This window comes from Eggerthella sp. BIOML-A1, assembly GCF_009875595.1.
Lineage (GTDB): Bacteria > Actinomycetota > Coriobacteriia > Coriobacteriales > Eggerthellaceae > Eggerthella > Eggerthella lenta.
The window spans coordinates 1-115,343 of sequence record NZ_WWRZ01000008.1; the positions used below are offsets into that span (position 1 = coordinate 1).

The following is a 115,343-nucleotide window of genomic DNA, read 5'->3' on the forward strand; positions in this document are numbered from 1 at the left end:
TGGTACCGCTTGCAGCTCCATAAGGTGGGCTCCCTAGCAAGTTCGCCCTGTCAAACCACTAGAAACAGCGAAGGGCCGAGTTGTTTCACGTGAAACATTTGTGCGCTATGCAGGGTGGCGGCCCCGGCCCGCCTCAGCGGCCGGCGCGCACGCCGCGCGCCTAGATGCCCGCCAGCACCTCCACCACGGCGAGCGCGAACACCACTGCGAAACCCACGCCCACGGCCGCGAAGCTGGTGCCGCCACAACGCCGCACGTAGGCGAGCGCCTCCCGCACGTTCGTCGCGCCCTGTTCGAACGCGCGGTCCATCGCGCGCTCGGCGCTGACGCGGTACAGCGAGTAGAACGCCATGCCGAACACGAGGCTCGCCAGGAAGAAGAGCATCCCCACCACCGTCGAAAGGGACTTCGACAGGAAATCGGCGCCGAAGCTCACGGCGATCCAGCAGCCAGCCGCGAGGTACTGCTTGCGGTACAGCAGGTACAGAGGTGTCAGCAACAGCGCGAGCCAGCTGAACCCCCACCCGCGCATCTTCCGCACCATCTGGGGTTTCGGACTGCCTCCCTCGCCTTCCGCATAAGCCGCGTACAAATTGCAAAGCTCGTACGGCTCTCCCGCGGGCGTCCTCGCCATGAACCGGGCATCGTCGTCCATCGCCCAACCTCCTTCCGAAAGCAACGGGGCGAGCCGCTCCGGCCCGCCCCGCGTCAACTCGCTCGTCGTTCGCTATGCCCGCTCCGTCTCGATTTCCAGCGCGCCGGCTTCTTCTTGGACGGCCTGGGGGCGGCCGGCGTCCACGAACCGGTCGCGCGCCTTCTTCGCCTCGGCCTCCTTGTCGGCAAGGTTCGCCTTCGCCACGCTGATCATCAGCTTGATGCGGTTGAGCTGGTTCACCTCGGACGCGCCGGGGTCGTAGTCCACCGCCACGATGTTGCTTTCCGGGTAGCGGCGACGCAGCTCTTTGATGACCGCCTTGCCCACCACGTGGTTCGGCAGGCACGCGAAGGGCTGCGTGCATACCACGTTCGGCGCACCGGTTTTGATGAGCTCCACCATCTCGGCGGTCAGCAGCCAACCCTCGCCCATCGAGTTGCACAAGGACAGGATCTCGCTCGCGTACTCGGCCAGCTCGTAGATGTCGGCCGGCGGCTCGAAGCGGCTGGAGTCCTGCAGCGCCTTCGTGACGGGCGCCCGCATCTTCGCGATGGCCCACAGCCCGATGCGGGAACCCAGCGCGCCCTTCGCCGAACGACCGAGCGGGTCCTTCTGGAAGATGCCGCCGGCGATGCCGAACAGGAAGAACTCGGCCAAGCCCGGCACCACGGCCTCGCAGCCCTCGCGTTCGATGACGTCGACGATCTGGTTGTTCGCAGTGGGATGGAACTTCACCAGGATCTCGCCCACCACACCCACACGCGGCTTCAACCCCTCGCCGGCCAGCGGCAGCGTATCGAAGTCTTCCACGATGCGGCGCACCGTCTTCTTGAACTCGCCGCGCTTCAAGCCACTGCGCAGCTGCGCCTTGCACGTCGTCATCCAGTGGTCGAACAGGCGGTTCGCGCTGCCCTCCTCGACCTCGTACGGACGCGTGCGGTACAGCGCCATCATCAGCAGGTCGCCGTAGAAGATGGCGTATGCGGCCTGCAGCAGCATGGACGGCGTCACCTTGAAGCCGGGGTTGCTCTCGCCCAGATCCTTGAACGACAGCGCGATGACGGGAATATGCGGCAGCCCCACCGAGGCCAGCGCCTTGCGGATAAGCGAGATATAGTTCGTGGCGCGGCAGCCGCCGCCTGTCTGCGTGATGATGACCGCCAGCTTGTCGGTATCGTAGCGGCCGGACATGACGGCCTCCATGATCTGACCGGTGACCAGCACCGACGGATAGCAGATGTCGTTGTTCACGTACTTGAGGCCCGCGTCCACCGCGCCGTGGTCGACCGACGGCAACAGCTCGAAGTTGTAGCCGTTGCGCTTGAAGATGTCCACGAGCAGGTCGAAGTGGATGGGTGCCATCTGCGGGCAGAGGATCGTGTAGCCCGCATCCTTCATCTCCTGCGTGAACACCGCGCGCGGGAACTCGGTGGTGGCGCCTTCGCGCTGGCGGAAGCGCTCGGCCACCTCGGGCGCCGCCTTCTCGGTGAACGTCCGGGGCACCGTGCGCGCGATCTCGGCGGCGATGCGGCCCTCGGTCACGCCGGTTTTCGCGTCGATGGCGGCCTCGGGCGAGGCGAGGAACTTGTCGGGGTCGAACGACACCGCCGGGCAGCCGCACGGCGTGCGTTCGGCCTCGGCCTGCTCGTCGGCCTGGTCCTTGAGCGCCGCCAGCAGGCTGCGCACGCGGATGCGCGCCGCGCCCAAGTTCGACACCTCGTCGATTTTGAGGACGGTGTACACCTTGCCCGCCGCCTCGAGGATCTCCTGCACCTGGTCGGTGGTCAGCGCGTCCAGACCGCAGCCGAAGCTGTTCAGCTGGACGAGGTCGAGGTCGGCCCGCTCGGTGGCCACCTTCGCCGCCGCATACAGGCGCGTGTGGTACATCCACTGGTCCACCAGGCGGATGGGGCGCTCCAGCGTGCCGAGGTGCGCGATGGAGTCCTCGGTGAGCACCGCCAGGCCGAAGCTGATCAGAAGCTCGGGGATGGCATGGTTGATCTCGGGGTCGTTGTGGTAGGGGCGCCCGGCCAGCACGATGCCGTGCGTGCCCGTGGCCTCCATCCAGGCCAGCGTCTCCTCGCCCTTCGCGCGGATGTCGCGCTTGAACGCCTCGTCCTCGGCCCACGCGGCGTCCACGGCAGCGTCAACCTCGGCCTGCGTCGGCGCGCCGGCCGCGCCCATGAGCTCAGGATGCGCCTCCACCAGCTCCACGAACAGGCGCTTCTTGAGGTGCTCCTTCTGGTCGTACGGCAGCCACGGCGTGAGCAGCTCCACGTCGGAGGTGCGCAGCTCGTCGATGTTGAGGCGCAGCGCCTCGGGGTAGCTGGCCACGATGGGGCAGTTGAAGTGGTTGCCCGCGCCCTCGTCTTCCTGGCGCTCCCACTTGCTGCACGGGAACCAGATGAAGTCGGGATGCTTGTTCAGCAGGTTCATGATATGGCCGTGGGAAAGCTTCGCGGGGTAGCACACCGATTCGGACGGCATGGATTCGATGCCCGCCTCGTAGGTCTTCTTCGTGGACGGATCGGACAGCACCACGCGCCAGCCCAGCTTCGTGAAGAACGTGAACCAGAACGGGTAGTTCTCGTACTGGTTGAGCGCGCGCGGGATGCCCACGCTGCCGCGCGGCGCGTCCTCGGGCGCCAGCGGCTCGTAGCCGAACAGGCGCTGGCTCTTGTACTCGTAGAGGTTCGGCACGGCGCTCTTGCTCTCGTCGAACGTGCCCGCGCCCTTCTCGCAGCGGTTGCCCGTGATGAAGCGGCGGTGCTTGCCCGTGACGTCGTCCACGCCGAAGTCGTTGACGGTAAGCAAGCAGTGGTTCGAGCACGCCTTGCAGCGCACGGTTTTCTGCGTGGGCGAGAGCGCCGCCAGCTGCTCGAGCGACAGCAGGCTGGAAACGACTTCGACGGAGCCCTCGGCCGCATCGAACTCGCTGCTCCACGAGTCTCCCGCCTCGGCCTTGCGCGCCTCGCGGGCGACGGCCTCCTGGTAGCGCTCGCGCGCCAACAGGGCCGCGCCGAACGCGCCCATGTTGCCGGCGATGTCGGGGCGCACGGCTTCCACCTCCGACAGCTGCTCGAACGCGCGCAGCACGGCATCGTTCAAAAACGTGCCGCCCTGCACGATCACTTTCGTGCCAACGTCGTGCGGGTCGCGGATTTTGATCACCTTGAACAGGGCGTTCTTGATGACGGAGATGGCCAAGCCCGCGGCGATGTCGCCCACGGTGGCGCCTTCCTTCTGAGCCTGCTTCACGCGGCTGTTCATGAACACGGTGCAGCGGCTGCCCAGATCGACGGGGCGCTTGGCCTCGATGGCAGTCTGAGCGAACTCGGCCACGCCCAAGTTGAGGCCCGTGGCGAAGCTCTCGATGAAGCTGCCGCAGCCCGAGCTGCACGCTTCGTTCAGCATGATGTGGTCGATCACGCCGTCCTTCACGCGCAGGCACTTCATGTCCTGGCCGCCGATATCGAGGATGAACTCCACGCCCGGCAGCATCTCCTGCGCGCCGCGCAGGTGAGCCACGGTCTCGATCTCGCCGGAATCCACGCGCAGCGCTTCCAGCAGCAAGTGCTCGCCGTAACCGGTCACCGTGGCGTGGCCGATACGCACCAGCGGCTCGCCCGTGTCAGCATTCACCGGCATGTCGTTGTACAGGTTGGTCAGCGCGGCGCGAGCGCAGCCCAGCACATCGCCCTTGTTGCTGGCGTAGTGCGACCACAGAAGCGCGCCGTCCTCACCGATGAGCGCAGCCTTGAACGTAGTGGAACCGGCGTCGATGCCGAGGTACGCCGTGCCCTCGTAGTCCATCAGCTCGCCGCGACGCACGCATTCGCCGTCGTGGCGTTGCCTGAACCGGACGTACTCGTCCTCGTCGGCGAACAGCGGCGGCAGACGCACCACTTCGGAGCCCTGGATGTCGCCGAGGTTCTTCAGGCGGTCCAGCACGTCGGACAGAAGCTCGGCCTTCACCGTCTCGCTGGCTGCGCCCGCGATAGCGCAGCCGCTGGCCACGAACAGATGCGCGTTCTCGGGCACGATGATGTGCTCGTCGTCCAGCTCCAGCGTCTCGTAGAAGCGTTTACGCAGCTCGGGAAGGTACTGCAAAGGGCCGCCGAGGAAGGCCACGTGACCGCGGATAGGGCGACCGCACGCTAGGCCGGAGATGGTCTGCGTGACCACCGACTGGAAGATGGACGCGGCGATGTCCTCCTTGCGCGCGCCTTCGTTCAGCAGGGGCTGCACGTCGGTCTTCGCGAACACGCCGCAGCGGCTGGCGATGGGATAGATGGTGGTGGCTTCACGAGCAAGCTCGTTCAAGCCGCCGGCGTCGGTGTTCAGCAGCGCGGCCATCTGGTCGATGAACGCGCCCGTGCCGCCGGCGCACGTGCCGTTCATGCGCTGCTCGATGCCCTGGTCGAAGTAGATGATCTTCGCGTCCTCGCCGCCCAGCTCGATGGCCACGTCGGTTTTGGGGATGAAGGTTTCCACCGCCGTCTTCGAGGCGATGACCTCCTGCACGAACTCGATGCCCAGCCACTGTGCCAGCAGCAGGCCGCCCGATCCCGTGATGGCGATGGTCATGCGCTCAGGGCCGAAGTCGACCGCGGCCTCCTCCAGCACTTCCACGATGGTGGCGCGCACGTCGGCGTGATGGCGGCGGTACACCGCGAACTTCACGTCGTTCGCCTCGTCGAGGATGGCCAGCTTCACCGTGGTCGAACCCACGTCGATGCCGATATGCAGGTTGTTGTTCTCTTTCATAGCTCCCTTGCCTTACAGCTTGATCGATTCGCCCGGTTTGATGAAGAACAGCCTCATGGCGATAAGCGCCATCTCCTCCGAGCTTTCCCGCATGCCCGTCTCGATCCAGCGCGTGATGACGCCGAGATAGGCGGACGCGAAGAACGCCACGTAATAGCCGACGAACGGTTCGGGGTCGTTGCGGTAACGCTCGTGCAAGACGGACTGGACGAGGTTCGTGCACAACGAGTCGCGCAAGCGAGGGCCGAAGCCCACATCGCCGCCGGAGCCCAACACCGCATGAAGGAACGCGCCCTGCTCGCGCAGGTAGTCGAACAGACCAACCAGCAGCGGCAACGGCTTCTTACGAGCGCGATAGCCCAAAAGCTCGTGCACGGTGAGGTTGCGCATCTGCACCTGAAAGCGCTCGAGATCTTCCATGACCTCGGCTTCCAGCTGAGCCAGCAGATCGTCTTTATCGCGGAAATGGTTGTAGAACGTGCCGCGGTTGAGGTCGGCTCGCTCGCACAGATCGTTCACCGAGAAGCCGTCGAAGCTGCGCTCCTCCATCAGCTCGATGAGCGCGTCGCGCAGCGCGCGCTTCGAGCGCAGGATGCGACGATCCTGCGGCGCAGCCGTGCACCGGCGCGCCGACTGGACGGCGGCAGCAGCTGGTGAGACGGTTGTCGTAGTCATGATCACCTCTATTGAACAGCTGGATCAATAATGAACAGGTTGTTCATTAACGGGTATTATACCCGTTCGCTGCACCGAATACAACGAGGAGCGCTCAATTGACCCTACGCCGATCACCTTTGCAACGATGAGACGCCGTCGCGTCAGGACTGGGCGGCCCGGCCGCGCCAGCTCGGCTTGAGCCCGAAGCCCCTACGCGCTCGCATCCGCCCAATCCGAGCTCGCATCTGCCCGTTCCGGGGTCGGCATCGAGCAATTCGAGCCGAAGAGCACGACGGTCGACAGCATCGCATCTGACGCTCGGGCCGAGCCGCCAACCACTCGTACGAATGTTTCATGTGAAACATTCGTACGCTTTTCATAAGGATCTTGCACGCGTTCCCTGCTTTACGCAGAGGCTCTCCGCTCGAAAAATATTGTCACCCTAGCTCACACTTCTCATTGACGACCTCCTCGCCCCTCCCTATCATTGATCCCATGGGTACCAAGGAACAACTGCTGCGCTTGCTGGAGGACAACCGCGAGCGCCACGTATCGGGCGCCGCCATGGCCAAGGCCATCGGCGTGAGCCGCAACGCAGTATGGAAAGCCGTCGAGGCGCTGCGTGCCGAAGGATATGCCATCGATGCGGTCACGAACAGGGGGTACGCGCTCTCGCAAGAAAACGACTTGTTGTCGCCCCAAGGTATCGAGCGGTTCCTGCCGGACAACCGCGCTTTCGCCGTCACCGTGCGCAAACGCGTGGACTCCACGAACGCCGAAGCGCGCCGCCGCGCGCTCGAAGGCGCGGCCGAAGGCACCGTCGTCGTCGCCGAGGAGCAGATCGCCGGCAAAGGACGGCCTGGAAAGACGTTCTTCTCTCCTGCCGCCACCGGCTTGTACCTCAGCATCGTGCTGCGCCCCACGTTGGCCGCCGACCGCGGCCAATTCATCACATGCGCCGCAGCCGTGGCGTGCGCGCAGGCTATCGAGCAGGTGACGGGCGCAGAGTCACTCATCAAGTGGGTAAACGACATCTATTGCGACGGCCGGAAGGTGGCGGGCATCCTCACCGAGGGCGTGGTGGACATGGAGTCGGGACGCTTCGAGCACGCCGTTCTGGGCATCGGCGTGAACGTGAAGCCGCCGACCGACGGATTTCCTCACGATATCGCCGACGTTGCAGGTGCCGTGCTCGGCGATCATACGGGCGCGATCCGATGCGAGCTGGCTGCGGCCATCCTCGCACGCTTCTGGGACGTCTACCGACGCATGGAGGATCCGGCGCTGTACGACGAATACCGCCGCCGTTGCTTCCTGCTGGGGCAGCCGCTGGTCGTGCGTCAGGGAGCTTCGCGCGTACGAGCCCGCGCCGTCGATCTCACGCCCGACTTCAAGCTGGTCATCGAGTTGCCCGACAAATCCCGTCGCGAGCTCCCCTACGGCGAGGTGACCATCGGCTCCACCGCCGCCCGCCCCTAGCGCCGCCCTCTCCGTGTTTCACGTGAAACATTTGTTCATGCATGGTTTGAGCCTTGAGCCATGCTCGTGAGAAGAAACGCCGGAAACGAGTGAAACGCGCCGTTGGCGTGCGCGCGGTTTGCTATGCTGGTTCGATACGCATCGCGAACCATCATTTGAGAGAAAGACGGGGCATCATGCAGATCACGCCTGCTGAAATCGCCGAGACGCTTGCCATGGTGAGCAAGCAGCACCTCGACATCCGCACGATCACGCTGGGGTTGAACCTGCGAGGTTGCACGGACGCCGATATAGACGTCATGGCGCGCAAGGTGTACGACCGCATGACCGCCGCCGCCGAGCGTCTCGTGCCCACGGCCGAGCAGCTGGAGCGCGAGTTCGGCATCCCCATCGTGAACAAGCGCATCTCGGTCACTCCCATCGCCGAGATCTGCGCCGCCACGAACGCCGCCGACCTCACCCCCATCGCCGTAGCCATGGACAAGGCGGGCAAGGAAGTGGGCGTCGACTTCGTGGGCGGTTTCAGCGCGCTCGTGCATAAGGGCGCCTCGAAGGCCGATCACAAGCTGATGGACTCCATCCCACACGCGCTGTCCGTCACCGACAACGTGTGCTCGTCGGTGAACGTGGGCTCCACGCGCGCGGGCATCAACATGGATGCCGTGCTGAAAATGGCCGGCATCATCAAGGCCACCGCCGAGGCCACGGCCGACCGCCAGTGCATCGGCGCAGGCAAGCTGGTCGTGTTCTGCAACGCCGTGGAGGACAACCCCTTCATGGCCGGTGCGTTCCACGGCTCGGGCGAGGCCGACGAAGTGGTGAACGTTGGCGTGTCGGGCCCCGGCGTGGTGCGCGCCGTGCTGGCCGACCTGCCGAAGGACGCCGACATCACGTCGGTTGCCGAAGCTATCAAGGCCACCGCGTTCAAGATCACCCGCGCCGGCGAGCTCATGGCGCGCGAGGCGAGCAAGCGCCTGGGCGTGCAGCAGGGCATCCTCGACCTGTCGCTGGCCCCCACCCCGGCCGAAGGCGACTCGGTGGCCCAGATCCTCGAGGCCATCGGCGTGGGCCAGTGCGGCGGTCCGGGCACCACGGCGGCTCTCGCCATGCTGAACGACGCCGTGAAGAAGGGCGGCGTCATGGCTTCGTCGTCCGTCGGCGGCCTGTCCGGCGCGTTCATCCCCGTGTCCGAGGACGCCGGCATGATCCGCGCGGCCGAGGACGGTGCGCTGTCGCTGGAGAAGCTGGAGGCCATGACCTGCGTGTGCTCTGTGGGCCTCGACATGATCGCGGTTCCCGGCGACACGTCCGTCGAGACCATCTTCGGCATCATCGCCGATGAGTGCGCCATCGGCATGATCAACTCCAAGACCACCGCCGTGCGCCTCATCCCCGCCATCGGCAAGACGGTGGGCGACCAGCTGGACTTCGGCGGCTTGCTGGGCTACGCCCCGGTCATGCCCGTGAACCAGTTCGCCGGCACCACGTTCGCCCACCGCGGCGGCCGCATGCCCGCACCGCTGAACTCGCTGAAGAACTAACGAAGCGATCAACCAGCGCGTTTCCGAAAGCGGCCCTGCGGGGCCGCTTTGACTATCGCTCCCATTCCATCACGAAGCGCTCGTACATTTGGGCCTGGTGAAAGAATCGGAGAAGCAGAACCTCCTCCTCAGCTATACGATATACGATCACGTACCCCTTTATGAAGCGCTCGCGGTAAGCGAAGTCGCCAAAGCGTAGCCCTCGTTGATCAGATAGCGAAGGATGCCGATGGTCACATCTTCGTCTTCGACGTCGAGCGGCTGCAGAAATATGCCTTTGTCAGTCCACGTGCAAAGCGCGTAGTCCTTGAACCCCGCTTCCTCGTACGCTTTCGCGGGGATGGCGATCTGCCGTTTGCTGGAAATCTTTATTGACAACGGTTCCGTCAAAGCTGCCGTTGCCATAGCGCGTCTCCTTTACCAAGCGCTTAGTGCTTGGCATCAGCGCATCACGCGCGAGCGGCTACCAAGGCATCTCCTCGTAGGTGAGGCCCTTTTCCTCGGCCAGATACGCGAACAGCTCGTCGCAGTCGAACACCTTGATGAGCGATTTCTCGAAGTCCTTTTGGTTGCGCGTGACGATGGCGTCGACTTCCAGCTTGAGCGCGTATTGGTACACACATGGTCGATAATGACATTCGTATCGACGAGAAACTTCATTGGCTATCACCAGGATCCGTGAGGCCTCAAGCTATACGACGCTCCCGCTTCGCTTCTTTGATGGTCATATTGTCGAAACGACTGGGAGTCCTATTCATCCTCCGACCGTCCAATGCCTTTGGCAAAATACCATAATGTTAAAAGTATTTGACATTATAGAAAACGGCTTCTATACTGCGAAAGTAAAGAGTTCTTGACATTTTGGTCAAAAGGAGGGCACCATGGTCGAGATGGACGAAATGGAGCGGGCTATTCGAGACCGCTCGCAAACGTACGGCTTTCGCTTCGCCGTATGCGCGCTTTCGCTATGGACGCTGTACGGCCTGTTCACGCACTTCTTCCAAAGCGCTTCGTACAATCCCCTGCCCAGCCTGCTCCTGTGCGGCACGCTCCTGTACCAGATCGGTTGGGAAAGCTATCTCAAGCACTCGATGGTGAAGGATGCTGAGAGCTTCCAAGAGCCCAGCGCCCTGCTCCGCGGCGTGTTCGCAGCAGCCGCTTTGGCGGTTGTCGTCATCGCGGCGGGCATTGTGTTCTCCGCCGGCATCTCGTGACCGCACGCGAGACCGCCTCATGAGGAACGACATCAAAACGCTTCGCAAGCAAGCCGGCCTTCGGCAAGAGGATCTGGCGCTTCTCTGCGGAGTCAGCCGTCAAACCATCATCGCCATCGAGAACGACAAGTACGACCCCACCCTCGCGCTCGCCATGAAGCTGGCCAGCGTCCTGGGCATCGCCGTGGAAGGCCTCTTCTTCCCGGACGATGGGTCTGCAAGCGAGCCGCGATAGCCGCTCTACTTCCCTCTCACTACGGCGCCGAAGGGCAGCAAGGCAAGCTTCGCCTGTTTGAAGCATTGCAGGCCGAAGGGGATGCCGATGACGGTGATGCACAGCAGCACGCCGTTGAGCAGCGCCTCGAGCGCCAGGAACACGCCGCCGAACACGAACCACAGCACGTTGAGGATGGCCGACCCCGCGCCCCCGCCGTATTCGACTTCTTTGCCGAACGGGAAGAACGTGAGCCCCGCCATCTTGAAGCACTGCGTGCCCACGGGGATGCCCACGATGGTAATGCACCACACAAGGCCGACCAGGCACCAGCTCACGCCCTGCCAGAACCCCGCGAAGATGAACCACAGTATGTTGCCGATCACGCTCATGAACGCCCCCCTTCACCACAGCCCCCGTCAACGCGAGACCCTTCGAACACGGCACGCACCAGGTACTCCACGTTGCCCTCGGGCCCTGTAATGGGCGACTCCACGACGCCCGTCGCGTCGAACCCGGCATCCGCCAGCGCCGCGCGCACCTCGTCCACCGTACGCCGCCGCACGGCCTCGTCGCGCACCACGCCGCGCTCCGTCTCGTCGGGTCGCGACTCGAACTGAGGCTTCACCAGCCCTATGAATACGGTGCCCGGCTGAGAGAGGCGCGCGAACACGGGCGCGAGCGCCGCGAGGCCGATGAAGCTGAGGTCGGCCACCAGCACGTCGAAGGGAGCGCCCAATTCCACTGGATCGGCCAGCTTGATGTTCACGCGCTCGAACACGCTCACGCGCGGGTCTTGCCGCAGCTTCCATGCCAGCTGCCCGTAGTTCACGTCGACGCACGCCACGCTGGCCGCGCCCGCCTGCAGCAGGCAGTCGCTGAAACCGCCGGTGGACGAGCCGATGTCCAGGCACCGCAAACCGCGCACGTCCTGTCCGAACGCATCGAGCGCCCCTTGCAGCTTATGGCCGCCGCGCGACACGAACCGCTTGCGGTTCTTCACCACCACCTCGGCATCCGGCGCCACGCGCACGGCGGCGCTGGTGGCGTACACGTCGCCCACCTTCACCTCGTGCGCCAGCACCGCGCGCAGCGCCGCGTCGGCATCCGCGAAGTATCCCTGCTCCACCAACAGCGTATCAAGTCTGATTTTCTTCATGGGCACAGTATATAGCAAGCGCGTCTGCACCGATGGAAACGGAGGGTCTCGCCGTTTCCCGCTTGGCGCAGGAAAGGATCGCGAGCGCTACCCCACGATCTCGTAGAGCCGCATGTCGTCTTCGCTGAGAAGCAGCTTGAAGCCCGGTGTCTGCTCGTCGATGGTTTCGATGCCGCGCCAATTCTCCTCTTTGTAGCGGATGGTCGTCGTGGTGCGATGGTCGCTTCCCTGCACGTCGAGCATCAGCACGTAGCGCGCGTCGAGGTCGTTCACGAGCCGCTGCACCTCTTCGGACGTGCTGATATCGCGCAGCTGTGTACGAAGGATCTTGCTTTCCTCGGCACCGCCCCTTCCGTTGTCGGACGAGCGCCTGAAATAGGTGTTGATGCCCTCCACCCCGTAGCTCCAGCAGCTGCCGTCGCTCGACACGTTGATGACGAGAGCACCCTCCCCAATCAGCTCCATCGCCTTCTTCACGAACGCGTCTTCCTCCCCCGTCAACCCGCGATCCCATGAATACCGCATCGACACCTCGCGATGGATTTTCACCAGACCCGCGCCGATGTCGGTTTTACCCATCAGCTTCGCATGAAAGGGGAAGAACTGGCACATGAGCATCAGCGCGACGAGGATGCCCATCGGCAGGTACCTGCACTTCGGATGATCCGCCTGCACGCGCAGAGCCTTCGCGCACCACGACCTGACGATATCGACCAGTTGGACGAAACCCAAGGAAGCAAGCGGGATGGCGAAAAGCGCCGTCATCGCGCCCGTTCGGTAGTAGTCGGTGTACCAGAACCCCGACAGCACCTGCTTCACCACGCCGTCGGTCGACACGTCGATAACGTACACGACGAAGGCGAACGCGTAAGCGACCGTCATCCACAAGTACCGCCTGTTCCTGCACGTGTAGATGACGCCCGCCAGCACCGCGACGCTCAAGAAAGGCTGCACGCCCTCGCGCGTCGTGAACATGAACAGCAAGCCGCCGCCGATCGCCTCGAGAGGTGAAAGCGTGGCTTTCCACGTGTACTGAACCACGTTCTGCAAGAACGGTGCGAAATACAGCACGACCCAGCCCGCGCACGCCACCGCGAAAAGCGCTGCGGCTGCCGCGATGCGCTTCGAGGCGATGCGCGGCGCGTCGTCGCAAGGCGGAACCAGTATCCGGCCCAGGCAGTAGAGCACCGCCCAGATTCCGAAGGTGAACGCGCCGTTCGGCTGCGACAGCGCTATGGAAACGAGACCCGCCGCAACGAGGAACGCGAGTCTGACCTTGCCCGAGAGTCCCTTCGCTTCGATCGCCCCGACAAGCGCGACGAACGCCAGAGGGATCAGCATGAAGGACACCATGTTCGAAAGCAGCTGGCCGTACACGACGAACCCCCACGGGAACCCGCAAAACGCCACAACGAACAGCGAACCCGCCCATACGACCCGCTTGCCCTCGCCGAACAGCTTCAGAAACAGCAGGCACATGCCCAGGGGAAACACCACCGCCGTCAGCGCGATGATGGAAGCGTTTGCGGCAAGCGTCACGGCATTGCCGAAGAAAGACGCCACGACCGCCGTGACCGCATGCCAAGCCGAAGGATAGAACGAGCTGGTGACGCCCTGATCGAGGTACGAGCTCGCATGCAACGTGGAGAACGTGCCCGTGTCCAGGAATCCTCGCACAATCGCGAGGTGCACGGTGGTGTCATCGTTCCTCGAAAACGATTCCGGACCGTCGATGGCCAACAGGAACACGACGAACACGACCGCGAACGCCACCGCGACGTAGAGAGCCGCCGCCTTCCACGCGCCCTTCACGTCGTCGATGGCGATCAGCTCACGAGAGGCGTTCGGGGCTTTCGCCCGAGCGATGCCCTTGCTCACCAGCAAGGCAATCGCGCCGATCGCGACGGCGATCGCCAGCAATACGGGGCCCGAACACGTCACGCCGACCTCGAACAGGACGATACCCAGCACCGCCAGGAAGAAAATCGAGATCATCGGCGCAATCGCGACGGAAGCGAAACGAGAGACGAACAGCGAGCGGGCGAACAAGTACCCCGGCACATACAGCACCGCAACGCATACGACCACCGCCAAGGCAAGCATGAGCCACATAGAATTCCCCAAGAATTGGTTTCCAACACCTACGATCTGAAGATTATAGACGCAAGGGTGCGCTAATGCGAATCCATTGCCTCGTTTTCGGCTATAAGAGAGTTATCAGTTTTCTGCAATCAAACCGGCTGTTTTCTCCCATGTCCCCGACTTATGCGCACCTCTGTCATGCAAATCGCGCCGCGTTTGGACGAAAGACCGCATACGTTTCGGCATCATGCCTGGTCGCGTTTTTATCGAACCTCGCCTTAACCAAATCGTGTGTTTTCCGGGTGCACATAACTCAAGGACATGGGAGAAATCGTCGATTTTCGTGGCAGAAGCGCACACAAGTCGAGGACTTCGCTCCGCTGGGCGTCGCCTCCCTCGGAAGCAAACGTTTCCCAACGCACGGCGGCCGCCCGAAGGCGGCCGCCGGAACAAGCACGATGCCCGCTGCGCCTTACGGCAGCAGCAGCTGGGCGATTTGCACGGCGTTCAGGGCCGCGCCCTTGCGGATCTGGTCAGCGACCACCCACATGGCCAAGCCGTGATCAACCGTGTCGTCTCGGCGCAGACGACCGACGTACGTCTCGTTCGTGCCGGCCAGCAGACCCGGCATGGGATACGTGTTCGTGGCGCAGTCGTCCATGACCACGATGCCCGGGAACGCCTCGAGCGCCGCGCGCGCGGCCTCGACGCTCACCTCGTCCTGGAACTCCACGTAAACGGCCTCAGCATGGCAGCGTAGCACGGGCACGCGCACGCAGGTGGCGGCCACGCGAATGTCCTGGTCTCCCATTATTTTCTTCGTCTCGACGACCATCTTCCATTCTTCCTTGGTGGAGTCGTCCTCGAGGAACTTGTCGATGTGCGGGATGCAGTTGAACGCGATGCGATGCTGGAACGCGCTCACCGTGAGCTCGTCGTCGGACTTGCCGTCGAGGAACTCTTTCGTCTGGTCGTACAGCTCGGCCATAGCCGGGGCGCCGCCGCCGCTGGCCGCCTGATACGTGGACACCACCACGCGCTTGATGCGCGACAGATCGTACAGGGGCTTCAACGCTACCACCATCTGGATGGTGGAGCAGTTCGGGTTCGCGATCACGCCGTTATGCCAAGCCACGTCGCCGGGGTTCACCTCGGGCACCACCAACGGCACGTCCTCGTCCATGCGAAACGCGCTGGAGTTGTCGATCATCACGGCGCCGGCCGCGGCCACGGCCTCGCGCATCTCCTTCGATACGCTGGCACCGCACGAGAACAGCGCGATATCCACGCCTTCGAACGACTCCGGCGTCATCTCCTGCACCGTGAGCTCGCCTGCCGGAACCTGGCCGCACCCCAAAAACGGCAACTTCTTGCCCGCCGAGCGGGCCGACGCCAGCGCGCGCACCTCGGCCGCCGGGAAATCGACGTCGTGCAGCACCTGCAAGAACTCAGCGCCCACCGCGCCCGTGGCCCCCGCCACAGCCACCACCGGATGAGCCGGAATCTCTTTCGTCCATGTCATAGCAACTCCTTTTCCCCGCTTATGAACCCTATCGACAAGCCTCGCTCACGCGTTTGCGCAACCAACTGCCGCTAGTATATAATGAAGAAGTCAGCGGATGGCCTGAGGTGAAGAGCAGGCGACACCGTTAAGGTTTGTGACCGCTAGTTGCTGCTAGCGGTCATCTTCTTTCTGGTGCGCCCAAAGCGCCTTGGCGAACGCCACCGCCTCCCGAAGCAAGCCGACAATCGCGGCCGCCAGCCCAACAGCCGAAGCTGCGAGCTTGAGGATTATCACGATAGCATCCAAGCGAGTCACCTCCTTCCTCAAGAAGTAGGTGCCGCCTGACGCTCAGGACTTACATCCGCTGACTCGCACACATTCTAACATGCGTATCGCCAGCGAAACACATGCATGGCAAAGCTTCTATCTTCCCTTGTTCATCTTCGCGGCGATTTCCTCGGCGCTCAGCTGCGTCTCCTCGAACACGCTGTCGGAATCGAGGTCGAACGCCTTGTGCAGGCAGCGCACCGCCGCCGCAGCTTGCGCGCCGTCCACCACGACCGACAGGCGGATGGGCGACGTGGAGATGGCCAGGATGTTGATCTGGTTCTCGCCCAGCGTCGAGAACGCGCGCGCCGCCACGCCGGGAGACGACTTCATGCCCGTGCCCACGAGGCTCACCTTCGCGATATCCTCGTCCACGTCGTAATCGCGGGCGCTGATGTCGGGCAGAATGCGCTCGATCGTCTCCTTCGCGCGCGCCAGATCGGCACCGGGGCACGTGAAGCTGATGTCGGTGATACCGGCTTCCGAGATGTTCTGGATGATCATGTCCACGCTCACCGCGTTGCCGGCCAGCGCCGAGAACACCTTCGCGGCCACGCCCGTCATGTCGGGCACGCCGCGGATGGTGAACTTCACCTCGGACGTATCGTGGGCAATGCCGGTGATGACGGCTTCCTCCATCATGTCGGTTTCCTCCTTGATATAGGTGCCTTCGGCGTCGGAGAACGCCGAACGGGAATGAATGACCACCTGGTACTTGCGCGCGAACTCCACGGCGCGCATCTGCAGCACGCCGGCACCGGAGCTGGACAGCTCAAGCATGTCGTCGTAGGAGGTGACGTCGAGCTTCTTGGCGCGCGGGCACACGCGCGGGTCGGCCGTGTACACGCCGTCCACGTCGGAGTAGATCTCGCACACGTCGGCGTCCAGGCCGTGCGCCACCGCCACCGCCGTGGTGTCGGAGCCGCCGCGACCAAGCGTGGTGATGTCGCCGTTGGCGTCGATGCCCTGGAACCCGGCCACTACCGCGATAACGCCCCTGTTCAGAGCCTCCATGATGCGCTCGTTGTGCACCTTCACGATCTTGGCCTTGGCGTGCGTGCCGTCCGTTTCGATGCCGGCCTGGCGGCCCGTGAAGCTCATGGCCTTGTAGCCGCGCGCTTCGATGGCCATGGCCAGCAGCGTCATGGACACCTGCTCGCCCGTGGACAGCAGACGGTCCATCTCGCGCGCTGGCGGGTTGTCGTTGAGCGAGGCCGCAAGGCCCACGAGCTCGTCGGTGGTTTTGCCCATGGCGGACACGACGGCGACCACCTGGTGCCCGGCCTGCTTCTTCGCAATGAGCTTCTTCGCGACCATCTGGATGCGCTCAGGCGAAGCGACGGACGTGCCCCCGAATTTGCATACGATTAGCGACATGGTGCTCTTTCTCGTCATGTTGAACCCAATCGGCTGTCCACTATACCAAACGGTCGCATCGTCGCCTATAGAAAGCCCGTTAACAGGAGCTTTTTACATGGGGAAAACGAAGAGAACGAGCAGTCGCCCGCATGATGCGCTCGAAACCGAGCAGATCATGGGGGCGACGTCCCGAACCGAAGACAGCTTCGACGTTGCTCTGCATACGCTTACCCCGCCTGGTAGATCGTCTCCAGCTCGCCGCTCTCAACGAGCGTGCACAACGCATTGCTCGCCTGATCGCTCTCGATGCCCATGTGCTCGAAGCGCTTCGCCAGCTTAAGGCAATACGACAGGTCGCCGGGCTCCAAAGACAGCAGGGCGGACGCAGCTTGCTCGTTCAGTTTTCCAAACATGAGATGCTCCTTTCCTTTTCGATGCATCCAGCGTACTGCACCAAGGAAAGATGGCTTTTGGACGAATGGAGAACCTCGCCGGTCGGTTTTGGCCGATCGTACAAACAAGCGTCCCGACAGCTTCAAAGCGCCTCCGTTGCCTCGTGAGACAGCGGCGCGCTGCGACTTGATTCATTACCAAAACCATCATGGACAAAATATGCCGTTTTTCTTTATTCTCATTTTGGAATAGCTTTTCATCACCTGGGGTTTCTTCGACCTCTCTTTCCTGCTCGCTCCCATTACGCGTCGAAAACTACTGAAAAGTAGTGCTTTTTGTCCATGATGATTTAAATCATATTATTGCAGGCGGACTGGCCGAGAAAGCATCGAGCGCCGCGTAGCGAGCCGCCGCCCCCTGCCCTTACGGCTGCAGCAAGGGGTTCGTGTAGTCCAGATACACGAGGCCCAGCAGGAACGCGAACTCGCGATCGGGGGAATCGGGCATGCCGAGCACGTCCTTAGCTTTGCGCAGGCGGTAGCGAACGGTGTTCGGATGCTGATGCAACGCCTCGGCCGCCAGACGCAGGTCGCCGTAGGCGCGCGCGACCGCCTCGGCAGTCGCGGCAAGCTCGGTGCCGTGGGCGTCGTCGTGCTCTTCCAGCAAGGCCCTGTGCAGCGCGGCCGTGCGCCAGAACAAGCGCCCCTCGTTGGCGGCCGCACGAAACGCATCGTGATGCAGATCGGCCCAGCACACCACGCGATCGCCCTCAACCTGCGCCGTCTTCAACGCGGCAAGCGCCTCGCGCACGCTCATGTCGCCGTCGGAAAGCGGCGTCTCCTCGCCCACTCCCAGATGCACCTGGCCCGCAGCCAAAAGGCGCATCGTCAGGTCGCTTTCGGAGCGAGTTCGCACGCCGGCAGGAGGCTGCGCGTACGACACCAGCGCAAGCAACGCGCCATGGTAGCGGAAGGCGAACACCGCCTCCACCACATCGTCCCAATCGCGCTTGAACTCGGCCAACACGACGGTCATCGCGTCGAGCATGGCGTATAGGGAGCATTCGTCGTCCGCTTTCGGGGACGCCGCTATGCATTGGACGGTCGATCCGGTCGCCCCCGCCAGCTCGTACAACGCCGCACGGGCAGCATGCGGATCGTGCCCAGAAAGCAAGCCGTCCATGATGCGTCCCTTATCGGATTGCTCGCTGTCGCGCCGAATCAGATCGAGCGCCTGATATGCCACCACTTCGTGGTAGCCGCCGTCGTACAAGTACATTGGCACGCCCGCCGCCTCGCTGGCAGCCCGCACGCGGTCGCTGACGATGGGGCGATACGCTTTCTTCAGCGCAATACCCGAAATGCCGCGCGCTATCAGAACCAGAAGCGATCGCTCGGACAATTCCGGATCGTCGTGCGCGAACCCCAGGTTCGTCACGATGAACTCGCCGGGAATGTACGATTCGTAGCCGCCGTCCTTATCGGGAGCGCAATCGAGGATGCCCACGTTGTGGACTTCTCGCGACTCGGCTCCTTCGCACAGCACCAGCGGCTGCACCTGCTCGAACGCCGGCAACGCAAGTATGTCCGCAACCGTGATCACGAGGAGCTCCTTCCGAAACCTGTCACGGACATGATACGACGAGTCGCCGTCCTGCGCCACTTGGCGCATCCTGCCGTTCGGCACGAAGCATCCAACCCGACTCGCGAGAAAAATGGACGCGAAAGCGCACCCATGACAATTCCCGAGGCGTTTTCGGGCCGCTCGCGCCGACCGACCCGGATGACGTTCGGCATAATGCCTGGTGGCGATTTTCCGCTTCGGAAAATCGGCGGTTCGCCATGGCGAACTTTGTCACAGGAGGCCGTTTGCGCCCAGAACGCGCGCAGCGAGGGAGGGCCGTACTTGCGACGGCCCTCCCTCCGTTTCGCCCTACACCTCGTTGACCAGCTTGAATACCTTCTCCTTCTCGCCTTTCAGGAAATGGACGATGTTCTCGCAGCTCAAACGCTCCAAGTCTTCGATAGCCGTGGTCGAGTAAAACGCAGAATGGGGCGTGATGATGACGTTGTCGCGCCCCACCAGCTTGTTCGCGGCCAAGTCGGGCGTCTCGTCGTACAGCACGTCCGCGCCGAACGCACGGAGCTTGCCCGCATCGAGCGCGTCCACAAGCGCTTCCTCATCAACGCACAGGCCGCGGCCCAGGTTGATGAAGATAGGGCGTCGCGCCATCGCGTCGAACGCCGCCTCGTCGAAAAAGCGCACGTTGTCATCGGTCAAGCACATGTGGTTCACGATGATATCGGCCTGAGACAGCAGCTCTTCCTTGCTTACGCGCGTCACTCCACGCTCGGCGAATGCAGCGTCGTCAGCGTGCGGATCGCAGGCTATCACGCGCTTCACGAGGCCCATCGCCTTCTCGGCCGTGCATTTGCCGATCTTGCCGAACCCGACGATGCCCAGCACCTGATCCTCCAGACGCGGCCACTGGGGCGCCGCGGCGTAATCCCACTTGTGCCGCTCGTCGATCTCCCTCTGGTAGAACTTGAAGTGCTTGTTGAGCGCGCCCATGTACGCGATGGCGCTCTCGGCCACGTCCCACGTGCAGTACTCGCCCACCGGGCAGACCCCGATGCCTCGCTTCGTGGCCTCGTCCAGGTCAACCTGGTCGAACCCGGTAGAGTTCAGCGAAACCACCTTGAGCTTCGGCGCGCGATCCATAGCCTCGGCATCCACCGTAACGAACGCCGTCAGCAACGCGTCGGCATCGGCCACATGCTCGTAGAATTCATCACGCTTATCGTCCTCGTACTCGAGAACCTCGACCTCCACGTCCTCGCCCAGACCCGCGCGCAGGGTTTCGATCTCCAACGCGTGGTCGGGCATCATGCAATCGGCGTGATCGCAGATGAGAACCTTCATGGCAACCCTTCTTTCGTCTCGACGAAGTTACGGACGCTCGATGGGCTGGGTCAGGCAGTGAGGACCGCCGCCCGCATGCAGGATCTGATCGAGCGGCACGTCGATCACGTCCAAGCCCAGCGCGCGCATCTTGTCGTTGATGTGCTTGTTCTTCTCGATTGCCACCACTTTGCCGTTGCCGATGCACTGCACGTTGCAGCCGTGCTTGTACATATCTTCGCTGGCAACGGGGATCAGTTCGAAATTGCGACGCTTCAGCATTTGCAGGAAGTTGTAGGGCAGCTGGTCGATGCAAGCCAGCGCCACCTGCGGGGCCACGATGTTGAAGATCATATCGAGATGCAGGTTGTCCGGCGGGCACGGCACGCCCACCACGGTGTAGCCGAACTTCTGCAGCTGGTCGCGCAGGTTGTCCACGCCGGCTTGGTCGGTACGGTCCACCTGGCCGAACGCCAGCGTGTGCTCGTCGATCATCCAGAAGTCGCCGCCCTCCATGCAGCCCGCGTTCACGCGCGCCACGATGGGAACGCCCATCTCCTTCAGCTTCTCCTCGTACGCCACGGCCTCCACCTGACGGACCGGGTGGCGGAAGTGGCCGATCACGGCGCCTTCCTTGATCATGCAACCGTAGTCGCGGGCGAACGTCATCACCTCGAACTCGGGGCGCGCCTCCACTTCGACCACTTCGATACCGTTGTCTTTGAACGCATCCACCAGCATCTGCCACTCGGCAACCATGACGTCGTTCTTTTCCTGGTCGCCCTTCTTCATCCACTCGGCAGTGATCACGTTGATGCCGTTGAACTGGTAGTATCGCGGCGAGCACATCATCACTTTCTTCAGGGGGTTCGTTGCGTTGGACACGTAGACCTTCTCTTCTTCAGCCATGATAGGCTCCTTTCGTTTGACAGGTTGTTTGGGAAGCAGTTTGAGAAGCCGGAGCGCGCGGGGCGCCCCGGGGGGCAGCGCGGAGGGTTACAGCATCACGGCCACGGTGAGGAACACGCAGCACACCAGGAACAGGAAGCCCACGATGGGAGCGGCGCGCTTCACCCAGTCGCCGTAGCTCATGTGGGCGGCCGAGGTGCAGGTCATCACCACGATGGACGTAGGCGAGATCATCTTGGCCAGGCCCAGCGCCATGCAGTAGATGGTCACCATGATGGCCACGTCCACGCCGGCGAACTGCGACAGCGCCGCCATGATGCCCATGGTCGCGGCCGCCAGCCCCGTCGACGACGGGATGAGGCACGCGATGAGGAAGTAGCAGACCAGCGCCACGATGACGAAGGCGACGGGAGGCAGGGCCGACAGCGTGCTCTCGCACATGTGCAAGATAGTGGGCGTGATCTGCCCGCCGTCCATCACCACTTGGATGCCTCGCGCCAGCGGCACGACGAACGCGGTGGACACGAGCCCGGCAGCGCCCTTGATCAGCGTGTCGATGATCTTATCGGCCTTGTAGCGCATGACGATGCCCGCGAGCAGCGTCATCACCATCACGAGCATGGCGATCTCGGGGAAGTACCACGAACCGAACGGCGTGATGTCGCTGCCCAACACCTCGCGCAGCACCGGCGTGACGCCGATCCACGACACGAACTGCTCGAAGAACGTCCAATCAGGGTTGATGGAAGTCCACGGCACGCACCCCACCACCATGATGGCGAACGTGAGGACGAAGATGGCCAGCACGCCCTTCTGACGGCCGGACAGCTCCAGGTTCTCGTCAGCCGAGACCGGGAACTCGATAAGATCGAGCTTGCGACGGAAGAACTGGACCGACTTCTCGGGATGAGCCTTCACCTTGTCGGCGTAGCGGTTGATGATGAAGATGACGAGTCCCGTGAACACCACCAGCATCAGCACACGCATGCCCATGCCGTCGCCGGCCGAGATGCCTGCGATGCCCGACGCGATGCCCGTGGCGAACGGGTTCACCGTCGAGGCCAGGCAGCCGGCCTGCGTGCCCAGCACCACGATCATGATGGCCACCACGGTGTCCAGCCCCAGCGCCAGGATCACCGGCACGAACATGAGGAAGTACACGATTCCTTCCTCGTAGGCGCCCTCCAAGGTGCCGAGGAACGACATGAGGCATACAAGGATGGCGATAAGCAGGTGCATGTTGTTCTGGTTCTTCATGGTGATGCGCTTGAGCGCCGTCTTCACCGCACCGGTTTCCTCCATCATCTCGAGGAAGCTGCCGAACAGCAAGATGGTCAGCGAGATGGCGATGGCGCCGCTGATGGCGCCCGAACCCAGCATGCCCGTGATGGGCGCCATGAACACGTCCCACAACCCTTGCGGGTTGGACTCCACGATGTGGTACGTCCCCGAAATAGCGTCGCCGTTGGCGTTCAGCTCGTACGCGCCGCCCGGCACGAACCAGCTGAGCACGGCGATGAAGCAGATGACCCCGAACAGGATGACGTAGGTGTTCGGCATCTTGAATTTCTTCTTGCCCTTCTCGGGCTCGTTGTCTGGCATGGATGCTCCTCTCCTCGACGCTTCCGGCACAGCGGGGCGCAGCTGCCCAAGGGTGCCGCAGAAGCGGCATCCTCGCAGACCGAGCCTGCCGTGCGACCCTGCGCAGAGCCGCACGGCGTACCGGGAAGCGTGTTTAGACGCAGGGGATGTACAGATCGCCCAGGGTGGCCGCCATGATGGCCTTGATGGTGTGCATGCGGTTCTCAGCCTGCTGGAACTGGCGGCCGTGGTCGGAGTAGAACACCTCGTCGGTAACTTCCATCTCCTTCACGCCGAAGCGCTCGGCCATATCGGCGGCGTACTCGGTCTCCGCATTATGGAAGGCCGGCAGGCAGTGCAGGAAGATGTAGTCCGGGTTCTTCACATGGGACAGCAGCTCAGCGTTCACCTGGTAGGGCGACATGAGCTTCACGCGCTCAGCGAACTGAGACTCCTCGCCCATGGCCGCCCACACGTTCGTGTAGATGGCGTCGGCATTCTCCACCGCCTCCACCGGGTCGTTCGTCACCGTGATGGTAGCGCCGCTCTCGGCGGCGAAGGCCCGCGCCACCTCGACGATGGCCGGGTCGGGCTCGAGTTCGGCCGGCGTGGCGTTCACGTAGTTCACGCCCAGGATGGCGCTGGTGATCATGAGGGAGTTCTGCACGTTGTTGCGTCCCTGGCCGCAGTAGGCCAGCGTGAGGCCCTCCAGCGTGCCGAAGTTCTCCTTCATGGTCATGAAGTCGGCCAGCATCTGGGTGGGATGCTCCTTGTCGGTGAGGCCGTTCCACACCGGCACGCCGCTGTACTTCGCCAGATCCTCGACGTGCTCCTGCTTGAAGCCGCGGAACTCGATGCCGTCGAACATGCTGCCCAGCACCAGCGCGGTGTCGCGCACCGTCTCCTTCTTGCCCAGCTGGATGTCGTTCTTGCCCAGATACTCGGGGTGCGCGCCCAGGTCGATGCACGCGGTGGTGAACGCGGCGCGGGTGCGGGTGGACGTCTTCTCGAACAAGAGCGCGATGTTCTTGCCTGCGAGGTAGCGATGCTCGACGCCCCGCTTCTTCAGGTCTTTGAGATGTTCGGCGAACCCGATGAGGTACATCAGCTCGTCTTTCGTGTAGTCCCTCGTGGAGAGGAGGCTGCGTCCCCGGAATACCGACTCGGTCATGTGAAGCTCCTTTCGATGGATGCTCTTGCGCCCTAATCCCCGACGGACGCCGCGCCCGATGGTGCGACCCCTCCTGGCAGGCCAGGTTACGAGAAGCATCATACGCAGCGGCGAGAGGGAGCCCCTCTGGACAGTCGGACAAAACCCGAGCCGCGCGCTTTGTCCGACCGAACAAGGGACACAGGGCAACGGGAATCTAGGATGAAAGCGCGCAAGCGGGTTCTTCCAACGGAGCGGGGGTCGCAGATGGTTCTATCGCCTATCGACTACGTCATCATCGCGTTGTACTTCATCGTCATCGTGGCCATCGGCTTCATCGCGGCGCGGTTCGCGAAAACGAAGGAAGATTACCTCGTGGCCGGCAGGCGGCTGTCGTTTCCCCTGTTCTTCGGCTGCATGGCCGCGCTCACGCTGGGCGGCGGCTCCACTATCGGCAGCGCCCAGCTGGGCTACGAGTTCGGGCTCGGCGGCATCTGGCTCAACCTGAGCATCGGACTGGGGCTCGTCGCGGCCGGCTTCCTGGTTACCAGCAAGCTTTCGAAGCTGCGCGCTCTCAGCGTGAACGAGGTGGTGGAGAGCAGCTACGGCCCCATCGCCCGCGTGTTCAGCTCGGCGCTCACGCTCATCTACACGCTCACGCTGAGCGTGGTGCAGGTCATCTCCATCGGCACCATCATCAACGGCGTGACGGGCATCGACGCCACGCTGTCCATGCTGGTAGGAGGCGGCATCGTCATCCTGTACACGTTCGTGGGAGGCATGTGGTCGGTCACCATGACCGACATCGTGCAGTTCGTGGTGAAAACGGTGGGCATCCTCATCCTGGCCCCCATCTTCTGCATCTCGGCGGCGGGCGGCTGGGACGCGCTCGTCAGCAAGGTGCCCGAGACGTACCTGTCGGTGGGCAGCATGGGCTTCGACAAGAGCTTCGCCTACATCGTGCTGTACGTGCCAGGGCTCATCATCGGCCAGGACATCTGGCAGCGCATCTTCACCGCGAAGAACGAGAAGGTGTCGAAAACGGGCACCGTCTGCGCGGGCGTGTACAGCGTCTTCTACGCGTTGGCCACCGTCGTCATCGGCATGAGCGTGTTCGTGCTGCTGCCCCATCTGGACAACCCGCAGAACGCGTTCGTGGTGGGCGTGTCCACGTTCTTGCCGGTCGGGGTGCGCGGGCTGATCTTGGCGGCGGCGATGGCGGCCACGATGTCGGTGTCGAGCGGCACCATCCTGGCATCGTCCACCATCCTATACAACGACCTGTACCTGCGATTCGTTCGCAAGGGGGCGGCCCGGAGGACGACGCATCTCAAGGAAGTGACCATCACGCGTCTGTTCGCCCTGCTCATCGGCGTGGTGGTGATGGTGTGCTCGCTGTGGATCAACGACGTGCTGGTGGGCATCGACATCTGCTACGGCTACCTGTCGGGCTGCGTGTTCGTGCCGCTGGTGGCCAGTTTCGTGCTCAAGCGGTTCAGCCCGAAGGCAGGGCTGTACGCGCTGGGCGCGAGCACTGTGGCGGTGACGGGCTGCTTCGTCGTCGTGGGAACAGCAAGCTCAGTCCCCATCGTCGCAGGCATGGCGTCGGGGCTCGTAGCGTACGCAGCGGCGAACCTTCTCAGCAAGCAGAAGGTGCCCTCGCCGTTTGAATGAGGCGTGAACCCGTTCCCTTGCCTCACCCCAACTCGGGCAGGAACACCAGGCTGAGCAGGTTAATGAACACCTTGTCGTCCTCATGGGGAATGCCCAACACGGCCTTCATCTTGCGCATGCGGTAACGCACGGTGTTCGGATGCTGGTGAAGCTCCTCGGCGATAGCCTTCACGTCGCCGTGCCAGTTCACCAGCGCCTCGGCCGTACGCACGAGCTCGGTACCGTGCTCGTCGTCATAGCCGGCCAGCATCGAGCGGTACAGCTCGCTCGCGCTCATGAACAGGCGGTCGTAGCGCGCGGCGCTGGCGAATGCCGACAGGTGCAGGCCCGACCAACGCGCCAGCTGCTCGCCGTGGCGCTGCGCACTCGCGGCTGCGGCAAGCGCCTGGCGGATAGCCAGGTCGCCATCGCACAGGTGCACCGCCTCGCTCACGCCGCAGTGCAGGCTGCCTTCCACCGAGGTCACGGCGATGCAGCGGCGCTCGGCGGCCGCCCGCTCCTCATCGCTGGCCGAGCCGTAGGATACGAACGCCAGGATATGATCGCGGTAGCGGCACACGCTGGCCGACTCGACGATCGCGCACCCGTCCCTCACCGTCCCCAGCCCAGAGGACACCGAGTCGAGCATGGCGTAGAATGAGCACGGGTCGCCCGCGCGCAGGGCGAACGCGAAGCACTGCAGCTTCGAGCCCGTCACGCCCACGAGCGCGCTCAGCCTCGTACGCACCCGGTCGCCGTCGTGGGCGGTCAGCAGCTCGTCGAGGGCCTTGCCCTTGTCCAGCTCGTCGCGATCGCGCTGCAGCAGATCGAGCGATTGGTACGCCACCGTCTCGTGGTAAGCGCCGTCGTACAGATAAAGCGGCACCCCGCGCGCCGTGCTTTCCTTGCGCACGGCGTCGCTGATGGGAGGCTCGTAGACGGTTTTGACGGCGATGGCGGCCACGTCGCGGCGCAGCATCGTCAGCAGCGACTTCTCGGCCATGCCAGGGTTGCCGAACGCGAACCCGAGGTTCGTGAGGATGAGTTCGCCCGCCACGTATACACTGTATTCGTTGTAGTCGGGAGGACAGTCGAGGATGCCCACGTTGCGCACCTCGCGCCGCTCCGCTCCCTCGCAGGGAGCGGCGAGCTCCACGTTCTTGAACGCCGGCAATGCGATAATGTCCGCAACGGTAACCAACAGCCCCTCCGTCCCATCGCGCATGAGAAGCGATCTTCCAAGAAGATGCGATACGGTACGCATGATACCGCATCGCGAGGAGCGCGTACGGACGACCGGCCGCGCTTGACGAGAATTACGCGTGCGAACCGAAAAGCCCCCCCCCGGCCTCGATCTCGAAGAGGCGACCCTCCAGGAGCTAGGTCATCCTGCCGACGTGGCCGCAAAATGCTTCCCATGACAATTTCGCAAGCGTTTTCGAGCTGCTCGCACCCGCAAACACGGGCGTCACCCACCATAATGCCTGGTCGCAACTTCGCTGATTCGAGAATTCGCCAGTTCGTGACGGCAAACTTTGCCATGGGTGCCGCTTTGCGCCCAGCTCCGCATACAGTCCGCAACCGCCCCGAGCGAGAGGCACCCGAACGGGAATCCTTTCGACAGAGGGCGGAAACGTCGCTTCCCCACGCGACCTCACACCTGCGCTTTGCCGGGAACCCTCGTCTTACGAAGACGTAAGCTGAGTGTAAGCGGCGGTCAAGGCGTCCGTCATGCGCTCACGGTATAGTTGAACCCGTGAACGCACGATACGAGGAGATCGCCATGAGCAAACCGTTGAGCATCGCCTGCAAAGCCGTCGGCGCAACCGTCATCATAGGAGCATTCGTGCTGGTGGCCTGTCTGTTCTCGGAGAGCAGCCGCACCATGTATCCGATCAGCCGCACCCGCTGAGCCCCAACCGGAGACCAGCCGCCCGCGCCGCGGAGGCCGTAAAACCCGCGCGCCGCGCGCTCTACCCCTGCTTTTCAGGCATCCTCCACAGCAGCACGAAGCCCAGCACGAACAGCACGGCGATGGACAGCACGCCCAACGACGAGTTGCCCGACAGCTGGGTGAAGAAGCTGACCAGGAACGTGCCCATGACGGCAGCGTACTTGCCGAAGATGTCGAAGAAGCCGTAGTACTCGTTGGCGTGCTCCTTCGGAATGAGCTTGCCGAACTCGCTGCGCGACAGCGCTTGGATGCCGCCCTGGAACAACCCCACGCAGATGGCCAGCATCCAGAACTCCGCGGCCTCGCGCAGGAAGAACGCCGCGAACAGCGTGATGCAGAAGTACGCGCCGATAGCTACCAGCAGCATGCGCTTCGTGCCGAATCTTGTGGACAGACGCCCGTAGGCGATGGCCGACGGGAACGCCACGAACTGCGTCACCAACAGCGCCAAAACCAGCTGCGTCGCATCGATGCCGAGGTCGGTGCCGTAGCTTGTGGACATCTTTATAATGGTGTGCACGCCGTCGATGTAGCAGAAGAACGCTAGCATGAAGTAGCGCAGGCGACGATCCTTCCAAATACGTTTCAGCGTGCGGAAGAGGCCGGCGAACGTGTCGCGGATCAAGCGAGGAGCACGTTCCTTGTAGTGCGTCTGATGCACATCGCGGATAAGGGGCACGCTGAACGCCACCCACCAAACGGCCGTGATCAGAAACGCGATCTTCATCCCGATGTCCATGGGGATACCCACGCTGGGCCCTGCCAGCACCACGATCAGGCACAGGATGAACGGCACGCACGAGCCGATATAGCCCCAGGCGTAACCCTGCGACGACACCTCGTCGTAACGCTCATCGGTGGTGGCATCCACGAGGAACGCATCGTAGAACACCATCGAGCCGTTCAGCATGATGGACGCGACGACGTAGATCACGAGGAAAGCCAGCGCAGCCGACGGGATGCCCAGCGCCGCCAAGGCGATGGCGCCCGTGCCCACGGTTCCGATGAAGAACTTCTTCTTGTTGCCCTTGAGGTCGGCCAGGCTGCCCAGAACCGGCATGAGCAGCGCCAGCAGAAGCGACGCCACCGTCTCGGCATAGCCCCACGCCACCACAACCGACGAACCCGGTTCGGCTAGCGTCTTGAAATACACGGGGATCAGCGCCGTCGCAAGCAGCACGAAGGCCGAATTGCCCACATCGTAGAGGATCCAGCTTTTCTCCTGCTTGGTCAGCTTGCCTGCCATGGCCTTGCCTCTCGTCTCGTTTGCGTCAACTTGGGATTCCTTCTTCACAAGTGCGAAACCGAAGGTTAACAAGTCCCCGCTCATTGTATATGATAGCGCGTAGCGTCACCGGTAAAATTCAAGTCAGAACGGAGCGTCATCCCCATGCCCGCACTCATCACCCACGACTTCTTCGGGCGCGACGTCTACGACCGCCTGTACACCTTCATAGGCGGCTCGCGCGACGAAGCCGACGCCTTCCTGTTGGGCAACCAAGGCCCCGACCCTCTGTTTTACCTGGTACTCAGTCCGCAGTTGCGCGCGCACAACCGACTGGGCTCGACTATGCACAACAAAAAGCCCAGCGAGCTTCTAACCGCGCTCAAAAACTCACTCGGCATCCTCAACAGCGCCGAGCGCGAAGTGGGTCGCGCCTACGCGCTGGGTTTCCTCTGCCACTACACGCTGGACTCCACGATGCACCCGTTCGTGTACTTCCACGAGTACCGGCTGTGCGACGCCGGCGTTCCAGGCCTGACGCGCGCCGACGGAAGCGAAGTGCACGGCACGATCGAGAGCGAACTGGACGAACTGGTTCTGTTTGAGAAGCGCGGCGAGACCATCGCCACGTTCAACCCCTCCGCCGAAATCCTCAACGCCAGCAACTTCGCGCTGCACGTCATCTCGAAGATGTACGCCTACGTCGCCCTCACCGTGTACGGCGAGATCGTCCCCGCCGACCTGTTCGAGACGGCCGTCAAGGACTTCCGCGTGGCGCAGCGCGTGTTCTACTCGCCCTCCGGCCGCAAGCGCGCCCTCTTCGGGCGCGTCGAAGAACTGCTGCGCCCCTTCTCGTTCTACAAGTCGATGAGCCACCGCCCCGTCGCGCTTACCGAAAGCCAGTTCGACAACCGTGCCCGCGAGGCGTGGGAGAACCCGTTCACGGGAGACATGAGCACCGCAAGCTTCTGGGATCTCTTCGATGAGGCGCTGGGAAAAGCGCAAGACAACCTGTTCGCATTCGACGAGGACGGATTCGATCTCGCAGCAGCGCGCGCCATCACCAACGAGCGAGACTTCTCGGGCGAACCCGTTGTGGCGCTCGTGGTGTCGGTCGAGGACGGCGCTGCCGACGCGCAGCCGCAGCCCGCCGACGAAGCGTAAGCGCCCCATGCTGGACGTCGCCCTCACCATCCCCTTCTGGCTGGAGCTTGCCGCTGCGCTGACCGGCGGCTTGTCCGGCGCCATGAGCGCGGTGCGCGCACGCTACGATATATTCGGCGTGGCGTGCATCGCCATCATCACCGGTTTGGCCGGCGGCATCATGCGCGACATCCTGCTGCAGAACTACGGTATCTACGCGTTCCAGAAGCCTACGCTGATCATCGCCTGCGCCATCGCGGGCGTGGTGGTGTTCTACTTCGGTAAGCTGGCCACCTATCTCGACCCCATCGTCGACTTGTTGGACAACCTGTCGGTAGCGCTGTGGGCCGTGATCAGCGTGAGCAAGAGCCTGTCGGCGGGGCTCGACATCATCCCGTCCATCATCCTGGGCACCATCACCGCCGTGGGCGGCGGCATCCTGCGCGACATCTGCATGAACCGCGAGCCCGAGGCGTTCCAGGCCGGCGCGCTGTACGGCAGCGCCGCGCTGGTGGGCTGCATCGTGTACGCGTTGATGAGCCAGAACCACATCCTGGACAACTACGCCGCGCTGTCCTGCGTGGTGCTGGTGCTGGGGCTGCGCTACGCGTCGCTATTCTTCGGCTGGCGCACGAAGCCGCCGCGCGACTACTCCGACGTGGTGACCCGCGCGGTATCGAAGCCGGTACGCTCGGTGGCGAATCGCGTGCGACCGCCCAAGGGCAAGGTGGAGCGCGACAAGGAGCGGCACGGTTACGAGAAGCTGCGTGCGTTCTGGGCGCGCATGAACGGCGAGTACGTGGCCGAGCGCAGCAAGGACGACAAGCTTGCCGCATCCGACTCGCAAGCGGCCAGATCGTCGGCCGGCACCGCCGCAGCCAGCGACCCCAGCGACCGCATCATCGTGGACCGCGAGGAGCTCCACCGCATCATGGGCGGCGAGGAAGAGAAACCTCGCGACCCCTTCGAGCCAAGAAGCTAAAACCAAGCCACCGTGTCCAGCGCGTGTCGAAAGGACGGGGGATCTGACACGCTCGCGACACCGCGCCTCGCAAAACGGGAAAAAGCGTGTCAAACCCCCCGTCCCTTCGACACGCTTTCCTTCGGTTACACGTTCTTCAGCAGGATGGAGTTCATCGTGTCGGCGGCGTGCTCGCACGAGTCGCAGCACTTCTCCATGCGGTCGAATATCTGCGACCACACCAGCACGCGCATGGGGTTCTCGCGGTCGTGCGTATGCAGTTTGCGAATGACCGTCATGTACAGCTGATCGGCCTCTTCCTCGTAATCGTTCACGTCGATGATGAGCTGCTTGAACATCTTGGACTTCTTGAAATTGCGGAAATCCTCCATGGCCTTGTCCAGCGCCACGCAGCTCTTCTTGATGAGGTGCGCGAACTCCAGCGCATCATGATGGATGAAATGCACGTCGTACATGTAGAAGCGTTGCATGACGTCTTCGATGTAGTCGATGATGTTGTCGAGGTACTGGGACATGTTGATGATGTCCTCGCGCTCGATAGGCGTGATGAAATCGGTAGCAACCGTCTTGAAGATGGCGTGGTTGATCTCGTCGCCCTTGTGCTCCAGCTCGTGCGCGCGCTCCATGACCTCTTTGAGATGCTCCGCCTCGGTGAAGCTTTCGATGGCCTCGATCAGCAGCTCGGCTTCCTGAACGGCAACTTCCGTCTGTTTCTCGAACGCATCGAAATAATCGAACTTGTCCCTCTTGCCCACAGGGTCCTCCTTTACGAGAACATTAAGAACAGGTGGGCGAACGCGAATCCGAGCAGACCGCACCCCGGAAACGTCAGCACCCACGTTTTCACCATATCGATTGCAATTCCCCACTTCACCGCGCTTTTCCGCTTCGCTGCGCCCACGCCCATGATGGCGGTCGTATTCGTGTGCGTCGTGGAAACCGGCAAGCCGGCGAAGGTGGAGAGCATAAGGCAGAAAAACGTTGCCACGCTGGCGGCGAATCCTTGGAACGGCTCGAGCTTCACCATATCCAGGCCGACGCTTTTTATGATGCGCTCGCCGCCGACGGCGGTGCCCAACCCCATGTTGAGCGCGCAGAAGAACATGAGCCAGATGGGCAGGATCATTTGATCGGCCTGCCCCACGCCCGTGGCCAACGTGATGGCCAGCACGAAGATGCTCATGAATTTCTGGCCGTCCTGCGCGCCGTGCATGAACGCCACGCCCGCGCCCGAGGCCACCTGAGCCCAACGGAAGAAGCGCGAAGTCTTCTTGCGATCCATGTTGCGGCAGACGCGTCCAAGCGCCTTGGAGTTCAGCCAACCCAGAAAGAAGCCCAGCAGCGTGGACAAAAGAATGCCGTACACCACCTTGATCCACTCCGCGCCGTTGATGGCGTCGAAGCTGCCCTGCAGCGCGATGGCCGCGCCCGTGAGGCCGGCGATCAGCGAATGGCTTTGGCTGGTGGGAATGCCGAAATACCAGGCCACGGTGCCCCACACGATGATGGCCACCATGGCGGCCATGAGAGCGATGAGCGACTGCTGGGAGTCGCCTCCGAAATCGACCATATTGAATATGGTGTGTGCGACGGCGGCGGTAAACAGAGAAACCACCAGCAGCCCCAGGAAGTTGCAGACAGCCGCCATGACGATGGCGGGCTTCGGCTTCATAGCCCTTGTCGATACGACGGTTGCGATCGCGTTCGGAGCGTCCGTCGCCCCATTCACGACGATGACGCCGATGTTGAGCAGGGTCACAACCACGAGGATCGGGTTGGACGCGAGCCCAGCGATGAACGAAGCCCACTCTATGGTCACGAAATCCCTCTCGACAACAACAGCAAAAAGGTTCAGCATTCCCCAGTTTAACGTAAATCTAACAAAGCGAAAGGGGCTCTTTTCTCTTTTCACGTTGGATTACGGGCGAAACGGCAAAATACAGGTAAAGTCACGCCCCGGCACCGCCTACGGGTAAAACCCCTGCAATCGGTAGGAGTTAACCCCCGCTCTATCGATACGTGATAAAGTAACCGTTACGCAAGAAGAGGTTTCCGCGTCGCCGCGTCGCAAGCACGGCTCGACGACGCCTGGGGGGAGGAAATCGAAATGAGAAGGCGCTTCCAGCTGCCCTTGCAGACCGCGGATCTGATCGCCGGATTCATGGTGTGGGTCATCCTGTCGTCGCTGCTTCCGTACATCAAGCAGGACGTCTATATCCCTCCCGACCAGATAGCCCTCGTCACCGCCATTCCCGTGGTGTTGGGATCGGTGCTGCGCGTACCCTTCGGCTACTGTGCGAACCTGTTCGGCGCTCGTGCCGTGTTCCTGGCCAGCTTCATCGTGCTCGTGGTGCCCGTATGGTTTTTGAGCGAGGCCACCACGTATCAGGGATTGCTCATAGGCGGGACGTTTCTGGGCATCGCCGGCGCAGTGTTCTCGGTGGGCGTCACCTCGCTGCCGAAGTACTACCCGAAGGAGCGCCACGGCTTCGTGAACGGGGTATACGGCTTCGGCAATATGGGAACGGCGCTGACCACCTGGTTGGCGCCCGTGGCCGCGGTTGCCTTCGGTTGGCGCATGGCCGTCAAGCTGTACCTCGTGCTGCTGGCGGCGTTCATCGTGCTGAACTTCGTGCTGGGCGATCGCGACGAACCGCGTGTGAAGACGCCGGTCATGGAGCAGCTGCGCGCCGTCTGGAGCGACGCGCGCCTGTGGTTCCTGTCGCTGTTCTACTTCGTGACATTCGGCGCTTTCGTAGCCTTGACCGTGTACCTGCCGAACTTTCTCACGTCGCACTACGGGATGGACGGCGTGTCGGCAGGCGTGGCCACCTCGGTGTTTATCGTGGCGGCGGCCGCCATCCGCGTGCTGGGCGGCTGGCTGGGCGACCGGTTCGACTGTTATCGGCTGCTGGCCCTCGTGTTCGCAGGCCTCGCCGCAGGCGCCGCGGTGCTGGCCACGGCACCGGGGCTGCCCGTGTACCTGGCGGGCATCTATCTGGTCAGCATCGCATGCGGCATCGGCAACGGCGTGGTGTTCAAGTTGGTGCCTGCGTACTTCACGAAGCAAGCCGGGATTGCCAACGGCATCGTGGCCATGATGGGCGGCCTGGGCGGCTTCTTTCCGCCGCTCGTGCTGTCGGCATCGACGCTGCTGTTCAGCACGAGCGTCCCCGGATTTGCCGCCTTCGGCGCCTTCGCCCTCGCCTGCCTGGCGATTTCGCTGGTCATGAGGAGGAAGACTCGGTCATCCTGAGGGCACGGAGCGCGCAATCCGTCTCCTGAGCGTAAGCCGCGACCCCCTACGCGTAGTAAGCGAACACCCTTTTGCGTTCGTTGCCGATCTTGGTGGTGCTGTTGTGGCCGGGCAGGACCACCGTCTCGTCGGGCAGCACGGCCAGGCGCTTCAGCGAGCGGCGCATAGCGTTCATGTCGCCTCCCTGGAAATCCGTACGGCCAATGGAGCCGCAGAACAGCGTGTCGCCCGAAATCAGCACCGGCGCGCCTTCAGGGTTCGTGCCGAAGCGCGGGTCGATGAACAGGCAGATACCGCCCTCGGTGTGACCCGGCGTCAGGATCACCTTCCACGGCATGTCGCCGATCTTGAGAATGTCGCCGTCGTTCACTACATGATCCACCGGGCACGGCGTGAAGCGCATGTCGTCGCGCGGCAGCTTCTTCTCGCCCGAAATGATGGGCGCGTCGATGGCCGAGGCGATGACCGTGGCGCCGGTCTTGTCGCGCAGCTCCTTCGCAGCGCCCACGTGGTCCGAATGGCGATGCGTGAGGATGATGGCGTCGACCGAGCCCCCCGCCGCCTTGATGATCTCGTCGGGCTTGCACGTGGGATCCACCACGATGGTGGCCTTGCCGTCGGAAATGATGTACACGTTGTTCTCCAGCATGCCGAGCACGAGGTACTCGACGGGCACGCACGTGCCCTTCACCTTATTGGTCATGCGTCGCTCCTAGTCTTTTTCTTGCCGCCGCCGGCCTTGGGAACCATGCGGCGCGCGTCGAACACTCCTTCGATGCCGCGCAGTTTGCTCAGTACGATATCGATATGGTTGATATCGGACACCTGGAACAAAAACCGCATCTCCACCATGCCGTCGCGATGCGACGTGGTGGAGCTGGACAGCACGTTCGCCCCTTGCTCCGACAGGATGATGGCCACGTCGCGCAGCAGGTTCATGCGGTCGAGCGCGTCCAAGAACACCTCCACCTTGAACGACGTGTTCTTCGGCAGATCGTTCTCCCAGGCCACCTCGATGATACGCTCGGGGGTTTGCTTGAGATCCTGAGCGTTCGGGCAGTCGGCGCGGTGCACCGACACGCCGCGGCCGCGCGTCACGAAGCCGAGAATCTCGTCGCCCGGCACCGGGTTGCAGCACCGCGACAGGCGCACCAGCACGTCGTCCACGCCCTTCACCACCACGCCGTTCGACGTGTGCGCCTCGTGCTTCTTCGGCGCCTTCACGCTGGTCAGCATCGGCGGCATCTTGCCGGTGGACATGTCGCCTGCCACGTAGTCCATGGCGGTCTCGGCCTCGTGGCCCTTGTCCACGAGGATCTTCAGCAGACGGTTCGCCACGTGCTGGGCGCTTTCCTTGCCGGTGCCGATGTGCACGAGCATGTCGTCGGCGTCCTTGTAGCCCATGTGGTCGGCCACCGACTTGAGGGCGCGCATCGACTGGGCGCTGGATATGCCCAGACCGTGCTTGCGCATCTCGCGGGTCAGCTTGTCGCGGCCGAATTGCAAATCGTCGCTGCGGCTGACCTTGCTGAAGTACGAGCGGATCTTGCTGCGCGCGCTGGGCGTTTTCACGATGCCCAGCCAGTCGCGCGAAGGGCTGGCGCTTTTCTGCGTGAGGATGTCCACGCGGTCGCCCAGCTGCAGCTCGTAGGTCAGCGGCACGATGGCGCCGTTCACCTTCGCGCCCACGCAGTGGTTGCCCACCTCGGTGTGGATGGCGTAGGCGAAATCGACCGGCGTCGAACCAGCGCGCAGGCTCATGACCTCGCCTTTCGGCGTGAACACGAACACCTCGGTGGGCGCGAGATCCACTTTCAGGTCCTTCAGGAACTCGCGCGAATCCTGCGACTCGTCCTGCCAGTCCACCATCTGGCGCAGCCACGCCAGCTGCTGGTCCAGCGCGTCGCCGCTCTTGCCGCCCTTCTCCTTGTAGCGCCAGTGCGCCGCCACGCCGTACTCGCTTTGCCGGTGCATGTCTTCGGTGCGGATCTGGACCTCCAGCGGACGGCCCGCCGGCCCGATGACCGTGGTGTGCAGGCTCTGGTACATGTTGAACTTCGGCATGGCGATGTAATCTTTGAAACGGCCGGGCATCGGATGCCACAGCGTGTGCACCGCGCCCAGAGCCGAGTAGCAGTCCTTCACCGACTTCACGATAACGCGCACGGCGATGAGGTCGTATATCTCCGAAAAGCCCTTGCCCTTCTTCGTCATCTTCTGGTAGATGGAGTAGAGGTGCTTCGGGCGGCCCATGATCTGCGCCTGGATGTTCACCTTTTCCATCTCGTCGTGCAAGATGGAGATGATCTGGTCGAGATAGCCCTCGCGCTCAGAGCGGCTTTCAGTCACCATGCGGCTGATCTGCTTGAACTTGTTCGGTTCCAGATAGTAGAACGACAGGTCCTCGAGCTCCCACTTGATGTTGTTGATGCCGAGACGGTGCGCGATGGGCGCGTAAATCTCCAGCGTCTCGCGCGCCTTGAAGATGCGGCGGTCTTCACGCAGCGCGCCCAGCGTGCGCATGTTGTGCAGGCGGTCGGCCAGCTTGATGACGATGACGCGGATGTCCTTGCTCATGGCTACGAACATCTTGCGGATGGTGGCGGCCTGCTCGTCGGTGAGGCTTTCCACCTCGATGCGCGTGATCTTCGTCACGCCCTCCACCAGCTGTGCCACCTGGGGATTGAACTCCGCTTCCACCTGGTCGCGCGTCACGCTGGTGTCCTCCACGGTGTCGTGCAGCAGCGCTGCACACAGCGTTTCCACGTCCATGCGCAAGTCGGCCAGGATGATGGCCACCTCCACGGGATGTGCCACGAACGGCTCGCCGCTTTTGCGGCACTGGCCCTCGTGCGCCTCGCTTGCGAATCGGAAGGCCTTCGCCAGCATGGCCTCGTCGTCCTCGGACAGGTACACCGAGGTCAGGCGCTGCAGCTCGGCGAATCGCTCCTCGGGAGTCTTCGGCGCGAGGGCGTCCTTCTTGGCTTCGGGCGCGAACGATTTCTCGGCCACGTGCGGCCGGCCCAGCAGGTTGTCCTCCACGGTCTGCTTGTTCGACGTCGCCTCGGGCGCGCCGCCCAGCAGCTCCTCATGGTTGCTCTTGCCCATTTTGGTCGTCCTCCCTATGCCCTAGCGCTCGCGCGCGTCGCCTGCCGCGTCACCCGGCAAAATGGGCCGCGACACGCGTATATGGAGGGTAGCAGAATCGCTCTTCATCGCCCAGTCCCGGAACGCGTGGAACACCTCGCGCTCCCCCAAACCTTCACGGTAGCGTACGCTGTCCGTCAACTCCACCTTGTCCTGCGTCTCCACCACGTGGATGGAGCGCGCCATGCCGTCGGCGCCGAACGCGGTGTGCGTCTCGATAAGCCCGAGCTCGCGAAACACCGCCACGCCGCACGCTGCCGAGGCGGGGCTGATAGGGAATGCATCGGTGCTGGCCGCCGCGGCCAGATCGGCGTTGCCCATGGTGAAGAAGCACTCGCCCATCTCTCGCTGCAGACTGCGCAGGCGGCGGTACACCTGGGCCAGGCAGTCGTGGTCGGGCGTCATGTCGCGCAGGATGCGCTCGTTGAGCGAGCAGTCGCCGCGGTTGAACAGTAGGTGGATGCCCGCGGGCTTGCCGTCGCGGCCCGCCCGGCCGCTCATCTGGTTGAACTCGATCTCGTTGAACGGCAGGTGGTACAGCACCACGTGGCGGATGTTGGGGATGTCCACGCCCTCGCCGAAAGCGGACGTGGCCACCAGCACCGACAGCGCGTCGGTGCGGAACAGCTCTTCGATGCGCTTGCGCTCGGCGCGTGCGAGGCCCGCGTTGTAGAAGCCGATGAGCGGCGCCAGCTGGGGCACCCGCTTGCGCAGAGCGCGCGCCACGGCAACCGACTGCTCGCGCGAGTTCACGTAGATGACCGTCTTGCCGCCCGACGCGATGAGATTCGCCAGGTAGTCGTCGCGGTTCTTGAGGTTGCGCTGGTCGTCCACCTCGAGGTTGGGACGCGAAGCCGGGTCGTACACGCAGGCGTCCACCGGCAGCTCGCGCTTGATGGCGGCCGCCACCTCGTCGTCGGCCGTGGCCGTAAGCGCCAGCACCGCGGGAGCCTCGCCGCCGGGCCCAGCCAGCTTCGCAATGGCGGCGCCGATGGTGGCGTAGGCCACGCGCTGGCCCGCCTTCGCCAGGCCGATATGGTGCGCCTCGTCCACCACGACGAAGCGCACGCGGCCCGCGGCCGCGAACTCGTCAGCGTGCCACGCAAGGAACTCGGGCGTGGTCAGCACGATGTCGTAGGTGCCGTCGGCCAGGCCCGCGAAGCCCTGGCGGCGCTCGTCGGGCGTGCTCTCGCCCGTCAGCGTGATCACGCCGATACCGAACGCGTCCAGCGCCTCGCGCAGGTGGAACGCCTGATCGGCGATCAGCGCGCGCAGCGGGTACACGAACAGGCTGGCCTCGTGGTTCGCCAGCGCGCGCGTGGCGGCGTGCACCTGGAAGGTCAGCGATTTGCCGCGCCCCGTGGCCATGATGCCCAGCGTGGAGCGCCCGGCGCGCAGATGCGCGAGGATCTCGCGCTGCGCGTCGTGCAGCGGCTTGTCGCCGATGATGGCGCGCACGACGGCCTGCTCGAGCGCCGCGGGGTCTTCCGCGGCCTTGCGCTCCCAGCAGGCGCGGTTCGCCGCGCGGGCCGCCTCGTAGGCCTCCACGTCCTCGGGGCGATGCGGCGCGTTCGCGCACAGCTCGGCGTCGCTCGTGGCGTACAGGTCGGCCACGAAGCTGAGGTTCTCGGGGTTGAGGCAGGCCTCCAGGGCGCCGCAGGTGCGCGCGGGAGCCAGCGACTGCAGCATGGCCTTCACCGACTTGCGGCCGCGCCATTCGTCGATCTGCACCTCGAACGCGGCGTTCACCACGCTGTCGGTGCGCATGAGCGATTCGATGTCCGAGCAGTGGAACATGATGCCCGACACCGTGGCGCGCCCGTCGGACAGCGAGCACGAGAAGTGGTTCTTCTCGGCGCCCACCGCGCGGCAGTTCGCCAGCATCACGTCGCGCGCCAGGTACACGGGCACAGGATGCTCCTGGCCGAACGGCGCCAGCTTGTCCAGTTGCGCCACGTTGTCCAGCGTCAGCTCATCGAGGCTGACGCACGAGTCGATTTCCACGAGCGGATGGAACGCGCCCTCGGGCAGCGCGTCCATGTAGGCGCACAGGCGCCGCTCGAACTCCGGCAGCTTGTCGGCCGGCAGCGTGACGCCCACGGCCGCATCGTGCCCGCCGAAGCGCGTGAGCAGGTCAGATGCGCTTTCCACAGCCGAGAACAGGCTGACCTGGCCCACGCTGCGGCCGCTGCCGCGCGCTTCGTCGCCGTCGATGGTGAACAGCAGGCTGGGCACGCCGTACGTGTTCACCAGGCGGCTTGCCACGATGCCCTTCACGCCCTCGTGCCAGCTCTCGCCCGACACCACCAGCGCGCGCTGGCCGTGGTAGATCTCGGCGGCCTGCGCCTTCGCGATCTCGGACAGCTCGGCTTCGATGGCGCGGCGCTGGTCGTTCACCGATTCCAGCTTCGTGGCCAGGCGGTTCGCCTCCTCGAAGTCGTCGGTCATCAGCAGGTCGAGCGCCAGCTGCGCGTCGCCCATGCGGCCGGCGGCGTTGAGGCGCGGGATGACGGAGAAGCTGAGATTCGTGGCGCTGACGGGCTTGTCGGCGGCGCCGCTGGTGGCCAGCAGCGCGGCGATGCACGGGCGCGGCGCGGCGTTCATGCGCGCGATGCCGTCGGACACGAGGGCGCGGTTCTCGTCGCGCATGGGCATGAGGTCGGCCACCGTGCCCAGCGTGGCGAAGTCGGTGAAGTCGCGCCATAGGTGCGGCTGGCCCAGACGGCCGCCCAGCACCTGCACCAGCTTCAGGGCCACGCCCACGCCCGCCAGGATGGAGCTGGGGCAGTTCGCGTCGCACTTCGGATCGGCCACGGGCACGCCTTCAGGCACAAGGTCCACCGGCTCGTGGTGGTCGGTGATAGCCAGGCCCAGACCCGCCTCCACCACGGCCGCGGCCTCCGCCTTGCAGGCGATGCCGCAGTCCACCGTGACGATGAAGTCGGGGCCAAACGAGCACGCGCGCGTGATGGCGGCCTGCGACAGCGCGTAGCCCTCCTCGAAACGCAGCGGAATGAAGGGCGTAGCCTGCGCGCCGAGGGCGCGCAAACCGCGGGTGAGCACGGTGGTGGCCGAGATGCCGTCGAGGTCGAAGTCGCCGAACACGAGGATATGGTCGCCGCGCTTGACGGCGGCTTCCAGGGCATCGGCCACGTCGGACAGGCCGGGGATGATGTAGGGGTCCAGCCAGTCGCGCTCGAGCGACGGCGCGAGGAAGCGGTGAACCGCAGCGGGGTTGTCGATGCCGCGGGCGACCAGCGTCGCTGCGATGAAGCGGGGCAGACCGAGTTCGCGCTCCAGGCGCACGACGGACGCGGGGTCGGCCGCTTTGATCTTGAACTGGGCAGACATGGCTCTCATACCTCACATGCGCGAATTCGAATAGTTCACGTCCCATTGTCCCACAATCGAACGGCGAAGTCACCGAAGATTGCGCGGGCGGCGCGGGCGAACACGAGCGGGCGCAGGCGGGCGCAGGCGGCACGCACCTTCGCGAACGTACCGGGCACCTTCACAAGCAACGTGCACTTTCGCGAGCGCATCCCGCGCGCCGACCCCGGGCTTCCGCGATTCCGCTGCGAACGCAGATCTCCACGACCATCAGAATTGCCATGGGTGGCCTTTTGCGCCCATCGCAACACGCGAACCCCGCGCACTTTATCGTCCCCAACACGCTTTCACGCGTGCGCACCGCACGCATAACCTGCAGCGTGTTCGACCGGAGGATTCCCTCATCGGCTTTCGTCAACGTGGGCGACGGGGTGTTCGTCGCCTCGCCCGAACTGTGCCTGCTGCTCGAAGCCCGCACGGCCGCTTTCGCGAGCCTTGTCGAAACGGGCTACGAACTCTGCGGAAGCTATCGCCTGGCAGCCTCGTCGGACGCCGGCATGATGTCCGACCAACTCCCCCTGACGTCTACGTCGAAATTGCAATCGTTCCTCTCTCGCGCTCGAAACCTCAACGGAGTCGACACGGCGCGGAAAGCCGTCCCGCATATCCTGCCGAACTCCGAATCGCCCAAGGAGTCGCAGCTATCCATACTCAGCAGCTTTCCAGGACGCCTCGGCGGATACGGATTCCCGCAACCGACGTTGAACCACCCTGTGCGCATCTCGGAGAAGGCTCGGGGGCGGAACGTGGGCGGAACATGCCGTTGCGACCTGTTTTGGCCCGACGCGAAACTCGACGTCGAATACGACAGTCGGCTTCACCATGCAGGCGAGGCCGAGCAGGAGAAGGACTCGGCCCGCAGAACCGCGTTGGCGTACGCGGGCATCCTCGTCATCACCGTTTCGAGCGACCAGCTGCACACGAGGTCGGAGATGGACAAGGTCGCCCACGCGATGGCGAAACGGCTGGGAACGAGATGCCGCTCGCGGGCGCACGACTGGGAACTCAAGCAGATCAGGCTGCGATCACAGCTGCTCGGCACCACGCGACTGGAAATGCTGGACGCAAAAACGGCACCCATGACAATAATCGACCGCCGAAAGCGCCCCCGCCCTTCGCATTCTCGGGAAAAGGCCTGGCCACGTTTCGCGACGAAGCCGAAATAGCACGCTAAGAACCATCGAAATTGTCATGGGTGCCCGTTTGCGCCCAGCAGGGGCGAAGGCTACCGCTCGAATACCACTTCCCCCATGCGGGAGGCGTCGTAGCCGACGATGGAGCCGATCTCTTCGCGGAAGGGGCGCGTGCGGGCGAGCTTCGCGATGGCATCGACTGTGCGCTCGCAGCCGGGACGCTTCGCCAGCACGATGTCGAGCCACTCGTCTTGCAGCGGGAGAAAGCCTACGCCTTCCACTTGGTGGAACACGCGTTCCGCACCGATTCCCACGTCGGCGGCGCCCCGAGCGACGAACGAGGCCATCGACAACGCCGAATTCGCCTCGCGCTCATAGCCCTCGATGGCCGCCCCCGAAACGCCGCGGCGCGCCAGCTGCTCGTCCAGCAGGATGCGCGACCCGCACCCGCATTCGCGGTTCACGAGGCGCACGCCCGGCTGCAGCAGGTCGTCCCAGGTGCGCAGGCTCTTCGGATTGCCCTTCGCCACGATGAGCCCTTGGCGGCGGCGCACAAGGCGTACCACCTTCAGCGGGACTCCCGGCAGCAGCCGCTTCACCGCGGCGACGTTGTACGAGTCGGTCTCGCCGTCGTACAGATGCGTGAGCGCCGCGTGGACCTCCCCGCGGTACAGGTCGACCAGCGCGTTGTAGCTGCCCTCGTAGATGCGGTCCACCGCGGTGTTCGTGGCTCCCAGGTAGTTCGCCAGGATGTCGCCCACGATGTCGTTGCCGGCCAACACGAATGGGCCGGAGGCCGACTGCGAACCCGATCGGGACGCCGAGACCGCAGTCGGGGCAGGGGCCGGAGCCGACACGGCCGCGCACGGCAGGGCGGCAGCCGTCACCGCAGCGGTCTTCGCGCGCTTCGAACGCGCGATGTAGTTCTCCACGTCGCCCATGGTGAAGCGCATCTTGCGGCCGACGTGGTACGACGCCAGCTCGTCGGCCTTCACCAACTTGTAGACCGAGCTGCGGCTCACCTGCAGCAAGCCGGCCACCTCGTCCGCCGTCAACGCGTCGTCGTTGCGCATGCCGCCTCCTCCGTCAGTCGTCGATACCCCACAGCTTCTTCAACTCGCGGTTGATCTCGTTCGCGTTCGCCGGAATGCCCACGTCGTACGGCATCGGCGATCGCAAGCCCGCTCGTCACGGGATCGCGCTTTGTCACGTTGCGACCGTCCACGAGATACCGCACGGTCACCCATTCTCGAAATCATCCTCATGCACATATAATCTTCTTCTCAGTATAAACCCTATCGGGCGTGGCGCAACGCACAAGCTTCATGACCCCTCCACGGATTCGCATGGTTTCGTACACGAGAATGCACGAGCTTGAACGAAACGACACGAACCGGAGTCATTTCCCACGGACTTCTTCCACACCGCGTCCGAACCCGCGACACTGTGACCATGTCGAACGGGCTCCGCAGAAGCCGGAAGCCCCCAACGAAAGGAACCTGCTATGAAGATATCCGCTCGCAACCAGCTCAAGGGCACCGTCTCCGCCATCGCCGAGGGCGCCGTGAACGGCGTCGTTTCCATCGACCTGGGATCTACCGTGGTCAAAGCCGACATCACCATGGAAGCCATCAACGATCTGGGCCTCAAAGAGGGCACCGACGCAATGGCCATCATCAAGGCCAGCAACGTGATGTTCGCCGCCGGCTCCGAGCGCATCCAGGGCATCTCGGCCCGCAACCAGATCGCCGGAACGATCGCGTCCGTGAAGAAGGGCGCCGTGAACGGTCATGTGACCATCGAGACCCCCGAGGGCGCACGCATCATGGGCTCCATCACGAACGAGGCCATCGAGGATCTGGGTCTCGCCGAGGGTGCTGCCGCGCTCGCCATCGTGAAGTCCACCGACGTCATCGTGGGCGTGGAGTAACCGCTTCCATAGCATCTGCGAGCGACGCTCGCACCCGCAAGGCCGCGTCCCGCACGCGGCCTTGCTGCATTTCCGGATCCCCTTTCCGTTCCGCGCTTTGCGCGGCGCTCTCTTTCCTTCCCGTTCCAAACCATCGACGCAGCCTTCGCGGATTCGAGGCTGCGCGCACGCCGCCCGCGAAGCGCATTCGCTCAAACGAACTTTTTCGCCTTCCTCAGAACAATCTCACACTCTAGCCCGTATTGTTACCAGAGAGGTGAATGCATGCGCTTGCCGTTCCAGCGAAAAAACCAGCCCGCCGCAGCCCGCGACAGCCCGAAACCGCTTCGATCCGACGCGTTCTTGCTCGAGGCCATGGACGCGTGGGGCGATGTCGTGTATCGCGTCGCGCTGGCGCAGACCGGCTCGCCCAGCGACGCCGACGACGTGTTCCAGGACGTGTTCATGCGCCTGCTGGAAAACGACACCGCGTTCGAAAGCGACGAGCACCTGAAAGCCTGGCTGCTGCGCGTCACGGTGAACCGCTGCCGCGACTTGGCGCGCCTGACCTGGAACCGCCGCACGGAAGGCTTCACGCGGGAGCATGCCGACATCCCCGCCCCCGACGCGTTCGACGCCGACATCTGGGAGGTCGTGGGCGCGTTGCCGCCCGACCTGCGCATCCCGGTGCACCTGTTCTACGTCGAGGGCTACGCCACCGAAGAGATCGCGCGCATCACGGGATGTCGCCCCAGCACCGTGCGAACCCGCCTCCACCGCGCCCGCCAGCAGCTGCGCAGCATGCTAGAAGACGACCGCGGCCAACGCGAGTCGAGCCTTGCAAGCTGCCGCGACCCCCTATGCCGAAAGGAGCCGAACCGTGACCGATCCCCGCAACCCCGGCCCACGCCCAACCGTGGATGAGTACCGCACCATGATGCGAGGAACGCACGTCCCGGACCAGCTGAAACAAGCGACTCTGAGCGAAGCGGGCAGGCGCCGGGGCCGCAGCGCTAAAACCGTGCGGACACCCGTCCGAACAGGCGCGTCGGTCAGGCGACGCTCGGCGCTCGGGTTCGCCGTCGCTGCCTGCCTCGTGCTGGTCGCGGGAATCGGCGCAACGGCTTTCGCGATCAACGGCCCCGGCGGGTTCGGACCGGGGAAAACCGTAGAGCTGGAGTCCCAAGACTTTACGGGAGGCGGCGGCTACAGCGGTCCCTGGTACAACCCAGCCGACGACACGTTCTGGAGCTACGAATGGGCTGGATACAAGTATCATTTCCCTGTGCGGTGCGTCGGGAACAACATCGAATCCGTCACCTACGAAATCGAAGGCGAGCGCAGCTACTTCGAGATCATCGATAACACCGTCACCGCCGAGCAGCACGACAACGGCAAGCACGTGTTCAATTACACCAAGTCCGTTACGTTCGACTACGACCATCAGGAGTCGATCGACGACCAGCGTATCGTAGAGATCTACATCGGCTTCCCCCTTTCCGAAGAAGGGAAGGAAGCGTACGAATTGGCCCTTGCCGGCAAAAACTCGCTCGAAGCGAGCAGGCAGCTGAATACTGCCATCGAAAAAGGCGCGGCCCGGGAAATCTCGACCTCCCGATTGAAGCTCACCGCCACGTTCGCCGACGGCTCCATGCAAACGAAAACGTACCGTATCGCTCCGGTGCCCGATTTCGACGAACGATACGAGGCCTATTCCGATGCCCGTGCCGCATTTCAGAGCATCGAGCCTCCTTCAAGCGGCGCCTCCCAGCAGGAGATCGACGATTACCTCGGCAAGATGCCTCAAATGCCCAAGCTTCACACCATCACCGAGCTCAACGAAGGGTGAACGCCGCGTTGGAACCCGCGCGCCGCAGTATCTTTTTATAACCAATATAGCCATGGACAAAAAGTGCCGATTTTCTTTATCCTCTATGAAGATAAGGCAAAGCGGTGCGCTTCTCACCAGGCATGATGGGAATGGCCTGATGCTCGATCCCCCTCTTTTAGGTCGAAAAACTACAGAATACTATAGCTTTTTGTCCATGATGATTTGACTTATATTATTTTGCTGCGACCCAAACGCTCGCATTACCAGTCGCATGCTAGCATTGAGGAAGCGGTCGCCCCACCCGCAGGAAAGACTCGCGAAACAAACCGCGTCGACACGGTGCGCAGCAAAGCACCCGCAAGCTTCGCCATCCCCATACTGCACCTCCCCGCATGCAAAAGGGCCGGATCCTTCGATCCGGCCCGGAAGTTGCTGGGCGCTTGCTGCTGGTATGCTGATGCCGCGTTCGCGAATGTGGTGACGGGTACGCCCTGGTTTCAAACCGACCGAAGCCGGCGGTTAGGCGGTCACCTGCGCTTTCATCGCATTGACGTGCTGGAACACGGCGGCGGCGCCCGGGATCACGTCCACGGAGCCGTCGGCGGCCACGGACAGCAGCGTGGGCGCCTGCATGATGCGGTAGCGCTGCGCCAGCTCCACGTTCTCTTCGGCCAGCAGCTCCTCGTAGACGATGCCGGCGGCATCCATTTCAGCTGCGGCGAATTTGCAGTTCGGGCACGTCCGCGTGGCAATGAGGTAGAGGCCTGCGGGAAGCGTGCTGTGGTCGGGCGCAGAGGCTTTCTCGATGCCCGGAACCGTCACGTGCGAACCTGCCTGCCCGGCGGTCTCGGCCGCGGCCGTCACGGCTACGGCGCCGTCGCGCGTCAAATGCGAATGCCCCAAGTCGTACTCCACGCGGTCGGCGAACTCCTGCGACTTGCCGTCGTTCCAGTTCTTCACCGGGCGGTAGTAGCCGGTGATGCGCGAGTACACCTCGGTCTCCTCGTGGCAGCACGGGCACTCGTACACCTCGCCGGCGATGTAGCCGTGGTTCTTGCACACCGAATACGTGGGTGACATGGTGTAATACGGCAGCTTGTAGTTCTCGGCGATCTTGCGCACCAGCGTGGCGGCCGCCTTCCAGTCGGGCAGCTTCTCGCCCAAGAAGGCATGGAACACGGTGCCGGACGTGTACAGCGTCTGCAGCTCGTCCTGCACGTCCAACGCGCTGAAGATGTCGTCGGTGAAGCCCACCGGCAGATGCGACGAGTTCGTGTAGTACGGCTTGCCCTGCTCGTTGGCCGTGATGATGTCGGGGAACTGCTCCTTGTCGTGCTTGGCGAAGCGGTACGTGGTGCTCTCGGCTGGCGTGGCCTCGAGGTTGTATAGGTCGCCGTACTGCTCCTGGTAGTCGGCCAGACGGGCGCGCATGTGGTTGAGCACGTCCTTCGTGAACGCCTGCGCCGGCTCCTGCGTCATGTCAGCGCGCAGCCACTGCGCGTTCAGGCACGCCTCGTTCATGCCCACCAGGCCGATCGTGGAGAAGTGGTTCTCGAACGTGCCCAGGTAGCGCTTGGTGTACGGGTACAAGCCCGCATCCAGCAGGCGCGTGACCACTTCGCGCTTCGTGTGCAGCGAGCGCGCGGAAACGTCCATGAGATGGTCGAGTCGACGGTAGAAGTCGGCTTCGTCGGCGGACAGATAGGCCAGGCGCGGCATGTTGATGGTGACCACGCCGATGGAGCCCGTGGACTCGCCGCTGCCGAAGAAACCGCCCGACTTCTTGCGCAGCTCGCGCAGGTCGAGGCGCAGGCGGCAGCACATGGAACGCACGTCGGACGGTTCCATGTCGGAGTTGATGTAGTTGGAGAAGTACGGAGTGCCGTACTTCGAGGTCATTTCGAACAGCAGCCGGTTGTTCTCGGTTTCGCTCCAGTCGAAGTCGCGCGTGATGGAGTACGTGGGGATTGGGTACTGGAAGCCGCGACCGTTCGCATCGCCTTCGATCATGATCTCGATGAAGGCCTTGTTCACCATATCCATTTCGACCTTGCAGTCGCCGTAGGTGAAGTCCATCTCCTTGCCGCCCACGATGGCCGGCTGATCGCGCAGGTCGGCCGGGCACACCCAGTCCAGCGTGATGTTGCTGAACGGCGCCTGCGTGCCCCAGCGCGAAGGCGTGTTCACGCCGAACACGAACGACTCGACGCACTGCTTCGTCTCTTCGTAGGTCAGGTTGTCGGCCTTCACGAACGGCGCGAGATACGTGTCGAAGCTGCTGAACGCCTGGGCGCCCGCCCATTCGTTCTGCATGATGCCCAGGAAGTTCACCATCTGGTTGCACAGGCTGGACAGGTGGCTGGCCGGCTTCGACGTGATCTTGCCGGGCACGCCGCCGAGGCCCTCCTGGATGAGCTGCTTGAGCGACCAGCCCGCGCAGTAACCCGTCAGCATGGACAGGTCGTGCAGGTGGATGTCGGCGTTGCGGTGAGCCTTCGCCACCTCGTCGTCGTAGATCTCGCTAAGCCAGTAGTTCGCCGTGATGGCGCCCGAGTTCGACAGGATCAGGCCGCCGACGGAGTACGTGACCGTGGAGTTCTCCTTCACGCGCCAGTCTTCCACCTTGACGTACTGGTCCACGAGATCCTTATAGTCCAGCAGCGTGGCGTTGGCGTTGCGCACCTTCTCGCGCTGCTTGCGGTACAGAATGTAGGACTTCGCCACGTCGGCGTACCCGGCCGTGGACAGCACCTCCTCCACGCTGTCCTGCACGTCCTCGACGCTGATGATGCCGTTTTTGATGCGCGGCTCGAAATGGGCGGTCACGTTGAGGGCCAGAAGGTCGATCGTGGACGGATGGTACTGCTTCTCCAACGCGTCGAACGCCTTGGCGATAGCGCTTGAGATTTTGGCTATATCGAATTCCGCGATCTTTCCGTCGCGCTTCTGGACCTCGTACATGCTTGCTCCTTTTGCTGTGGATTCGCTTCGTTTGCGCGGCGACTGCCAACCGTTCCGCGCCTCGCATGCGGTTTCAAACACCCTAGCAGCGTCCACCGGGCCAGTCAATGATTGTAATCCATATGTTGAATATGCCTCCACAATACACAACTATATATGGTAGATTTTGCCATCTGGGGTTTTGCGCGAGCGCTCGATGGAGCTCTTCGAAAAGCGACCTGCGAGTTTAGAACAAAGCACCGCGCGGGCCGTTTTGCAGATGCCCGACGCCGAAGCTTTCGGCGAGCGGCAACGCGTTTGATCGCAGGGCGCAGCGGGATTATGATAGACCCCTGCGCAACCAACTAGAAGGAGCATCCGCCATGACCCGCTTCCCCCTGCGCCGCTCCGAGCGCGCCTTGCCGCACGACGAGGCGCTGGCCGTACTCGACGCCGCCGAGTTCGCCATCGTGTCCACCGTGGACGATGACGGCATGCCCTACGGCGTGCCGCTCTCCTTCGTGCGGCGAGGCGATACGCTGTACTTCCACGCCACAAACGAGGGCGGGCACAAGACGGTCGATTTTCGTCGCGACGATCGCGTGTGCGCGACAGCGGTGACGGGCGTCAGAGCGTTCTTCGAAGACGGCGATTTCTCCACCAGCTTCCGGTCGGCCATGACATTCGGCCGCGTCCGCGAGGTCGTCGAAGCGACCGAGTTCAAGCATGCGCTGGTGGGCCTCTGCATGAAGTACGTGCCGGAGGCAAAGCGCAGCATCGGGAAAGCGATGGAGAAGGAAGGGCCGCACACGTCCGTGTGGGCCATCGACATCGAAGAGATAAGCGGCAAAGCGCATCCGGGGCCACGTGGCGATGCGAGCGGGGACGGGCGCACGGATGCCGCGGACGGCGGCGGATGCGCCGACACGGGCGTCGGCAGGCAGGCGGACCCGGGCGCGGGCGCGGAACCAGTCGCCGCCCTCGGCGGCGAAGGAGCCTGAACCATGCGCATCGCCGGCTTGCAGAAGCTCACGCTGCTCGATTTCCCGGGCAAGACCGCGGCCACGGTGTTCACGCCGGGCTGCAACTTCCGTTGCCCGTTCTGCCACAACGCCGCCTTGGTGACGGGCGAGGCAGAGCGCGATGGCGCAGCCGCGGACAGCAGCGCCCTATCGATCGACGAGCTCTTCGCGTTCCTCGGCAAACGCCAGGGGCTGCTCGACGGCGTGTGCATCACAGGCGGTGAACCGTTGCTGCAGCCCGGTATCGATGAGTTCTGCGCTCGCGTGCACGAGCTGGGGTTCGCCGTGAAGCTGGATACGAACGGCAGCTTCCCCGGCCGCTTGCGCGCGCTTGTTGAGGAAGGCCTTGTGGATTATGCGGCCATGGACGTGAAGAACGCGCCAGAGCGTTACGCCGAAACCGTCGGCGTCCCCGCGTTCGACCTCGCGCCGGTGCAGGAGTCTCTCGACTTCCTGCGTTCGGGCGCGGTCCCCTACGAGGTGCGCACCACCGTGGTGCGCGAGCTGCACACAGCCGACGACCTGCGCGCGCTGACTGCGTGGATCGAAGGCGTACAAGCATGGCACCTGCAAAGCTTCATCGACGTGGACAGCGTGCTGGGCGGCGAAGGTCGCTTCCACGCATGGGACCCCGACGACCTGCGGGCACTGCTGCCCGAGCTGCAGGCCGTCGTGCCGGGCGCTCAGCTACGCGGCGTGGACTAGGGCCGCGAGGGGCCGCGCCCTCGCATGCCGCAAGCACGTGCCTCTTGCGGATCCCGAATTCCGGCCAATCGAGAAACCCGCGGCACACGAACCGCTCAACACCCTGCGAAACCAGGCAGCGCATAGGAAACGGGAAATTCCGGCAGGAATCGACGCGATTCCGTCATCGAGAAAGCCCGCGCCCTTCGGCCTTTCCGCGTCCGGCCCCCTAACCAGGCCCGATACATCCAGGCAAAAGCTCTGTCTCGGCATAAAGCAACGAGTTCAGAAAGGGACGGCAGAATCCCGTCGAAAACTGCCAAAAATCAGGGTTTTCACCGCGCATCTGCGGCCCCCGGCACGGCTGCTTGCAGCTCGGCCAAGCCCTTCTTCAGCACGCGGAACGTAACCAAACCGATGACGAACGCGACGGCCGCCGTGCCCAGCGCCACCGGCACGAGGTTGCCGCGCAGCGCGTCGAACAGGCCGCCGTAGATGAGCTGCCCCACGGGTTGCGCGCAGTTCGCCAGCGACATGGTAAGCGCGATCACCTTCCCCACCAGGTAGCCGGGCGTCTCGAGCTGCACGAACGAGATGGCTTGGATGCTGAACATCGTGGCGCACGCCATGGACACGAACAGGCCCGCTACCACGATGCCGTACGCCAGCATCGCGTCCATCGGCACGCCCAGCACCACGGCAATGGGCAGCAACCCCAAGGCCGCCACCAGCAGGAACAGCGGCGCGCGGCTGAGACGCAAACGCTCGGCGAACACGCCCACCGAGACGCCGCCCGCCAAACCGCCCAACGCCAGCGCACCCTCGGCGAAGCCCATGTACTGGTTCGGCAGGCCCAGGATCTGTGTGATCACAACCGGCGCGCCGATGAGGATGAACGCCGTCAGCGTGACGTTGATGCCCGCCACCAGGAAGATCACCTTGAGGATGACCGTGCGTTCGTGGCGCAGAAACGCGAAGCTCTCGACGATATCGTTCGCCACCGTGCGCACCACACCCACGCCGCTGCGCTCGATGGCGTCGCGCGGGATGCGCACCACGGTGACGATGAGCACGGCAGAAACCGCGAACGCCGCTCCCGACACGAACACCACCGGCTCGATGCCGAACAGGCCGAACAGCAAGCCGCCCAGCACCGGGCCCACGAGGCCCGAAAGTGCGCTGATCTGGCTGACGATGGCGGTGGCGCGCACGATGCCGTCGCGCGGGGCGATGAACGGCACCGCCGCCTGCACGGTGGGCTGGTACACGCTCTGCGCGGCGTACAGGACGATGAGCGCGCAGATGCACAGGCCGACGAGGTCGATGACGCCGTCGAGTGCGAGAAACGCCGCACACGTCGCAGCCAGAAGGATATCGAGCGCCGCCATGATGCGCCGCTTGTTCACGCGGTCGGCCGCAACCCCTCCGATGGGCGTCAGCACGATGTAGGGGATCCACGCGCAAGCCGACACCGCGCCCATGAGCGCCGCCGAGCCCGTTTGGTTCAGCACGTACAGCGGCAGGGCGAAGCGCAGCACGGCATCGCCGAACAACGAAGCAATCTGCGCGAAGATCACCGAAACGAACGAGCGGTTGAGAAGAGTGTTCATGTCGTTTCCTTTCATTTACATACATTCGGTTGGTATGTATATTGGACAAAAAAAGAAGGTTGCCAGGCAACCAGGGTTCGCTAAGACATCGCAAGAGGAAACCGCAAGCACGCGCCGTCATCCCGAGCAGGGTCCTTCGACTCGCCGCGCTCGCTCACAACGACAGCCGGGAGCATCCGCTCGCTCGACCTTCCCCTGCCCGCCTTCCTGCTTCCGGAATGTTTCACGTGAAACATTCGTACGTATTTACGAGCTCATAGCATCAAGCCTTTCGTGAAATTGGCTGCGATACCCCTCGAGGATGGTCGCCAGCCCGCCTACTTCCAGGGACAGGCCGCCCAGCGCCTTCACGATATCGAGGTAGTAATCGACGCGCGCACGCAGCTCCTCGGCGGTGGCGGAACGGAACATGGGGCTGACCCAAAGGTTCGCCAGCAGCACGATGACCTCGCTGAACTCACGCGGATGATCGGTTTGGATGCTGCCGTCGCGCACACCCTGCTCCACGATGGGCAGCACGAAATCGGGCACCGTCTCCTGAAGCACCGCCTGGTACTGCAGGCCCAGCAGACGCGCGTTCTTCACCGGATCCACGTCGGGAGCCGCCTTGGCCCACATGTCCATCTGCGGCCCGGTGATGGATGCCGCGAACAGCGCTTGCAGCTTCTCGGCGCCGGTCATGCGGCCGTCGTCGCGGATGCGGCGAAGCTCGTCGAACAGCGCTTGGTTGTCGCGGTCGAGCGCAGCCGACAGGATGTCCTCCTTCGACTTGAAGTGGTGGTACACGGCCCCCTTCGTCAAGCCGCCCAGCCCATCGATGATGTCCTGAATGCTGGTATTGTCGTACCCTTTCTCGAAGAACAGGGCCAAGGCCACGTCGAGGATGAGGTTCACCGTCTCCTCGGGATGCTTGTTGCGGGCCATCGGCCATCCTCTCCATCACGTTACATACCAACGGTATGTATCCTACGCTCCTCCAGTGGAGAAGGCAAGAAAAAGTTTGCCGCACGTCCTGGGCAGCATCATACTGGTGCGCATGCGCCAAAGCGATCAGAGAGAACAGGAGCATCGACCCATGAGCACCTGCCTTGTTGCACAATCCGGCGGACCCACCGCCGTTATCAACGCCAGCCTGGCCGGCGTCATCCGCGCGAACCAGCTGAACCCACTGTACGACCGCGTGCTGGGTGGCATCCACGGCATCGAGGGCGTGCTGACCGACCAGCTGTACGACCTCACCGACCTTTCCGAGCACGACCTGGAGCTGCTGAGGCAGACGCCCTCGTCGGCGCTGGGCACGTGCCGCTACAAGCTGAAGCGCGACGACGAGGCCGATTTCCGCCGCCTCACCGACGTGATGGACGCGCACGACATCGAAACCATGTTCTACATCGGCGGCAACGACTCCATGGACACCGTGGACGCGCTGGCCGAATGGGCGGCCGAGAACGCGCCGAGCAAGCGCTTCATCGGCATTCCGAAAACCGTGGACAACGACCTGGTACCGGTGGACCACTGCCCCGGCTTCCCCAGCGCGGCGAAGGTGGCCTGCCAGATCACGCACGCGACGCGCCTCGACTACGACGCGTACACGCGCCCCGAGGTGTTCGTTCTGGAAGTGATGGGACGCGACGCGGGCTGGTTGGCGGCGAGCTGCTGCATCACCGGCGACGTCGATTTGTTGGTGCTGCCCGAGGTCGCCTTCGACCGCGACGCGTTTCTCGCCGAAGTGCGCGCGAAGTTCGAGGCGACCGGCTCGTGCTACATCGTAGTGTCCGAGGGCGCGCGCTACGCCGACGGCACCTACCTGTCCGCCGGCGATACTGCGCACGACGGGTTCGCCCACGCCGTGCTGGGCGGGGCGGCGCAAACGATCAAGCAAATGATTGTCGACGCGGGCATCGTGCCGCGCGGCGTGGTGCAGGATTTGTCGCGCGCGGCGCGCTCCAGCAACTTCGCGCAGAGCCTCGTGGACGTGACCGAGGCCTACGACCTGGGGATGAGCGCCCATATGCGCAGCGCCGACCCCGCCTTCACCGGCCAGGTGGTGGGCATCCGCCGCAACCCGGAGGCCGCAGCCACCGGCCGCTACGAGGCCGAGCTGTTCGCCGGCCCCGCAAGCGAGTTCGCCAATTTCGTCAAGCGCTTCCCCGCCGAGTGGATCCTGCCGAACTACCAGGGCATTACGCCGGAAGCGGTCGCGTACTTCCGGCCGCTCATCGAAGGCGAGCCGAAACTCGTCATGAAGGGCGGCATCCCCGCCACCATCGTGCCGTTCAACAAGCGCTGACGAAGCCGGCCCTCGGCGCCGCCCAGCCAGCACGCCGAGGGACCGACTAACGCGTCGCGCCCTGCTCCCGATTGCCGTTGTCGCCCGAAACGTGCGTTTTTTCGCTCAAAAGCGCACGTTTCGGGCGACAACGGTTTCGAGTTACCTCCCCCCCTACACGCCCCGTGCGCGCGTCCAGTGGCGCAGGTAGAAGGCGCCGATGAGCGCCGGTATCACGGGCGACGCCGCCTGGGCGACGAAGATGCCCACGTAGCCGAAGCCCAGCACGCCGCTCAGCAGAAACGCCAGGCCGAAGCGCACGACGAACGCGTCGATCAGCGAGTTCGCCAGCACGAGCCGCGGCGAGCCCGCCCCCAGCGCGAACGAGTCGAAGCTGTACATGGCCGCATAGAACAGCCCGTTCACGCTGCACGTGATGCGCAGGTACAGCACGGCCGTATCCATCGTGAACGGCTCGGTCAGGCCGTACGCGACCACCAGCGCCGGCGCCAGCAGCTGCACCGCGATCTGCACGCCCACGATCACGCTCACGTTGAACGCAGCTCCGATGCGCGCCACGTCGCGGGCCCGGCGCAGCTCGCCCGCGCCCGCGTTCTGCGCCGCCGCCGTGGTGATGGCCTGGCCGATGGCCCAGCACGGCAGTCCCGCGATGGTGCTGATCTGCAGGCCGACGCCGGCAGCGGCGGCAACGTCGGTGCCGTAGCGGTTCAGCAACCCGGTGACCAGCGCGTACGACAAGTTCACCACCGCCATCTGCACGGCGGAGGGAACACCCACGCGCAGCACCTCGACCACGCTCGTTCCAACCGGCACGTCGCTGCCGCGCGAAAACGCGCCGGCCAGGCGCCCGCCGGGGAAACGCCGCCGCACCACGACGAGCGCGCCGACGGCCGCCACGCTCTGCGCGACCACCGTCGCCCAGGCGGCGCCCACCACGCCGAGGCCCGCCGGTCCCACCAGCACCAGGTCGAGCGCCACGTTCACCAGCGCCGATACGCCCACCAGCTGAAGCGGCGTGCGCGCGTCGCCCTGCGCCTTGAGGAAGGCCGCTGCGGCGTTCATGGGGAACGGCCCCGCGCAGCCGCAGCACAGCACCACGGTGTAGCCGACGGCGCCTTCGAGCGATGCCGCAGGCACGGCGTTCGCCGTGAAGGCTGGGCGCGCCAACGCCACGCCCAGCACGGCGATGGCCGCCGACCCCGCCAGGGCCACCGCCAACGTGGCCGCGTACGCGCGCCGCTGGCCGGCCACGTCGCGCGCGCCCACGAACCGCGCGACGACCACGCCGCCGCCCGCCGTGAGGCCGATGACGAACGCGTTCACGATATAGGCGGCGTTCGTCGCGTTGCTGATGGACACGAGCCCCACCGGCCCCACCACCTGGCCGACCACCACCATGTCCACAGCCTGGTACACGTACTGCAGCAGGTTCACCGCCATGAGCGGCAACGCGAACGCCAGCAACCGCCTGAACAGCGGCCCCTCGGTAAAGGAAAGAGAAGCATCTGACACGATATGTTCACCTCTGAGAATTCGGAATGCGGAAACGTAACGAAGCGCCCGAGGGCGCAAAAAAACGCCGCAGATGAATCATCACCTGCGGCGCTGAACGAGTCCGTCATGCCGGCATCAAAGGAAACGCGCGCCCGGGTTTTGCGCGGCGCGTCTATCGATGCCGATGAATATGTCCCTCGGCTCCGTGCGATGCTTCATCGGCGATCATGCGCGGAGCCGCTACTCTGCAAAGCTTCATGTGTGCCTTCTCGTTGAGGCGGATACAGCGTCGCCCAGCATACTGCGCGATGCCGAAGCGGTCAACCCGCCAGAACCTCCGAGGCTTCGGGCGACGGCTTCCCCACCTCGTCCAGCACGTCCTTTCCCCAGGCGCACATGGCGTTGAGGATGGGGACGAAGCTGACGCCGCGCTGGGTGAGCGAGTACTCGGTTTTGGGCGGCACCTGGTGGTACAGCTCGCGATGCACCATGCCGTCGGCCTCCAGCTCGCGCAGCTGCTGGGTGAGCATCTTGGGCGTGGCCTGCGACATGCGGCGTTGCAGCTCGCCGAAACGCAGCACGCCGGCCTTGCTCAGGTGCCACAGGATGAGCACCTTGTGCTTGCCGCCCACGATGTCGATGGTTGCCTCGACCGGGCAATGGTACGCGTCGGGACAGGTTTTCATGCGCAGCCTCTTCCGTCCAATACTTTCTTTTCGGGTAGTATATTCCAAAAAAGTATCTACTTGCCCCGCAGAAACCGAAGAGTAGTATGGAGGAAGAACGAACCGTCGCTCGCCTCAGAGATAGGAGCACCCATGTCGTTTCTCGATCTCGCCAAAAAGCGCTGCTCGACCCGCGCCTACCAGCCCGTCCCCGTCAGCCAGGAGCACATCGACGCCATCGTCGAAGCGGCCCGCGTCGCGCCGACCGCCGCGAACCGCCAACCTGTGCGCATCCTCCAGGTGACCAGCGAGGAAGGGCTCGCCAGCCTGGCGAAAGCCGCGAACGTGTTCGACGCGCCGCTCGCATTCGTCGTGTGCGCCGACGGCGAGAAGGCGTGGAAGCGTCCGCTCGACGGCATGAGCACCGTCCATGTGGACGCGTCCATCCTCACCGACCACATGATGCTGGCCGCCACCGACTTGGGCCTGGGAAGCGTCTGGATCTGCCGCTTCGACCCTACGGTCATCCGAGAGGAATTCGGGCTGCCGGAAACTTTGGTCCCGGTGAACATCCTGGCCGTCGGGCATCCCGCCGGCGAGCTGAAGAGCCCCGACCGCCACGCCACCGAGCGCATCCCGACAAGCGAGCTGGTAATCCACGCGTAACGAAGCGCCTTTCGAAGAGCGCAGGCCTTCTGCAGCACGGATTTTACGTCCCACCCAAAAGGATGCCATTGCAGAGCGAACCCATTTGTGCAGACACCGTCTGCACAAATTCAAAACCGTCCTACCGCGCGCCCTCCAGCAGGGCGTGAAGCTCGCGCTGGACGCTGCGGTCGACGTTCGTGCCGATCACCTTCGTGGCGATCTGCTTGATGGCCGACCGAGCGTTGCCCATGGCGACGCTCGTTCCCGCCATGCGCAGGATTTCGTAGTCGTTCATAGAGTCGCCGAACGCCATCATCTCGCTCGCCTGGATGCCGTGCGCGTCCAGCACCTGCTGGATGCCCGTCGCCTTGCTCACGCCGCGCTGCATGACGTCGATCCATTTACGGCCCGACGGCGCGAACACGAAGTCGTCGTCCAGCTCGCGCGTGAGGATGTAGGCCATGTCCATGACGGCATCGTCGCAATACACGGATGCTTTCAGGATGCTCGTCTGCGGCGAGGGCACGTCGAACACGCGCACGGGGTTCGGCAGGTTCTTGTCCACCTCTCGCTCGAAGCGCGCTTCGTCGTCCAACAAGTAGCTGCGCGTCTCGTCGAACAGCGCAAGGTGCATGGTGTCGAACATATCAACGACACGGGCCAACCGCTTCACGGCCGCATGCGAGAACACCTCCAAGTCGACCAGCTCGCCGGCGACCATCACCTGCGCGCCGTTCGACGCGACGAAGTCCATGCAGTCGACCACCGGTTCGAACAGCTCGTGCAGCGTGTCGAAGCGCCGACCCGACGATGCTACGAACTGGATCCCCGCATCGCGCAAACGCATAACGAGGTCGTACGAGCCTTCCGGCACGCACTCGTTTCCGTCGAGGAACGTGCCGTCCATATCGCTGGCGATAAGCTTGATCATCAGAAAGCCCTCCTTGAAATAACCGCGTGTTCCGATCATTGTACGACGCTCGCGTCAACCTGCGTGACCCTACACGACTACTTTGCACGAACTTGATACCTGTTTTACAAAACCCCAGTTCAAAATGCTTCGCACCCTGAGCGTGCGGAGAAAATCCCAAAACGCAACACCAGATTGGTAGAGCGGGCGGCTCTGCAACCGCATGATGGTAAACGCAGAAGCGCGGCCGCTCAGCTCCGCGCTTCGGGTATCATGCAATCGACCACGAAGAAGGGACCGCCATGAGTTTCGCCGACAACCTCGTGTACCTGCGCCAGCATTACGGCATCACGCAGGAAGGGCTTGCCGAGCAGTTAAGCGTGTCGCGCCAGACCGTCAGCAAATGGAAAGCCGGCACGAACTACCCTGAAATGGACAAGCTGCTGCAATTATGCGACCTGTTTCATACCAGCCTCGACGACCTCATGCGCGGCAGCGTGCATGTCGTCAAAGAAAACGACACCGAGCGCTACGACGAGCACATGAACCGCTTCGACCTGTCCATCGCGGCCGGCGTCGCCTGCATCCTGGTCGGCGTGGGTCTGAACGCGCTGCTTGAAGCCTTCGGCTGGCCGGATAACCTGCAGACCGTCGCCCTGCTTTCCTGCATCGTCATCGGCGTGGTAATCCTGGTCGTCGGCAGTCTCAACCACAGCGAATTCAAGCGTCGCAACCCTTCCATCGAGCCGCGGTACTCCTCCGACACGCTCGATCGGTTCGGGCAACGCTACCCGACGCTCATCGCCGTCGGCGTGGGTCTCATCCTCATCGACGTCATCATGCTAATCGGCCTCGTACCCGACAACAGTAGCTCCATGATCAACGGCGCATACGTGGAGGAGCTCGTCATGTTCCCCTTCATGCTCATCCTCGCCATCGCCATTGGCATTCTCATCTGGGCCTGCATGCAAAAGTCGAAGTACGACCTCTCCGAGCTCACCTACATCGCGCATCGCCGCAACCTGGGTGCCGACATGCCCTCTACCGCCGTCGTCAAGTCACCCGAGCAGATTCGCGCCGAACGCGTGATGGGCGTCATCTGCGGCTGCATCATGCTGCTGGCCACCATCGTGTTCCTGGTGTGGGGCTTCGTGCCGCTGTTCGACCAGATCGGCGGCTGGGACGGCATCGACAAGTTCGCGCTCAAAGACGCCATCCGCCGCGGCGCGGGCGGTTTCGCCATCAGCTGGATCGCCTTCGTGGTGGGCGGCATCCTGTGCGGCATCGTGTGGATGATCGGCAGCGTGGTGTCGAAGACCCAGGAAGACTGGATCGCCGAAGCGCGCCAGGAGGACGCCTGGGTGAAGTACGCGCAGCAAGATGATCCCTGGTCCCGGGGACCCGAAGACCCCGCGTCGTCCCAAACGCCGACCCCGTCGTCCGCCCCGCGCGAAGCCAACGACCCCGCGGGACGCACGTGGAAGCACTAGGAAAGTACCTTTTGGACACCAGCGTGTACTCTTTGTGCCTAGCACCTTCCCTCTCTCTCGCCCTACGATTTCGACCCGTAGGGAAAACCGAATGCCCGCACGTGGCGGGCGAAGGAGGGGTACGCATGAAAGATTCGCGCTACGACGATCTGATCGAAGCGACCACGAAACGAGGTGCCGCAAACAGCGCGTCCTTGTTTCGCAAGAGCGTCGTCGATCGACGCACGTTTTTGCAGGGAGCCGCGTTTCTCGGCGCCTGCGGCGGACTGATGGGATTCGGTCTAACCGGATGCACGCCAGCGAATACCGGCGGCGCGGCCGCGCAAGGGTGGAAAGCAGGCACTTATTCTGCCAATGTGACCGGCCATAACGCCCCGTTCACCGTCGACGTAACATTCTCGGAGAACGCCATTACCGCCATCGACACCAGCACGAACCAGGAGTCGCTGGGCGTCGGCGCATCGGCTCTTGAAGATCTGTCGAACAAGATCATGGAATATCAGACGCTGAACGTGGATTCCGTCACCGGCGCCACCCTATCTAGCATGAGCCTCCAGCAAGGTGTGAAGGATTGCGCCGAGCAAGCAAACGCAGCGAAAACCCTCGCAAAGGCTCCCGGCCCGGACGACTCCGTAGAATCGTCCTACAATGCCGACGTATGCGTTGTCGGCGGCGGCGGTGCGGGCCTCACAGCCGCCATCTCTGCCGTGCAAGCCGGAGCCAACGTTGTGGTTGTCGAGAAATGCGGCATCACGGGCGGATCGACGAACGTCTCCGAAGGCGCGCTCAACGCAGTCGATCCGGAACGTCAGCAGAAGCAGGGAATCGAAGACTCTGTCGAGCAGTTCTACGAAGTCACCTATGAAGGAGGACACGAACAGGGCACGCCCGAACTCATACACTACCTGACCGACAACGCGCTCGATTCGGTTCATTGGCTCGAATCGCTCGGTGTGAAGTTCAAGGACGAAACGGGATCGGCCACCGGATCGCTGGGCGAGCGAAGCCACTATCCAGCCACGCCGTCGGGAAACACCTACATCCGCGCTTTCGAAGCGTTCGCGGCAGACCACGCTGACCAACTCGTCGTTTTGCACGAGACTCAAGCGAAAGAGCTCATCCTAGAAAACGGCTCCGTCGCTGGTCTGACGGCCGTGCACCGCGGAAGCCAAGAGATCACCGTGAACGCGAAATCGATTGTCGTAGCCACCGGCGGATTCGGCGCCAACGTCGAATACCGACAGCAAGTCAACGACGGCGTATGGGCCGACGTGAAGCTCGACGACACCATCGGCTGCACGAACATCAAGCCGTGCGCGCAAGGGGAAGGCCTCAAGCTTGCCGAGGGAGCCGGCGCGGAGCTCATCGGGCTGTCGGACATCCAGCTGCATCCGTGCGGCACGCCCGGCACCGGCCTCATGGAAGACATCCGCACCTCAGGACGCAACCGCATCTTCGTCAACAAGAGCGGGGAGAGATTCGTCAACGAAGGCGCCGAACGTGACACCCTGTGCAAAGCCATCTTCGCACAGCCTGAATCGACGTACTGGATCGTTGTCAACAAGGTTCGCTACCCCTCGGAGACCGAGCCCGACGCGAACGGCGCGACCATCGAGAACATGCTGGCGCTCGGCCATATCGTGAAAGGCGAAACCGTTGAAGACTTGGCAGAGCAGACGCAGATGGACGCCACGAAGCTGCAAGCATCCATCGACGGTTACAACCAGGTCGTTGCCGGCGCAACCGAGGATCCTTTCGGCTTCAAAGCAAACAATACCGCCGACCGGCAGTTGACCGAGGGACCGTGGTATGCATGCCGCAAGGTACCGACGGTTCATCACACCATGGGCGGCATCCGCATCAACGTCAACACGGAGGCCGTGAGCGCGGATGGCGAAGTCGTTCCCGGTCTTTACGCTTGCGGCGAATGCACCGGCGGCATTCACGGAAGCAACCGTTTGGGCGGTAACGCCATTGCCGACTGCATCACGTTCGGACGCCAAGCCGGTACGCAGGCGGCACAGCACGCGACAAGCTAAGCCTACCCCTCCCCGACGCACCTTCCTTACGCCCTGGCCGTATATTCCTTCTGCGGTCAGGGCGATCTTTTGCTGATATTATTCTCGCGCGTCGGCAACTTTGTCGAGCAGCTCTTGCTTGGAATGCACCCCGACTTTACGGTACACCGTCCTCGTATAATTCCGGATGGTGTTTTCCGAGTAATTAAGCGTTTGAGCGATGAAGGATCGACTTCGACCTTGGGAAATAAGCGACACGATATCCCTCTCGACGTCGCTCAAGCCGTACAACCCTGCGAATGCCGCAACAGGATCGACGACCCCGACCTCGGCGGCCCCTTCGGACGCTTCGTTTCGCATAGTCCCAAGCTCGAAGCCGATTGGGTAATCGCCCATGAAACGCGGCCTCATAATGAGCGTCGCTTCGACCAGCACCACGATCGCCATCACGATGAGCAGCCACAAACTATGATCGAGCGTCGGGCCTACCGCGTACACAATAATGCGTCCAACGGCCATGCACAGAAGCGAACCGCCGTAAACCACCGCGTATACCAACGTCGTCTGATAGTGGACGTGGCGGCCGATGAGACAAATGAAGAACACGAGGGGGATATAGAAGCACGTCACCGCATTGGTCAGAAGAAACGTGCTGGCTTCTTCGGATCCGCTCGATCCGCTCATCAAAAAGCATATGCTGGCCATCATGAGCGCATTCTGAAACAGCCAGTATCCGGACAACTTGAACGAACGTCCCCGCACCAGCACGAGCCACACGACGAACGCGATCAGCAGCACCACGAGCACCTGATGAATCGAACGAACCGTTTGCGACAATTCTCGATGACGTCCATCGGGGTATCCAAGCGCCATGCCCAGCAGCAGCGCGTACAGGAAGAACGCGATCAGCGCATGCACGGCTCCTGTACGAAACGGATCCGATTCGTACAGCGCATCGACCCCCGGAGCCTTCCCCATGCCGTCTTCCCGACCCGCCCGCGTCGTTTTGGCGCGCTCGTCAAGGCGCGTCATCGCCTGCCAGTACGCGAACACCGACAGGGCGGGAATGAACAGGTTGATCATGCCCGAAACGACAGGATCCAAATACCCCATGACGAGCGAGAGCGCGCATGAAAGAGCCAAGCCGCCGGCAGCGTAGAAGAATACTTCGCCAGGACGAAGCCGTTCGAGAAAGAAAATCCAGATGATCTCGCCGCCGACCAGACCTATTCCTCCGACGATGACGCGTAGCGCCTCGAATCGGGTCGCGTCGAAAAAGAGATCGAGCAAGTAAAGCAAGCTGGAAACCGTCATAAGCACGAAGCCGGACCATACGAACACACCGCGCGTCGCACGCGTGAAACCGGCCTTGTACACTAGCAAAACCAGCAGCGCGATCACCACCACCCGAGCGACGTTCGCACCCACCGTCACCATGCCCACGTCGGCGGAAAAATGCAGGTTGTAGAAGTTGAACTGGTACCAGAGCCGGTAGAAGCCTATGCCGAAAAAAGCAAGAACCAAACCGGATAGGAATGTCGATCTGAACGCCTCGAAAGAACCAGTATGAAGATACCGGTCAACCGCCCGGGCGCGCTCACCACTTCCGTTTTCCTCCCCTTGCTTCATGGCGGAATTGTACCATAGCCGATTCCGCACGCAGCAGAGGCGATGGAGCCCGAAAGCACCGTGTCCATCCCAATCGCCCGCTTGCACGAAGCTCTTCCCACCCATAAACGAGGCGCTCACGCAAGCAGCGCAGGAACCCGTATCAGTGGCCTTGCTGAAAACCATTCATCGGGCACTGCTTGCCGACACGAGGCTCTCGGGAAACGCACGCCTGCGCTCGGCGCACTGGCCGATGCCATGGCAGGTCGGCCTATTTTCACTGCGGCGAGCATGGCTCGCGCCATCGGAAGATCAATGCCGACGGCAAACACAGTCATCGAGCGATTTGCAGAAGCCGGCATCGTCAGACAAATCAACATCGGCAAGCGCAATCGGGCGTTCGAGGCCCAAGGCATCATCGAGGCCTTCATCGGCTTCGAACGCGCGGCCGCATCACCAGCCAACGACACGCTCGTCAGCAAACCCGTCCGTCCGGTTCCGTTCAAAGAGGTACGGTAGCTACTCCCCCAGCTTCTCGGCGGCTTCCATCCATTCTTCCTCAAGGGCATCGATCTGCTGTTGGAGATCGGAAATCTGGGCTTGGAAGTCGCCGAGCGCGGTGAAGTCGGTGGGGTCGGCGGCGGCCATGCTCGCGCGCACGTCCTCGATCTTGCCGTTGAGCGTTTCCACCTTGCGCTCGTTGGATTGCATGAGCTTGCGCAGGGTACGCTGCTCGCCGCCGGAGAGGCGGGAGCTTTCGGGCGATGCTTCGGTCCCAGATAAGCCCGAATCGGCGGCGTGCGCAGGGCGTTGACGTGCGGGACTGCCGGCCGCCATGGAAGAGGGGGAAGCGTCGGACAACCTCAAATACTCGTCCACCCCACCCGGCAGATGACGGATCTTCCCGTTCACCAGGGCGAACTGGTGGTCGGTGACGCGCTCCATGAGGTAGCGGTCGTGCGTGACCAGAAGCAGCGTGCCCGGCCAGGCGTCCAACAGGTCCTCCACCACGGCCAGCATGTCGGTGTCCAGGTCGTTGCCGGGCTCGTCGAGGATCAGCACGTTCGGCTCGTCCAGCAGGATCAACATGAGGGCCAGACGGCGCTTCTGCCCGCCGGACAAGTCCTTCACCGGCTCGTTGAGGTCGGCGCGCTTGAAGCCCAGCTTCTCCAGCAGCTGGGCGGGCGTCATCTCCTTGCCGTCCAGCATCGTGCGACGGCTGTAGCGGCCGATGACCTGGCGCACACGGTCGTCGCCCAGTTCGGACAGATCGTCCAGATGCTGCGACAGCACGGCGAAACGCACGGTCTTGCCGATCTTCACCTCGCCGGCGTTCGGGCGCTGCAGACCCTGGATCACGCGCAGCAGCGTGGTCTTGCCCGTGCCGTTCTCGCCGACGATGCCGTAGCGGTCGCCCGGGCCGATGATCCAGTCCACGTCGTCGAGGATCGTCTTGTCGTCGAAGCGCACGCTCACGTGCTCGAGGTCGACCACCTGCTTGCCCAGGCGCGCCATGGCCATGCGCTTGAGCTCCAGCTCGTCGCGCAAAGGCGGCACGTCGGCGATGAGTTCCTGGGCGGCGGCCACGTGGAACTTCGGCTTCGTCGCACGCGCCCGTGCGCCGCGCGAGAGCCACGCCAGCTCGCGGCGCAGCTCGTTCTGGCGTTTCTGCTCGGCTAGCGCGGCCACGCGATCGCGCTCCACGCGCTGCATGATGTAGGCCGAGAATCCGCCCTCGAACGGCTCCACCCGTTTATCGTGCACCTCCCACATACGCAGGCACACCTCGTCGAGGAACCAACGGTCGTGCGTGACTACCAACAGCGCGCCCGCGCCCTTTTTCCAGCGGGTTTTCAGATGGTCCGCCAGCCACGTGATAGCGCGCACGTCCAGATGGTTCGTGGGCTCGTCCAGCGCCAGCACGTCCCAGTCGCCGATGAGCAGCCGCACGAGGTCCACTCGACGGCGCTGCCCGCCCGACAGCGTTCCCACCTGCGCGTCCCAAGGGATGTCGCCGGCCAACCCGGCAATGATGTCGCGGATGCGCGCGTCGCCGGCCCACTCGTATTCAGGCAGATCGCCCACCACGGATTGCCCCACCGTGGCAGCGGGATCGAGCGAGTCGGCCTGTCCCAGCACGCCCACGCGCACGGCGCCGTTACGCAGCACGCGGCCTTCGTCGGGATCCAGCGTGCCTGCCAACAGGTTCAGCAGCGTCGACTTGCCGTCGCCGTTGCGCCCGACGATGCCCACCCGGTCGCCCTCGTCAACGCCCAGCGACACCTCGGAGAACACCTCTTTCGTGGGGAAATCGACCCGCACCTTTTCGCATCCAAGCAGAAACGCCATCGCCCGCCATCCTTCTTCATGTAGTTCGGAAGGCCGATTATAGCGCATGGCGGGAAAGCGAGCCGCCGATCCACGAGAAGGCCGCCCTCATCTTGCGCCTCATGCCCATACGAAGCCTCGTCTCGAATCCCGACCCCAAGCAGGAAGACCGGCTCGCAACGCCCCGCCAGCTAGCGATTGCGTTACAATGGGGTCAAGCCCTGATCATCATGCAAAAGGAGGCGCCGCGTGGAACTCCTTGAATTCTCGCTGCTCATGCTGGCCGCCGTGCTGCTCTCATCCGTCATCGACCAGCTGGTTCCCAAAGTGTCATCGCCCCTCATCCAGATAGGGCTGGGCCTGCTCATCGCGCTGGTCATGGGCACGCAGATCAGCATCGCCTTCGATCCCAACCTGTTCCTAGTGCTGTTCATAGCCCCGCTTCTGTACGACGAGGCCAAAAACCTCGACAAGAAGGCGCTGTGGGAGAACAAACGCCCGGTGCTGTCGCTGGCCGTCGGGCTGGTCATCGCCTCGGCCCTGATCATCGGGTTCGCCGTCAACTGGCTGGTTCCATCCATCCCCTTGGCCGCGGCGTTCGCCTTGGGCGCCGCGCTCGGACCCACCGACGCGGTGTCGGTCGCCTCGCTGTCGAAGCAGGTGAAGATCCCCGCACGTTCGCGCAATATCTTGGAAAGCGAATCCATCATCAACGACGCCTCGGGCATCGTGTCGTTCCAATTCGCCATAGCCGCAGCCGTCACCGGTACATTCTCGCTGGTCGGCGCCACGGCGAACTTCTTCTTCGCATTCCTCGGCGGCGTACTCGTGGGCGTAGCGTTGGGGCTCACGGGCAACTTCATCGTGCGCCGCGTGCGCTCGTGGGGCCTCGAGAACACCACGTTCCATGTGCTGTTCGAGGTGTTCGTGCCGTTCATCGTGTACCTGGTGGCCAACGCGCTGGGCACCAGCGGTATCATCGCGGTCGTCGCCGCCGGCATTTTGAACGTCGTATCGCCGCGCGCCATCGGCCCGTCCGTCTCGCGCATGAATATCGTGTCCGCCAGCGTGTGGCGCGTGCTGACGTTCGCCCTCAACGGCATCGTATTCGTGCTTCTGGGTACTCAGCTGCCGCGCGCCATGCAGCGTACCTGGGAAAACGTCACCATCGACAACGACGCTCTCATCGGCTACATCCTGGGCATCACCGTGCTCATGCTGGCCGCCCGCTTCCTTTGGGTGCTTATCATGGAGCGCGTCCATCGCCAGCGCAGAGGCCGGATGACGTTGGATGAGCTTCGCTCGACGGCCATCATGACCTTGGCCGGCCCGAAGGGAACCATCACGCTTGCCGTGGCGTTCACTATTCCGTTCTCCATCCCGCAGCGCGAGCTGCTGCTGTTCCTAGCATGCGGCGTCATCGTGGTCACCATGCTGTTGGCCACGTTCGCCGTGCCGCTGATCGCGCCGAAGAAAGATACCGACGACGAGGATTGCTTCGACGAGGAGCAAGCCAATATCGAGATACTCCGATCGGTCATCGAAGAGCTGGCGGCACGTCAAACCGGCGAGAACCGCGCGGCCACGCAAGCGGTCGTCCACGGCTACAACGAGCGCATAGCCCGCCTGAAGAACAGAAGCGAACTGCCCGACGAGTCCATGACGCCCTTGCGCCTGAAAGCGAACCGGTGGGAACGCGATTTCACGCTCGATCTCCTTGAACGCGAGGAAGTGGATCAGCTGATAGGGTACCGGCACATCAAGCGCCTCTCGCGCACGGAAAATCTGCTGCGCCATCATGCCGACCGTGTGTCGCTGCAAATCGCCTACCTGCGCGTGCGCACGCTCGCTCACGCAGGATGGCATCGTATCGTGGAGGCGCTGCCCGGCGACGATCTCTCCGAGCGCGTGCAGGCCGAGCGCGACCTGCGCCTCCGCAGCAACGAGCACGTCATCGAAAAGTTGCAGGCGGAGCTCGCCTCTCCCACTTCGGAAGAGCCTACCGAGAACCTGAGCAAGCTGCTACTGGAATACCAAAGCCTCGTGCAAACCATTCACAGCGCCGCAAGCCCGTCCATCACCGTGCTGACCAGCACTGCGAACAAAGCCGTGGACATCCAGCGCCAAGGACTGCGGCTTGAGCTGGAAGCTATTCAGGCGCGCTACGAGGAGGGGGCGCTGCCCCGCTTCTCGTACAAACGGCTGCGCGAGAACGTGATGCTCATGCAAATCGATCTGGAGGACAACGTGTAGAACAAGACAAAAGGACGGAGTCAATGTCTCATTTTCAGGGGGACTTCGCCTCGGCTGCCCAGCTTGCGCATGCAACCCGCGCACGTAGCACGCGCCTCGCCTAGAACAGCAGCATCACCGCGACCACGAAAGCAGCCGTCACCACGAAACCGCCTGCGACGATGGCCCACACAGCAGGGCGCGCCCAGTTCAGCGTCCAACCGACGCCGAAACGCTCGGGCAGGAACAGGCTGGCATCGTCGGGGTTGCAGTAGAACACGCCGAACTTCCAATAACGGTCGTCGTCCACATGCAGCCGATCGGATGTCTGCATGTTCTTGAACACGCGTGAACCCGCCTGGCCGTACACGAGGCTGATCGCCATGGCGCCGACGCACAGCACGATAGCCGCGATCATGATGAAGACGGCTGCCTGACCCAGGTCGATCACGTTCATGAACGACAGCGGCATGGCGATCATGGCCACCGCTATCACCACGCCTCCCGCCACCAGATAGATGCTCTGCGCGCGGGCGAACAGGCCGTAGGCCAGCGCCGACGTGGCCGGCGCGCCGGGTTCGGCCCACTTCTTCGAACGAGCGATGGTCCAGTGGGAGAACACGAAACACGCGGCCATGAACCCCTGGATGAGTACCGGCATCCACAGGATGAGCGGGGTTTTCTCAGTCCAATCGTTCACGGTGCCGTCGAAGCCCATATGCATGGGAATCATGTCGGGCATATGCACGTAACCCACCGCGCCCACGGCGAAGGTGATGGCCATGATGGGCAGGTACAACAGGTTCCATTTGAGAGAGATGGCTCGCGGCACGGGCTGCTCGCCCACCACCGCGACGGACTCTTGCGCGTCAGCCGTCCAACCGCGCTTGGCTTTGTATGCGGACATCTTGGCGCGGAACGCCAGCATGAGCGCGTAGCCGCCTGCGGTCACCGCCAGCGACCCGACGATCAGCGCGCCCAGCACGCCGCCTGCGTTGCCCATGGCGGCGCTCGCGAAGCCGACGACCGTGAACACCGCCGTAGCCGACCCGACGATGGCGGCGTAGCGGCGCTTGAGTCCTACGACGTACGGATCGTGCTGCTCGGAGGTGGGAACGGTGACCGTGAACACCTCGCCGCGGCGCATGAGGTACGGGGTGATGGCCATGAACGCGCCGATGACCGGCATGAGCAATGCCGTAACGGCCATCATGACGGTCGGGTCGAACCCTTCCACTACAGCGCACCCCCTTTGAACGCCGGTTCGCACGAGGCGGCGCGCTCGATGTTCTCGCCCTGCGCGTCGCGGCTCGCTTGCGCAGTTCGGGCATCGGATCGTTCGCCCGCCCCGTAGGCGCGCGCGGCCTGGCGCTGCGCGCACTCCAGGAACTCGCCCCACGTGCCGCCGCGCGCCCGGTGCGCCAACGCCAGCTCGAACAGGCCGTCCTCCATCTTCGCCAGCTCGATTTGGGCGCGGTCGGCCCGATCGTCCTCGCACGGGTCGGCGATGTAGGCGCCCGATCGGCCGCGCATCAGCACGTAGCCCTCGTCGCGCAGCACGGCGTACGCCTTGTTCACCGTGTGCAGGTTGATGCCCAAGTCGCTAGCCAGCGCGCGAACGGATGGCAACGCCGTGCCGGGCACCAGCTCGCCCGTGGCGATGGCCGCGATGATCTGGCTGCGTATCTGCAGGTACAGCGGTTCTTCCGACTTCTGATCGATGCGAATAACCATACGCACGCCTTCTCCCTTTCGTTTCCTCGTCGTATTGTAGCGCGCGCAACCGAGAGGCGGCGATCGCGCAGGCGATTATCGTCTCGCACATTCGTCCTCCGCGCCGCCTTGAGCGACTACGCCCTCAGCCCCCGCTTCACCGCGCCGCGGTACGCCGCGACGGAGACCGCGGCCGCCAGAAGCGCCAGCACGAGCGACGCGCCCACGCCTAGCAACGTCGTGACGCCCATGCCGAGGACGCAGAACACCATGCCGATCATGATCACGGCGAACACCGGAACGCCGCGCTTCACCGGCTCGTACACGCTGGTCCAGTCGTACTTCGGGCTGCGCGCGTCAAGCGCCAGTCCCAGACATGCCGCCAGCATGCTGGCCGCAAGCGGCACCGCGAACAGCGCTGCGACAGACAGGGCGTCCAGCGGCAGCGACACCGCCATGAGCACGGCCGACACCGCGAGGCACTGCACGGCGATGGCCAAGTTGACGGCCACCTTCGCTCCCAGCACCGTCGCCGGCGACACGGGAGCCGTCAGCATGAGCCAACGCGCCGAGCCCTCGAGCGAAACCGACGCGGCCGTCGTGGACGAGATAGCGCAGAAGAACGCGAGCGCCCACGGAAGCAGCGCGCCGACGAACGGCGCGTACGCGGGCGGCAGCAAATCGAGCGACAGCATCCCCGTGGCAGAGCCCACCGCCACCGCGACGGCTGCAACCAGCACCAGCACGTAGCCTATGCACGCGTTCATGAAGTAGATGGGCGTGGCGGCCAAAAGCCGCAGCTCCTTCACCATGAGCGCGCGGAAGGGCGTGGACGACTTCGCACCCGCGCCCTTATCGCCGTCGAACGAGAACGTCCCGCGCGGCCTGGACGACATGAGCAGCGAGTTCACCGGCACGAATAGGCGCGCGACCAGCGCAAACACTGCCGCCGCAGCCGCGATGTTGACCGCAGCGAAGGCGGCGAACTGCACGAGGTCGCCCTGCACGATGCCTGCAGTCGCCCATGCGGCCGGCGGGAAGATGGCCGCGAGCTGCCCCGTCAGCTGGGCGCCGAGCGCACTCAACGCCGCCAGGTCGTCGGATTGGCCGGACAGCGCGAACGAGCCGAACACCGCCGCCAGCGTGGCGGCCAGCGTCAGCACGATGACCGCGACGTTCGCGTGCTTGAAGCGCGAGGACACCGCAGCGATCAGCACCGCCAGCACGACGGCCGCGGCCAGGGGCAGAAGCGGCGCCAGCACGATGGACAGCGCCATGCACGCGACCCCGACCGCCGACACCCCGGCAGCCGACGCGTACACGGCGAAAGCCGGCACCATCACCAGCACGCCGAACAGCAGGCTCATGGCGTACAGCGATGCGATACGCGACAACACCACCGACGACGTGGGCACGGGAAGCGACATCACCAGGTCGTAGTCCTTGAAGCCGAACAGCACGCCGTTCGTTTTGAGGAACGCCGCAACCGCGCCGGCGATCGCGCCCACCAGCACCGCGACCAGGGGAACGGCTTCGGCCAAGCCGATTTGGACGAGCCCCTGCGCCACGCCCGCCGAGTACGCCGAAGCGAACAGCACCACGGCCGCCACGACCAGCGCCGCAAGCGCCAGCGTGCGCTTCGCCTTCGCGGGGTCGGCGTGCAGCGTCTTGTTGATGCCGAACAGCCCTAGCAGCTGTATCTTCAGCAGCAGAATGAACGGTTTCATGGCAAACCCCCTACGCGTTCCGGTCGATCATGTCGAGGAACACGTCCTCCAGGCTCTCGTCGCCCACCACGTCGGCCGTCGGGCCGCATGCGCGCAGCGTGCCCTGCTTGATGATGGCCACCTTGTTGCACAGCTTCTCCACCACTTCCAGCACGTGGCTGGAGAAGAACACGGCCGAGCCGCCATCGGCCAGCTCGCGCAGCATCTCCTTCACGTGGAAGGACGCCTCGGGGTCGAGACCGACGAACGGCTCGTCCAGCACCAGCAGTGTCGGTTGGTGCACGAGCGCGCCGATGAGCACCAGCTTCTGGCGCATGCCGTGCGAGTACAAGGAGATGAGGTCGCCCAGCGCCGAGGTGAGGCTCAGCCGGTCCGCGTACGCCCGGATGCGGCGTTCACGCACGTCGGCGGGCACCTCGAAGATGTCCGAAAGGTAGTTGAGATACTGAATGCCCGTGAGGAACTCGTAGATGTCGGGGTTGTCGGGCACGTAGGCGGTCATGCGCTTGCAGGCCAGCGCGTCGGTTTTCACCGACTGACCTGCGATGCGGATGTCGCCCTCGTCGAAGCCCGTCACGCCCACGATAGCGCGGATGAGCGTGGTTTTGCCGGCGCCGTTGTGGCCGACGAATCCGAAAATGTCGCCCGGCATGACGTCGAGCGTCACATCGTCCACCGCCCGTTTCGCGCCGAACGCCTTCACCACATGGTTGACCGAAAGCACCGGAGCGGCCTTCTTCTGTTCTGCCGTCATGCGCGTTTCCTTCCCTATCCGCGATCCGTTCGCGGTTGTTGACCTTCCCGCGGTTGTTTGTTATATTTATGCTATAACAGATGGAACAAAGATGCAAGAGCCGTGCTGGGGATCGGATTCAGGAGAGACAAGGGGCGCTAGCATGAAGCGGATTTCTATTTTCTTGGCGATCACGTTCATATTGACCTGGGCGTACGAGTTCGGGGTGGTGTATCCGATATCGTCGGGAGCGCTCGTGGGCGTTCCTCCGGTCGCCGCGCAGTTCGCCACCGGCGCCGCCATGTTCTTCCCCGCCCTGGGCGTGCTCATCACGCGCCTCGTCACGCGCGAGGGATTCAAGAACAGCCTCATCAAGCCGCGCGGGTTCAAGAAATCCCTGCCGTGGTTCGTCGTCGCCTGGTTCGGTCCCGCCCTGCTGGCCGCCATCGGCGCGGCGGTGTACTTTCTGGCGTTCCCGCAGGATTTCGACCCCAGCATGTCGACCATCGTCGCCACGCAACAGCAGGCCGCAGCGGCGGCGGGCGCGGGCGACGTCTCCGCCGACCAAGTGCGCGCCATGCTGCTGGCCCAGCTGCCTTTCGCCGTGTTCCTGGGCCCCGCGCTCAACATCTTCACGACGTTCGGCGAGGAGTGGGGCTGGCGCGGCTACCTGGTGCCGAAGACGGCTGCGCGCCTGCGCATCGTGCCGACGCTGCTGGTCACGGGCGTGATCTGGGGTTTGTGGCACGCGCCGCTCACCATCATCGGGCACAACTACGGCGTGGGGTATCCCGGCTGGCCATTCGCCGGCATCGCTGCCATGTGCGTGTTCTGCACGGCGCTTGGAATCTTCCTCACCTACGTCACTGTGCGCACGGGCAGCTGCTTGGCGGCGGCTGTCGGCCACGGTGCGATCAACGCGTTCGTCAGCGCGGGTATCATGTTCTCGCTCACGGGCGGCAACCCCTTCGTGGGACCCATGCCCGTGGGCATCGTCGGCGGCAGCGCGTTCATCGTGGTCGCGGCCCTCATGCTGTGGGATATGCACCGCCGCGAGAAAGCCGGCACCCTCGCTATGCCGCAGGCGGGCCTGCCCGACGACATGACGAAAGCCGACCTCGCCCGCACGGCAAGCTAGCATACGCGCCTACCGCTTGATCACCGGGCAGACGACGGCGCTGACGGCGGGCAGCGCCGCGCACAGGTAGAGGGCGGACAGCGCCGAGGCCGATGCGTCGACGAGCGCGCCCGCCAACCCGTCACCCCAAGAAAGCGAACCGGAACCCAAACCCCCTTGCTCAGCATCGAACGGGATAACAAGAACGGATGTTTCACGTGAAACATCCCGCCGCACTTGGTGCGGTCGCCGCGCACCAAGAAGAAGTGAGGGCGGGGTCGAGCTCGCGCTTTGCTCTTCGAACGCTACGGCCGGCGCCCTCCTCCCCTGCGCCTGCGCGGGATCCGCGGACGCAAAGGGCGTCGGCGCAGTACGCACCCATTCATCTGCGCAAGCACAGCCTCGCATCATTTCGCGTCGCGAGGCTCGAACCGATTTCAAGGACCCCTCTGCAACTTTTTCGACTTCGTGGCAGGCTTCAGGGTCGAAAACGATCTTCCGGATGATCGATCGACTGCAACCAATCGAGAAGCTCTTGGAAAACCCCTGGTCGGCGCTTTCGGCGGCTTCCTCAACCTGCCACGAAGTCGAAAAAGTTGCAGAGAAGCTCGATTTTTCTACTCGAGCTGCACGAGCGGGAGGCTGGCAGAAGGACCCCTGCCATCCGAGTACGCTTCACATGAAACACCCCGCCGTCGTTGCAGGCGGCACGCGGCGTAGGAGGGACGCCCCGAAACGGAACGCCCCTCCTCAAGATCGCCGCGCTATACGGTGATCTTGCCCTTGCCCGTACGCTCGACCTCGCACAAGCCGGATCGGAAGGGAGGGAATCCGGTGATGGGGTCGAAGTCGCGCGTGGTCAGCAAGTTGATATCGGCCTGGTGCCAACCGTGGAAGACGTCCACGACACCGGGCAGCACGAGGTTCGTGATCTCGGCTTTCATCGTCACTTCACCGAACTGGTTGAACACGCGCACCTGCGCGCCGTCCGTGATGCCGCGCGCCTCGGCGTCGTCGGGGTGCAGGCGCACCACCGGGTCGGGCATGAACTGGTTGAGCCACGGCAGATCGCGCAGCTTCGAGTGGGTGTAGTACGGCACGCGCGAGCCGCTGTTCAGCACCAGCGAGTAGTCCTTCGCCTCGTCGGGCGTGCTCACCGGGCTATGCACCGGCTCCTCGTACACCGGCAGCCCCTCGAAGCCGTACTGCTTCAGAATCTCGCTCACCAGCTCGATCTTGCCCGTCGGCGTGTTGAAGCCGGGCTGGCCGTCCTTGCGCAGGCCGCCGGTCTCGTACTTCTTCTCGTCCTTCGAGCCGCCCGGCACCTCGTAACCCTCGGGATGCTCCCGCAGCAGCTCCAGCGAGATGTCGATGCCCGCACCCCGGTACATATCGTCGAGCGCCGCCTCCACGCTGCCGCCGTAGCACTCCTCCTCGAAGCCCAGCGCGCAGCCGATCTCCAGGATGATCTGCCAATCCTCGCGGCACTGGCCCATCGGCTTCACCACCGGGTCGCGATGGAAGATCTTGCGGCCGAAGATGGCTGGCGGGGCCATGCGCTCGTAGCACATGGCGGCCGGCAGCAGCATGTCCACCAGGTCGTGCGTCCAAGGACGCATATAGTAGTCGATGGCCACGGTGAACTCCATGTCCTTAATGGCCCTCTGGTACTCAGGCGTCTGCGGCCACATCATGGAGTTCACGCCCAGCAGCACGCCGGCGCGGATCTTGCCGTCGGCCACCAGCTCGGGCAGGTGCGCGGTCTGGATCATCTTGAAATAGTGCGCCCACACCGGGAAGTCATCCTTGTCGTAGCGGATATCCTGCAGGCCCTTCTCGGCGTACATGTCCTCGAGTCGAAACGCCGCAGTGGACGCCGAGTAATCGAACGGCAGCCCCGGCCCCATGGCCAGGCCGCCCGCCACGTCCAAATCGCCCGTCAGCGCGATGATCGAGTACACCGCGCGCTGGAAGTTGCCCACGTTGGTGGCGTGGCACGCGCCGGCCGAGCTGGACACCAGCGTCGCGGGCGCGTTCTCGCAGATGATGCGCACGGCCTCCTCGAGCTTCGCAGCGGGAACCCAGGTGATCTCCTCCACGCGCTCGGGCGTGAACTCCTGCACGTAACCGGACAGCTCGTCGAAGCCGTGCGTCCACTTCTCCACGAAGTCCTTGTCGTACAGACCGTCGCGCAGCATGACGTGGATGAACCCGAGCGCAAGCGCGCCGTCGGTGCCGGGGCGCAGCTGCAGATGCACGTCGGCCAAGCCGGTCACCGTGGGCGTGATGCGCGGGTCGACGACGACGAACTTGCAGCCGCGCTCCTTCTGCTTCATCATGTCGCCGAAACGGTAGGGCTGCGACCATGCCGGGTTGAGCGACCACACCAGGCAGCTGGCCGTGGCGTCGGTAGGATCGGAACCCATGGTCAGCTGGCCGGTCACCAGCTGCGAGCAGATCCACGTGGCCGCCGCGCAGGTGGAGCTTTCTGTGCCGTACGTGGGCGAGCCGAACAGCGTGGCCAGGCGCTGCATAGCGCCGCGCGGCTCCTTCGGGTCGCCGCAGTAGAACAGCACCGCTTCGGGACCGCTCTCTTCTTTGATGCGGTTGAGCTCGCTGGCGATGCGCGCGTACGCGTCGTCCCAGGAGATGGGCTCCCATTCGGGCGCACCCGTGCCCTTCGGGTTCGTGCGCACCATGGGATACGTGATGCGATGCGGATCGTACAACTCCTGCAAGCTGGAAATGCCCTTCGCGCAAATGGGGTCGGCCGGGTACTTGTCGCGCGCCTCCACGCGCACCACCTTGCCGTCCTTCACCGACGCGGCGATGCCGCACTTCGGCACGTGGTTGCACATGTCGCAATAGGTGTTCTTCACCTCGATGGGCGCCTCTTCCGCAACGGCCCCTTCGGGATGCACGATCTCGTACGCCCCACCGGCCAGCGCGGCACCCGCAACGGCCGCCGTCCCCTTGAGGAACGTGCGGCGCGAAACATTGATATACTCGCTCATAGTATCCCCCTACCTTCCCTTCTTCGACGAGGCCAGCGCGTTGGACGGCAGCACGTCAAGCGGCATGCCATCGACCGGGCGGTAGTAGAACGAAGTCTCGTCCACGCGCAGCACCGCCTCGTCGCCGGCGATGAACTTCGACACCGGGCTCTCCGGGTCGTCCAGGTCGCCGAAGTAGCGCGCGCGGCCCGGGCAGTTCACCACGCATGCCGGCTGCTTGCCCTCGGCCAGCCGGGCCTCGCAGAAGATGCACTTCTCGGCCACCAGCTCGCGCTGCACGCCGTAGGACTCGTAGGGCGCGGGCACGTCGGCGCCGAACATGTTCTCGCTCGTGCGGTTGAGCTTGCGCGCGCCGTACGGGCACGCCGCCAGGCACAGCCCGCACGCGATGCACTTCTCGTAGTCGATGACGGTGATGCCGTCGTCGCGCCGCACGCTGGCTCCCGTGGGGCAGGCGTCCACACACGCGGGCTTCTCGCACTGCACGCACGCGTTCGGCACGTACGCCCGACCGCTCTCCCCTGCCTGCGTGCCCCATTCGTACACGTCCAGGTTGTTCCACGACACCCCCGGCCGCTGGTTGTTCTGCATCTGGCACGCCACCACGCATGCGCCGCATCCTGCGCATCGGCGCAGGTCGATGGCCATTCCGTACCTTGTCATCCCCTCGTCCTTTCTCCCTGGCGCGGCCGTTTCGGCTCGCACATCTCCTGGTGCGAACTCTACGCGGGACCGAGGGCCTCTTCCAGAAGCGCCCGCAACAACCGATTTCCGTATTTCGCCCTCCCGCGCGGCTGGCAGCGGCATCATCGGTTTCTGGCGTACGCCAGGTTTAAGCACGTCAAAGGGACGGGCGACTTGACACACCTCAACCTTGTCGGTGACGAGCGGCATGTGTGTCAAATCGCCCGTCCCTTTGACACACGACACACGCTCTTCGGCGTTGGCGGCAAACCCCCACAAGTGATAGTATTGTCCTGGGGATTCACCATGCAGCGCGGCTGGCCGAGCCGCAGGGAGAGGGAACCATGGCAACCGAGCAAGAGTATCGATCCATCCTGATACCGAACCAGCCGTTCCGCCGGCTGAAGATCGCCGACTACATTTCGCAGGGGAAGAAGAAAAAGCTCTTCAAGGGCGAGTACATCCGCACGAGCGCCAAGACCATCGACGACTTGTACTATTACTACATCGACGAAGGCCAGATCGTGGCCACGTTCGAGCAGGAATCGGGCGAGGTGGCGCCGCTGTACTGGCGCAACGCGGGCAACGCCTTCTCCGCCGAGTACAACGACTACGCGTCCATCGGCCGCTACAAAGCGCGCTTCATCGCCGCGCAGAACACCGTGCTGTTCGCGTTCACGCAGCGCCAGCTCTACGAGCTGAGCCAGGACGACCCCGAGCTGTTCTACGAGTTCATCAACGTGTGACACATGTCGTTCGCGCAGATGGGACACCGCATCAGCAACACGGGCCACCAATCGTCGACGAAGCGCATGATCATGTGGCTGCAGAAGCTGTGCGCCACGCAGGAATGCGACGAGCACGGCGTGTACGACATCGAGTGCAAGCTGACGCTGCAACAGCTGTCCGAGCTGCTGTCCATCCACATTACCACCTGCACGAAGATCGTGGCGGCGCTGGAGAACGAGGGCGTCATCGAGCGCACGCGCACGCGCATCCGCATCTTCGATGCCCAGCGCCTCGCCCAATACGGCCTCGAGGACACCCCGCTGGCGTACTGATCGCTCCTATGGCGCGAAGTCGCGCTTGCGATCTGAAGGAGCGCGTTCCGCGCCGATTCGTGACGGACGCGGCGCGCGAACGACATGGCGAAAGACGCTCACCTTCCCCAGCCTTATGCAAAGCGAGACAACGCATCATCGCCCGTAAAACACGGTTTTCGCACCTGAGACGTGTTTTTCGGGCGATGATGGGCCGCGCACGGCTCCGCTCGCTGCGATCGCGCATGTTTCGCAGCTAGCGTACCTTCGCCACGATGAAGCCCAGGGTGGCCACGGCCATGACGGCGGAGAAGCCGAAGGCCAGCTGGTAGGCCAGCGCGGGGTTCGCGAGCCCCGCCGCAGACGCGCCTGCCACCGCGATGAGGAACACCATGACCGACGTGCCCAGCGACGCGCACGCTTGGCGGGCCGAGATGCAGAACGACGAGCCGTCGGCCACGATAGGCCGCGGCAGCTGCGCGAGGCTCCACGACGTGAGCGGCCCCACCAGCCCCGACACGCCCACCGCACGCACGGCCTGGCACAACGTGGTCACATACAACGGCGTGTCCGCATCGAGAAACGACATGAGCACCGCGCCGGTCGCCAGAAACGCGCCCGACACGAGCGCGACGGGACGCACCCCCACTTTGTCGGTGAGCACGCCCGCCAGCGGGTTCAGCACGAGCGCGGCCACGGTGCCGGGCAGCAGCACAACCCCGGCTTCGAGCGCGGTTCCGCCGCACAGCCCTTCCACGTACAGCGGCACGATCAGCGTCACGCCCATGAAGGAGGCGTTCAGCAGGTTCTGCGCAATGAAGCCCGCGCGATACTGGCGCGATGAGAAGATATCCATGCTGATCAGCGGGTCGTCCACCCGCTTCTGCCGCCGCACGAACAGCACGAGGAACAGCGCGCCCAGCACAAGCGGAGCCCAGATGAACGGGCTTTCGAACGAGAAGCTGCTCGCGTTCGAGAACGCCAGCAGCAGCCCGCCGAACCCGAGCGTCGACTGCGCGAGCGACACCACGTCGAGGCGCGCGCTCTTGTCGGGAGCCGCCGAGGGTTTGATGGCGACGGCCGCCGCAGCGGCAAGCGCCAACATGATGACCACGAGCAGCACGAAGAAGCTGCGCCATCCCAGCGAGAAGCTCATCGCCCCGCCGATGGTGGGACCGATGTTCGGCGCGAAGCCCATCGCGATGCCTGCCACGCCCATGGCCGTGGCCTGACGACCGCGCGGGAAGCGCGTCATGGCGATGGTCTGCATGAGGGGCATGAGCATGCCCGTGGAGATAGCCTGGAACACGCGGCCCGCCAGCAGCACGCCGAAGTTGGGAGCGAACAGGTCGGCCAGCGCCCCCACCAGGAAGAACGCAAGCGCGATGAACACGTGCTGGCGCACCGAGAAGCGTCGCGAGAGGAACGTGGCCACCGGAACGGTGATGCCCAGCACCAGCATGTAGCTGGTAGTCAGCCATTGTCCCAAGTCCACCGTCAGGCCGAACTGCAGCATGATGTCGCCCAGCATGGCGTTGACCGCAGTCTGCGAGAGGTTCCCCGACGCCGACGCCAGCACGACGATGGCGAACAGCGCGTACACGCCCATCCGCTCGCTCTTCACTCGTTTCATGCCCGCATGTCGCCTACCCTCCGTTTCCCACCAGCGCATTCCAGTATATCCCAAATATGCGCGAACGCAGGAGGAGCCTCTCGCGCTTCGCGATGCAAAATCGCTAAAGCGCACGAGACTCCTCCTTGGACGGGTCGCTTGAAAGACATGCGTGCGGCCATCGGATCATCTTAGCGAACAACCCGAAAGCAATCGACTCCGGAAACGCCTATCGCTACGAACGAGCGAGTGCGCTTCTAGCCGATATCCTCCCGAACGCACCGCACTCCCCCACGTTTCCACCTCCTTGGTACAGATGGCCCCAAATCGAGCCGAACTCACCGGCAGAATACAATCCCGGAATAGCCTGCCCGAACGGGTCGAGAATCTCGCCCTTTTCGTTGCGAACCGGACCGCCATCGGTATTGAGCAGTGCAGGGACGCAAAGCATCGCGTAGTAAGGAGGCTGGTTCAAACCGGTGAGCGTGTCAGAAGGACGGTAGAAAGCGAGATCCTCTCCCTTGTCCACAAACTCGTTCCATTGCTTGACCGTTTTCAGCAGCTCGTCTTCGGGAACTTCGATAACCTTGGCAAGCTCCTCGAGAGTGTCCGCTGAAACCGCCCATCCGTCACCGACGGGATCGGTCGAAGTCTCTTCCGGACACGCACCCGCGTCAAGACCCGCCTGATCGAATACGAACCAACCCTTTTCCGGCAAGGGAAGGTGCGCCATATCTCCACCGAACTGCGTGATGCCGTGTCGGTAGCCGACGTTGCGAGTTATGTCGGTATCGGGCAGCGCATATTTTTTGAAATTGCTGCATGCGTCGAAGTCCTGGTAGAACCTTCGTCCGTTCACGCCGACGGTGATGCCGTGCTGCTTCACCGTAAACGAGTACAACGTCGAAACGAACCGGGTGTTCTCTATGTTGCGCAAAGAGAGCCAGTATTGGGCGCCTCCGTGCATATGCCAGAAGTCGGCACCCGCTTTCATGCAGATACGATGCCCGTCGCCAGTGTTCGCCTTGCCTGCATACGGATAGCCTTTGACGCCCGTATAGTCGCGAAGCATATCCGGGTCGCTTTCGAAGCCCCCCGTGCACATGATGACGCCTCGCTTCGCACGGTACGATTTGCCGCCCGCCACAACGCCCGTCACTTCGCCCGTTGAGGCATCGCGAACAAGCGACTCCAAAGGCGTGGAAGCCTTGTACTCTATCGTGTCGTTGCGCTTCTTCATTTCGGAAAACAAGAACTCATGGATATGATGGGGCTGATCGCCCTCCGTTTTGAAGAGAAGGAAGCCCACCGTGTTGTCGTCGGGGTACTCGGCGTATTCGTTCGTCTCCTCCCCCGATGGGTCGGGTTCGTAGATGTTCAGCCACTCTTCCTTAGCCCCCAAACCCAAAATCCAGTTCAGGTTTTCCTTCGATTCTTCCACGAACGCCCTGATGGTTGCTTCCGGAGTGCTTTCCCCTATAAGGTGTCCCAAGTAGTTCATCGGGCCGTCGGTTTCGTCGAAATACAGCTGCCAACCCGCGCAGAACGGGCTGTTCCCGTTCGGAAGCGAGTCCTTTTCCACGACAAGACAGGAAGCCCCGTCACCCTCGTCCGCCACCGTTATCGCAGCAGTAAGCCCCGCAATGCCGGCACCCGCCACTATGACGTCGTACTCTCCGTCCCATTTCTCATTGGAAGAAGCCGAATCGGCTTCCCCGCTGGCGCACCCCGCAAGACCGAAAGCGGTAGCCCCGGCCAAAGCCAGACCTGCCCCCTTCAAGAAATTGCGGCGCGTTGTCTTGGTTCCCTGCTGATTCTCATTCGTCATCGCGCATTCCCCCTCCATATCTCATCCCTTTCTGCATCGATCGCTAGCCTGCCGAAGCCAGCGCCTCGACAGACGGCAAGGCTCGCTTCCGCAACCTGCCGCTTCCACTTTTACCCTTCCTCCCGAGCCCGTTCATCCGACAAACTGTCCGAACGAGGTTGAAACGCATCCCCGAACCGGATGATTTTCGTCCCGGACGCACTATGCGAGGCAATATCGCTATCTGCGCGCTTACCGCGAGAACCTCGATGTTCTATAGTGGATCGAACCAGAAACTGCACCGTCTCGAACCAGGCACGACCAAGAAGAGCGGCACGCGTTTTCGCGCGCTAGCGTAAGGCCTGAATCGGACGCGACGCGATAAACGGTCAACGGTTGGTCGTTCGAATGAAATCAGGCTTCCAAATCTCTCTGGAATGCAGAAAGGCGCCCATGAAGAACGTCACGCCCTATTCGCTCGATGACGAAGCTGTTCGTTCGGATGCAGCCGTCTCCGTCATATCTTCGATCGGATTGACTGACGTGATAGTATGGGCCGACCTCTTGGGGCACGGATTCGGATTCGCACCGTCTTCGTCGATTATTCAACAGCTGGGAAATGCCCGTCTTTTCTTTCTCGTAGGATTCACCCTCTGCGCCATAGGATCCGTGCTTTTAGCGAGAGCTCCACAAAGAAAAACGCAGGTGCTGACAAAGGCGGCTCCGACAGCCGCTTTCCTTGGAACAGGACTATACGGCTTCGCCTACCTGCAAACGGCGCTACCGTCGGAGATCATCGCGCTTCTGGGACTCGTCTGCTGCGGCGCCGGATACTACGCGACGACTTTGCTCATATATTGCGAACTCGCAAAAACGAAACGCCTCGTCATGGCAATAGGAGCCTTATCAGCGAGCTTGATTCTCAAAACGATCGTCGGCTCGGAGTTAAGCACGGCTCTGACCTCGTCGGCACAAGTGGTTTTTGCTTCGATTCTGCCTTGGGTCTCCTTCGCGTGCCTGGAGGCGCTCAAGCGCTTCGGCACATCACGCTATCTCGAAGCATACCGCTCTCGCCCACTTTTGACGAAAAAAGGTATGTACGACCTCGTGTTTCTGCTAGTAGCCGTATCGTTGATACTGGCGGCTCTGAGAGGCACCAGCCATCTTGGACTCTGGGGAAGCAACCATTTGGGATCGCCCGTCTCAACTCCGGCAGGCTACCTCACAGTCGCCCTCGCTTTGACTGCTTGCGCATACCTCACCCTGCTTCGCAACAGCAATAATCAGATGCTTGTTCGATACCAGCCTGCGTTCCTTGTCCTAGCCGGAGGCTTTCTCATCTACGTTCTTCAGAATGAGTACGTTTTCGCACGGATCGCAGATCCCGTGTTCGACTGGCTCTACCTGACCGTAGAGTTGTTCGGGCACCTGCTCTCGGGAACCATGATCATCACCGCCATCCGCTCGGCATCGGCGCCGGCCTGGCTGTTCCAAGGAATAAGCGATTCAGCTTTCGGCTTAGTCGCTGTACCATGGCTGCTCCTCGTTCAGGAAGCTCATGTCGATATCAGAATCCTGATGGCCGTAGCCATCTTCCTCGTGATGGTAGCCGCCATACGTCCCATGAGCACGCGCCCCATGGAAATCGAGCGCTCGCTCTCTTTGTCATCTTGCGAAGGCGCAGCGGAGCTTCAAGGCGATCGTTCGACAAGCGCAAGCGAGCCAACAGAGCGCAACGAACCCTCGATAGAGCAACGCGTCAGCGAAACCCTGACGAAATACCATCTGGAAATCGCGAAGCGGCACAATCTTTCCTCCCGCGAAAGCGAGGTATTCCTCCTTTTGGCTCAAGGCAGAAGCCGTCCTTATATTTGCGAGGTATTCTGCTTGTCCGATGGCACCGTCAAAACGCATATCACGCATATCTACCGCAAATTCGATGTCCACAATCGACAAGCTTTCATCGACCAAGTTCAGAAAGAGATCGCGGAGCTCGACATGCGCAATGGACACCAAAGCGCATAGCGCCAAAACTCAAACGAGCAGCAGGCACGGACGCCAAACGCTGTCCCCGAATTGGCAGCCATGACAAAATTAGCTTCGGCGAACTCGCGTTGGGATCTTCACGACCTGGCCTTATGTCGTGCATCCGCCCTGGCATTCAGTCCAACCCGTCCAAAATCGCCTCCAAAATTGCCACAGCTTGCCATTTGGGGACAGCCAACGAGGACGTCCTCCGACGCAATTACGCCGCTGCTTTGGCGCGCGTCGACATCCTTGCCCCCATTGCATGATAATGCCAGTTCAGCTATATTTAGTATTGCTAGGCTATAGAGGAAGGGAGCGCACATGGCGGAAAACGATACCGACCGAAACGAACCATGCGATCCCGACATCGACGATACAGCCGCTGCGCCCGCCTACCGCATGAGCCGCGGACGCGTTGCGCTGCTGGCGGTGCTGGCCATCTTGCCGGTCGTGTTGACCGCGCTCGCCCAACCGTTTCTGCCGGATAGCGTTCCCCTGCACTACGGAGCAAGCGGCCCGGATCGATGGGGATCGAAAGGCGAGCTGTTCGTTGCCGCCGGCATCATCACCGTCATCGCGTTCGTCCTCGTGACGGTATACGCCGTGGTCGAACATCAACGAGAAACGGGGCGGGAGGATTGGCTCGTCGTCGACGGTCCCGTCACCAGCATGTTTCCCGTCTTCTCCATCTGCCTTGCGATCATTGATTGCCTCGACGCCGCCTACGTCTTCGCCGCCTTCCAGCTGGGAGGCTTCTCGATGCCAGAGAACATGGGCTCGCTCATCGGAGGGATCGTCTGCCTCGTCGTGGCGCTCTCCCTACTCACGCCAGCCCTGTACATGCTGATCACGGGCAAGGGCCTCTCGCTCGTGAACTTCCATCCCGGAACGAGCGACCTCGAGAAACGCACCGGAGCCGACAAACAGCAGGCGCGCGCCATCGGCGGTTTGCTGCTATTCCTCACCGTCATCGTCCTCGTGGAATTACTCGTAACGGTGAAATGAAAACGCACCCGCCACTTTCGACGGGTGCGCGCTAGTTGAACGCTTGCTGGGTCTTCTCCAACCCTACCTGCACCAAGGACAACGCCGCTTGTGCGCCGCGGTCGGTGGCTTGGGCGAAGTCGTCGGCCGCGTCCTTCTTCGGCTTCGACAGCACCCAGTCCACCACGGGCATGCGTCCCGGCGGGCGCCCGATGCCCACGCGCACGCGATGCCAGTCGCGCGTTCCCAGCTTGTCGCAGATAGAGCGCAGGCCGTTGTGCCCCGCGTGCCCGCCGCCGAACTTCACGCGCACGGTACCGGGGTCGATGTCCAGCTCGTCATGCACGACGATCAGGTGCTCAGCATCCACGCCGTACGCGTTCATCAGCTGCTTCACCGGACCGCCCGACGTGTTCATGTAGCTTTGCGGCTTGGCCAGCACCAGGTCGTGATCGCGATACACGCCTTTGGTGGTCAGCGCGCCGCATTCCGTCTTCCAGTAGCGCGCGCCCACCTCCTCGGCGATCAGGTCCACGGCGTCGAACCCGGCGTTGTGCCGCGTATGCTCGTACTCCTCGCCCGGATTTCCCAGGCCAACGATCAAAAACATCGGACCCTACTCGAACAGCGAGGCAACGGAGCCGTTGTTGTAGACGTTGCTGATGGTCTTCGCGAACAGCGGGCCCACGGACAGCACCTTCACCTTGCCGGTCTGGCGCTCCAGCGGCACGGGCACAGCGTTCGTCACCACCACTTCCTCGATGGACGAGTTCGCGATGCGCTCGTACGCCGGGCCGCTGAACAGGCCGTGCGTCGCGCACGCGTACACCTTCTCGGCGCCCTTCGCCTTGAGCGTGGTGGCGGCGGCAACCAGCGAGCCGGCCGTGTCGATCATGTCGTCGTTCAGGATGCACACCTTGCCGTGCACGTTGCCGATGAGCGCCGTGATCTCGGCCTGGTTGTGCTTCGGGCGGTCCTTGTGCATGATGGCGATGTCGCAGTCCAGCATGGTGGAGAACTTCTTCGCGGCCTTCGCGCGGCCCACGTCGGGCGACACGACGCACAGCTTGTCCTTGTCCAAGCCCATGCTCTGGAAGTAGTCGACGAAGATGGGCATGGCGGTCATATGGTTCACCGGCAAGTCGAAGAAACCCTGGATGGCGTCCTGGTGCAGGTCGATGGTGATGACGTTGTCCACGCCCGACGCGGCCATGAGATCGGCCACGAGCTTGGCGGTGATAGGCTCGCGCGGGGCGGCCTTGCGATCCTGGCGCGCGTAGCCGTAATGGGCCACCACCGCCGACACCGAGCGGGCCGAGGCGCGCTTGGCGGCGTCCACCATGATGAGCAACTCCATGAGCGCGTCATTCACGTCGTAGCCCGCGCCGCTGCACACCGATTGGACCAGGAACACGTCCGCGCCGCGCACGCTTTCCTGGTAGCGCGCGTAGATCTCGCCGTTGGCGAACTTCTCAAGCTTGACGTTGCCGAGCGACACGTTCAGATCCTTCGCGATCTCCTCGGCAAGCTCGGGGTTGACCGACCCCGAGAACAAGGCCATGCTCTTCTGCACTTCCGTCATGTGCGCGCTCCTTCGCTTCACCCTCAGGGCCGCCGCACCGCGCAGCCGTCGCCCCCTGTCTCATCGGCACTATTGTATCCGCACGCGTCGCGCACGCACAGGGTGAACTTCGGCATCTTCGCAGATTGACCGCAAGGTCTGACAAGAGGCAAGCGCCCAACTCCGGACGGAGAACGCTCAGCGCACGATCTTCCCGTCCTCGATGAGGCTTTGCAGCTCCTGCTTGGAATGCACGCCCGCCTTCGCGTAGACGTTGCGGATGTGGCTTTTCGCCGTGTTGAACGAGATGCCCAACTCGCCTGCGATGTACTCGATGGTATAGCCCTTCCCCAGCAGGAACAGCACGTCGCGCTCGCGCAGCGACAGGCCCGCCTGCTCGGCCAGCGCGTTGCAGCTTTTCGTCCAGGCGCCCTCGCGCGGCGCGCCGTCGCCGTCGCTGGCGCCCCCAGCGCCCTCCGGCCCCCTGCCGCTAGGGAAGAAATCGCCCGTCCCCTGGTCGGTCTGGGCGTTGCGGGTCTTCCTGAGCGCCATGCCGATGGTGCGCTCGTTGAGGATGACCATCGACACCACCAGCAGCACGAACACCATGCCCATGGCAAGCGCCACCATGTTGCTGGGGTTCTCCACCAGCACGGGCGCCAGCGACGCCCCGGCGAACCAGCCCACGGTGGTGCCCGCCGCCGACGCGCCGCGGCCCCACCCGAACACGCGCACGTACGACAGGTCGGTGCGGTTCGCCACGTTGGCCAGCAGGCACCACACCATGAGGATGAACAGGTTGTACGCGATGCTCACAAGCTCGCCCTGGATGACGCCCAGGCCGCCGAACAACGGCACCACGAGGTTGCCCAAACACGTGAGGATGATGATGGGATAGTACAGCTGGCTGATGTCGAACTCGCGCACCAGCAGCCCCACCAGCACGAACAGCAGCACGGCCGCGCACGCCGTGGCAAACACGATGATCACGCCCTGGTCCGTGGCCGCCGACAGCGGCTGCTGCAGCGCCATGAACCCCTTGATCACGCCCGCGATCACCGAGAACACCGACACCGCCACCACGAGGCGGATGAAGTAGCCGCGCGGAAGCTCGCGCACGGGAACGACGTCCTCCGCCGGCTCGCTCGGCGCGCGCACCGCGGCCATGGTGAACACCACCGCCAGAAGCGGCAAGCTGGCCGCCATCAGCAGCCCCACCGGCTGGGGCAGCCCGATGCAGACGAAGTACAGCATGCCCGCGAAGATGAACGACCCCGCCGTGTACATGAAAACTTGGCGCGCGCCCACCGTGCTGTACACCGAACCCAGGCGCAAGGCGACGAACGCGGTGCCCACCCCGGTGAGCGAGCAACCCGCCACGTACAGCGCCTCGCCGGCCTGGGCAGGCGCCGACCAGGCCACCACCAGCGTGGCCAGCGTCGCCATTCCCGCCAGCACCGTCACCGACAGCCGCGACTCCACGATGCGCGCCGTGACCTTCTGGAACGCCCCGGCCACGATGAGCACGAGGCCCAGCGCCGTCGTGGAAGCCAGGTACATCACCGACATGGCGTTGCCCCCGACGGAAGCCCCCGACCAGCCGAACAGCACGTCGCTGTTGTAGCTGAGGAAAATCCACGCGTAATAAGCTCCGAAGCCCAGGAACTTCATGCTGGGCCACTGCTCGTCCAGGTCCTCGAGCAGCCGCGTCGCCGAAAACCGCGCGCGATCCCGCTCTTCGCCAGCCTTCATCTCACGCATCATGTTCCTCCCCTTTACGCGGCCTCGCAACAGCCCGCGCTCCCCGTACCGCAAAGGCCTATTCTAACACCCGCTCGTCCTCCCCCGCTTCGACCCCGTCGCCGTCCTCGCCGACGCGTTTCGGAAGAAACGGAAACGAGATGGCATGCATCGGGCATGCGTCGGCGCACGCACGGCATTTCGTGCACTCGTGCATCGGCGCCGAGCCGGATGCGTCGTGCAGGTCGATGCCCTCGGGACACACGTCGGCGCACTGATGGCAGGGCTCGCCTTTGGACGAGCGCAAACACGTCGCCTCGTTGCTGACGGGACGAAACGTCTTGTTCAGCCGCGACACCAGCGACAACAGCGCGCCCAGCGGGCAGAAGCGGCTGCACCACTTGCGCAGCACCAGCACCTCCAGGGCGAGCATGGCCGGAAACACCAGCAACGACAGGGCCACCTCGTTGAACTGGAACAAGCGCCACACCGCGATGAGCGTGGCGAACGTGAGGCCCACCGGGCAGATGAGACAGAACACCGGGAACCCGAACACCGCCGTGGACAGCAGCGCGCCGCCCAGCACCCAGTTGCGCGAATCGGCCGCGCCGCCGCGCTGGGCGGCGGGCACGTCGAGCGCATCGGACGCACGACGCTTGCGCTTCGGCTCCTTCAAGCCGAAGATACGCCTCAGCAGGGGGATCGGGCAGCCCCAGGCGCAGAACGCACGGCCGAACAGCACCACCAGCGCAATACCGATGGCCAGCGCGATGAGCATCGGCGGCACCACGGTCTTGCTGGCCAGCGCCGCCTCCGCCGCGCCGAGCGGACAGATGGCCGCGATGTCGTAGATGCCCCAGGCCGACGGCGTGCCCGTACCGGTGTGCAGGGCCAGCCCCAGGCACACGAGCGCAATCACCGCCAAGACGGACAGCGTGCGCAGCAGTTTGGAGTTCCGTTTCATCACGCGCTCATCTCGCTCTCGTCCTCCACCACCGTCTTCCCCAGTCGCGCGTACGCGCTGGGACTCACCACCACGATGCCGCGCCGCGTGCCGCCCGAGAAGCTGCGGTACACAAGCGCCGGGCACACGTCCTCGCACACGCCGCAGCCGTTGCATCGGTCGGCGTCCACCACGGGATGGCCGTCTCCATCAAGCGCGATCGCCTCGAACGGGCAGGCCTTCTGGCACTCGACGCACCCCTGGTAGTAGGCCACGCAGCGGTCCTTCTGCACCACCGCCATGCCCATCTTGTCGGCCTCCGGGTCGAACGCCCCGATGGCTCCCGTGGGGCATACGCGCTGGCAGTCGCCGCAGAAGTCGCAGCTTCCCCGATGGAAGTTCAGCTTGGGCGTGCGGGCGCGTAGAAAGCCGTCGCCAACCTCCGCCACGCCGATCACCCCGGTGTGGCACACGCTGCGGCAGCGGTCGCACTTCACGCACGAGGCCAGCAGATGCAGCTCGTCCTGCGCCCCCGGCGGCCGCACGAGCGCGGTTTCGGACACGCCGTCGGCCGCCTTCACCGCCCCGCCGAACGCGGCGAATACGGCCGCTGCGCCGCAGAACCCTGCGAACGCCCGTCGCGTGTACGCGGCCATGGCTTACGCCGCCTGGGCGCTCTGGCCGATCATCTGGTCTTCCAACTGCAGAAAGCCCTCGGTGATGTCGGCGACGCCCCGATAGAACGCGGTTTGCGCGTACGCGCGCACGTCAGCGCACAAACGCGGCACCCAGTTGGCCAGGTGCTCGTCGAAGAACGCGCGTTGCTTCGCGCACAGCTCGGCGTAGCGCGCCTCGTCGCCAGCATCGAGCGCCGCGCCCGCGCGCTCGATCAGCTTCGCCATGAACTGGAACTCGAACGACAGATGATCCTCCGGCGTGGTGTTGTCGGCCGGCAGGCCCAGCTCCTCGCCCAGGTAGAACGCCACCGCGGAATCGCGCGCATCCTGCATGAGCAGGTGCTCCTCGCTCGTGTACACCGACTCGTACGGCGGCGCCATCAGCTGCTCGTACATGCCCGCGCACAAGAACACGCGCGCGTAGTCCACGGCAAGCTCCTGGCGCGTGCCCGAATCGCGATGGCGCAGGTACTCCTTCACCGTCGCGTATCCCGCGCCCACGTACTCGGCATCCGTCGGCAGGTCCTGCTTCGTCAGCGTCCCTATCTGCTCGTCGGTCAGTTCCAGCTTGTACATGCTTGCCAGGAATTCGTAAAAGCCCTTGCGCGCGGCGTTCACCTCGGCAAGCTCTTCGCGATCATGCTGTTCCATGGTGCTCTCCTTGCATTCCCCGTTGGTTACCGGTTCCGTTGTCGACCGATCGAGCCATACGCATGAGGGAGGGGGGGGTTGCGTATGGCTTGATCGAGCGGCCCGGTCGGGGGCCGTCCTCCGCACGCGCGCAGGACGGCCCCTTCCCCGCCGGCATCGTCTACAGGACGATGCCGAAGTAGTTGGCCACCGCGGTGCCCACCATCCACATGACGGCGCGGAACGCGATGGATCCGATGATGCCGCCGGCGAACGCGACGGTCGCCATGGTCACGGCCGACGCGGGCTTGCTGCGCGCCAGCCATCCGCACACGAGGGGCGCGAGACCGCCGCACACGAGTGCGACCCAGAAGATGGCCGCGGCATCGCCCGTCGCCGCGCCGGACGCGAAGCCGAAGGCCAAACCGGACACGAGCGCCAGAACGCCGCCGATCACGGTTTCCAAGCCGGCCAGCTTCACGGCCTCGGCGCTCTCTTTCTTGCAGGCGACCAGCAGCAGGTACAGGCTCAAGCCGCTCGCCGCGCCGAAGCCCAGATAGCCCAACGGCAGCGTGATGGTGTTCCACGTGGTGCGCGCCTCCATCATGTAGGAGTAGCCGCTGGCGAAGCTGAACACGATGCCGATGACGGCGGCCAGCACGGCAACCGCTTTGCGGGCTCCGGCCGACGCATCGCGCTTCAGCAGGATCACGTACACGGCCACCGCCGCGATGAACAGACCGATGAGCAGCGCTTCCAGGAAGATGCCCGCCGTGGGATGGCTCAGCACGGCCATGATGCGGTCGGGGTGCGACAGGTGCGTGACCGACGCGATGCCGCCCACGACGGCCAGCACGAGCGCCAGAACGGAAGCCACCAGGTTGGTGCGCTGCGTCAATCCACGCAGCTCGTCAACGGCCACGCCGACCGACACCCATGTGCCGCAGCTGGCGATCGCCGTGAACAGAACGAGGGACCATTGGATGTCCATGCTACTCAGCCCCTTCCATCCACTCGCCGTGCATGCTGGTCATGATGTACTTCGTGCAGGGGTTGTTGCCCACGTTCGGCAGCTCGTGGATGTCCGCCGCATCGTACTTCGCCAGCTCCTTGGACACGTCGGAGTTCGGATCGTCCAAGTCGCCGTAGAAACGGGCGCCGGCGCTGCAGCTCTTCACGCACGCGGGAAGCTCGCCGTTCGCCGTCAGGTGGCCGCACAGCGTGCACTTCTCCACCGTCTTGGACGCCTTGTTCCAATCGCGCACGCCGTAGGGGCAGGCCATCATGCAGTACTTGCAGCCGATGCACTTCTCGCGGTCGATGAGCACCACGTTGTTGCCATCGCGGTAGCTGGCGCCGGTGGGGCACACGTGCACGCACGGGGCATCGGCGCACTGCTGGCACATGGTGGGCAGCGGGTAGCGCGTCATGTTCGGGTAGTCGCCGAAGGGCCCGCGCTGCAGCATCTTGTTCCAATGCTCGCCCAGGGCGATGTCGTTCTCCATCTTGCACGTGATCTCGCAGGAATAGCAGCCCGTGCAGCGATCGAGGTTCACCACGATGCAGTTATGCGCCATAATCGAACACCTCCTCGGTAGGATCGCTCGGCTGCGGCATCCAGGGCTCGAACTGCTCGGGCTCGGTCCACACGCCTTCCGGAGCAGCGGCGTCAGGCGTGACCTTCACCTGGAAGCCGCGCAGGGTATAGGTGCCGTACTCGGGGTTGTACGGCTCGTCGTTCTTGGTCAGCACGTTGATGTTCATCACGCGGTAAGCGCGCTCGGGGTCGGTGTCCAGCAGCTCGGGCGCCCAGAAGCGCTCCTGGTAGATGACGCCCTTGGCGATGGCCGTGGTAACGCGCGCCTTGCCGTGCGTCTCGCCGCGGCGGCTGGCGATGGTGCACCACTGGCCGTCCTCCACGCCGTAGGTCGCCGCGTCGTCGGGATGGATCCACATCTCGGGCACGGGGTAGATCTCGCGCAGGTAGGGTATGTTGCGCAGCGTGCCGTGGTGGTACATAGGCAGACGGCCCTCGGTCAGCACCAGCGGATACTCGGTGTCCGTGAGCGGGCTTTCGGCCGGCTCCTTGTAGTAGCACAGCGGCTCGTAGTCCTTCGAGGCCGGCTCCAGCACCAGGTTCTTCTCCTCGAAGCACTGCGACCAGGGGAAGCCCGTGCGGCCCAGGATGGTGTTGGACTCGCAGTACACCTCGCACTTCTTGGAAGGCGTGCCGAAGCCCTTCTCCTTGCCCGTGGCCTCGTCAACCGCCTTATAGCCGTAGTACGTGCGGTACTCCTCTTCGGTGCACCACTCGAACACGCCCTTCTCGGCCGCCTCCTCCCAGCTCATCTTCAAGTTGTTCAGGTGCAGCTTCTGCTTCTCGTACTCGTTTCTGTACATGGGGATGCCGTTCGTGCCCTCGGCCGTGAAGGCCTCCTGCGCGTGGACGTTGCCCATCTCGGCCATCTTCTGCACGATCTGCGTCCAGATGAGGCCCTCTTCCACCGTCTCGAACAGGTGGGTGACCGCCTGGCGGATGACGATGGCGTTCAGCTGCGGGATGACCAGGTTGGTTTCAAGCCACTCGGCAGAAGGCAGCAGCATGTCGGCGCACAGCACCGAGAACGCGGTCGGGTACATGAAGATGTGGCAGACGAAGTCGAGGTTCGGGACGATCTCGTCGAGGCACGTGGCGTTGCCCAGCACCACGTGCTTGTTGCCGGAGCGCTCGAACCATGCGTGGATCTGGTAGGGATCGCCGTCCTTCATGGCCTTGAACACCGCGGGAATGAACGCCATATCCCAGTCCAGCAGGCCCTTGTGCTCCTGCACGCCCAAGCGCTTGAGCATCTTCTCCTTCTTGAGGAAGCGCGGCGTGTTGGGGATCTGATCGCGCGCCGGGCAGGCTTTGAAGCTTTGCAGCATGGCGCCGGGCTTCTGCACGTTGCCCATGAGGTACTCGAGGTTGAGGGCGCCGAGCGCGCACTGCTGCGACTGCTCGTATTGGTCGATGGGCACGCCCTGCATGATGCCGGACTGGCCCGTCGTGTAGATCTCCAGCGCCTTCTCGATCTGGCCCTCGTCGAGCCAGCAGATCTCGGCCGCCTTCGCCAGCGTGAACTCCTCCACGCTCTCCTTGAGCAGCTGGCCGCCCGTGGGGTACTGCTTCCCGTCGATCTCGTACGTGCCGAACAGCGGCGGGGTGACGCCCTCGTTCATGGGGTACTCCAGCACGACGGGCTTGCCCTGCGCCGGATCCCAGATGACGTAATCGGCGTCGGTGCCTTCGAGGCCGCATTCGGTGGGCTTGAGGGTCAGGCGCGTCTCGGGGTTCACGAGGTAGGGCATGTTGGTCCAGTTCGTGCAGAAGTCCTCGTCGTACTTCTCGTTGTCGATGATCCACTTCGTCCACGCCATGAGCAGCGCGGCGTCGGTGCCGGGGCGGATGGGCAGCCACACGTCGGCCTTGGCGGCGTCCATCGTCATGCGCGGGTCGATGACCACGGTCTTCAAGCCCTGCTCGCGGGCGCGCAGCTCGGCCAGCGCGCGGCCGCCCGTGGCAACCGAGCTGTTGGCCGGGTCGGTGCCCCACAGCACGAGGGAGTCCACCGGCGAGTCGGTGAAGTAGTAGTCCCAACCATTGGAGTCGCTGAAGGACAGGTTGTTCGGCTTGCCCATGCCGTTCGACAGCTGCGAGGCGCCCATGCGTGGCAGGTAGCACTGCGCGCAGCCAGGCTCCCACACGTTGGGCGTGTTGATGGCCTCGCCGAAGCGCTTCACGTTGCTGAAGTGCGGGTTGCCGCCACCGCCGGTGGACACGGCCACGCATTCCGAGCCGTACTTCTCGTCGATCTCGATGAGCTTCGTGGCGATCTCGGTGATGGCCTCGTCCCAGGTGATGCGCTCCCACTGGTTCTGGCCGCGCTCGCCCACGCGGCGCATGGGGTACTTGTTGCGGTTGGGATGGTACAGCGCCTGGATGCCGGCCATGCCCTTCGCGCACAGGCCGCCCTGGCTCATAGGGCTTTCGGGATTGCCCTCGATCTTGATGACGCGACCGTTCTTCACATGCGCCAGCACGGCGCAGCTTGCGATGCAGGCGCGGCAGGCCGTCTTCACGATCTTCACGTCGCCGCCCGTATCGGCATGCGCCGGATCGACGTGCACGAGGTCGTCGCTCACGGCAACGCCCAGACCGCATGCGGCGCCCAGCGCCGCCGCCGACTTCACGAAACTGCGTCGCGTGATGGTAGGCTGTGTCATGTTCCCTCCTCCTTGTATCTCGTCTTTGCTGATGGTGCTTGGGGTTATCTCAAATGGGACGCTCGCGCGCGGGCGGAGCCGGGGCGGTCGGGCAGCGCTTTACCCGACCATGGCCAGCATCTGCCGGCCGGCATCCGTCGTCTTCCACGAGCCGTCCCATGCAAGACCGCCTACGGTCTCCAATTTGGAGATGAAATAGCTGGGATACACCTGCTTGGGGTCGCTGAGCGCGGGGTCGCCTTCGAGCGCTCGCTCGATGGCGGCCTTCGTCGCGCCGCCCTCGCAGAGGGCGAGCACGGTGGCGTACGTTTGCGCGTAGGCCGCAGGTTCGTCGCGCAGGGTTTCACCGAACCGCCTCGTGGGCTCGAATTGCGCGAGCGCGGCGAGGCCGGCTGCGGTCGTTTGCACGGTGTAGTCGATGGGCCGATCCTGCTTCTCCTCGCCCGGCGCGTACGCGGGCTCGGGAACCTCGACGGCATCCACGCCGCCGCAGTCCACCATGATGCGCAGCAGCGCGTGGGCGTTCTGCGTACTGAGGCTCAGTTCGGGCCGCTCGTCGATGAGCGCCTCGGCATCGCGATAGGGCATGCGCTGCTCGCACACGGACAGCACGGCGCACAGCGCCAGCGTGTTGGCGCGATTGGCGTTGAGTCGCTTGACGATGGCGTCGACGGTTGCGGCGGCCTCGTCGGCGGCCGACGCGGCTGTAGATGCGGATGTGGCCGCGGCCTGCGTGTCGTTGCTCATGGTTCCCCCGTTTCTGCTCGTCTCGTCTGACTTCGAGCAGCTTCACCTTACGGCCGGGCGAGCGGAGGGGAAACGTCCGTTGTTCGTGAAAAAACGCGATGAGCCCGGATATTTATGGGTGAACGAGGGTGCGAAAACGCCACCAATAATGGATGACCGATGGCGCTGAGCTGGGGGTATCGCAGTCTCGCTCACAGGTTCCGCACCAATCCCCGCGACGAGTCGCTCACAGGCTCCGCACCAATCCCGCGCCGAGAGGATTGTCGCACGGATGCTTTCAGCAGCTCGGTTCGTCGATGCGCTCGAAGCTCCCCATCAGTTCGAAGTGTTCGAAACAGCAGTGCTATAGGTGGCGAAATCGGGTTTTTGGCAGCCTCCGCACTCCCTTTTGGGATTCTTTCGGACAAAACCCCAGGTCACCAATTTTCGCGACTGCGGAGCAGCGCCTCCGATCGTCTCCGAATTGCCAAAAGCCCGATTTTGCAACACATCGAACCGCATCCGAGGAACCCGGGAATCGGAATCGCCCCTCCGGTGCTCTTCGCCAAAGCCCCAACTGCAGACGAGCCCCAAACGAGCACCCATGCTATACTATACGTATAGCAACGAATGAGGAGGTACGCGATGACGACGGATATGGTGCAGATGAACACGCGCATCAGCCGCTCGCTCAAGGAGCGCGGCGATGCGGCGCTGGAGCGCGCCGGTTACTCGCCGTCGCAGGCGGTTCGCAAGCTGTGGGACTACGCCGCGAAGAACGCGCACAACCCGCGCGCCATACAAAACCTGTTCGACGCAGAAGACGAAGCGGAGAAACGAGAAGCTGAAGAGGAGCGCGCGCGGAGGCGGGAAATCACGATCAGGGGTGCGAACATCGTCGCCGATGCGTACGAGCGGCACGGAATCAAGCCTTCCGACTGGACGATGAACGCATCGTACGAAGAGATGCGCGACTACGCCCTGCTCGAGCGCCTTCGGGAACGGGGCCTCGATGCCTAGCCAGCAAACTTCCCTCCTGGTCGACACGAACATCTGGCTCGACTACTTTCTTGCCAACCGTCCAGCGCATGCCGCAGCGATGTCCTTCATGCTATTCGCGCATGAGCACGGCTATCCGCTGCTGTACCCCACCGCCATCGTCAAGGACGTGTTCTACCTGACCGCGAACGCCTTCAAGCGAGACATGTGCAACGAGAACGGCAGGCTCACCGAACGCGATGCGGCGGCAGCGACCGAAATCGCTTGGGGATGCGTGGGCAACATGCGGGAACAGGCCACCGCCGTAGGATCAGACGAGTCGGACTTGTGGACGGCATGCGGCCTCTGCAACCTCCACAACGACCTCGAGGACAACCTGATCGTCGCTGCGGCGCAACGGTCGAACGCGACGTACCTGATCACCAGCGACGAGCTGCTCATCAAGCACGCCCCCGTGGCCGCGCTCACGCCCAGCGACGCGCTCACGCTGCTGCAAGCCGATATGGCGTAGATGTCCCAATGGGGACTGTCCCCATTGGGACAATGCTATTCTTGTTGACTGCGCTTCTTGGCGGCCCAGCCGGGGATCTCGCGCTGCTCGGGGCGCGTGAGGGCCAGGGCGTCGGGCGCGACGTCTTTCGTAATGCACGAGCCCGCGCCGATGATGGCACCCGCGCCGATGCTCACCGGGGCCACCATCATGGTGTCGCTGCCGACGAACGCGCCGTCGCCGATAGTGGTGGCATGCTTCTTCTTGCCATCGTAGTTGCAGGTGATGGAGCCGGCGCCGATGTTCACGTCCTCGCCGATGGTGGTGTCGCCGATGTAGGACAGATGCGGCACCTTCGAGCCCTTCCCCACCGTGGACTTCTTGATCTCCACGTGGGTGCCGGCCTTCGCGCCCTCGCACAGGTGCGCCGCCGGACGCAGGTACGCGCGCGGGCCGCACGTGGCGCCGTCGTCCACCTGCGCCTCCACGGCCACCGTCTCGTCCACGACGCAGCCTCGTCCCACCGCGGTGTCGGTCAGGCGCGAATCGGGGCCGATGACGCTGTCCTCGCCGATGCTCGTTTCGCCCATGAGCATGACGTTGGGCAGCAGCTCCACGTCCTGCGCGATGGCCACGTCCGGACCGATCCATACCAGCTCGGGGTCGATCATGGTCACGCCGGCCGCCATATGCGCACGGTTGATGCGACGCTGGGCCAGCTTCGTGGCCTCGGCCAGCTGGATGCGCGAGTTCACGCCCAGGCACTCGGCAGGGTCGTCGCAGGCCAATGCCAACACGGGACGGCCAGCGTTGCGACAGATCTCCAGCACGTCGGTGAGGTAGAACTCGCCTTGCGCGTTATCGTTGCCCACCTGCCCGAGCGCGTCGAACAGCGCCCGCGCATCGAAGCAGTAGAACCCGGAATTGCACTCGCAGATGGCCGCCTCCTCGGGCGTGGCGTCCTTCTGCTCCACGATACGCGCCACCGCGCCCTGCTCGTCGCGCACGATGCGCCCGTAGCCGAACGGGTCGTCCAGCTGCATCGTGAGCACCACCACGGCCGCGTCGTTCTCCTCGCGCACGGCCGCAAGGCGCGCGATGGTATCGGCCGTGATCAGCGGGCAGTCGCCCGACAGCACCACCAGCGAGCCGTCGAAATCGGCTAGAGCGTCCTTGCACACGGCCACGGCGCCCGCCGTGCCGTTCTGCTCCGTCTGCACCACAGTCTGCGTGTCGGCCACCAGCGGCTCCACCTGCTCGCGCGCGTGCCCCACCACGGACACCACACGCTGGACGCCCGCCTCGCGCGCCGCGTCCACCACCCAGCGGACAAGCGGCTTGCCCAACACCTCATGAGCGACCTTCGGCTTTTTGGACTTCATCCGGGTGCCCGCACCTGCGGCCAACACGATAGCGGCAGCTTCCATATCGCTCCTTCGCAACGCAGTTCATCAAGGTTAAAAAGTATAGCGCAACGGCACGATCACCGTTCGTTTCGAGAGTCGGTATCGCCCGACACGCCCTCCACGTCCTCTTCCTCGTGGTGCAGGGCGCGGCGCAGCGCTTCCTCGCCGCCCTCGCGCAGAAGAGCCTCCTCCACGCTGAGCAGCGGAGGCTTTCCTTCGTCGTTGAAATCCTCCTGCACTTTTTCAAGCAGGTCGTCCTTGCCCTCCTCTTTCAGCACACGCACCACCTCGTTGCGCACCGCTTCGCGCACGTCCCCGATGGAGCCGCCGCCCAAAAGACCGGTCGGCCCTAGATCCACGACGATCTCGAACACGCCGCCGCGCTTCTTCGCCGCCTCGAGCTCGCTCTTGATGGCGGGATGATCCTCGATGCCGCGCAGCAGCTCCTCCGACTCGCGCGCAACCTCGCTGCCGGCAGTCTGACGAGCCACGTCGTCGCTCGAAGCCGAAACGTACGCCACGCCGCGCTTCTGCGCAGCCTTCGCCTGCAGCAGCAGGAACACGAAGCCCAGCACGCCGGCAAGCAGCGAGGCCGCCAGAATGGCCAGCTTCGCCGTGGCGATGTGCATCTCGTCGGTATAAGCAAGATTCGCCACGAAGATGGCCATGGTGAAGCCGACGCCTCCCAAGATGCTGGCTCCCAGCATATGGAACCAGTTCACGTTCTCGGGCAGCGAGGCCAGCTTGCTCTTGACGATCGCAAAGCTCATCAGCATGATGCCGAGCGGCTTGCCCACCAACAGGCCCAGCATGACACCGTACAGCACCGGATCCGTAAGCATGGAGCCGATGTCCATACCCGTGAAGCTGACATCGGCATTGGTCAAAGCGAACAAGGGCAGGATGCCGAAGTACACCCACGGATACAGCTTGTGCTCGAGACGAGTCGCCGGCGGCACAACCTGGCGCGTCACCTGGCTGAGATCCGCTACGGTCTTGATGTAGTCGCCCTGCGCGATGACGGGCGTCTCGGGCTGGAACGCGTCGCGCGCCTGACGAACCTTGTCGCCCGACCACGAAATGAAGCTCTCGAGATTAACGCGCGACCCCGACGGGATAACGAACGCCAGCAACACGCCCGCGATGGTGGAGTGAACGCCCGACATGAACACGCAGTACCACAGCACGGCACCCACCAGCAGATACGGCACCAACGAGTAGATGTGGCTGCGATTCATCAGCACCAGCACCACCAGCACGGCGGCGGCCATGCCCAGCCAGAACATCGACGGGCTGTGGCCGTAGAAGACGGCGATCACCAGGATGGCGATGATATCGTCGGCCACAGCCAGCGTGCTCAAAAACACGCGCACGCCGCTGGGAACGCGGTTGCCCAACAAAGCCAGGATACCCAGCGCGAACGCGATGTCGGTGGCGGTGGGGACGCCCCAGCCTTGCACGGTTTCGGGATTCGTCGCGTTGAACGCCAGGTAGATGCCGATAGGCGCCAGCACGCCGCCGATGGCCGCCATGATGGGCAGCAGAGCCTGGCGGATGTTCGTCAGCTCGCCCACCGTCAGCTCGTACTTCACCTCCAAGCCCACCAGCAGGAAAAACACGGCCATGAATATGTCGTTGATCACATGCGCCAGCGACATGCCCGCGAACGCGTCGCCGAAGAAGAAGCCCGCCTCGGTATGCCAGAATTCCAAGAACGCCTCGTACGCGCCCGTGTTCGCCACGATGAGAGCCACGACAGCCGCCAGCAGCATGGCGCCGGCCGCCTTGGTGGACGAATGGGTGAACTGGATGAGTTTCCTGTATCGTGCCTGATGACGCTGCACTTCGCTGATGAAGATACGCTGCGTTCCGTCTTGGTTCTGTTCGGTCATGGTGCCCTTTCGGCTTCGTCTTTTGGGGTATTATCCCTCATTTGCCCGATACGTTCGCGCAATTGTTACCCGTTTTTAGATCGATTTCACAACAGATCAAAATGACCGGGCAAAACGCTGAGAATTGCGCTATTCTGTACTCATCAGCTTAGGCGTTAGGAGTCGGCTTGGGATTCGCGTGGAGGGCATATCACCCGATCGCTCGTATGACCAGGTACGACGACGGCGACCGAGCTGTTTTTTTATTCGCCACGAGGTAAGAGGTGATCGCTATGAGCATTACCGTCACCGGACGCAAGATGCCTGTAACCGACGCGCTTCGCGAGTACGCCGAGGAGAAGATCGGCAATTCCATGAAGGTCATGGACATCGACCCGCTTGTTGCCGAGGTCGTGCTGTTCGTCGAGAAGAACCCTGCCAACCCCCGCCCCGCCGTCTGCGAAGTCACGCTGCGCACGAAGGGTCACATCATTCGTGTTGAAGAACACGAAGAGGACATGTACGCGGCCATCGACGTGGCCGCAGCCAAGGTGGTCCGCCAGCTGCGCAAGTACAAGACGAAGGTCGTCGACCGCAAGCTGCGCGCCGCCGACGAAACCATCCGCATGGCCGAGCCTGCCGCAGCGGGCGAGCTGGACGTAGACGGGCTCATGCAGGAACTTGCCGCCGATGACGAAGTGGTGCGCGTGAAGACGATCGAGTTCGAGCCGCTGACCGAGGAGGAAGCGCTCGTGAAGATCGACCTTCTGGGTCACGACTTCTTCGCCTACACCGACCGCGACAGCGGCATGGTGAACGTGCTGTACCGTCGCGACGACGGCGGCTACGGCCTGCTCAAGCAGACGGAGGAATAAGAGCATGGCAACCATCGACACCATCAAGACCATCCTCGAGGAGAACCTCGATATCGATCCGAACACCGTTGAGGAGAGCTCGACGTTCGACTCGCTGGGCATCGACTCGCTCGACATGGTCGAGCTGATCTGCGACCTCGAAGAAGCCTGCGACGTGGACTTCGGCGAGCCCGAGGGCCTCGACACCGTGGGCGCCCTCGTGGAGTACATCGACTCCTTGTAAGCACGACCCTGCAAGCAGCACCGCGAAGGCCCGCCGATCGGCGGGCCTTCGCTTGTTCAGGGAGGGTACGCTCGGTGGGAACCCTTACGCGAGCGCCGCCTTGGCCGCGTTCTTGCCCGAGTAGCGGCCGGAAGTGTAGGACCAGTTAAGGCCGCAGCCGCCCGCCGGATAGTCGTCGTAGATGAACGTGCCGCAGCACACCTCGCCCGCCGCGTACAGGTGCGGAATGGGCTGGCCGTTCGTATCGAGCACCTGGAACTCGGTGTTCACGCGGTAGCCGCCGAAGCTGCCGTGCGTGCACACGCCCATGGTCAGCACGTAGTAGGGAGCCTCCGTGAGCGGGACGAGCACCTCGGCCTTCTTCTTGAACTGGGCGTCCTCGCCCGCAGCGGCCAGCTCGTTGTACCCGTCGAGCGCCATCTGCGCTGCGGCGCCGTCGATGCCGAGCGCTGCCGCGGCTTCGGCCACCGTGTCGCCCTGGGCGAACATGCCCTGCTCCAGGCCGAATTCGAACTTCGAGCGCAGGTCGTCGTCGAGCGCGTCCACCATGGCCTGGTCGTACACCGCGAAGAACTTCTGGTCGTCGAAGTGCGCCACGTCATAGTAGATGTCGTGGGTCTGGCCGGCCTCGTTGGCGAAGCGCTCGCCCTTGGAGTTGATCCACAGCGCCTTGTTGCTGATCAGCTTCGACTGGCCCGGCTCGACCGGGCAGGCGAGGATACCATTCGTGCCGCCGTGGCCCACGTAGTCCGCGCCGATGTCGAGGCCCATCCGCAGGCCCTCGCCTGTGCAGCCGACGCCCACTTCGGTGTACACGCCGGAATAGTCGGGCATGTACTCGTCGATCATGTCGGCGTTGCGACAGAACCCGCCCGTGGCCACGATCACGTTCTTCGCGTTGTAGAGCACCGTCGAGCCGTTCCCGCGCTTAGCGAGCACGCCGGTCACCGCGCCGCCCTCGTCCACGACAAGCGATTCCACCGTGGTGCCGAAGTGGAACTCGGCGCCCTGTTCCTGCGCGTACGCCGTGACCGCGCGCAGGTAGTCCATGGCGTTGTTCGAACAGTTATGGCCGCGCGGAACAGGATCCTTGCCCTTCTTGGACACCGTTTCCTTGAAGGGCACCTTCAGATCCTCGTACAGCCAGTCGATGGTTTCCCCGAAATGCTCGGCGCAGAACTTCTGCACGTCGTAGTCCAGCTTGTCGCCGCCACGCGACAGGAAGTACTCCAGCAGGCCCTCCGGCGTATCCTCGATGCCGGCCTCCTTCTGCAGCTTCGTGCCCGCGCCGTACAGCGTGCCGATGGCCAGCGAACTGGAACCCGCCAGCCACGCCATCTTCTCCACCAGCACGGTTTTCGCGCCGGCCGCCGCAGCCTGGCCCGCAGCCGTCACGCCGGCGCCGCCGCCTCCCAGGACCACCACGTCGTAGTCCATCGTCTCGTGCGCCTCGGCCGCCGCAGCCTGTTGCGGTGCGCAGCCGAACAGGCCGCCCAGCGCCAACGTGGCCAGGCCGCCGGTCATCGCCTGGGCGAACTGGCGACGCGTCAACGGCACGGAAGCCCTCGTCGGCTGGGTGGTGGAGCGTCCCGTCTTGATTCCCGTCATGATTGATCCTTTCCTCCCTGGGGTGCTGCTTCATGCCCTGCACTCTACGCACGATGCGCGCAGATCAGAAGCCACCTTCCGGGTGAAACCGACGTCGGCGGGCCAAGATTCACCCGGAAGGTGTGAGGACGCGTTCTGTGCGTTGCGCACGCGTCCGCGCATGCTCGTATATACTGGTTGCCGTACTCCGTCCCCCGCAAGAATCGAGGATCGATGCCGCACACGAGCGCCGCCGCTCGAACAAGCCAAATAATCGCCCTCATGGGCGGCACCTTCCTGCCGTCGTTTCTCGGGCTGGCAGCCACGCGCGTCTGGCTGCAAGTGAACCTGTTCGCCTCGTACACCCAAAGCGACGACGGGCTGTTCACGGTGGTCAACAACCTCGCGTACGGCCTGGTGATGGTCATCGGCGCGGCCATCGCGCTGCACAAGCCCTTCTCGAAGGGAGGCCGCACGGCGGTGGCGTGGCTGGGTTTCACGGTGATGACGTTCTCCACCGTGCTTATCTTGGCGGGCAAGGAGACCGGCGCGGTCGAGATCCTGGCAGTGGCCAGCGTCTTGGCCGGCATCGGCGGCGCGCTGGGCGGCGGCATGTGGACGGCGGCCTACGTGCGGCTGGGCCTGCGCCAATCGGTGCTGTACGGGTTCTTGTCGCTGGCCCTCGGATCCGTCGGCGGCTTGGCGCTGAGTTTCCTGCCCGACCTCCTCAGCTACACGATCAGCATGTTCATGCCGGCCATCGCGCTTTTATGCTACCAGCGCGCCATGAAAGCCGACGTGGGCCCGCTTCCCGCACCCGAGCCCGTATACGACAAGGAACCGCGCACCACCATGCTGTTCATCTTCGGCGGCTTGGCGGTGTTCGGGCTGGCGCTGGGCATCTCGCGCGGATTCCCGGCGGGCGAGCCGGTGCCCATGGACGCGCTGCAGCGCGTGGTGCACCAGATGGGCGTGGTGATCATCAGCCTGTTCATCATCTGGTGGTTCATCGTGAAACGCAAGCGGCTGAGCTTCTCGTTCCTCTGGCGCATCGAGATCATGCTGGTGGCCGTAGGGATGCTGATCCTGTCGGTGTTCCCCGGGCACTTCACGGGGCTGGCCATCGCCACCGTGAACATCGCCGACACGCTGATGCTGGGCGTGCTGTGGATCACGCTGCAGGACGTGGCGCGCCACGCCACCACCGACGTGTACGCCGTGTACGGATTCGCCTGGGCGTCGCGCGTGCTGTCGCGCGACGCGGGCCGCGTGCTGATCATGGTGCTGGGCGCGGTGGGCGCATCGTCGTACGCGGTGACCGCCGTCATCGGCATCGTGGTGTTCGCGCTGGCCGCCAGCATGGCGCTGCTGCTGTCGGACGGCATCTTGAAGATGCGGCCGCTATTCGCCGAGGACGAAGCGCCCAAACCGGAACGGCGCGCGAGGGGGCCGAAGCCGTCGGCACCCGTTGCAAGCCTGGCACCTGAAGCGTCGGGCGCGTTCGCCGCGCCGCAAGCGGCCGACGGAGCGGCGCCCGGGGTGCTGGACGCCAAGAAGGCGCCGAGCGCTCAGGACTGGTTCCGCGAGGAATTCGACCTGTCGGAGCGCGAGACGGAGGTCGCGCTGCTCATCGCGCAGGGGCGCAGCAAGGCTTACATCGCCGACGCGCTGTGCCTGTCGGAGAACACGGTGCGCACGCACGCGAAGAACGTCTACGCGAAGCTGGACGTGCATTCGAAGCAGGAACTGATCGACCTGCTGCAGAACAGGGAGTGAGGTCTACCCTGCCAGCAACCCCTTCAGCGCGCCAACGGAGTACAGACTGCCGAACGAGCAGATGAGGCCGTCGGGGCCGGCCAGCTCGCGCGCATGCGCCAGCGCGTCGGCCATATCGCGCGCGACGTACGGGTTTACGCACGCCGAGCACCCCAGCAGATCCTGCCCGGTCCAACGGATGGCGCGCGCCAGCTTGCTGGCGGGCAGCGCGCGCGGATTGTCGGGTGCCACCGCGACGAACGCCGAGCCGTGCGGCAGCACCGTCTCCAGCATGACCGGATAGTCCTTGTCCTCCAGCACGCCGATAATAAACACGGGCTTGCGACCGGGAAACACGTCGACCAGCGAATCGACGAGCGCCTGAGCGCCCTGCGGGTTGTGACCGCCGTCTACGACGATGGTCGGTTCGCCCTCCCCCGCGCGCACGATCTCGAAGCGCCCAGGCCATGCGGCATCTGCGACGCCCTGGCGCACCGCTTCGTCGGATATGCGCCATCCGCGCTCGCGCAGCGCGACGGCCGTCTCGATAGCCAGCGCCGCGTTCGACGGCTGATACGAACCCAATAGCTTTGTGCGCAGGTTCGCAAAGCGCCCGTACGAGAACGAGCGCACGGGAGCCCCGGGGGCGTTCCAGTCGACGGCTCCCACGGCAAGCCGTGAGAAGTCGGGCACCGTCAGCGTGTCATCGGCCGCGGCTGCAGCCGCTTCGACCACGGCCATGGCCTCGGCGTCCTGCGGCCACGACACCACAGCCGACCCCGGCTTGACGATGCCGGCCTTCTCGCCCGCGATGGCGGCCAGCGTGGTGCCGAGCAGCTTCGTGTGGTCGAGGCCGATGCGCGCGATGACGGCCGCTTCGGGCGCGTCGATGACGTTCGTGGAGTCCAGGCGCCCGCCGAGGCCCACTTCCAGCACCACGATGTCGCAGCCCTGGCGCGCGAAGTGCACGAGCGCCACCGCCGTCATCAGCTCGAATTCGGTGGGGTGGTCGGTCATGGCCTCGGCCTGCTCCTTCACGAGCAACGCGACCTCGGCCAGTTGGTCCAGCGCGATGTTAACGCCGTCCACGCGGATGCGCTCTTCGAACGTGATCAGGTAGGGGCTGGTGAACAGCCCCGTGCGCAAGCCGGCCGCTTGCAAGATGGAAGCCAGGTACGCGCAGGTCGAACCCTTGCCGTTCGTGCCGGCCACGTGCACGAACTTGAGGCGGTCCTGCGGACGGCCCAGCCGGTCGAGCAGCTCGCGAATGCGATCGAGCCCCAAGCGCGATTCCATCCAGCGGGGCTCGTTGATGTAGGCGATAGGATCGAACGGCATATCCAGCCTCCCAAAAAAACACGAACGAGTGTTTCAAATGAAACACTCGTTCCCTTGTACAACGGTATTCAGTCTAGTCCTGCGTCAAATACTCCGCGATGCCCGCGGCGGCGCGCTTGCCGGCACCCATGGCCAGGATCACGGTGGCCGCGCCGATGACCGCGTCACCGCCGGCGAACACGCCCGGCTTCGACGTGGCGCCCGTGCGCTCGTCGGCCACGATCAGGCTGCGCGGCGTCACTTCCAGCCCCGGCGTGGTTTTCGCGATCAGCGGGTTGGTCTTCGAGCCCGCCGCAACCACCAGCATGTCGATGTCGATGACGAACTCGCTGCCCTCGACCGCCGTCGGGCGGCGACGGCCGCTCGCGTCAGGCTCGCCCAGCTCCATGCGCACGCATTCGACGCCGGACACCCAGCCCTTCTCGTCGCCCAGGATGCGCGTCGGGTTCGTCAGCAGCTGGAAACGGATGCCCTCCTGCTCGGCATGGTGCACTTCCTCGGCGCGCGCCGGCATCTCCTCGCGGCCGCGGCGGTACACCACGGTCACCTCGGCGCCCAGGCGCCTCGCCGTGCGCGCGGCGTCCATGGCCACGTTGCCGCCGCCCACCACCACGCACTTCTTGCCAGCGTACACCGGCGTCTCGTACTCGGGGAACAGGTACGCCTTCATAAGGTTCACGCGGGTCAGCAGCTCGCTTGCCACCGACACGCCGTTGAGGCCCTCGCCCTCGATGCCCAGGTAGCTGGGAAGCCCCGCGCCCGTGCCCACGAACACCGCGTCGAAGCCGCGATCCTCCATGAGCTCGTCGATGTCGTAGAGCTTGCCCACCAGCGCGTTCACCTCGAACGACACGCCCTTGTCGCCCAGCTTCGACACCTCGCGCTGCACGAGGTCCTTCGGAAGACGGAACTCGGGGATGCCGTAGGTCAGCACGCCGCCCACCTTGTGCAGCGCCTCGAACACGGTCACGTCGCAGCCCAGCTTCGCCAGCTCGCCCGCGCACGTCAGCGACGCCGGGCCCGAGCCCACAACGGCCACGCGCTTGCCGGAAAGGTCGATCGATGCCGCCGCGTCATCGCCGGCCGTCTGCTCGACGAGCCCTTCGCCTTCGCACGCGAACTCCTCCATAGCCGCAGCCGCTTCCTCAGGGTGCTCGAACGCCCAGTCAGACGTGAAGCGTTCCAGACGACCGATAGAAACGGGCTCGCCGTTCTTTCCGCGCGTGCACACGCCCTCGCACTGCGTCTCCTGCGGGCACACGCGTCCGCAGATGGCAGGCAGCGAGTTCGCGCTCTTCACTATGGCGTACGCACGGGCGAAATTGCCCTCGGCCACCTGTGCGATAAACTGCGGGATGGGAACGCCCACGGGGCAGCCGCCCACGCACGGAGCGTTCGGGCACTGGATGCAGCGGCGCGCCTCAGCTACCGCCTCTTCTTCGGAGTAGCCCAGAGCCACCTCGTCGAACGTCTGCGCACGCTCGACCGGATCGAGCTCCGGCATGGGAACGCGCGTCTTCTGCCTGTTCACCTCGTAGTTCGTCCGCGCCATGCTAGGCCCCCTTCCGCTCGTCGCCCGCATGCGCGCCGCACGAGCGTCCTTCGCGCGCCTCGGCCTCGAAGCTCCGGTACATCACGCCGCGACGCATGGCGTCGTCGAAGTCCACCAGATGGCCGTCGAAGTCTGGGCCGTCCACGCACGCGTGCAGGTACTCGTCGCCCACCTTCACGCGGCAACCGCCGCACATGCCGGTGCCGTCGATCATGAGAGGGTTCATGCTCACGTACGTTTTGATGCCGTAGGGCTTCGTCGTGGCGGCCACGAACTTCATCATGATGACGGGGCCCACGGCCAGCACGAGGTCGTAGTCCGCTCCCTCGTCGATGCGCTGCTGCAGCGCCTGTGTCACCAGGCCCTTGTTGCCGTTCGAGCCGTCGTCGGTCATGATGATCTGGCGCGTAGAATGCTGGTTGATCTCGTCTTCCAGCAGCACGAGGTCCTTGTTGCGGAAGCCGGTGATAACATCCACCTCGCAGCCATGGTCGTACAGCCACTTGGCCTGAGGAAACGCGATGGCTGTTCCCAAACCGCCGCCGATGACGCACGCGCGCTTCGCGCCTTCCAGCTCGGTGGGGTTGCCCAACGGCCCGGCGAAGTCCTGCAGCGCGTCGCCCGCTTTCATCTGGGCGAGGCGCATCGTGGTGGCGCCAACCGCCTGGAAGATGATCGTAATCGTGCCCGCCTCCGGGTCGCAGTCGTTCATGGTCAACGGGATGCGCTCGCCCTGCTCGTCGATGCGCAGCATGATGAACTGACCCGGCTTGATCTTCTTCGCGATCTCGGGCGCGCGCACCACCATGCGCGTCACCTCGGGATTGAGCGCCTCTACCTGTTCGATGGGATACACGTCACTGCCCTTCTCGTCTCAGATACAAAAGCAGCACCGAAAGCGGTGCCGTCTCGTAGATGTGGCCGTCAGTATAGCAAAGGCGCTGCCGCACCTATGTTACGAGCATGTTTCCACCCGGCCAGTGGAGGAAATCGCGCCGGAAGGGTTTCTCAATGTTCTGGCGTGCGTCAACAATCCCCCAACGGAGCAACCGGAGAGCATGCAGGGAGGCTCCTGCATGGTAAGCTGGGGAATCGTCCGGTCCGCGGGCAAGACGCCCGGGGTTTCGTTTGGGAGAACGCGATGGCTCACCTCTACTTTCTGCACAACCGCCTGCAAGCCGCCCCGGCAGGCACGCCCATCGACGCCGATCAGCCGGTGGTCGAAGTGCTCAACTCGCTGGAAATTGGCGAGGCCTGCTTCCTCAGCTCCGAGACGCGGGAGTCGCTGCGCTCCATATACACGGTCGAGAACACCTACCTCGATGTGTTCCCCCACTGCCTCATCGGATCGTTCGCCGTGCCCAACAAGAACCACATCCTGTTCGACCCGCTCTGCTTCGCGTTCTACTTCGACGCCACGCATCTGGTGTTCCTCGACGACGGCACCACCTGCGCGCGCGTTCTCGAGGAAATCGCCTCGCAAGGCGTTTTGAAGCAGCCCACCGTCGGTCACTGCCTGTTCGAGTTCATGAAGATGCTCATGAAGAACGACCTCTCCTTCCTGGCCGATCTGGAGGATCGCATGGAGGACGTGGAGGAGTCCATCATCGATCGCGGCAAGAACGCCAACAGCCGCACCATGCTGACGTTCCGGCGCAAGCTGCTGCGCATCGACACGTACTACCAGCAGCTGGTGGACATGGCCAGCGGCATAGCCGAAAACGAGAACGGGCTGCTCAGCAAGGAGGAAAGCCGCCTATTCCTGGTAGCGGAACGTCAGGCCGAACGCCTGTTGAAGCGCTCGCTCACCCTCAAGGAGTACAGCTTGCAGTTGCGCGAACTGTACCAGACGCAAATCGACCTGCAGCAGAACAACACGATGCAGTTCTTCACGGTTATCACCACGTTGTTCGCGCCGCTGACGCTGCTGACCAGCTGGTTCGGCATGAATTTCACGAACATGCCCGGCCTTGACTGGCGCTGGGGCCACGAAGCCATCATCGCCGTATCGGTAATCATCGTCGTGATCGAAATCATCATCTTCAAGCGCAAGAAGTGGCTGTAGTGCCTCACCCCCTCCCGCGCATCCAACGAAGGCCCAGATGGCAAAAAAGCATCGAATTCGGAAGTTGCCGCCTGGGATCGACTGCGAGCCGACCGTGCTCCGGATAACCACCCCGCATAATGCCTGATTACGAAGAGCACTTCTTCTGGTGCCGCGCACGGCGCTTGCTCAAGGCTTGCGATGCATTCCGAATTCGATGCTTTTTTGCCATTTCGGCCTCGATCCGCTGCACGAGCGCCAAAGGGGCAATCTCGAACCGAAGGGGGCTGCGCACTAAGCCAGCCGCTAACGAAAGAAATCAGCTGTTTTTTCGTTACGCTGCGAAAAGGCCCCGCTATCGAAAGAAACCTTTCGTTAACGGGGCTGTATGAGGCAAGGGGACGGACGGCGCTTGCGTCGAGCCGTTACAGCAGCGGCGGTTGCTCGACGTGCGGGGGTTCGGCGGCTTTGGCGGCGGCCTCCGCGGCCCGTTCGGCTTCGCTTGCGCGCAACAGCTCGCCCAGCGTGGCGAAGTCGTTCTCCAGCGCCTCGCGCTTGGAACCGTCGTACAGCGCGGCCGCCGGGTGGAAGATGGGGAACACCTTGAACTTGCCGGCGCGCTGCACGGTGCCGTGCAGGCGCGTGATGCCGATATCCGTCTTCAGGATGAACTTCGTGGAGAAGTTCCCCAGCGTCACCAGGAACTCGGGATCGATGGTGCGCGTCTGCTCGCGCAGGTACGGCGTGCACAGCTCGATCTCCTCGGGACGCGGGTCGCGGTTTCCGGGCGGGCGGCACTTCAGCACGTTCGCGATGAACACGTCCTCGCGGACGAGCCCGGCGACGGCCAGCAGCTCGTTGAGGTACTTGCCCGCCGCGCCCACGAAGGGCTCGCCTTGCAGGTCTTCGTTCTTGCCCGGCGCCTCGCCGATGATCATGACGCGTGCTTCGGGATTGCCCACGCCGAACACCGTCTGCGTGCGGCCGTCGGCCAAGGGGCACTTGCGGCACCCTTCCACCTGCGCGCGTATCTCGTCGAGCGGAATATGCGGCTTGGTCATGCGAATCCCCTTTCCTACACGTACACGCGCGGCATGCGCAAGCTGAACCCGCAGGCCAGCTCGTAGTTGATGGTGCCCAGCGTGTTCGCCATGTCGTCGAGGGTGATCACGGAATCGCCCTCGCGTCCCACCAGCAGCACCTCGTCGCCAATCATCGGATCGAGCCGGCGCCGGCTGCCGTACACCCGCAGATCCACCTCGAACATGCACTGGTCCATGCAGATGTTGCCCACCTGATGGCAGCGCTGCCCCTTGAGGATCACGTCGGTGCGCCCCGACAGGCCGCGACGCAGGCCGTCGGCGTACCCCACGGGCACGGTGCATATCTTCACGCTGCCGGGACTGCGGTAGTTCATGCCGTAGCTCACGCCCTCGCTCATGGGCACGGTGCGCACGTCGGTGATGCGCGCGTGCACGCTCATGGCGGGGTGCAGGTCGATCATCGGGCGCGTGACGCCCGACGGATGCAGGCCGTACATGGCTATGCCCAGGCGCACCATGTCGAACTGCACGTCAGGATAGCGGATGGCCGCGGCCGAGTTCGCCGCATGCACGATGCCGGGGTTGACGCCTGCCGTGCGCAGCGCCGTGACGGCCTCGATGAACCGCTTCACCTGGATCTGGAAGTCCAACGTCTCCGCGGAGTCGGCCGTGGCGAAGTGCGTGAACGTGCCCACGAGGTCGAGCGCGCGATGGAAGCTCACCTGCCCCATGAACTCGACCACTTCGTCGTGGCGCACGCCGATGCGGTTCATACCCGTGTTCACCGCCAGGTGGTACGGAGCGCGCACGCCGTACGCGTCGGCGGCCTCGGCGTACTGGATGGCGAACTCGGAGGTATAGACGCTCGGCATGACCTTGTAAGCCAGAAGCAGCGGGATGGCCGTCTCGGGCGGCTGCGAAAGAACGAGGATGGGCGCGTTTACCAGCGCCTCGCGCAGCTCGATGGCTTCGTTCACCGTGGCCACGCCCAGGTAGTCGGCGCCGGAGTTGAGCGCGGTCTTGGCACAGCGCACCGCGCCGTGACCGTATCCGTCGGCCTTCACCACGGCCATGAGGCGCACGCCGTTGTCGATGCGCTGCTTGACGGCGCTCGTGTTATGACGGATGGCGTTGAGGTCGATCTCGGTCCACGACCAGCGGCGGTCGACGTCGGGAATGAGGCGCAGCTTGTCGGGGTCGAATTGGGCCGGCTCGCCGTCGGGCCGCGCGTGGTCGCGCGCGTACTGGAACGCGCCCTCCGCTCCGCTGCTGAACGCCGCCGTGGCCGCCTCGTACGCGCCCTTGTTGGCCGCGTTGCCCGCCGGAGGCTGCTCGCCTACGTATCGCGGCGTACCCATCGCCGCGCTCGCCGACACGAAGCCGTTGGGCCTGCGTTGCGAGAAACCGGTGAACCCGTTGGGAAGATCCTGTGCCATGCTCTACGCCTTTCAGTCGATCGGGCATCAGTATAGCACTTGGGATCGTGGCGAAGCCCGCCCTCATTCATGCAGCATGTCCAACAGCTCTTGACGACGGTGGATGTCGAGCTTCGTGTAAATGTGCTTCGCGTGCGTGCGCACGGTGTTCTCGCTGATGACCAGGCGCTCGGCGATGGCGGCCATGCTGTTCCCGCGCGCGATAAGCTCCATGACCTCCGTTTCGCGCGTCGACAACCCGTGCGCCTCCTGCAGCATGAGACATTGCTTCGACGTGCGATCGCGGATGACGCCCGCGTCTTCGGATGCCGAAGGGCGATTCCGTCGGCGCTTTGCCGCAGGTTTCGCCGCCTTCTGCTGCCGCGGCTCCTCCGGCGCGCCGACCGCCAGGAACTCGATGGGATCGGCCGTCACCGTGCCCTTCGCCGCCAGCGATTTGAACAGCGTGCCCGTGGCCGCCAGCAGCGTGAGGCCCAGCACGTAGCTCGATACCATGGCCACGATGAACAACCACTCGCGACCGCCGATCCACATGAAGTCGCTCACCCAGCCCAGCAAGAAGCCGGCGCTCTGCATGATGTAGGCCACGCCGCCGAAGAACCCGTAGATGAACACCGGGTTGATGCCGCGGTCGCGCGAGATCTGCGCGCACTGCATCATCATGAGCATCTGCACTAGCGAGAACACCATGTACGTAAGCGCCGCGAACAGGTTGAGATAGGTCGCACCCAAAAACGGCAGCAGCAAGAACCCCGTGATGATGAGCGGATACACCACACGGAACACCGAGGTCAGCCCGAACCGGAAGCTCATGCGGTACCACAGCACCAACAGCACCACCGCCGACACCAACGAGCCCAGCATCGACGCGCTGTTCACCACTGCGCCGATATCCTCGTGCAGAAGCGCGATGCCGCGGATGACGCCGCTGGCGAACGCGAGCGACCCCACGCACAGCGCACTGCGCCAATAGTCGGCCACCACCTGCCGATACACGCGCGGATGCTGCTGCGGCACGTCCTCGAACATAGGCTGGTCCACGTGCATCTCGCGCACCGAAAGCGCGATGCAAAGGCCGCACAAGGGCACGAACACGAGCGGTATGAGGAAAGCCGTCAGCGCGATGGGCACGAGGTACAGCGCAAAGTAGATGAGCGGCGCGATGGCCGTGCCCACGATGAGCCGCAAGTTGCCCTCGGCCGACGGCAGCGACGCGAAGTAGCGCTGCCATAGCATGAACATGCCCGCGCACCCGATGCCCAGCAACACGCCACCGGCGAACACCAGCGGGAGCGTGGCCGCCTGCACGTACATGGCCGCGATAAGGCAGGCCGACCCGGCGAACACCAACAGCGCGCTCAGCGACACCAGCATCACACGCGCGCCGCGCGGAAAGTAGTACGATCCGAGCATGCTGGCTACGAACGCGCCGCCGAACGCGAGCGCCTGGGCTAGGAAGAACGTGAGGGTGATCTCCGCCGTCTGGAATTCGAGCGGCAGAAACGGGAAGACACCGCCCCAAATGGACGTGGCGTTCACCGTGAGAAAACATGCGTAGCCCCAACTGGACACATGCATGCGCGATGAGCTTTGCTCCACGACCCCTCCTATCCCAGCTTGCACGACGCTTCGCATGGTAGCATAGCCGTCGGCTCCGAAACGGGGGATTCAGAGAATAGTGATGACTCCTACCTGGGGTTTTGTTCTTAAATCACATGACGAGTGTGATTCCCCCGCCAGCTGTTTCCGGTACTTTGGAACAGGCGAGAGGAACAATCGAAGCAAGAGGAGGGAACCATGACCATGAACGAATCGAGCGTATCGCGCCGCACGTTCGTCAAGGGATCGCTGGCCGGCCTGGCGCTTGCCGGCGCTGCCGGATCGACCGCGCTGTACGGCTGCGCGCCGAAGGACGAGAAGGGCGCCGCAAGCGAGGGCGCTGGCGCATCGACCGACCAGATCTCGTGGAGCCAGTGCAACGTCAACTGCGGCGGCAACTGCGTCTTCCAGTGGCACTCCCAGGACGGCAAGATCGTCTACATGGAGTCCGACAACACCGGCGACGTCGATCTGCAGGCGCGCGCCTGCCTGCGCGGCCGCTCCATGCGCCGTTGGATCAACAGCCCCGATCGTCTGACGAAGCCCATGAAGCGCGTCGGCAAGCGCGGCGAAGGCAAGTTCGAGGAGATCAGCTGGGACGAGGCCATCGACACCATCGCCAGCGAGCTGAAGCGCGTCATCGACACGTACGGCAACGAGGCCATCTACGTGAACTACGCCACCGGCATGTACTCCACCACCGGCAAGCAGCCGGGCCTGCGCCTGCTGGGCCTGCTGGGCGGCTACATCAACCAGGCGTACGACTACTCCACCCACATGCTGCAGGTGGCGCTGCCCTTCATGTACGGCAGCAAGTGCAGCCCGTACGACAACGTGCACGCTTCCTCGTTCTCCGAGGCCGAGCGCGCCTCCGACCTTGTGGTGATGTTCGGCAACAGCCCGGCGGAAACCCGCATGGGCGGCGCGAACGCCGTGTGGGACTTCGCGAAGGTGCGCGAGTCCGTCACCGGCCGCGGCGGCAAGATCGTCAACATCGACTACCGCATGAACGAGTCGTGCTCGGGACACCCGGACGAGTGGCTGCCCATCCGTCCCGGCACCGACGCCGCGCTGGCGTCCGCCATCGCGCACGAGTGGATCGCGAACGACCAGGTGGACAAGGGCTTCCTGGACGAGTACTGCGTCGGCTACGACGAGGACACCATGCCCGAGAGCGCCAAGGGCCAGAACAAGTCCTACAAGGACTACATCATGGGCACCGGCTACGACATGGTAGAGAAGACCGCCGAGTGGGCCGCCCCCATCACCGGCATCCCGGCCGAGCGCATCAAGCAGCTGGCAGCCGACATCGCCGCCGCCGAGGCGCCGTTCATCTGCCAAGGCTGGGGCCCGCAGCGCCACACGAACGGCGAGGACACGTCGCGCGCCATCTGCATGCTGCCCGTGCTCATCGGCAAGATCGGCCTGCCCGGCACGAACACCGGCCAGCGCGAGGCCGAACCGCCCACCTATCTCGTGGGAAGCCTGCCGTTCGAGAACCCCATCAAGACGGCCATCCCGGTGTACCAGTGGATCAACGCCGTGGACCACGGCAAGGAGATGACGGCCACCAACGCCGGCATCGTGGGCGCCGACAAGCTGAACAACGACATCAAGTTCCTGTGGAACTACGCGGGCAACTGCATCACGAACCAGCACGGCGACATCAACTACACGCACGACGTTTTGGCAGACGAGAGCAAGCTGGAGTTCATCCTGGTGTGGGACACCGTGATGACCGACTCCGCCAAGTACGCCGACATTCTGCTGCCCGACGCCATGCGCTCCGAGCAGCTGAACATGCAGACGCAGGGCTACTCCGAATACTACACCGCCGTCGTCGTGGGCGGGCCCGCGCAGGAAGCGCCGGGCGAGTGCCGCTCCAGCTACGACGTATGCGCCGACATCGCCGACAAGTTCGGCAAGAAGGACGCGTTCACCGAGGGCAAGACGCAGGAAGACTGGATCAAGGAGCTCTACGAGGCCGGCGCGAAAGCCGACGGCAACATGCCCACCTGGGACGAGATCAAGGCCCAAGGCGTGTACAAGCGTCCGCTGGAGCCGGCCATCGGCCTGGTGGACTTCCGCACCGACCCGGTGAAGAACCCGCTGTCCACGCCGTCGGGCAAGATCGAGATCTACTCCGAGCAGCTGGCCGAGATCGCCGCCACGTGGGAGCTCGAAGAGGGCGACGTCATCAACCCCATCCCCGTGTTCACGCCCGGCTTCCAGGGCTACGGCTCGGTGACCGACGAGTACCCGCTGTACTGCACGGGCTTCCATCACAAGAGCCGCACCCACTCCTCCTTCGGCTTCATCCCCGAGCTGGAGCAGGTGGCGCGCCAGCAGCTGTGGATCAACCCCGCCGACGCCGAGTCGCGCGGCATCGCCAGCGGCGACACGGTGGCCGTGAAGAGCCCCGCCGGCGAGATCCGCATCGAGGCTTTGGTCACGTCGCGCATCATCCCGGGCACCATCGGCATCCCGCAGGGCGCGTGGCACAAGGCCGACATGAACGGCGACCGCGTGGACGAGGGCGCGTGCGTCAACACGCTGACCACGTACCGCCCGACGCCGCTTGCCAAGGGCAACGGCCCGGCGCACTCCATCATCGCCCAGATCACGAAAGCCTAACGGGGGGAGGACCACATGACTCAGTACGGATTTTTCTT

The 115,343-nt window shown here is 63.9% G+C and carries 95 protein-coding genes (1 of these 95 running past the window's edge); 34 read left to right on the forward strand and 61 right to left on the reverse strand.

Annotated features, from left to right (window positions below; genetic code table 11):
• Nucleotides 1-160 precede the first annotated feature (160 nt).
• The 3 genes from GT590_RS10910 to GT590_RS10920 all read right to left on the reverse strand — a co-directional run bounded on the left by GT590_RS10910 (nucleotide 161) and on the right by GT590_RS10920 (nucleotide 6,097).
• Entirely contained in the window at nucleotides 161-655 is a 495-nt protein-coding gene (locus tag GT590_RS10910) for a DUF2628 domain-containing protein (RefSeq protein ID WP_015761345.1), read from the reverse strand.
• Nucleotides 656-727: 72 nt separating this feature from the next.
• Complete coding sequence (locus tag GT590_RS10915; protein WP_161171090.1) at nucleotides 728-5,422, reverse strand: 2-hydroxyacyl-CoA dehydratase; 4,695 nt, start codon at nucleotides 5,420-5,422, stop codon at nucleotides 728-730.
• A 12-nt stretch (nucleotides 5,423-5,434) separates the two neighbouring features.
• Nucleotides 5,435-6,097: a TetR/AcrR family transcriptional regulator gene (locus tag GT590_RS10920; protein WP_009306776.1), complete on the reverse strand. Its 663-nt coding sequence runs from the start codon at nucleotides 6,095-6,097 to the stop codon at nucleotides 5,435-5,437.
• A gap of 477 nt (nucleotides 6,098-6,574) precedes the next feature.
• Here GT590_RS10920 and GT590_RS10925 point away from each other — a divergent pair, with 477 nt between their 5' ends.
• Both GT590_RS10925 and GT590_RS10930 read left to right on the forward strand, forming a co-directional pair.
• Entirely contained in the window at nucleotides 6,575-7,558 is a 984-nt protein-coding gene (locus GT590_RS10925) for a biotin--[acetyl-CoA-carboxylase] ligase (RefSeq protein ID WP_114513615.1), read from the forward strand.
• Nucleotides 7,559-7,734: 176 nt separating this feature from the next.
• Nucleotides 7,735-9,099 carry a PFL family protein gene (locus tag GT590_RS10930; protein WP_009306779.1) on the forward strand — a complete coding sequence of 455 codons (1,365 nt, stop codon included), beginning with the start codon at nucleotides 7,735-7,737 and terminating at the stop codon, nucleotides 9,097-9,099.
• A 52-nt stretch (nucleotides 9,100-9,151) separates the two neighbouring features.
• On the opposite strand, the gene GT590_RS14825 is transcribed toward GT590_RS10930, so the two are convergent.
• Nucleotides 9,152-9,370, reverse strand: a complete 219-nt coding sequence (locus GT590_RS14825) for a type II toxin-antitoxin system RelE/ParE family toxin (RefSeq protein ID WP_114558103.1) — start codon at nucleotides 9,368-9,370, stop codon at nucleotides 9,152-9,154.
• Nucleotides 9,371-9,562: 192 nt separating this feature from the next.
• Nucleotides 9,563-9,718, reverse strand: a complete 156-nt coding sequence (locus GT590_RS10945) for a hypothetical protein (protein WP_227791391.1) — start codon at nucleotides 9,716-9,718, stop codon at nucleotides 9,563-9,565.
• A gap of 262 nt (nucleotides 9,719-9,980) precedes the next feature.
• Between GT590_RS10945 and GT590_RS10950 the strand changes: the two genes are divergently transcribed.
• The gene (locus GT590_RS10950; RefSeq protein WP_114558102.1) at nucleotides 9,981-10,313 is read left to right on the forward strand and encodes a hypothetical protein; all 333 of its coding nucleotides are present in this window, start codon (nucleotides 9,981-9,983) and stop codon (nucleotides 10,311-10,313) included.
• A gap of 19 nt (nucleotides 10,314-10,332) precedes the next feature.
• Nucleotides 10,333-10,548, forward strand: a complete 216-nt coding sequence (locus GT590_RS10955) for a helix-turn-helix transcriptional regulator (protein ID WP_114513618.1) — start codon at nucleotides 10,333-10,335, stop codon at nucleotides 10,546-10,548.
• 5 nt (nucleotides 10,549-10,553) lie between these two features.
• Here the strand turns inward: GT590_RS10955 and GT590_RS10960 are convergent, their stop codons facing one another.
• The 12 genes from GT590_RS10960 to argF all read right to left on the reverse strand — a co-directional run bounded on the left by GT590_RS10960 (nucleotide 10,554) and on the right by argF (nucleotide 23,913).
• On the reverse strand, nucleotides 10,554-10,919 hold the full coding sequence (locus GT590_RS10960) for a YccF domain-containing protein (protein ID WP_114551549.1): 366 nt from the start codon (nucleotides 10,917-10,919) through the stop codon (nucleotides 10,554-10,556).
• Nucleotides 10,916-11,686, reverse strand: coding sequence for a TlyA family RNA methyltransferase (locus GT590_RS10965; protein WP_114558101.1), 771 nt, complete (start codon nucleotides 11,684-11,686; stop codon nucleotides 10,916-10,918). The genes GT590_RS10960 and GT590_RS10965 overlap by 4 nt, the downstream gene beginning before the upstream one ends.
• An 87-nt stretch (nucleotides 11,687-11,773) precedes the next feature.
• On the reverse strand, nucleotides 11,774-13,798 hold the full coding sequence (locus GT590_RS10970; RefSeq protein WP_114513620.1) for a DUF6541 family protein: 2,025 nt from the start codon (nucleotides 13,796-13,798) through the stop codon (nucleotides 11,774-11,776).
• Between the two features lie 442 nt (nucleotides 13,799-14,240).
• Entirely contained in the window at nucleotides 14,241-15,290 is a 1,050-nt protein-coding gene (locus GT590_RS10975) for an aspartate-semialdehyde dehydrogenase (protein WP_009306794.1), read from the reverse strand.
• 153 nt (nucleotides 15,291-15,443) lie between these two features.
• Entirely contained in the window at nucleotides 15,444-15,578 is a 135-nt protein-coding gene (locus tag GT590_RS14695) for a hypothetical protein (protein WP_009609461.1), read from the reverse strand.
• A gap of 117 nt (nucleotides 15,579-15,695) precedes the next feature.
• Nucleotides 15,696-16,976 (reverse strand): aspartate kinase, encoded by a 1,281-nt coding sequence (locus tag GT590_RS10980; RefSeq protein ID WP_161171091.1) that lies wholly within the window; start codon nucleotides 16,974-16,976, stop codon nucleotides 15,696-15,698.
• Between the two features lie 209 nt (nucleotides 16,977-17,185).
• Nucleotides 17,186-17,371: a hypothetical protein gene (locus GT590_RS10985; RefSeq protein WP_009306798.1), complete on the reverse strand. Its 186-nt coding sequence runs from the start codon at nucleotides 17,369-17,371 to the stop codon at nucleotides 17,186-17,188.
• A 403-nt stretch (nucleotides 17,372-17,774) separates the two neighbouring features.
• Nucleotides 17,775-18,953, reverse strand: coding sequence for a PucR family transcriptional regulator (locus GT590_RS10990; protein ID WP_161171092.1), 1,179 nt, complete (start codon nucleotides 18,951-18,953; stop codon nucleotides 17,775-17,777).
• Between the two features lie 330 nt (nucleotides 18,954-19,283).
• Nucleotides 19,284-20,273, reverse strand: a complete 990-nt coding sequence (locus tag GT590_RS10995; RefSeq protein WP_009306803.1) for a hydroxyacid dehydrogenase — start codon at nucleotides 20,271-20,273, stop codon at nucleotides 19,284-19,286.
• Nucleotides 20,274-20,300: 27 nt separating this feature from the next.
• Nucleotides 20,301-21,161 (reverse strand): dimethylarginine dimethylaminohydrolase family protein, encoded by an 861-nt coding sequence (locus tag GT590_RS11000; RefSeq protein WP_009306805.1) that lies wholly within the window; start codon nucleotides 21,159-21,161, stop codon nucleotides 20,301-20,303.
• Nucleotides 21,162-21,248: 87 nt separating this feature from the next.
• A complete protein-coding gene (locus tag GT590_RS11005; protein WP_009306807.1) occupies nucleotides 21,249-22,763 on the reverse strand; it encodes a YfcC family protein in 1,515 nt (504 codons plus the stop codon).
• A 133-nt stretch (nucleotides 22,764-22,896) separates the two neighbouring features.
• On the reverse strand, nucleotides 22,897-23,913 hold the full coding sequence (gene argF / locus GT590_RS11010) for an ornithine carbamoyltransferase (RefSeq protein ID WP_009306809.1): 1,017 nt from the start codon (nucleotides 23,911-23,913) through the stop codon (nucleotides 22,897-22,899).
• A gap of 246 nt (nucleotides 23,914-24,159) precedes the next feature.
• On the opposite strand from argF, the gene GT590_RS11015 reads away from it, so the two are divergent.
• Nucleotides 24,160-25,566: a sodium:solute symporter gene (locus GT590_RS11015; protein ID WP_114516663.1), complete on the forward strand. Its 1,407-nt coding sequence runs from the start codon at nucleotides 24,160-24,162 to the stop codon at nucleotides 25,564-25,566.
• Nucleotides 25,567-25,588: 22 nt separating this feature from the next.
• Here GT590_RS11015 and GT590_RS11020 read toward each other — a convergent pair whose 3' ends face one another.
• Nucleotides 25,589-26,746 (reverse strand): helix-turn-helix domain-containing protein, encoded by a 1,158-nt coding sequence (locus GT590_RS11020; RefSeq protein ID WP_035579048.1) that lies wholly within the window; start codon nucleotides 26,744-26,746, stop codon nucleotides 25,589-25,591.
• 582 nt (nucleotides 26,747-27,328) lie between these two features.
• Between GT590_RS11020 and GT590_RS14700 the strand changes: the two genes are divergently transcribed.
• A complete protein-coding gene (locus GT590_RS14700) occupies nucleotides 27,329-27,457 on the forward strand; it encodes a hypothetical protein (RefSeq protein ID WP_009609324.1) in 129 nt (42 codons plus the stop codon).
• Nucleotides 27,458-27,518: 61 nt separating this feature from the next.
• Here the strand turns inward: GT590_RS14700 and GT590_RS11025 are convergent, their stop codons facing one another.
• Nucleotides 27,519-28,745: an MFS transporter gene (locus GT590_RS11025; protein WP_035579014.1), complete on the reverse strand. Its 1,227-nt coding sequence runs from the start codon at nucleotides 28,743-28,745 to the stop codon at nucleotides 27,519-27,521.
• A gap of 144 nt (nucleotides 28,746-28,889) precedes the next feature.
• On the opposite strand from GT590_RS11025, the gene GT590_RS11030 reads away from it, so the two are divergent.
• A complete protein-coding gene (locus tag GT590_RS11030; protein WP_009306818.1) occupies nucleotides 28,890-29,888 on the forward strand; it encodes a zinc dependent phospholipase C family protein in 999 nt (332 codons plus the stop codon).
• Nucleotides 29,889-29,895: 7 nt separating this feature from the next.
• Nucleotides 29,896-30,849 carry a trimeric intracellular cation channel family protein gene (locus GT590_RS11035; RefSeq protein ID WP_009306820.1) on the forward strand — a complete coding sequence of 318 codons (954 nt, stop codon included), beginning with the start codon at nucleotides 29,896-29,898 and terminating at the stop codon, nucleotides 30,847-30,849.
• A 125-nt stretch (nucleotides 30,850-30,974) separates the two neighbouring features.
• Here the strand turns inward: GT590_RS11035 and GT590_RS11040 are convergent, their stop codons facing one another.
• The gene (locus tag GT590_RS11040; RefSeq protein WP_009306822.1) at nucleotides 30,975-31,604 is read right to left on the reverse strand and encodes a DUF47 domain-containing protein; all 630 of its coding nucleotides are present in this window, start codon (nucleotides 31,602-31,604) and stop codon (nucleotides 30,975-30,977) included.
• An 11-nt stretch (nucleotides 31,605-31,615) separates the two neighbouring features.
• The gene (locus tag GT590_RS11045; RefSeq protein ID WP_015761374.1) at nucleotides 31,616-32,668 is read right to left on the reverse strand and encodes an inorganic phosphate transporter; all 1,053 of its coding nucleotides are present in this window, start codon (nucleotides 32,666-32,668) and stop codon (nucleotides 31,616-31,618) included.
• A gap of 288 nt (nucleotides 32,669-32,956) precedes the next feature.
• Between GT590_RS11045 and GT590_RS11050 the strand changes: the two genes are divergently transcribed.
• A complete protein-coding gene (locus tag GT590_RS11050; RefSeq protein ID WP_009609314.1) occupies nucleotides 32,957-34,105 on the forward strand; it encodes a NarK/NasA family nitrate transporter in 1,149 nt (382 codons plus the stop codon).
• Nucleotides 34,106-34,151: 46 nt separating this feature from the next.
• Here the strand turns inward: GT590_RS11050 and GT590_RS11055 are convergent, their stop codons facing one another.
• Genes GT590_RS11055 through recJ form a run of 3 tightly spaced genes read right to left on the reverse strand, consistent with a single transcriptional unit; the run spans nucleotide 34,152 to nucleotide 40,603 of the window.
• Nucleotides 34,152-34,808, reverse strand: coding sequence for an MBL fold metallo-hydrolase (locus GT590_RS11055; RefSeq protein ID WP_009306829.1), 657 nt, complete (start codon nucleotides 34,806-34,808; stop codon nucleotides 34,152-34,154).
• Nucleotides 34,805-37,213, reverse strand: a complete 2,409-nt coding sequence (locus tag GT590_RS11060) for a bifunctional (p)ppGpp synthetase/guanosine-3',5'-bis(diphosphate) 3'-pyrophosphohydrolase (RefSeq protein ID WP_009306831.1) — start codon at nucleotides 37,211-37,213, stop codon at nucleotides 34,805-34,807. Before GT590_RS11060 ends, GT590_RS11055 begins: the two co-directional genes overlap by 4 nt.
• A 21-nt stretch (nucleotides 37,214-37,234) precedes the next feature.
• Nucleotides 37,235-40,603: a single-stranded-DNA-specific exonuclease RecJ gene (recJ, locus tag GT590_RS11065; RefSeq protein ID WP_009306833.1), complete on the reverse strand. Its 3,369-nt coding sequence runs from the start codon at nucleotides 40,601-40,603 to the stop codon at nucleotides 37,235-37,237.
• 272 nt (nucleotides 40,604-40,875) lie between these two features.
• On the opposite strand from recJ, the gene GT590_RS11070 reads away from it, so the two are divergent.
• Nucleotides 40,876-41,808, forward strand: a complete 933-nt coding sequence (locus GT590_RS11070; RefSeq protein WP_240133640.1) for a hypothetical protein — start codon at nucleotides 40,876-40,878, stop codon at nucleotides 41,806-41,808.
• Between the two features lie 59 nt (nucleotides 41,809-41,867).
• Here the strand turns inward: GT590_RS11070 and GT590_RS11075 are convergent, their stop codons facing one another.
• The gene (locus GT590_RS11075) at nucleotides 41,868-42,848 is read right to left on the reverse strand and encodes a helix-turn-helix transcriptional regulator (RefSeq protein WP_114550656.1); all 981 of its coding nucleotides are present in this window, start codon (nucleotides 42,846-42,848) and stop codon (nucleotides 41,868-41,870) included.
• A gap of 431 nt (nucleotides 42,849-43,279) precedes the next feature.
• Between GT590_RS11075 and GT590_RS11085 the strand changes: the two genes are divergently transcribed.
• The 3 genes from GT590_RS11085 (at nucleotide 43,280) to GT590_RS11095 (ending at nucleotide 45,533) form a co-directional block, all read left to right on the forward strand.
• A complete protein-coding gene (locus GT590_RS11085; RefSeq protein ID WP_114550657.1) occupies nucleotides 43,280-43,705 on the forward strand; it encodes a molybdopterin-binding protein in 426 nt (141 codons plus the stop codon).
• Between the two features lie 264 nt (nucleotides 43,706-43,969).
• A complete protein-coding gene (locus GT590_RS11090; RefSeq protein WP_114551554.1) occupies nucleotides 43,970-44,608 on the forward strand; it encodes an RNA polymerase sigma factor in 639 nt (212 codons plus the stop codon).
• Nucleotides 44,565-45,533 (forward strand): hypothetical protein, encoded by a 969-nt coding sequence (locus GT590_RS11095; RefSeq protein WP_368854015.1) that lies wholly within the window; start codon nucleotides 44,565-44,567, stop codon nucleotides 45,531-45,533. Before GT590_RS11090 ends, GT590_RS11095 begins: the two co-directional genes overlap by 44 nt.
• A gap of 501 nt (nucleotides 45,534-46,034) precedes the next feature.
• On the opposite strand, the gene GT590_RS11100 is transcribed toward GT590_RS11095, so the two are convergent.
• Nucleotides 46,035-48,476 carry a ribonucleoside triphosphate reductase gene (locus GT590_RS11100; RefSeq protein WP_114516461.1) on the reverse strand — a complete coding sequence of 814 codons (2,442 nt, stop codon included), beginning with the start codon at nucleotides 48,474-48,476 and terminating at the stop codon, nucleotides 46,035-46,037.
• Nucleotides 48,477-48,838: 362 nt separating this feature from the next.
• Between GT590_RS11100 and GT590_RS11105 the strand changes: the two genes are divergently transcribed.
• Entirely contained in the window at nucleotides 48,839-49,456 is a 618-nt protein-coding gene (locus tag GT590_RS11105) for a pyridoxamine 5'-phosphate oxidase family protein (protein WP_114516460.1), read from the forward strand.
• A 3-nt stretch (nucleotides 49,457-49,459) separates the two neighbouring features.
• A complete protein-coding gene (locus GT590_RS11110; protein ID WP_021409458.1) occupies nucleotides 49,460-50,182 on the forward strand; it encodes an anaerobic ribonucleoside-triphosphate reductase activating protein in 723 nt (240 codons plus the stop codon).
• Between the two features lie 314 nt (nucleotides 50,183-50,496).
• On the opposite strand, the gene GT590_RS11115 is transcribed toward GT590_RS11110, so the two are convergent.
• Nucleotides 50,497-51,771, reverse strand: a complete 1,275-nt coding sequence (locus GT590_RS11115) for an MFS transporter (RefSeq protein WP_021409440.1) — start codon at nucleotides 51,769-51,771, stop codon at nucleotides 50,497-50,499.
• Between the two features lie 246 nt (nucleotides 51,772-52,017).
• The gene (locus GT590_RS11120; RefSeq protein WP_114551556.1) at nucleotides 52,018-52,695 is read right to left on the reverse strand and encodes a TetR/AcrR family transcriptional regulator; all 678 of its coding nucleotides are present in this window, start codon (nucleotides 52,693-52,695) and stop codon (nucleotides 52,018-52,020) included.
• Nucleotides 52,696-52,846: 151 nt separating this feature from the next.
• Here GT590_RS11120 and GT590_RS11125 point away from each other — a divergent pair, with 151 nt between their 5' ends.
• A complete protein-coding gene (locus GT590_RS11125; protein ID WP_114551571.1) occupies nucleotides 52,847-54,061 on the forward strand; it encodes a diphosphate--fructose-6-phosphate 1-phosphotransferase in 1,215 nt (404 codons plus the stop codon).
• A 153-nt stretch (nucleotides 54,062-54,214) separates the two neighbouring features.
• On the opposite strand, the gene GT590_RS11130 is transcribed toward GT590_RS11125, so the two are convergent.
• Nucleotides 54,215-55,573 carry an MATE family efflux transporter gene (locus GT590_RS11130; protein WP_114551557.1) on the reverse strand — a complete coding sequence of 453 codons (1,359 nt, stop codon included), beginning with the start codon at nucleotides 55,571-55,573 and terminating at the stop codon, nucleotides 54,215-54,217.
• 302 nt (nucleotides 55,574-55,875) lie between these two features.
• A complete protein-coding gene (locus GT590_RS11135; RefSeq protein ID WP_161171093.1) occupies nucleotides 55,876-56,241 on the reverse strand; it encodes a helix-turn-helix domain-containing protein in 366 nt (121 codons plus the stop codon).
• A gap of 132 nt (nucleotides 56,242-56,373) precedes the next feature.
• On the opposite strand from GT590_RS11135, the gene GT590_RS11140 reads away from it, so the two are divergent.
• Nucleotides 56,374-56,886 carry a nitroreductase family protein gene (locus tag GT590_RS11140; RefSeq protein ID WP_009306853.1) on the forward strand — a complete coding sequence of 171 codons (513 nt, stop codon included), beginning with the start codon at nucleotides 56,374-56,376 and terminating at the stop codon, nucleotides 56,884-56,886.
• 121 nt (nucleotides 56,887-57,007) lie between these two features.
• On the opposite strand, the gene GT590_RS11145 is transcribed toward GT590_RS11140, so the two are convergent.
• On the reverse strand, nucleotides 57,008-57,799 hold the full coding sequence (locus tag GT590_RS11145; protein WP_009306854.1) for an HAD family hydrolase: 792 nt from the start codon (nucleotides 57,797-57,799) through the stop codon (nucleotides 57,008-57,010).
• Between the two features lie 281 nt (nucleotides 57,800-58,080).
• Between GT590_RS11145 and GT590_RS11150 the strand changes: the two genes are divergently transcribed.
• Nucleotides 58,081-59,268 (forward strand): helix-turn-helix domain-containing protein, encoded by a 1,188-nt coding sequence (locus GT590_RS11150; protein ID WP_021409462.1) that lies wholly within the window; start codon nucleotides 58,081-58,083, stop codon nucleotides 59,266-59,268.
• 125 nt (nucleotides 59,269-59,393) lie between these two features.
• Nucleotides 59,394-61,307 (forward strand): flavocytochrome c, encoded by a 1,914-nt coding sequence (locus GT590_RS11155; protein WP_015761385.1) that lies wholly within the window; start codon nucleotides 59,394-59,396, stop codon nucleotides 61,305-61,307.
• A 78-nt stretch (nucleotides 61,308-61,385) separates the two neighbouring features.
• Here GT590_RS11155 and GT590_RS11160 read toward each other — a convergent pair whose 3' ends face one another.
• Nucleotides 61,386-62,915 carry a helix-turn-helix transcriptional regulator gene (locus GT590_RS11160; protein WP_114513308.1) on the reverse strand — a complete coding sequence of 510 codons (1,530 nt, stop codon included), beginning with the start codon at nucleotides 62,913-62,915 and terminating at the stop codon, nucleotides 61,386-61,388.
• Between the two features lie 42 nt (nucleotides 62,916-62,957).
• Here GT590_RS11160 and GT590_RS11165 point away from each other — a divergent pair, with 42 nt between their 5' ends.
• The gene (locus GT590_RS11165) at nucleotides 62,958-63,413 is read left to right on the forward strand and encodes a hypothetical protein (RefSeq protein WP_143924749.1); all 456 of its coding nucleotides are present in this window, start codon (nucleotides 62,958-62,960) and stop codon (nucleotides 63,411-63,413) included.
• Here the strand turns inward: GT590_RS11165 and GT590_RS11170 are convergent, their stop codons facing one another.
• Complete coding sequence (locus GT590_RS11170; RefSeq protein WP_156732802.1) at nucleotides 63,414-65,243, reverse strand: ABC-F family ATP-binding cassette domain-containing protein; 1,830 nt, start codon at nucleotides 65,241-65,243, stop codon at nucleotides 63,414-63,416.
• A 228-nt stretch (nucleotides 65,244-65,471) separates the two neighbouring features.
• Between GT590_RS11170 and GT590_RS11175 the strand changes: the two genes are divergently transcribed.
• On the forward strand, nucleotides 65,472-67,475 hold the full coding sequence (locus tag GT590_RS11175; RefSeq protein ID WP_009306857.1) for a sodium:proton antiporter: 2,004 nt from the start codon (nucleotides 65,472-65,474) through the stop codon (nucleotides 67,473-67,475).
• Nucleotides 67,476-67,575: 100 nt separating this feature from the next.
• Here GT590_RS11175 and GT590_RS11180 read toward each other — a convergent pair whose 3' ends face one another.
• From GT590_RS11180 to GT590_RS11195, 4 genes are all read right to left on the reverse strand, one after another.
• Complete coding sequence (locus GT590_RS11180) at nucleotides 67,576-68,691, reverse strand: DUF1648 domain-containing protein (RefSeq protein WP_009306858.1); 1,116 nt, start codon at nucleotides 68,689-68,691, stop codon at nucleotides 67,576-67,578.
• On the reverse strand, nucleotides 68,691-69,188 hold the full coding sequence (locus tag GT590_RS11185) for a GntR family transcriptional regulator (RefSeq protein WP_009609402.1): 498 nt from the start codon (nucleotides 69,186-69,188) through the stop codon (nucleotides 68,691-68,693). The genes GT590_RS11180 and GT590_RS11185 overlap by 1 nt, the downstream gene beginning before the upstream one ends.
• A 116-nt stretch (nucleotides 69,189-69,304) precedes the next feature.
• On the reverse strand, nucleotides 69,305-70,894 hold the full coding sequence (locus GT590_RS11190) for a hypothetical protein (RefSeq protein WP_009609400.1): 1,590 nt from the start codon (nucleotides 70,892-70,894) through the stop codon (nucleotides 69,305-69,307).
• Nucleotides 70,895-70,904: 10 nt separating this feature from the next.
• Nucleotides 70,905-71,648, reverse strand: a complete 744-nt coding sequence (locus tag GT590_RS11195) for an ABC transporter ATP-binding protein (protein ID WP_161171094.1) — start codon at nucleotides 71,646-71,648, stop codon at nucleotides 70,905-70,907.
• 142 nt (nucleotides 71,649-71,790) lie between these two features.
• Between GT590_RS11195 and GT590_RS11200 the strand changes: the two genes are divergently transcribed.
• The gene (locus GT590_RS11200; protein WP_009609327.1) at nucleotides 71,791-72,765 is read left to right on the forward strand and encodes a CPBP family intramembrane glutamic endopeptidase; all 975 of its coding nucleotides are present in this window, start codon (nucleotides 71,791-71,793) and stop codon (nucleotides 72,763-72,765) included.
• A 9-nt stretch (nucleotides 72,766-72,774) separates the two neighbouring features.
• Here the strand turns inward: GT590_RS11200 and GT590_RS11205 are convergent, their stop codons facing one another.
• The 3 genes from GT590_RS11205 to GT590_RS11215 all read right to left on the reverse strand — a co-directional run bounded on the left by GT590_RS11205 (nucleotide 72,775) and on the right by GT590_RS11215 (nucleotide 76,421).
• Nucleotides 72,775-72,915 (reverse strand): hypothetical protein, encoded by a 141-nt coding sequence (locus GT590_RS11205; RefSeq protein ID WP_226844200.1) that lies wholly within the window; start codon nucleotides 72,913-72,915, stop codon nucleotides 72,775-72,777.
• Between the two features lie 593 nt (nucleotides 72,916-73,508).
• Nucleotides 73,509-75,758 (reverse strand): molybdopterin-dependent oxidoreductase, encoded by a 2,250-nt coding sequence (locus tag GT590_RS11210; protein WP_009306867.1) that lies wholly within the window; start codon nucleotides 75,756-75,758, stop codon nucleotides 73,509-73,511.
• Between the two features lie 9 nt (nucleotides 75,759-75,767).
• On the reverse strand, nucleotides 75,768-76,421 hold the full coding sequence (locus GT590_RS11215; RefSeq protein WP_015761389.1) for a 4Fe-4S dicluster domain-containing protein: 654 nt from the start codon (nucleotides 76,419-76,421) through the stop codon (nucleotides 75,768-75,770).
• 365 nt (nucleotides 76,422-76,786) lie between these two features.
• Between GT590_RS11215 and GT590_RS14595 the strand changes: the two genes are divergently transcribed.
• Both GT590_RS14595 and GT590_RS14600 read left to right on the forward strand, forming a co-directional pair.
• Complete coding sequence (locus GT590_RS14595; protein WP_240129821.1) at nucleotides 76,787-77,188, forward strand: hypothetical protein; 402 nt, start codon at nucleotides 76,787-76,789, stop codon at nucleotides 77,186-77,188.
• A 3-nt stretch (nucleotides 77,189-77,191) separates the two neighbouring features.
• A complete protein-coding gene (locus GT590_RS14600) occupies nucleotides 77,192-77,503 on the forward strand; it encodes a helix-turn-helix domain-containing protein (protein ID WP_240129820.1) in 312 nt (103 codons plus the stop codon).
• 235 nt (nucleotides 77,504-77,738) lie between these two features.
• Here GT590_RS14600 and GT590_RS11225 read toward each other — a convergent pair whose 3' ends face one another.
• Both GT590_RS11225 and GT590_RS11230 read right to left on the reverse strand, forming a co-directional pair.
• On the reverse strand, nucleotides 77,739-79,115 hold the full coding sequence (locus GT590_RS11225) for a DHA2 family efflux MFS transporter permease subunit (RefSeq protein WP_009306870.1): 1,377 nt from the start codon (nucleotides 79,113-79,115) through the stop codon (nucleotides 77,739-77,741).
• A gap of 214 nt (nucleotides 79,116-79,329) precedes the next feature.
• Entirely contained in the window at nucleotides 79,330-80,922 is a 1,593-nt protein-coding gene (locus tag GT590_RS11230) for an FAD-dependent oxidoreductase (protein WP_015761391.1), read from the reverse strand.
• Between the two features lie 432 nt (nucleotides 80,923-81,354).
• Here GT590_RS11230 and GT590_RS11235 point away from each other — a divergent pair, with 432 nt between their 5' ends.
• Together GT590_RS11235 and GT590_RS11240 are read left to right on the forward strand one after the other, a co-directional pair.
• Nucleotides 81,355-82,926, forward strand: a complete 1,572-nt coding sequence (locus tag GT590_RS11235; RefSeq protein ID WP_086414322.1) for a LuxR C-terminal-related transcriptional regulator — start codon at nucleotides 81,355-81,357, stop codon at nucleotides 82,924-82,926.
• Between the two features lie 324 nt (nucleotides 82,927-83,250).
• A complete protein-coding gene (locus GT590_RS11240; protein ID WP_009609410.1) occupies nucleotides 83,251-83,934 on the forward strand; it encodes a DUF1648 domain-containing protein in 684 nt (227 codons plus the stop codon).
• A 31-nt stretch (nucleotides 83,935-83,965) separates the two neighbouring features.
• Here the strand turns inward: GT590_RS11240 and pth are convergent, their stop codons facing one another.
• The 10 genes from pth to GT590_RS11290 form a co-directional block, all read right to left on the reverse strand.
• Nucleotides 83,966-84,523 (reverse strand): aminoacyl-tRNA hydrolase, encoded by a 558-nt coding sequence (gene pth / locus GT590_RS11245; RefSeq protein WP_009306874.1) that lies wholly within the window; start codon nucleotides 84,521-84,523, stop codon nucleotides 83,966-83,968.
• A gap of 6 nt (nucleotides 84,524-84,529) precedes the next feature.
• Nucleotides 84,530-85,495 (reverse strand): ribose-phosphate pyrophosphokinase, encoded by a 966-nt coding sequence (locus GT590_RS11250; protein WP_009306875.1) that lies wholly within the window; start codon nucleotides 85,493-85,495, stop codon nucleotides 84,530-84,532.
• A 177-nt stretch (nucleotides 85,496-85,672) separates the two neighbouring features.
• The gene (locus tag GT590_RS11255; RefSeq protein ID WP_240129819.1) at nucleotides 85,673-87,238 is read right to left on the reverse strand and encodes a helix-turn-helix transcriptional regulator; all 1,566 of its coding nucleotides are present in this window, start codon (nucleotides 87,236-87,238) and stop codon (nucleotides 85,673-85,675) included.
• 55 nt (nucleotides 87,239-87,293) lie between these two features.
• Entirely contained in the window at nucleotides 87,294-88,178 is an 885-nt protein-coding gene (locus GT590_RS11260) for a 4Fe-4S binding protein (protein ID WP_009306877.1), read from the reverse strand.
• Nucleotides 88,178-88,813: a 4Fe-4S dicluster domain-containing protein gene (locus tag GT590_RS11265; protein WP_009609336.1), complete on the reverse strand. Its 636-nt coding sequence runs from the start codon at nucleotides 88,811-88,813 to the stop codon at nucleotides 88,178-88,180. Before GT590_RS11265 ends, GT590_RS11260 begins: the two co-directional genes overlap by 1 nt.
• A 3-nt stretch (nucleotides 88,814-88,816) precedes the next feature.
• The gene (locus GT590_RS11270; protein WP_009306879.1) at nucleotides 88,817-89,485 is read right to left on the reverse strand and encodes a molecular chaperone; all 669 of its coding nucleotides are present in this window, start codon (nucleotides 89,483-89,485) and stop codon (nucleotides 88,817-88,819) included.
• Between the two features lie 160 nt (nucleotides 89,486-89,645).
• Complete coding sequence (locus GT590_RS11275) at nucleotides 89,646-90,455, reverse strand: DmsC/YnfH family molybdoenzyme membrane anchor subunit (RefSeq protein ID WP_009306880.1); 810 nt, start codon at nucleotides 90,453-90,455, stop codon at nucleotides 89,646-89,648.
• A 1-nt stretch (nucleotide 90,456) separates the two neighbouring features.
• Complete coding sequence (locus tag GT590_RS11280; RefSeq protein ID WP_009306881.1) at nucleotides 90,457-91,041, reverse strand: 4Fe-4S dicluster domain-containing protein; 585 nt, start codon at nucleotides 91,039-91,041, stop codon at nucleotides 90,457-90,459.
• Entirely contained in the window at nucleotides 91,031-93,727 is a 2,697-nt protein-coding gene (locus tag GT590_RS11285; RefSeq protein ID WP_161171095.1) for a molybdopterin-dependent oxidoreductase, read from the reverse strand. The genes GT590_RS11280 and GT590_RS11285 overlap by 11 nt, the downstream gene beginning before the upstream one ends.
• 99 nt (nucleotides 93,728-93,826) lie before the next feature.
• The gene (locus GT590_RS11290; protein WP_015761398.1) at nucleotides 93,827-94,474 is read right to left on the reverse strand and encodes a hypothetical protein; all 648 of its coding nucleotides are present in this window, start codon (nucleotides 94,472-94,474) and stop codon (nucleotides 93,827-93,829) included.
• Between the two features lie 624 nt (nucleotides 94,475-95,098).
• On the opposite strand from GT590_RS11290, the gene GT590_RS11295 reads away from it, so the two are divergent.
• Both GT590_RS11295 and GT590_RS11300 read left to right on the forward strand, forming a co-directional pair.
• The gene (locus GT590_RS11295; RefSeq protein WP_015761399.1) at nucleotides 95,099-95,473 is read left to right on the forward strand and encodes a translation repressor RelB; all 375 of its coding nucleotides are present in this window, start codon (nucleotides 95,099-95,101) and stop codon (nucleotides 95,471-95,473) included.
• Nucleotides 95,466-95,963, forward strand: coding sequence for a PIN domain-containing protein (locus GT590_RS11300; RefSeq protein WP_015761400.1), 498 nt, complete (start codon nucleotides 95,466-95,468; stop codon nucleotides 95,961-95,963). The genes GT590_RS11295 and GT590_RS11300 overlap by 8 nt, the downstream gene beginning before the upstream one ends.
• A gap of 35 nt (nucleotides 95,964-95,998) precedes the next feature.
• On the opposite strand, the gene glmU is transcribed toward GT590_RS11300, so the two are convergent.
• Together glmU and nhaA are read right to left on the reverse strand one after the other, a co-directional pair.
• Nucleotides 95,999-97,369, reverse strand: coding sequence for a bifunctional UDP-N-acetylglucosamine diphosphorylase/glucosamine-1-phosphate N-acetyltransferase GlmU (gene glmU / locus GT590_RS11305; protein ID WP_161171096.1), 1,371 nt, complete (start codon nucleotides 97,367-97,369; stop codon nucleotides 95,999-96,001).
• A 56-nt stretch (nucleotides 97,370-97,425) separates the two neighbouring features.
• Nucleotides 97,426-99,240, reverse strand: a complete 1,815-nt coding sequence (nhaA, locus tag GT590_RS11310) for a Na+/H+ antiporter NhaA (RefSeq protein WP_009306887.1) — start codon at nucleotides 99,238-99,240, stop codon at nucleotides 97,426-97,428.
• Between the two features lie 272 nt (nucleotides 99,241-99,512).
• Here nhaA and raiA point away from each other — a divergent pair, with 272 nt between their 5' ends.
• Nucleotides 99,513-100,094: a ribosome-associated translation inhibitor RaiA gene (gene raiA, locus GT590_RS11315; protein ID WP_009306888.1), complete on the forward strand. Its 582-nt coding sequence runs from the start codon at nucleotides 99,513-99,515 to the stop codon at nucleotides 100,092-100,094.
• 4 nt (nucleotides 100,095-100,098) lie between these two features.
• Nucleotides 100,099-100,317, forward strand: a complete 219-nt coding sequence (locus GT590_RS11320; RefSeq protein WP_009306889.1) for an acyl carrier protein — start codon at nucleotides 100,099-100,101, stop codon at nucleotides 100,315-100,317.
• 84 nt (nucleotides 100,318-100,401) lie between these two features.
• Here GT590_RS11320 and GT590_RS11325 read toward each other — a convergent pair whose 3' ends face one another.
• Nucleotides 100,402-101,925 carry an FAD-dependent oxidoreductase gene (locus tag GT590_RS11325; protein ID WP_161171097.1) on the reverse strand — a complete coding sequence of 508 codons (1,524 nt, stop codon included), beginning with the start codon at nucleotides 101,923-101,925 and terminating at the stop codon, nucleotides 100,402-100,404.
• A 213-nt stretch (nucleotides 101,926-102,138) separates the two neighbouring features.
• Here GT590_RS11325 and GT590_RS11330 point away from each other — a divergent pair, with 213 nt between their 5' ends.
• On the forward strand, nucleotides 102,139-103,680 hold the full coding sequence (locus tag GT590_RS11330) for a response regulator transcription factor (protein ID WP_181815919.1): 1,542 nt from the start codon (nucleotides 102,139-102,141) through the stop codon (nucleotides 103,678-103,680).
• A gap of 3 nt (nucleotides 103,681-103,683) precedes the next feature.
• Here GT590_RS11330 and GT590_RS11335 read toward each other — a convergent pair whose 3' ends face one another.
• The 3 genes from GT590_RS11335 to GT590_RS11345 all read right to left on the reverse strand — a co-directional run bounded on the left by GT590_RS11335 (nucleotide 103,684) and on the right by GT590_RS11345 (nucleotide 107,405).
• Nucleotides 103,684-104,997 carry a folylpolyglutamate synthase/dihydrofolate synthase family protein gene (locus GT590_RS11335; RefSeq protein ID WP_114550029.1) on the reverse strand — a complete coding sequence of 438 codons (1,314 nt, stop codon included), beginning with the start codon at nucleotides 104,995-104,997 and terminating at the stop codon, nucleotides 103,684-103,686.
• 73 nt (nucleotides 104,998-105,070) lie between these two features.
• A complete protein-coding gene (gltA, locus tag GT590_RS11340; protein ID WP_114550030.1) occupies nucleotides 105,071-106,549 on the reverse strand; it encodes an NADPH-dependent glutamate synthase in 1,479 nt (492 codons plus the stop codon).
• Between the two features lies 1 nt (nucleotide 106,550).
• On the reverse strand, nucleotides 106,551-107,405 hold the full coding sequence (locus tag GT590_RS11345) for a sulfide/dihydroorotate dehydrogenase-like FAD/NAD-binding protein (protein ID WP_086414314.1): 855 nt from the start codon (nucleotides 107,403-107,405) through the stop codon (nucleotides 106,551-106,553).
• 285 nt (nucleotides 107,406-107,690) lie between these two features.
• Between GT590_RS11345 and GT590_RS11350 the strand changes: the two genes are divergently transcribed.
• Nucleotides 107,691-108,614 (forward strand): CorA family divalent cation transporter, encoded by a 924-nt coding sequence (locus GT590_RS11350; RefSeq protein WP_161171098.1) that lies wholly within the window; start codon nucleotides 107,691-107,693, stop codon nucleotides 108,612-108,614.
• Nucleotides 108,615-109,018: 404 nt separating this feature from the next.
• Here the strand turns inward: GT590_RS11350 and GT590_RS11355 are convergent, their stop codons facing one another.
• The 3 genes from GT590_RS11355 to GT590_RS11365 all read right to left on the reverse strand — a co-directional run bounded on the left by GT590_RS11355 (nucleotide 109,019) and on the right by GT590_RS11365 (nucleotide 112,671).
• Entirely contained in the window at nucleotides 109,019-109,654 is a 636-nt protein-coding gene (locus GT590_RS11355) for a uracil-DNA glycosylase family protein (protein WP_009306896.1), read from the reverse strand.
• A gap of 14 nt (nucleotides 109,655-109,668) precedes the next feature.
• Nucleotides 109,669-111,072 carry an alanine racemase gene (alr, locus tag GT590_RS11360; RefSeq protein WP_009609368.1) on the reverse strand — a complete coding sequence of 468 codons (1,404 nt, stop codon included), beginning with the start codon at nucleotides 111,070-111,072 and terminating at the stop codon, nucleotides 109,669-109,671.
• 63 nt (nucleotides 111,073-111,135) lie between these two features.
• Entirely contained in the window at nucleotides 111,136-112,671 is a 1,536-nt protein-coding gene (locus GT590_RS11365) for a helix-turn-helix transcriptional regulator (protein WP_009306898.1), read from the reverse strand.
• A 198-nt stretch (nucleotides 112,672-112,869) separates the two neighbouring features.
• On the opposite strand from GT590_RS11365, the gene GT590_RS11370 reads away from it, so the two are divergent.
• Nucleotides 112,870-115,305: a DMSO/selenate family reductase complex A subunit gene (locus GT590_RS11370; protein WP_161171099.1), complete on the forward strand. Its 2,436-nt coding sequence runs from the start codon at nucleotides 112,870-112,872 to the stop codon at nucleotides 115,303-115,305.
• Between the two features lie 15 nt (nucleotides 115,306-115,320).
• Nucleotides 115,321-115,343, forward strand: the 5' end (the start) of a protein-coding gene (locus tag GT590_RS11375; protein WP_015761410.1) for a 4Fe-4S dicluster domain-containing protein. Its footprint extends 613 nt past the window's final position; the window shows 23 of its 636 coding nt (coding positions 1-23); the start codon lies at nucleotides 115,321-115,323; its stop codon lies off the right edge, out of view.

Coding starts and splice junctions, on each gene's coding strand:
- recJ (WP_009306833.1), bottom strand. CDS start 40,603: ATGTCTGCCCAGTTCAAGATCAAAGCGGCCGACCCCGCGTCCGTCGTG.
- GT590_RS11215 (WP_015761389.1), bottom strand. CDS start 76,421: ATGACAAGGTACGGAATGGCCATCGACCTGCGCCGATGCGCAGGATGC.
- GT590_RS10995 (WP_009306803.1), bottom strand. CDS start 20,273: ATGAAGGTTCTCATCTGCGATCACGCCGATTGCATGATGCCCGACCAC.
- GT590_RS11230 (WP_015761391.1), bottom strand. CDS start 80,922: ATGACGAATGAGAATCAGCAGGGAACCAAGACAACGCGCCGCAATTTC.
- GT590_RS11200 (WP_009609327.1), top strand. CDS start 71,791: ATGAAGCGGATTTCTATTTTCTTGGCGATCACGTTCATATTGACCTGG.
- GT590_RS10920 (WP_009306776.1), bottom strand. CDS start 6,097: ATGACTACGACAACCGTCTCACCAGCTGCTGCCGCCGTCCAGTCGGCG.
- GT590_RS10955 (WP_114513618.1), top strand. CDS start 10,333: ATGAGGAACGACATCAAAACGCTTCGCAAGCAAGCCGGCCTTCGGCAA.
- pth (WP_009306874.1), bottom strand. CDS start 84,523: ATGTTTTTGATCGTTGGCCTGGGAAATCCGGGCGAGGAGTACGAGCAT.
- GT590_RS10965 (WP_114558101.1), bottom strand. CDS start 11,686: ATGAAGAAAATCAGACTTGATACGCTGTTGGTGGAGCAGGGATACTTC.
- GT590_RS11125 (WP_114551571.1), top strand. CDS start 52,847: ATGAGCACCTGCCTTGTTGCACAATCCGGCGGACCCACCGCCGTTATC.
- gltA (WP_114550030.1), bottom strand. CDS start 106,549: ATGGCGCGGACGAACTACGAGGTGAACAGGCAGAAGACGCGCGTTCCC.
- GT590_RS11120 (WP_114551556.1), bottom strand. CDS start 52,695: ATGGCCCGCAACAAGCATCCCGAGGAGACGGTGAACCTCATCCTCGAC.
- nhaA (WP_009306887.1), bottom strand. CDS start 99,240: ATGACCGAACAGAACCAAGACGGAACGCAGCGTATCTTCATCAGCGAA.
- GT590_RS11225 (WP_009306870.1), bottom strand. CDS start 79,115: ATGAAACGAGTGAAGAGCGAGCGGATGGGCGTGTACGCGCTGTTCGCC.
- GT590_RS11105 (WP_114516460.1), top strand. CDS start 48,839: ATGACCCGCTTCCCCCTGCGCCGCTCCGAGCGCGCCTTGCCGCACGAC.
- GT590_RS11330 (WP_181815919.1), top strand. CDS start 102,139: ATGCCGCACACGAGCGCCGCCGCTCGAACAAGCCAAATAATCGCCCTC.
- GT590_RS11100 (WP_114516461.1), bottom strand. CDS start 48,476: ATGTACGAGGTCCAGAAGCGCGACGGAAAGATCGCGGAATTCGATATA.
- GT590_RS11025 (WP_035579014.1), bottom strand. CDS start 28,745: ATGGCAGGCAAGCTGACCAAGCAGGAGAAAAGCTGGATCCTCTACGAT.
- GT590_RS10980 (WP_161171091.1), bottom strand. CDS start 16,976: ATGTCGCTAATCGTATGCAAATTCGGGGGCACGTCCGTCGCTTCGCCT.
- GT590_RS11280 (WP_009306881.1), bottom strand. CDS start 91,041: ATGGCGCATAACTGCATCGTGGTGAACCTCGATCGCTGCACGGGCTGC.
- GT590_RS11195 (WP_161171094.1), bottom strand. CDS start 71,648: ATGACGGCAGAACAGAAGAAGGCCGCTCCGGTGCTTTCGGTCAACCAT.
- GT590_RS11035 (WP_009306820.1), top strand. CDS start 29,896: ATGCTGGACGTCGCCCTCACCATCCCCTTCTGGCTGGAGCTTGCCGCT.
- GT590_RS11260 (WP_009306877.1), bottom strand. CDS start 88,178: ATGAAACGGAACTCCAAACTGCTGCGCACGCTGTCCGTCTTGGCGGTG.
- GT590_RS10925 (WP_114513615.1), top strand. CDS start 6,575: ATGGGTACCAAGGAACAACTGCTGCGCTTGCTGGAGGACAACCGCGAG.
- raiA (WP_009306888.1), top strand. CDS start 99,513: ATGAGCATTACCGTCACCGGACGCAAGATGCCTGTAACCGACGCGCTT.
- GT590_RS11240 (WP_009609410.1), top strand. CDS start 83,251: ATGGCGGAAAACGATACCGACCGAAACGAACCATGCGATCCCGACATC.
- GT590_RS11170 (WP_156732802.1), bottom strand. CDS start 65,243: ATGGCGTTTCTGCTTGGATGCGAAAAGGTGCGGGTCGATTTCCCCACG.
- GT590_RS11355 (WP_009306896.1), bottom strand. CDS start 109,654: ATGACCAAGCCGCATATTCCGCTCGACGAGATACGCGCGCAGGTGGAA.
- GT590_RS11285 (WP_161171095.1), bottom strand. CDS start 93,727: ATGACACAGCCTACCATCACGCGACGCAGTTTCGTGAAGTCGGCGGCG.
- GT590_RS10975 (WP_009306794.1), bottom strand. CDS start 15,290: ATGACATGGACGAAAGAGATTCCGGCTCATCCGGTGGTGGCTGTGGCG.
- GT590_RS11075 (WP_114550656.1), bottom strand. CDS start 42,848: ATGCGCAACGACGACGCGTTGACGGCGGACGAGGTGGCCGGCTTGCTG.
- GT590_RS11210 (WP_009306867.1), bottom strand. CDS start 75,758: ATGAGCGAGTATATCAATGTTTCGCGCCGCACGTTCCTCAAGGGGACG.
- GT590_RS14600 (WP_240129820.1), top strand. CDS start 77,192: ATGTCGTTCGCGCAGATGGGACACCGCATCAGCAACACGGGCCACCAA.
- GT590_RS11270 (WP_009306879.1), bottom strand. CDS start 89,485: ATGGAACAGCATGATCGCGAAGAGCTTGCCGAGGTGAACGCCGCGCGC.
- GT590_RS10910 (WP_015761345.1), bottom strand. CDS start 655: ATGGACGACGATGCCCGGTTCATGGCGAGGACGCCCGCGGGAGAGCCG.
- glmU (WP_161171096.1), bottom strand. CDS start 97,369: ATGGAAGCTGCCGCTATCGTGTTGGCCGCAGGTGCGGGCACCCGGATG.
- GT590_RS11160 (WP_114513308.1), bottom strand. CDS start 62,915: ATGAAGCAAGGGGAGGAAAACGGAAGTGGTGAGCGCGCCCGGGCGGTT.
- argF (WP_009306809.1), bottom strand. CDS start 23,913: ATGACCGAGTCGGTATTCCGGGGACGCAGCCTCCTCTCCACGAGGGAC.
- GT590_RS14595 (WP_240129821.1), top strand. CDS start 76,787: ATGGCAACCGAGCAAGAGTATCGATCCATCCTGATACCGAACCAGCCG.
- GT590_RS11295 (WP_015761399.1), top strand. CDS start 95,099: ATGACGACGGATATGGTGCAGATGAACACGCGCATCAGCCGCTCGCTC.
- GT590_RS11320 (WP_009306889.1), top strand. CDS start 100,099: ATGGCAACCATCGACACCATCAAGACCATCCTCGAGGAGAACCTCGAT.
- GT590_RS11325 (WP_161171097.1), bottom strand. CDS start 101,925: ATGACGGGAATCAAGACGGGACGCTCCACCACCCAGCCGACGAGGGCT.
- GT590_RS11235 (WP_086414322.1), top strand. CDS start 81,355: ATGAAGAACGTCACGCCCTATTCGCTCGATGACGAAGCTGTTCGTTCG.
- GT590_RS11255 (WP_240129819.1), bottom strand. CDS start 87,238: ATGATGCGTGAGATGAAGGCTGGCGAAGAGCGGGATCGCGCGCGGTTT.
- GT590_RS11060 (WP_009306831.1), bottom strand. CDS start 37,213: ATGGGCAAGAGCAACCATGAGGAGCTGCTGGGCGGCGCGCCCGAGGCG.
- GT590_RS11110 (WP_021409458.1), top strand. CDS start 49,460: ATGCGCATCGCCGGCTTGCAGAAGCTCACGCTGCTCGATTTCCCGGGC.
- GT590_RS11085 (WP_114550657.1), top strand. CDS start 43,280: ATGAAGATATCCGCTCGCAACCAGCTCAAGGGCACCGTCTCCGCCATC.
- GT590_RS11290 (WP_015761398.1), bottom strand. CDS start 94,474: ATGAGCAACGACACGCAGGCCGCGGCCACATCCGCATCTACAGCCGCG.
- GT590_RS11250 (WP_009306875.1), bottom strand. CDS start 85,495: ATGACGGAAGTGCAGAAGAGCATGGCCTTGTTCTCGGGGTCGGTCAAC.
- GT590_RS11000 (WP_009306805.1), bottom strand. CDS start 21,161: ATGGCTGAAGAAGAGAAGGTCTACGTGTCCAACGCAACGAACCCCCTG.
- GT590_RS10950 (WP_114558102.1), top strand. CDS start 9,981: ATGGTCGAGATGGACGAAATGGAGCGGGCTATTCGAGACCGCTCGCAA.
- GT590_RS11190 (WP_009609400.1), bottom strand. CDS start 70,894: ATGAAACCGTTCATTCTGCTGCTGAAGATACAGCTGCTAGGGCTGTTC.
- GT590_RS11185 (WP_009609402.1), bottom strand. CDS start 69,188: ATGGTTATTCGCATCGATCAGAAGTCGGAAGAACCGCTGTACCTGCAG.
- GT590_RS10915 (WP_161171090.1), bottom strand. CDS start 5,422: ATGAAAGAGAACAACAACCTGCATATCGGCATCGACGTGGGTTCGACC.
- GT590_RS10985 (WP_009306798.1), bottom strand. CDS start 17,371: ATGTTTGGAAAACTGAACGAGCAAGCTGCGTCCGCCCTGCTGTCTTTG.
- GT590_RS11145 (WP_009306854.1), bottom strand. CDS start 57,799: ATGATCAAGCTTATCGCCAGCGATATGGACGGCACGTTCCTCGACGGA.
- GT590_RS11135 (WP_161171093.1), bottom strand. CDS start 56,241: ATGAAAACCTGTCCCGACGCGTACCATTGCCCGGTCGAGGCAACCATC.
- GT590_RS10930 (WP_009306779.1), top strand. CDS start 7,735: ATGCAGATCACGCCTGCTGAAATCGCCGAGACGCTTGCCATGGTGAGC.
- alr (WP_009609368.1), bottom strand. CDS start 111,072: ATGGCACAGGATCTTCCCAACGGGTTCACCGGTTTCTCGCAACGCAGG.
- GT590_RS11150 (WP_021409462.1), top strand. CDS start 58,081: ATGAGTTTCGCCGACAACCTCGTGTACCTGCGCCAGCATTACGGCATC.
- GT590_RS10970 (WP_114513620.1), bottom strand. CDS start 13,798: ATGTGGCTCATGCTTGCCTTGGCGGTGGTCGTATGCGTTGCGGTGCTG.
- GT590_RS11155 (WP_015761385.1), top strand. CDS start 59,394: ATGAAAGATTCGCGCTACGACGATCTGATCGAAGCGACCACGAAACGA.
- GT590_RS11030 (WP_009306818.1), top strand. CDS start 28,890: ATGCCCGCACTCATCACCCACGACTTCTTCGGGCGCGACGTCTACGAC.
- GT590_RS11265 (WP_009609336.1), bottom strand. CDS start 88,813: ATGGCCGCGTACACGCGACGGGCGTTCGCAGGGTTCTGCGGCGCAGCG.
- GT590_RS11335 (WP_114550029.1), bottom strand. CDS start 104,997: ATGCCGTTCGATCCTATCGCCTACATCAACGAGCCCCGCTGGATGGAA.
- GT590_RS11090 (WP_114551554.1), top strand. CDS start 43,970: ATGCGCTTGCCGTTCCAGCGAAAAAACCAGCCCGCCGCAGCCCGCGAC.
- GT590_RS11050 (WP_009609314.1), top strand. CDS start 32,957: ATGAGAAGGCGCTTCCAGCTGCCCTTGCAGACCGCGGATCTGATCGCC.
- GT590_RS11055 (WP_009306829.1), bottom strand. CDS start 34,808: ATGACCAATAAGGTGAAGGGCACGTGCGTGCCCGTCGAGTACCTCGTG.
- GT590_RS11005 (WP_009306807.1), bottom strand. CDS start 22,763: ATGCCAGACAACGAGCCCGAGAAGGGCAAGAAGAAATTCAAGATGCCG.
- GT590_RS11165 (WP_143924749.1), top strand. CDS start 62,958: ATGGAGCCCGAAAGCACCGTGTCCATCCCAATCGCCCGCTTGCACGAA.
- GT590_RS11140 (WP_009306853.1), top strand. CDS start 56,374: ATGTCGTTTCTCGATCTCGCCAAAAAGCGCTGCTCGACCCGCGCCTAC.
- GT590_RS11015 (WP_114516663.1), top strand. CDS start 24,160: ATGGTTCTATCGCCTATCGACTACGTCATCATCGCGTTGTACTTCATC.
- GT590_RS11300 (WP_015761400.1), top strand. CDS start 95,466: ATGCCTAGCCAGCAAACTTCCCTCCTGGTCGACACGAACATCTGGCTC.
- GT590_RS11370 (WP_161171099.1), top strand. CDS start 112,870: ATGACCATGAACGAATCGAGCGTATCGCGCCGCACGTTCGTCAAGGGA.
- GT590_RS11115 (WP_021409440.1), bottom strand. CDS start 51,771: ATGAACACTCTTCTCAACCGCTCGTTCGTTTCGGTGATCTTCGCGCAG.
- GT590_RS11275 (WP_009306880.1), bottom strand. CDS start 90,455: ATGGACATCCAATGGTCCCTCGTTCTGTTCACGGCGATCGCCAGCTGC.
- GT590_RS11350 (WP_161171098.1), top strand. CDS start 107,691: ATGGCTCACCTCTACTTTCTGCACAACCGCCTGCAAGCCGCCCCGGCA.
- GT590_RS14700 (WP_009609324.1), top strand. CDS start 27,329: ATGAGCAAACCGTTGAGCATCGCCTGCAAAGCCGTCGGCGCAACCGTC.
- GT590_RS10960 (WP_114551549.1), bottom strand. CDS start 10,919: ATGAGCGTGATCGGCAACATACTGTGGTTCATCTTCGCGGGGTTCTGG.